Annotated in this window: 119 protein-coding genes, 10 tRNA genes, 1 rRNA gene, 1 riboswitch and 1 other annotated feature (1 of these 132 cut by a window edge); of the genes, 65 read left to right on the forward strand and 65 right to left on the reverse strand. The window is 47.5% G+C overall.

Features of this window, described 5'->3' with window-relative positions:
* The 20 genes from KNQ12_RS12505 to acpS form a co-directional block, all read right to left on the reverse strand.
* A 16S ribosomal RNA gene (locus KNQ12_RS12505) occupies window positions 1–61 on the reverse strand; the annotation flags it as partial.
* Between the two features lie 134 nt (window positions 62–195).
* Window positions 196–272: transfer RNA gene (locus KNQ12_RS12510), tRNA-Ile, on the reverse strand.
* Between the two features lie 18 nt (window positions 273–290).
* A tRNA-Arg gene (locus KNQ12_RS12515) sits at window positions 291–367 on the reverse strand.
* A 4-nt stretch (window positions 368–371) separates the two neighbouring features.
* Window positions 372–458: transfer RNA gene (locus tag KNQ12_RS12520), tRNA-Leu, on the reverse strand.
* A 17-nt stretch (window positions 459–475) separates the two neighbouring features.
* A tRNA-Lys gene (locus KNQ12_RS12525) sits at window positions 476–551 on the reverse strand.
* Between the two features lie 7 nt (window positions 552–558).
* Window positions 559–630, reverse strand: a tRNA-Gln gene (locus KNQ12_RS12530).
* Window positions 631–634: 4 nt separating this feature from the next.
* Window positions 635–710, reverse strand: a tRNA-Asp gene (locus KNQ12_RS12535).
* A gap of 36 nt (window positions 711–746) precedes the next feature.
* Window positions 747–822, reverse strand: a tRNA-Val gene (locus tag KNQ12_RS12540).
* 3 nt (window positions 823–825) lie between these two features.
* Window positions 826–900, reverse strand: a tRNA-Glu gene (locus KNQ12_RS12545).
* A gap of 49 nt (window positions 901–949) precedes the next feature.
* Window positions 950–1041, reverse strand: a tRNA-Ser gene (locus KNQ12_RS12550).
* Window positions 1042–1048: 7 nt separating this feature from the next.
* Window positions 1049–1123 (reverse strand) — tRNA-Asn (locus tag KNQ12_RS12555).
* A 149-nt stretch (window positions 1124–1272) separates the two neighbouring features.
* On the reverse strand, window positions 1273–1713 hold the full coding sequence (locus KNQ12_RS12560; RefSeq protein WP_023469618.1) for a SprT family protein: 441 nt from the start codon (window positions 1711–1713) through the stop codon (window positions 1273–1275).
* Window positions 1710–3830 (reverse strand): Tex family protein, encoded by a 2121-nt coding sequence (locus KNQ12_RS12565; RefSeq protein ID WP_214748626.1) that lies wholly within the window; start codon window positions 3828–3830, stop codon window positions 1710–1712. The genes KNQ12_RS12560 and KNQ12_RS12565 overlap by 4 nt, the downstream gene beginning before the upstream one ends.
* Before the next feature lie 63 nt (window positions 3831–3893).
* Window positions 3894–4691: an RNA polymerase sigma factor SigB gene (gene sigB / locus KNQ12_RS12570; RefSeq protein WP_023469620.1), complete on the reverse strand. Its 798-nt coding sequence runs from the start codon at window positions 4689–4691 to the stop codon at window positions 3894–3896.
* On the reverse strand, window positions 4657–5139 hold the full coding sequence (gene rsbW, locus KNQ12_RS12575; RefSeq protein ID WP_023469621.1) for an anti-sigma B factor RsbW: 483 nt from the start codon (window positions 5137–5139) through the stop codon (window positions 4657–4659). The genes sigB and rsbW overlap by 35 nt, the downstream gene beginning before the upstream one ends.
* On the reverse strand, window positions 5136–5462 hold the full coding sequence (locus tag KNQ12_RS12580) for an STAS domain-containing protein (protein WP_023469622.1): 327 nt from the start codon (window positions 5460–5462) through the stop codon (window positions 5136–5138). The genes rsbW and KNQ12_RS12580 overlap by 4 nt, the downstream gene beginning before the upstream one ends.
* A 194-nt stretch (window positions 5463–5656) precedes the next feature.
* Window positions 5657–6007, reverse strand: coding sequence for a type II toxin-antitoxin system PemK/MazF family toxin (locus KNQ12_RS12585; RefSeq protein WP_023469623.1), 351 nt, complete (start codon window positions 6005–6007; stop codon window positions 5657–5659).
* A gap of 3 nt (window positions 6008–6010) precedes the next feature.
* Complete coding sequence (locus KNQ12_RS12590) at window positions 6011–6235, reverse strand: hypothetical protein (protein WP_023469624.1); 225 nt, start codon at window positions 6233–6235, stop codon at window positions 6011–6013.
* A 139-nt stretch (window positions 6236–6374) separates the two neighbouring features.
* Window positions 6375–7448 (reverse strand): alanine racemase, encoded by a 1074-nt coding sequence (gene alr, locus KNQ12_RS12595; RefSeq protein ID WP_214748629.1) that lies wholly within the window; start codon window positions 7446–7448, stop codon window positions 6375–6377.
* Window positions 7426–7806: a holo-ACP synthase gene (gene acpS / locus KNQ12_RS12600; RefSeq protein ID WP_214748632.1), complete on the reverse strand. Its 381-nt coding sequence runs from the start codon at window positions 7804–7806 to the stop codon at window positions 7426–7428. Before acpS ends, alr begins: the two co-directional genes overlap by 23 nt.
* Before the next feature lie 68 nt (window positions 7807–7874).
* Between acpS and KNQ12_RS12605 the strand changes: the two genes are divergently transcribed.
* Entirely contained in the window at window positions 7875–8615 is a 741-nt protein-coding gene (locus KNQ12_RS12605; RefSeq protein ID WP_064300646.1) for a rhomboid family intramembrane serine protease, read from the forward strand.
* A 48-nt stretch (window positions 8616–8663) separates the two neighbouring features.
* Here the strand turns inward: KNQ12_RS12605 and KNQ12_RS12610 are convergent, their stop codons facing one another.
* From KNQ12_RS12610 to KNQ12_RS12620, 3 genes are read right to left on the reverse strand one after another with little or no spacing between them, the layout of a single operon-like run.
* The gene (locus KNQ12_RS12610) at window positions 8664–8927 is read right to left on the reverse strand and encodes a hypothetical protein (protein ID WP_023469628.1); all 264 of its coding nucleotides are present in this window, start codon (window positions 8925–8927) and stop codon (window positions 8664–8666) included.
* A gap of 19 nt (window positions 8928–8946) precedes the next feature.
* On the reverse strand, window positions 8947–9447 hold the full coding sequence (locus tag KNQ12_RS12615; protein WP_023469629.1) for a hypothetical protein: 501 nt from the start codon (window positions 9445–9447) through the stop codon (window positions 8947–8949).
* The gene (locus KNQ12_RS12620; protein WP_023469630.1) at window positions 9437–9712 is read right to left on the reverse strand and encodes a 4a-hydroxytetrahydrobiopterin dehydratase; all 276 of its coding nucleotides are present in this window, start codon (window positions 9710–9712) and stop codon (window positions 9437–9439) included. The genes KNQ12_RS12615 and KNQ12_RS12620 overlap by 11 nt, the downstream gene beginning before the upstream one ends.
* A gap of 163 nt (window positions 9713–9875) precedes the next feature.
* Between KNQ12_RS12620 and KNQ12_RS12625 the strand changes: the two genes are divergently transcribed.
* Both KNQ12_RS12625 and KNQ12_RS12630 read left to right on the forward strand, forming a co-directional pair.
* Window positions 9876–10409: a cysteine hydrolase family protein gene (locus KNQ12_RS12625; RefSeq protein ID WP_023469631.1), complete on the forward strand. Its 534-nt coding sequence runs from the start codon at window positions 9876–9878 to the stop codon at window positions 10407–10409.
* A 17-nt stretch (window positions 10410–10426) separates the two neighbouring features.
* Window positions 10427–11878, forward strand: coding sequence for a nicotinate phosphoribosyltransferase (locus tag KNQ12_RS12630; RefSeq protein ID WP_214748635.1), 1452 nt, complete (start codon window positions 10427–10429; stop codon window positions 11876–11878).
* Between the two features lie 50 nt (window positions 11879–11928).
* On the opposite strand, the gene KNQ12_RS12635 is transcribed toward KNQ12_RS12630, so the two are convergent.
* The gene (locus KNQ12_RS12635; RefSeq protein WP_023469633.1) at window positions 11929–12255 is read right to left on the reverse strand and encodes a hypothetical protein; all 327 of its coding nucleotides are present in this window, start codon (window positions 12253–12255) and stop codon (window positions 11929–11931) included.
* A gap of 142 nt (window positions 12256–12397) precedes the next feature.
* Between KNQ12_RS12635 and KNQ12_RS12640 the strand changes: the two genes are divergently transcribed.
* Entirely contained in the window at window positions 12398–12889 is a 492-nt protein-coding gene (locus KNQ12_RS12640; RefSeq protein ID WP_023469634.1) for a YwpF family protein, read from the forward strand.
* On the opposite strand, the gene KNQ12_RS12645 is transcribed toward KNQ12_RS12640, so the two are convergent.
* Both KNQ12_RS12645 and KNQ12_RS12650 read right to left on the reverse strand, forming a co-directional pair.
* A complete protein-coding gene (locus tag KNQ12_RS12645; RefSeq protein ID WP_214748638.1) occupies window positions 12886–13476 on the reverse strand; it encodes a histidine phosphatase family protein in 591 nt (196 codons plus the stop codon). The two genes, KNQ12_RS12640 and KNQ12_RS12645, sit on opposite strands and share 4 nt — an antisense overlap.
* A 17-nt stretch (window positions 13477–13493) precedes the next feature.
* Window positions 13494–14483 (reverse strand): alpha/beta hydrolase, encoded by a 990-nt coding sequence (locus KNQ12_RS12650; protein WP_214748641.1) that lies wholly within the window; start codon window positions 14481–14483, stop codon window positions 13494–13496.
* A 170-nt stretch (window positions 14484–14653) separates the two neighbouring features.
* Here KNQ12_RS12650 and KNQ12_RS12655 point away from each other — a divergent pair, with 170 nt between their 5' ends.
* Both KNQ12_RS12655 and KNQ12_RS12660 read left to right on the forward strand, forming a co-directional pair.
* Window positions 14654–15667, forward strand: coding sequence for a metal ABC transporter solute-binding protein, Zn/Mn family (locus KNQ12_RS12655; protein ID WP_214748644.1), 1014 nt, complete (start codon window positions 14654–14656; stop codon window positions 15665–15667).
* A gap of 69 nt (window positions 15668–15736) precedes the next feature.
* Window positions 15737–15841, forward strand: a riboswitch (SAM riboswitch).
* A gap of 80 nt (window positions 15842–15921) precedes the next feature.
* On the forward strand, window positions 15922–17232 hold the full coding sequence (locus KNQ12_RS12660; protein WP_214748648.1) for a Na+/H+ antiporter NhaC family protein: 1311 nt from the start codon (window positions 15922–15924) through the stop codon (window positions 17230–17232).
* A gap of 43 nt (window positions 17233–17275) precedes the next feature.
* Here the strand turns inward: KNQ12_RS12660 and KNQ12_RS12665 are convergent, their stop codons facing one another.
* Window positions 17276–17479: a hypothetical protein gene (locus KNQ12_RS12665; protein ID WP_023469639.1), complete on the reverse strand. Its 204-nt coding sequence runs from the start codon at window positions 17477–17479 to the stop codon at window positions 17276–17278.
* Between the two features lie 157 nt (window positions 17480–17636).
* On the opposite strand from KNQ12_RS12665, the gene KNQ12_RS12670 reads away from it, so the two are divergent.
* Window positions 17637–18449, forward strand: a complete 813-nt coding sequence (locus tag KNQ12_RS12670) for an aldo/keto reductase (protein WP_047390745.1) — start codon at window positions 17637–17639, stop codon at window positions 18447–18449.
* Window positions 18450–18572: 123 nt separating this feature from the next.
* On the opposite strand, the gene KNQ12_RS12675 is transcribed toward KNQ12_RS12670, so the two are convergent.
* The 3 genes from KNQ12_RS12675 to KNQ12_RS12685 all read right to left on the reverse strand — a co-directional run bounded on the left by KNQ12_RS12675 (window position 18573) and on the right by KNQ12_RS12685 (window position 23200).
* Entirely contained in the window at window positions 18573–19034 is a 462-nt protein-coding gene (locus tag KNQ12_RS12675) for a hypothetical protein (protein ID WP_023469641.1), read from the reverse strand.
* Between the two features lie 85 nt (window positions 19035–19119).
* On the reverse strand, window positions 19120–20565 hold the full coding sequence (locus KNQ12_RS12680) for an alanine/glycine:cation symporter family protein (protein WP_214748651.1): 1446 nt from the start codon (window positions 20563–20565) through the stop codon (window positions 19120–19122).
* A gap of 181 nt (window positions 20566–20746) precedes the next feature.
* On the reverse strand, window positions 20747–23200 hold the full coding sequence (locus tag KNQ12_RS12685) for a CoA-disulfide reductase (RefSeq protein ID WP_214748654.1): 2454 nt from the start codon (window positions 23198–23200) through the stop codon (window positions 20747–20749).
* Between the two features lie 200 nt (window positions 23201–23400).
* Here KNQ12_RS12685 and KNQ12_RS12690 point away from each other — a divergent pair, with 200 nt between their 5' ends.
* The 10 genes from KNQ12_RS12690 (at window position 23401) to KNQ12_RS12730 (ending at window position 32231) form a co-directional block, all read left to right on the forward strand.
* Entirely contained in the window at window positions 23401–23928 is a 528-nt protein-coding gene (locus KNQ12_RS12690; protein WP_023469644.1) for a type III secretion system chaperone family protein, read from the forward strand.
* 156 nt (window positions 23929–24084) lie between these two features.
* Window positions 24085–25269: a hypothetical protein gene (locus KNQ12_RS12695; protein ID WP_050678469.1), complete on the forward strand. Its 1185-nt coding sequence runs from the start codon at window positions 24085–24087 to the stop codon at window positions 25267–25269.
* A gap of 26 nt (window positions 25270–25295) precedes the next feature.
* Window positions 25296–26207 (forward strand): NAD-dependent epimerase/dehydratase family protein, encoded by a 912-nt coding sequence (locus tag KNQ12_RS12700; RefSeq protein ID WP_214748657.1) that lies wholly within the window; start codon window positions 25296–25298, stop codon window positions 26205–26207.
* On the forward strand, window positions 26189–26440 hold the full coding sequence (locus tag KNQ12_RS17065) for a hypothetical protein (protein WP_251055841.1): 252 nt from the start codon (window positions 26189–26191) through the stop codon (window positions 26438–26440). Before KNQ12_RS12700 ends, KNQ12_RS17065 begins: the two co-directional genes overlap by 19 nt.
* Before the next feature lie 35 nt (window positions 26441–26475).
* Window positions 26476–27039, forward strand: coding sequence for a lysylphosphatidylglycerol synthase domain-containing protein (locus KNQ12_RS12705; protein WP_251055842.1), 564 nt, complete (start codon window positions 26476–26478; stop codon window positions 27037–27039).
* Window positions 27036–28472: an alkaline phosphatase family protein gene (locus KNQ12_RS12710; RefSeq protein ID WP_214748660.1), complete on the forward strand. Its 1437-nt coding sequence runs from the start codon at window positions 27036–27038 to the stop codon at window positions 28470–28472. Before KNQ12_RS12705 ends, KNQ12_RS12710 begins: the two co-directional genes overlap by 4 nt.
* On the forward strand, window positions 28469–29197 hold the full coding sequence (locus KNQ12_RS12715) for a glycosyltransferase family 2 protein (protein WP_214748663.1): 729 nt from the start codon (window positions 28469–28471) through the stop codon (window positions 29195–29197). The genes KNQ12_RS12710 and KNQ12_RS12715 overlap by 4 nt, the downstream gene beginning before the upstream one ends.
* The gene (locus KNQ12_RS12720) at window positions 29194–29928 is read left to right on the forward strand and encodes a hypothetical protein (RefSeq protein WP_241492595.1); all 735 of its coding nucleotides are present in this window, start codon (window positions 29194–29196) and stop codon (window positions 29926–29928) included. Before KNQ12_RS12715 ends, KNQ12_RS12720 begins: the two co-directional genes overlap by 4 nt.
* Before the next feature lie 12 nt (window positions 29929–29940).
* Entirely contained in the window at window positions 29941–30858 is a 918-nt protein-coding gene (locus tag KNQ12_RS12725) for an FTR1 family iron permease (RefSeq protein WP_023469651.1), read from the forward strand.
* The gene (locus KNQ12_RS12730) at window positions 30795–32231 is read left to right on the forward strand and encodes a DUF2079 domain-containing protein (RefSeq protein ID WP_251137750.1); all 1437 of its coding nucleotides are present in this window, start codon (window positions 30795–30797) and stop codon (window positions 32229–32231) included. The genes KNQ12_RS12725 and KNQ12_RS12730 overlap by 64 nt, the downstream gene beginning before the upstream one ends.
* Before the next feature lie 72 nt (window positions 32232–32303).
* Here the strand turns inward: KNQ12_RS12730 and KNQ12_RS12735 are convergent, their stop codons facing one another.
* Both KNQ12_RS12735 and KNQ12_RS12740 read right to left on the reverse strand, forming a co-directional pair.
* Window positions 32304–32870 carry a GNAT family N-acetyltransferase gene (locus tag KNQ12_RS12735; RefSeq protein ID WP_214748670.1) on the reverse strand — a complete coding sequence of 189 codons (567 nt, stop codon included), beginning with the start codon at window positions 32868–32870 and terminating at the stop codon, window positions 32304–32306.
* Window positions 32871–32969: 99 nt separating this feature from the next.
* Window positions 32970–33587: a YitT family protein gene (locus KNQ12_RS12740; protein ID WP_214748673.1), complete on the reverse strand. Its 618-nt coding sequence runs from the start codon at window positions 33585–33587 to the stop codon at window positions 32970–32972.
* Window positions 33588–33997: 410 nt separating this feature from the next.
* Here KNQ12_RS12740 and KNQ12_RS12745 point away from each other — a divergent pair, with 410 nt between their 5' ends.
* Window positions 33998–35347, forward strand: a complete 1350-nt coding sequence (locus tag KNQ12_RS12745; RefSeq protein WP_214748676.1) for an FAD-dependent oxidoreductase — start codon at window positions 33998–34000, stop codon at window positions 35345–35347.
* Window positions 35348–35552: 205 nt separating this feature from the next.
* Here the strand turns inward: KNQ12_RS12745 and KNQ12_RS17230 are convergent, their stop codons facing one another.
* Together KNQ12_RS17230 and KNQ12_RS17235 are read right to left on the reverse strand one after the other, a co-directional pair.
* Window positions 35553–35825, reverse strand: coding sequence for a VOC family protein (locus KNQ12_RS17230; protein WP_353047625.1), 273 nt, complete (start codon window positions 35823–35825; stop codon window positions 35553–35555).
* Between the two features lie 69 nt (window positions 35826–35894).
* Window positions 35895–36035 carry a hypothetical protein gene (locus KNQ12_RS17235; RefSeq protein WP_353047626.1) on the reverse strand — a complete coding sequence of 47 codons (141 nt, stop codon included), beginning with the start codon at window positions 36033–36035 and terminating at the stop codon, window positions 35895–35897.
* Window positions 36036–36166: 131 nt separating this feature from the next.
* On the opposite strand from KNQ12_RS17235, the gene KNQ12_RS12755 reads away from it, so the two are divergent.
* From KNQ12_RS12755 to KNQ12_RS12790, 8 genes are all read left to right on the forward strand, one after another.
* On the forward strand, window positions 36167–37051 hold the full coding sequence (locus KNQ12_RS12755) for an SDR family oxidoreductase (RefSeq protein WP_029342871.1): 885 nt from the start codon (window positions 36167–36169) through the stop codon (window positions 37049–37051).
* Between the two features lie 122 nt (window positions 37052–37173).
* Complete coding sequence (locus KNQ12_RS12760; RefSeq protein WP_023469659.1) at window positions 37174–37725, forward strand: maltose acetyltransferase domain-containing protein; 552 nt, start codon at window positions 37174–37176, stop codon at window positions 37723–37725.
* 97 nt (window positions 37726–37822) lie between these two features.
* A complete protein-coding gene (locus KNQ12_RS12765; RefSeq protein ID WP_251055843.1) occupies window positions 37823–38707 on the forward strand; it encodes a hypothetical protein in 885 nt (294 codons plus the stop codon).
* 19 nt (window positions 38708–38726) lie between these two features.
* Window positions 38727–39410, forward strand: coding sequence for a response regulator transcription factor (locus KNQ12_RS12770; protein ID WP_023469660.1), 684 nt, complete (start codon window positions 38727–38729; stop codon window positions 39408–39410).
* A complete protein-coding gene (locus KNQ12_RS12775; protein ID WP_214748679.1) occupies window positions 39407–40678 on the forward strand; it encodes a sensor histidine kinase in 1272 nt (423 codons plus the stop codon). Before KNQ12_RS12770 ends, KNQ12_RS12775 begins: the two co-directional genes overlap by 4 nt.
* A 67-nt stretch (window positions 40679–40745) precedes the next feature.
* Entirely contained in the window at window positions 40746–41819 is a 1074-nt protein-coding gene (locus tag KNQ12_RS12780) for a site-2 protease family protein (protein ID WP_214748682.1), read from the forward strand.
* Window positions 41820–41970: 151 nt separating this feature from the next.
* Window positions 41971–43359 carry an MATE family efflux transporter gene (locus KNQ12_RS12785; RefSeq protein WP_035395624.1) on the forward strand — a complete coding sequence of 463 codons (1389 nt, stop codon included), beginning with the start codon at window positions 41971–41973 and terminating at the stop codon, window positions 43357–43359.
* A gap of 108 nt (window positions 43360–43467) precedes the next feature.
* A complete protein-coding gene (locus KNQ12_RS12790) occupies window positions 43468–44034 on the forward strand; it encodes a 3'-5' exonuclease (RefSeq protein WP_035395622.1) in 567 nt (188 codons plus the stop codon).
* Between the two features lie 419 nt (window positions 44035–44453).
* Here KNQ12_RS12790 and KNQ12_RS12795 read toward each other — a convergent pair whose 3' ends face one another.
* The 3 genes from KNQ12_RS12795 to KNQ12_RS12805 form a co-directional block, all read right to left on the reverse strand.
* Window positions 44454–45569, reverse strand: a complete 1116-nt coding sequence (locus KNQ12_RS12795; RefSeq protein WP_023469665.1) for an NADH-dependent flavin oxidoreductase — start codon at window positions 45567–45569, stop codon at window positions 44454–44456.
* Window positions 45570–45661: 92 nt separating this feature from the next.
* Window positions 45662–47752, reverse strand: coding sequence for an MMPL family transporter (locus tag KNQ12_RS12800; RefSeq protein WP_214748685.1), 2091 nt, complete (start codon window positions 47750–47752; stop codon window positions 45662–45664).
* 69 nt (window positions 47753–47821) lie between these two features.
* Window positions 47822–48616: a hypothetical protein gene (locus tag KNQ12_RS12805; RefSeq protein WP_023469667.1), complete on the reverse strand. Its 795-nt coding sequence runs from the start codon at window positions 48614–48616 to the stop codon at window positions 47822–47824.
* 115 nt (window positions 48617–48731) lie between these two features.
* On the opposite strand from KNQ12_RS12805, the gene KNQ12_RS12810 reads away from it, so the two are divergent.
* The gene (locus KNQ12_RS12810) at window positions 48732–48905 is read left to right on the forward strand and encodes a YycC family protein (protein WP_214748689.1); all 174 of its coding nucleotides are present in this window, start codon (window positions 48732–48734) and stop codon (window positions 48903–48905) included.
* Window positions 48906–48951: 46 nt separating this feature from the next.
* Here KNQ12_RS12810 and KNQ12_RS12815 read toward each other — a convergent pair whose 3' ends face one another.
* The gene (locus KNQ12_RS12815) at window positions 48952–49434 is read right to left on the reverse strand and encodes a site-2 protease family protein (protein WP_058265683.1); all 483 of its coding nucleotides are present in this window, start codon (window positions 49432–49434) and stop codon (window positions 48952–48954) included.
* Between the two features lie 180 nt (window positions 49435–49614).
* Entirely contained in the window at window positions 49615–51621 is a 2007-nt protein-coding gene (pulA, locus tag KNQ12_RS12820; RefSeq protein ID WP_251055844.1) for a type I pullulanase, read from the reverse strand.
* Window positions 51622–51732: 111 nt separating this feature from the next.
* Between pulA and KNQ12_RS12825 the strand changes: the two genes are divergently transcribed.
* Window positions 51733–52227, forward strand: coding sequence for a YajQ family cyclic di-GMP-binding protein (locus KNQ12_RS12825; RefSeq protein ID WP_023469671.1), 495 nt, complete (start codon window positions 51733–51735; stop codon window positions 52225–52227).
* A 109-nt stretch (window positions 52228–52336) separates the two neighbouring features.
* On the opposite strand, the gene KNQ12_RS12830 is transcribed toward KNQ12_RS12825, so the two are convergent.
* On the reverse strand, window positions 52337–53122 hold the full coding sequence (locus KNQ12_RS12830) for a 3-hydroxybutyrate dehydrogenase (RefSeq protein ID WP_214748693.1): 786 nt from the start codon (window positions 53120–53122) through the stop codon (window positions 52337–52339).
* A 121-nt stretch (window positions 53123–53243) separates the two neighbouring features.
* On the opposite strand from KNQ12_RS12830, the gene KNQ12_RS12835 reads away from it, so the two are divergent.
* From KNQ12_RS12835 to KNQ12_RS12845, 3 genes are all read left to right on the forward strand, one after another.
* Window positions 53244–54122, forward strand: a complete 879-nt coding sequence (locus KNQ12_RS12835) for a LysR family transcriptional regulator (protein WP_214748696.1) — start codon at window positions 53244–53246, stop codon at window positions 54120–54122.
* Between the two features lie 91 nt (window positions 54123–54213).
* Complete coding sequence (locus tag KNQ12_RS12840; RefSeq protein ID WP_023469674.1) at window positions 54214–54627, forward strand: carboxymuconolactone decarboxylase family protein; 414 nt, start codon at window positions 54214–54216, stop codon at window positions 54625–54627.
* A gap of 76 nt (window positions 54628–54703) precedes the next feature.
* Complete coding sequence (locus KNQ12_RS12845; protein ID WP_214748699.1) at window positions 54704–55297, forward strand: metallophosphoesterase family protein; 594 nt, start codon at window positions 54704–54706, stop codon at window positions 55295–55297.
* 62 nt (window positions 55298–55359) lie between these two features.
* Here KNQ12_RS12845 and KNQ12_RS12850 read toward each other — a convergent pair whose 3' ends face one another.
* Window positions 55360–55965 (reverse strand): hypothetical protein, encoded by a 606-nt coding sequence (locus tag KNQ12_RS12850; protein WP_050678446.1) that lies wholly within the window; start codon window positions 55963–55965, stop codon window positions 55360–55362.
* 30 nt (window positions 55966–55995) lie between these two features.
* Window positions 55996–57678 (reverse strand): arginine--tRNA ligase, encoded by a 1683-nt coding sequence (argS, locus tag KNQ12_RS12855; protein ID WP_214748701.1) that lies wholly within the window; start codon window positions 57676–57678, stop codon window positions 55996–55998.
* Window positions 57679–57738: 60 nt separating this feature from the next.
* Window positions 57739–57956 (reverse strand) — a binding site (T-box leader).
* 122 nt (window positions 57957–58078) lie between these two features.
* Here argS and KNQ12_RS12860 point away from each other — a divergent pair.
* Together KNQ12_RS12860 and KNQ12_RS12865 are read left to right on the forward strand one after the other, a co-directional pair.
* Window positions 58079–59764, forward strand: a complete 1686-nt coding sequence (locus tag KNQ12_RS12860) for a GGDEF domain-containing protein (protein WP_251055845.1) — start codon at window positions 58079–58081, stop codon at window positions 59762–59764.
* A 36-nt stretch (window positions 59765–59800) separates the two neighbouring features.
* Window positions 59801–60562, forward strand: coding sequence for an alpha/beta hydrolase (locus tag KNQ12_RS12865; RefSeq protein ID WP_251055846.1), 762 nt, complete (start codon window positions 59801–59803; stop codon window positions 60560–60562).
* A 58-nt stretch (window positions 60563–60620) separates the two neighbouring features.
* Here the strand turns inward: KNQ12_RS12865 and trhO are convergent, their stop codons facing one another.
* Window positions 60621–61535, reverse strand: coding sequence for an oxygen-dependent tRNA uridine(34) hydroxylase TrhO (trhO, locus tag KNQ12_RS12870; RefSeq protein WP_023469680.1), 915 nt, complete (start codon window positions 61533–61535; stop codon window positions 60621–60623).
* Window positions 61536–61773: 238 nt separating this feature from the next.
* On the opposite strand from trhO, the gene KNQ12_RS12875 reads away from it, so the two are divergent.
* The 4 genes from KNQ12_RS12875 to KNQ12_RS12890 all read left to right on the forward strand — a co-directional run bounded on the left by KNQ12_RS12875 (window position 61774) and on the right by KNQ12_RS12890 (window position 65536).
* Window positions 61774–62421 carry a TVP38/TMEM64 family protein gene (locus KNQ12_RS12875; protein ID WP_023469681.1) on the forward strand — a complete coding sequence of 216 codons (648 nt, stop codon included), beginning with the start codon at window positions 61774–61776 and terminating at the stop codon, window positions 62419–62421.
* Window positions 62422–62684: 263 nt separating this feature from the next.
* Window positions 62685–63011 (forward strand): DUF485 domain-containing protein, encoded by a 327-nt coding sequence (locus tag KNQ12_RS12880; protein ID WP_023469682.1) that lies wholly within the window; start codon window positions 62685–62687, stop codon window positions 63009–63011.
* The gene (locus KNQ12_RS12885) at window positions 63008–64564 is read left to right on the forward strand and encodes a solute symporter family protein (protein WP_050678440.1); all 1557 of its coding nucleotides are present in this window, start codon (window positions 63008–63010) and stop codon (window positions 64562–64564) included. Before KNQ12_RS12880 ends, KNQ12_RS12885 begins: the two co-directional genes overlap by 4 nt.
* Before the next feature lie 114 nt (window positions 64565–64678).
* A complete protein-coding gene (locus KNQ12_RS12890; RefSeq protein ID WP_050678439.1) occupies window positions 64679–65536 on the forward strand; it encodes a sulfite exporter TauE/SafE family protein in 858 nt (285 codons plus the stop codon).
* A gap of 268 nt (window positions 65537–65804) precedes the next feature.
* Here KNQ12_RS12890 and KNQ12_RS12895 read toward each other — a convergent pair whose 3' ends face one another.
* Window positions 65805–67181, reverse strand: coding sequence for an alanine/glycine:cation symporter family protein (locus KNQ12_RS12895; protein ID WP_214748707.1), 1377 nt, complete (start codon window positions 67179–67181; stop codon window positions 65805–65807).
* 145 nt (window positions 67182–67326) lie between these two features.
* Here KNQ12_RS12895 and KNQ12_RS12900 point away from each other — a divergent pair, with 145 nt between their 5' ends.
* The 3 genes from KNQ12_RS12900 to KNQ12_RS12910 all read left to right on the forward strand — a co-directional run bounded on the left by KNQ12_RS12900 (window position 67327) and on the right by KNQ12_RS12910 (window position 70824).
* Window positions 67327–68544, forward strand: coding sequence for a PucR family transcriptional regulator (locus KNQ12_RS12900; protein WP_035395605.1), 1218 nt, complete (start codon window positions 67327–67329; stop codon window positions 68542–68544).
* Between the two features lie 121 nt (window positions 68545–68665).
* Window positions 68666–69790 (forward strand): alanine dehydrogenase, encoded by a 1125-nt coding sequence (ald, locus tag KNQ12_RS12905; protein ID WP_023469687.1) that lies wholly within the window; start codon window positions 68666–68668, stop codon window positions 69788–69790.
* Between the two features lie 173 nt (window positions 69791–69963).
* Window positions 69964–70824, forward strand: a complete 861-nt coding sequence (locus KNQ12_RS12910) for a tetratricopeptide repeat protein (RefSeq protein ID WP_214748710.1) — start codon at window positions 69964–69966, stop codon at window positions 70822–70824.
* Between the two features lie 3 nt (window positions 70825–70827).
* On the opposite strand, the gene KNQ12_RS12915 is transcribed toward KNQ12_RS12910, so the two are convergent.
* Window positions 70828–71475: a diacylglycerol/polyprenol kinase family protein gene (locus KNQ12_RS12915; RefSeq protein ID WP_214748713.1), complete on the reverse strand. Its 648-nt coding sequence runs from the start codon at window positions 71473–71475 to the stop codon at window positions 70828–70830.
* Window positions 71476–71590: 115 nt separating this feature from the next.
* On the opposite strand from KNQ12_RS12915, the gene KNQ12_RS12920 reads away from it, so the two are divergent.
* The gene (locus KNQ12_RS12920; RefSeq protein WP_023469690.1) at window positions 71591–72214 is read left to right on the forward strand and encodes a DUF1836 domain-containing protein; all 624 of its coding nucleotides are present in this window, start codon (window positions 71591–71593) and stop codon (window positions 72212–72214) included.
* A gap of 45 nt (window positions 72215–72259) precedes the next feature.
* Here KNQ12_RS12920 and KNQ12_RS12925 read toward each other — a convergent pair whose 3' ends face one another.
* Window positions 72260–72736: an LURP-one-related family protein gene (locus KNQ12_RS12925; RefSeq protein ID WP_214748716.1), complete on the reverse strand. Its 477-nt coding sequence runs from the start codon at window positions 72734–72736 to the stop codon at window positions 72260–72262.
* 171 nt (window positions 72737–72907) lie between these two features.
* Window positions 72908–73252 carry a restriction endonuclease gene (locus tag KNQ12_RS12930; RefSeq protein WP_235147606.1) on the reverse strand — a complete coding sequence of 115 codons (345 nt, stop codon included), beginning with the start codon at window positions 73250–73252 and terminating at the stop codon, window positions 72908–72910.
* A gap of 345 nt (window positions 73253–73597) precedes the next feature.
* Between KNQ12_RS12930 and KNQ12_RS12935 the strand changes: the two genes are divergently transcribed.
* Both KNQ12_RS12935 and KNQ12_RS12940 read left to right on the forward strand, forming a co-directional pair.
* Window positions 73598–75733: a PAS domain-containing sensor histidine kinase gene (locus tag KNQ12_RS12935; protein WP_214748719.1), complete on the forward strand. Its 2136-nt coding sequence runs from the start codon at window positions 73598–73600 to the stop codon at window positions 75731–75733.
* Window positions 75733–76797 (forward strand): SDR family oxidoreductase, encoded by a 1065-nt coding sequence (locus tag KNQ12_RS12940; RefSeq protein WP_251055847.1) that lies wholly within the window; start codon window positions 75733–75735, stop codon window positions 76795–76797. Before KNQ12_RS12935 ends, KNQ12_RS12940 begins: the two co-directional genes overlap by 1 nt.
* A 51-nt stretch (window positions 76798–76848) precedes the next feature.
* Here KNQ12_RS12940 and KNQ12_RS12945 read toward each other — a convergent pair whose 3' ends face one another.
* On the reverse strand, window positions 76849–78240 hold the full coding sequence (locus KNQ12_RS12945; protein ID WP_214748724.1) for a TrkH family potassium uptake protein: 1392 nt from the start codon (window positions 78238–78240) through the stop codon (window positions 76849–76851).
* 160 nt (window positions 78241–78400) lie between these two features.
* Here KNQ12_RS12945 and KNQ12_RS12950 point away from each other — a divergent pair, with 160 nt between their 5' ends.
* From KNQ12_RS12950 to motB, 3 genes are all read left to right on the forward strand, one after another.
* A complete protein-coding gene (locus KNQ12_RS12950) occupies window positions 78401–78640 on the forward strand; it encodes a hypothetical protein (RefSeq protein ID WP_023469697.1) in 240 nt (79 codons plus the stop codon).
* A 98-nt stretch (window positions 78641–78738) separates the two neighbouring features.
* On the forward strand, window positions 78739–79524 hold the full coding sequence (gene motA, locus KNQ12_RS12955) for a flagellar motor stator protein MotA (RefSeq protein WP_023469698.1): 786 nt from the start codon (window positions 78739–78741) through the stop codon (window positions 79522–79524).
* Complete coding sequence (motB, locus tag KNQ12_RS12960; RefSeq protein ID WP_023469699.1) at window positions 79499–80266, forward strand: flagellar motor protein MotB; 768 nt, start codon at window positions 79499–79501, stop codon at window positions 80264–80266. The genes motA and motB overlap by 26 nt, the downstream gene beginning before the upstream one ends.
* Before the next feature lie 43 nt (window positions 80267–80309).
* On the opposite strand, the gene KNQ12_RS12965 is transcribed toward motB, so the two are convergent.
* The 6 genes from KNQ12_RS12965 to KNQ12_RS12990 all read right to left on the reverse strand — a co-directional run bounded on the left by KNQ12_RS12965 (window position 80310) and on the right by KNQ12_RS12990 (window position 86081).
* Window positions 80310–80843, reverse strand: coding sequence for a DUF420 domain-containing protein (locus KNQ12_RS12965; protein ID WP_023469700.1), 534 nt, complete (start codon window positions 80841–80843; stop codon window positions 80310–80312).
* Window positions 80844–80846: 3 nt separating this feature from the next.
* Window positions 80847–82274, reverse strand: coding sequence for a dihydrolipoyl dehydrogenase family protein (locus tag KNQ12_RS12970; RefSeq protein ID WP_023469701.1), 1428 nt, complete (start codon window positions 82272–82274; stop codon window positions 80847–80849).
* Entirely contained in the window at window positions 82271–82648 is a 378-nt protein-coding gene (locus KNQ12_RS12975; RefSeq protein ID WP_195866000.1) for a DUF1499 domain-containing protein, read from the reverse strand. The genes KNQ12_RS12970 and KNQ12_RS12975 overlap by 4 nt, the downstream gene beginning before the upstream one ends.
* Before the next feature lie 93 nt (window positions 82649–82741).
* Window positions 82742–84100 (reverse strand): sensor histidine kinase, encoded by a 1359-nt coding sequence (locus tag KNQ12_RS12980; RefSeq protein WP_251137751.1) that lies wholly within the window; start codon window positions 84098–84100, stop codon window positions 82742–82744.
* A 23-nt stretch (window positions 84101–84123) separates the two neighbouring features.
* Window positions 84124–84816, reverse strand: a complete 693-nt coding sequence (locus tag KNQ12_RS12985) for a response regulator transcription factor (protein WP_023469704.1) — start codon at window positions 84814–84816, stop codon at window positions 84124–84126.
* A 20-nt stretch (window positions 84817–84836) separates the two neighbouring features.
* A complete protein-coding gene (locus KNQ12_RS12990; protein ID WP_251055848.1) occupies window positions 84837–86081 on the reverse strand; it encodes a hypothetical protein in 1245 nt (414 codons plus the stop codon).
* Between the two features lie 139 nt (window positions 86082–86220).
* Here KNQ12_RS12990 and KNQ12_RS12995 point away from each other — a divergent pair, with 139 nt between their 5' ends.
* Window positions 86221–87051 carry a Cof-type HAD-IIB family hydrolase gene (locus KNQ12_RS12995; RefSeq protein WP_058265670.1) on the forward strand — a complete coding sequence of 277 codons (831 nt, stop codon included), beginning with the start codon at window positions 86221–86223 and terminating at the stop codon, window positions 87049–87051.
* Between the two features lie 50 nt (window positions 87052–87101).
* On the opposite strand, the gene KNQ12_RS13000 is transcribed toward KNQ12_RS12995, so the two are convergent.
* Window positions 87102–87761 carry a uracil-DNA glycosylase gene (locus KNQ12_RS13000; protein WP_174316705.1) on the reverse strand — a complete coding sequence of 220 codons (660 nt, stop codon included), beginning with the start codon at window positions 87759–87761 and terminating at the stop codon, window positions 87102–87104.
* Window positions 87762–87841: 80 nt separating this feature from the next.
* On the opposite strand from KNQ12_RS13000, the gene KNQ12_RS13005 reads away from it, so the two are divergent.
* Window positions 87842–88567 (forward strand): WecB/TagA/CpsF family glycosyltransferase, encoded by a 726-nt coding sequence (locus KNQ12_RS13005; protein WP_214748733.1) that lies wholly within the window; start codon window positions 87842–87844, stop codon window positions 88565–88567.
* A gap of 56 nt (window positions 88568–88623) precedes the next feature.
* On the opposite strand, the gene KNQ12_RS13010 is transcribed toward KNQ12_RS13005, so the two are convergent.
* Both KNQ12_RS13010 and KNQ12_RS13015 read right to left on the reverse strand, forming a co-directional pair.
* Window positions 88624–89256 (reverse strand): NAD(P)H-dependent oxidoreductase, encoded by a 633-nt coding sequence (locus KNQ12_RS13010; protein WP_023469709.1) that lies wholly within the window; start codon window positions 89254–89256, stop codon window positions 88624–88626.
* 145 nt (window positions 89257–89401) lie between these two features.
* Window positions 89402–89860, reverse strand: coding sequence for a MarR family winged helix-turn-helix transcriptional regulator (locus tag KNQ12_RS13015; RefSeq protein WP_035412039.1), 459 nt, complete (start codon window positions 89858–89860; stop codon window positions 89402–89404).
* A gap of 171 nt (window positions 89861–90031) precedes the next feature.
* Here KNQ12_RS13015 and KNQ12_RS13020 point away from each other — a divergent pair, with 171 nt between their 5' ends.
* Entirely contained in the window at window positions 90032–90292 is a 261-nt protein-coding gene (locus KNQ12_RS13020; RefSeq protein WP_035412036.1) for a hypothetical protein, read from the forward strand.
* Between the two features lie 14 nt (window positions 90293–90306).
* Window positions 90307–91260 (forward strand): LacI family DNA-binding transcriptional regulator, encoded by a 954-nt coding sequence (locus tag KNQ12_RS13025; protein ID WP_214748735.1) that lies wholly within the window; start codon window positions 90307–90309, stop codon window positions 91258–91260.
* Between the two features lie 54 nt (window positions 91261–91314).
* Here the strand turns inward: KNQ12_RS13025 and KNQ12_RS13030 are convergent, their stop codons facing one another.
* The 5 genes from KNQ12_RS13030 to cbpA form a co-directional block, all read right to left on the reverse strand.
* Window positions 91315–91968 (reverse strand): C40 family peptidase, encoded by a 654-nt coding sequence (locus KNQ12_RS13030; protein WP_214748740.1) that lies wholly within the window; start codon window positions 91966–91968, stop codon window positions 91315–91317.
* A 219-nt stretch (window positions 91969–92187) separates the two neighbouring features.
* The gene (locus KNQ12_RS13035) at window positions 92188–95421 is read right to left on the reverse strand and encodes an efflux RND transporter permease subunit (protein WP_214775464.1); all 3234 of its coding nucleotides are present in this window, start codon (window positions 95419–95421) and stop codon (window positions 92188–92190) included.
* Between the two features lie 14 nt (window positions 95422–95435).
* Entirely contained in the window at window positions 95436–95993 is a 558-nt protein-coding gene (locus tag KNQ12_RS13040) for a TetR/AcrR family transcriptional regulator (RefSeq protein ID WP_023469715.1), read from the reverse strand.
* A gap of 212 nt (window positions 95994–96205) precedes the next feature.
* The gene (locus tag KNQ12_RS13045; protein ID WP_023469716.1) at window positions 96206–96976 is read right to left on the reverse strand and encodes a pyrroline-5-carboxylate reductase family protein; all 771 of its coding nucleotides are present in this window, start codon (window positions 96974–96976) and stop codon (window positions 96206–96208) included.
* Between the two features lie 60 nt (window positions 96977–97036).
* Window positions 97037–97675: a cyclic di-AMP binding protein CbpA gene (gene cbpA / locus KNQ12_RS13050; protein ID WP_023469717.1), complete on the reverse strand. Its 639-nt coding sequence runs from the start codon at window positions 97673–97675 to the stop codon at window positions 97037–97039.
* 341 nt (window positions 97676–98016) lie between these two features.
* Here cbpA and KNQ12_RS13055 point away from each other — a divergent pair, with 341 nt between their 5' ends.
* The 9 genes from KNQ12_RS13055 to queF all read left to right on the forward strand — a co-directional run bounded on the left by KNQ12_RS13055 (window position 98017) and on the right by queF (window position 104174).
* A complete protein-coding gene (locus tag KNQ12_RS13055) occupies window positions 98017–98634 on the forward strand; it encodes a DUF47 domain-containing protein (RefSeq protein WP_023469718.1) in 618 nt (205 codons plus the stop codon).
* A 16-nt stretch (window positions 98635–98650) separates the two neighbouring features.
* Complete coding sequence (locus tag KNQ12_RS13060) at window positions 98651–99655, forward strand: inorganic phosphate transporter (protein ID WP_023469719.1); 1005 nt, start codon at window positions 98651–98653, stop codon at window positions 99653–99655.
* Between the two features lie 131 nt (window positions 99656–99786).
* A complete protein-coding gene (gene pdxK, locus KNQ12_RS13065; protein WP_023469720.1) occupies window positions 99787–100602 on the forward strand; it encodes a pyridoxine/pyridoxal/pyridoxamine kinase in 816 nt (271 codons plus the stop codon).
* 61 nt (window positions 100603–100663) lie between these two features.
* Window positions 100664–101032, forward strand: coding sequence for a YojF family protein (locus tag KNQ12_RS13070; RefSeq protein WP_023469721.1), 369 nt, complete (start codon window positions 100664–100666; stop codon window positions 101030–101032).
* Window positions 101029–101679, forward strand: a complete 651-nt coding sequence (bshB2, locus tag KNQ12_RS13075; RefSeq protein ID WP_214748746.1) for a bacillithiol biosynthesis deacetylase BshB2 — start codon at window positions 101029–101031, stop codon at window positions 101677–101679. Before KNQ12_RS13070 ends, bshB2 begins: the two co-directional genes overlap by 4 nt.
* A gap of 171 nt (window positions 101680–101850) precedes the next feature.
* Window positions 101851–102507: a 7-cyano-7-deazaguanine synthase QueC gene (gene queC / locus KNQ12_RS13080; protein ID WP_023469723.1), complete on the forward strand. Its 657-nt coding sequence runs from the start codon at window positions 101851–101853 to the stop codon at window positions 102505–102507.
* Window positions 102504–102959, forward strand: coding sequence for a 6-carboxytetrahydropterin synthase QueD (gene queD / locus KNQ12_RS13085; protein ID WP_023469724.1), 456 nt, complete (start codon window positions 102504–102506; stop codon window positions 102957–102959). The genes queC and queD overlap by 4 nt, the downstream gene beginning before the upstream one ends.
* Window positions 102956–103672: a 7-carboxy-7-deazaguanine synthase QueE gene (queE, locus tag KNQ12_RS13090; protein WP_214729113.1), complete on the forward strand. Its 717-nt coding sequence runs from the start codon at window positions 102956–102958 to the stop codon at window positions 103670–103672. Before queD ends, queE begins: the two co-directional genes overlap by 4 nt.
* Window positions 103673–103685: 13 nt before the next feature.
* Window positions 103686–104174 carry a preQ(1) synthase gene (gene queF / locus KNQ12_RS13095; protein WP_023469726.1) on the forward strand — a complete coding sequence of 163 codons (489 nt, stop codon included), beginning with the start codon at window positions 103686–103688 and terminating at the stop codon, window positions 104172–104174.
* 55 nt (window positions 104175–104229) lie between these two features.
* On the opposite strand, the gene KNQ12_RS13100 is transcribed toward queF, so the two are convergent.
* The gene (locus tag KNQ12_RS13100; protein ID WP_075642904.1) at window positions 104230–104511 is read right to left on the reverse strand and encodes a helix-turn-helix domain-containing protein; all 282 of its coding nucleotides are present in this window, start codon (window positions 104509–104511) and stop codon (window positions 104230–104232) included.
* Between the two features lie 256 nt (window positions 104512–104767).
* Between KNQ12_RS13100 and KNQ12_RS13105 the strand changes: the two genes are divergently transcribed.
* The 5 genes from KNQ12_RS13105 to KNQ12_RS13125 all read left to right on the forward strand — a co-directional run bounded on the left by KNQ12_RS13105 (window position 104768) and on the right by KNQ12_RS13125 (window position 110800).
* Window positions 104768–106435 (forward strand): PTS transporter subunit IIBC, encoded by a 1668-nt coding sequence (locus KNQ12_RS13105; RefSeq protein ID WP_214748751.1) that lies wholly within the window; start codon window positions 104768–104770, stop codon window positions 106433–106435.
* A gap of 86 nt (window positions 106436–106521) precedes the next feature.
* A complete protein-coding gene (locus KNQ12_RS13110) occupies window positions 106522–107325 on the forward strand; it encodes an endonuclease/exonuclease/phosphatase family protein (protein ID WP_035395584.1) in 804 nt (267 codons plus the stop codon).
* Window positions 107326–107495: 170 nt separating this feature from the next.
* Entirely contained in the window at window positions 107496–108908 is a 1413-nt protein-coding gene (locus KNQ12_RS13115) for a sucrose-specific PTS transporter subunit IIBC (RefSeq protein ID WP_023469730.1), read from the forward strand.
* A 127-nt stretch (window positions 108909–109035) separates the two neighbouring features.
* On the forward strand, window positions 109036–109878 hold the full coding sequence (locus KNQ12_RS13120; protein ID WP_231681717.1) for a PRD domain-containing protein: 843 nt from the start codon (window positions 109036–109038) through the stop codon (window positions 109876–109878).
* A complete protein-coding gene (locus tag KNQ12_RS13125) occupies window positions 109865–110800 on the forward strand; it encodes a carbohydrate kinase family protein (protein WP_214725133.1) in 936 nt (311 codons plus the stop codon). The genes KNQ12_RS13120 and KNQ12_RS13125 overlap by 14 nt, the downstream gene beginning before the upstream one ends.
* Window positions 110801–110907: 107 nt before the next feature.
* Here the strand turns inward: KNQ12_RS13125 and KNQ12_RS13130 are convergent, their stop codons facing one another.
* Window positions 110908–111603 (reverse strand): alpha/beta hydrolase, encoded by a 696-nt coding sequence (locus KNQ12_RS13130; protein ID WP_214748757.1) that lies wholly within the window; start codon window positions 111601–111603, stop codon window positions 110908–110910.
* Between the two features lie 173 nt (window positions 111604–111776).
* On the opposite strand from KNQ12_RS13130, the gene KNQ12_RS13135 reads away from it, so the two are divergent.
* Window positions 111777–113033: a purine/pyrimidine permease gene (locus KNQ12_RS13135; RefSeq protein WP_231681714.1), complete on the forward strand. Its 1257-nt coding sequence runs from the start codon at window positions 111777–111779 to the stop codon at window positions 113031–113033.
* Window positions 113034–113077: 44 nt separating this feature from the next.
* Here KNQ12_RS13135 and KNQ12_RS13140 read toward each other — a convergent pair whose 3' ends face one another.
* On the reverse strand, window positions 113078–114052 hold the 3' portion of the coding sequence (locus KNQ12_RS13140; protein WP_047390672.1) for a peptide MFS transporter. The gene runs 519 nt beyond the window's last position; the window shows 975 of its 1494 coding nt (coding positions 520–1494); the start codon falls outside the window, past its right edge; it ends in the stop codon at window positions 113078–113080.

A 114052-nucleotide genomic window follows, 5' to 3' on the forward strand; every position in this document is an offset into this window, starting at 1 on the left:
CTTGCATGTATTAGGCACGCCGCCAGCGTTCGTCCTGAGCCAGGATCAAACTCTCCATGAAGTGTTTGACTTGCTCGTTGTGTGACCGAGGTCACGATTGACGAAGCTTGCGCTTCATTCGTTTTTGTATTCCGTAGAATACGATTTTTGCCTCATCGTTCAGTTTTCAAAGTTCGTCATTGTTTGTTTTGAAAATGGTGGGCCTAAGTGGACTCGAACCACCGACCTCACGCTTATCAGGCGTGCGCTCTAACCAGCTGAGCTATAGGCCCGTCAAAGCAAACAAAATATGGTGCACCCTGAGAGATTCGAACTCCCGACCCCTTGATTCGTAGTCAAGTACTCTATCCAGCTGAGCTAAGGGTGCGATATGGTGCGGTCGAGAGGACTTGAACCTCCACGATGTTGCCACCACTAGGCCCTCAACCTAGCGCGTCTACCGATTCCGCCACGACCGCAAATATGAAATTAAAAATGGTGTGTCATGCAGGATTCGAACCTGCGACCCTCTGATTAAAAGTCAGATGCTCTACCAACTGAGCTAATGACACATAAAAACTGGGCTGGAAGGGATCGAACCTTCGCGTGCTGGAATCAAAATCCAGTGCCTTACCACTTGGCTACAGCCCAAAAATGGCGGTCCTGACGGGATTCGAACCCGCGATCTCCTGCGTGACAGGCAGGCATGTTAACCGCTACACCACAGGACCGCAATTTGAAGTTGTAAACAACTCTTTAAAAAGAAATGGTGGAGGATGACGGGATCGAACCGCCGACCCCCTGCTTGTAAGGCAGGTGCTCTCCCAGCTGAGCTAATCCTCCATATGGTGACCCGTACGGGATTCGAACCCGTGTTACCGCCGTGAAAGGGCGGTGTCTTAACCGCTTGACCAACGGGCCATATCGTAATTAATAATTATTCTCAAGAAACATTTTCACATAAGAGGTCTGGCGGAGATGGAGGGATTCGAACCCTCGCACCAGTTTCCCGGCCTACACCCTTAGCAGGGGCGCCCCTTATAGCCACTTGGGTACATCTCCAAAAGAATGGCTCCGCAAGTAGGATTTGAACCTACGACCTACCGGTTAACAGCCGGTTGCTCTACCGCTGAGCTATTGCGGAACGTTACGTTCTGTTCGGAACACTTTTATATAGTAGCAACTTTTTTTCTTTCCGTCAATGCTTTTTTAAAAAAGTTTTTAGCGACGATAAGTTGTTTAGTTGCTGTCGTTTTGACGACTTCTATAATTTATCATGCTCCGAAATGAACGTCAACTACTTTTGTAAAAAATCTTTCCACGACATCGACCACATCGATATCTTTCCGTATTCATGCGTCTTTTCCTTCTATATAACGTGCTGCATTTCTCACATTCATAAAGATAGGATTTTTTTTCGTCTTCTTGTCTTCTCGGACTGTATCGAAGCCCATCGTAGCGCTCTAACCATTCCTTGAAGTCTTGATCTTGATGACGGTGTCCCATTCCTGCTAGATGTAAATGGTAGTGACACAGTTCATGAATCACGATTCCGCGGAAGACTTTCATATCATCGATATATCGTTTATTGAAGTCTAAATGATGATCGCCTAAGAAATAGCGACCACCTGTCGTCTTCAGCCGTGGATTAAAATAAGCTTTATGTCGAAACGGTAAGGAAAATACGTCGAGCGACAGTTGCTCGACGTATCGTTGTAATTGTTCATTCGTCATTTCGGCGGAACCAGTGTCAAACCAATCCGTCCCCGCTCTGGTTCAACATTCGTCACCCATACTGTCACGATATCCCCGACAGCGACGACATCAAGTGGATGCTTGACACGTTTACGACTGAGCTTCGAGATATGAATTAAACCATTCTCTTTCACTCCGATATCAACGAACGCACCAAAATCAAGAACATTCCGGACCGTCCCTTGGAACTCCATCCCGACTTGGATCATATCCATCGATAGAACATCTTGGCGGAGCAACGGTTTATCGAGCGCTTCCCGAGGGTCACGACCCGGACGTTGTAACGCTTCGATGATGTCACGTAATGTCGGCTCTCCGATCTCGAGCGTCTGTGCCATCTCCGGTAATGACAATGTAGACAATTGTTCCCGCACCGCATCCGTTCCAACTTGATCCAGCGTTAAGCCTAGTGTCTTAAATAACTTCTCGACTGTTTTGTACTGTTCCGGATGAATCGGCGTCCGGTCGAGCGGATGCGTACCTTCTAGAATTCGTAGGAATCCTGCTGCCTGTTCGTAGGCTTTTGCACCAAGACGAGGAACTTTCAATAATTCCTGGCGTGTCTTAAACGTCCCAAGTTCCGAGCGGCGTTCAACGATTTTTTTCGCCGTCGCCTTCGTGATTCCTGCGACATAACTCAAAAGCGGTTCTGACGCTGTATTAACATCAACTCCGACTTGGTTGACGACCGTCTCGACGACAAAATCAAGCGTCTCCTTCAGTTTTGTTTGCGAGACATCATGTTGATATTGACCGACTCCGACAGACTGCGGGTCGACTTTGACGAGTTCAGCCAGCGGATCCTGCAGGCGACGCGCAATCGAAATCGCGGATCGTTGTTCAACCTGAAGCTCTGGGAACTCTGTCCGGGCAATCTCTGAAGCGGAATAAATACTTGCCCCTGCCTCGTCGACGATCGTAAAGGCGATATCTTTTTGCCCCTTCATCCAGTCCGCAACGAATGCTTCTGTTTCCCGCGAAGCAGTTCCGTTCCCAATCGCAATCAATTCGATCCCGTATGTATCGACGAGCTGCGAAAGAGTTTGACGTGCTTCTTTCGCTTTTTGTTCTGACATCGTCACGTAGATGACGCCGACTTCCTTCATTTCACCTGTCGGATCGATGACTGCCCACTTACATCCTGTCCGGTAAGCCGGATCCAGTCCCAACATGACTTTCCCTTTCATCGGTGGCTGCATGTAGAGTTGGCGGAGATTCTTACCAAAGACGTCAATCGCTTGGATCTCTGCCTTTTCCGTCAGTTCGTTCCGAATTTCTCGTTCGATGGCAGGGAAGACGGATTTTTTATAGCCCGTCGTGATCGCTGCTTCGACGATATCACGTTTCTTCGGCGCCAGTTGTGCGTATGAACGAAGCAATGTTGGTAAAACCTGCTGTTCCTCTAACACGACTTTCACAGAGACGATTTTCAATGCTTCCGCACGGTTAATCGCAAGAATCCGGTGCGGAACGATCTGTTGGATACGCTCACTGTAGGCATAATACTGTGCAAAGACACCTTTTTCATCGACTGCATCCTTTTTCTGTTTCGTGACGATTTCTGCTGAACGGCGCATTTGCTTACGAATGAACTCACGCACCGTCGCTTGTTCGCCCCACTCCTCGGAAATGATCGATTGTGCCCCAGTAAGCGCTTCTTCCGGATCCAGCCCATTGCTCAAGCGATGGAATGTCGCTTCATCATAAGCAGACTTGTCGCGGAACCAGTCGGCAAGTGGTGCAAGCCCTGCTTCCCGTGCAATTTCCGCCTTTGTCCGACGTTTTGGTCGAAACGGTAAATAGATATCTTCGACTTGTTGTAACGTCGTCGCTTCCTCGAGCGTTCGACGGAGTTCCCGCGTCAATGCACCTTGCTCCTCGATTTTTTCAAGGACGTCACTCCGTCTACTTTCAAGTTGCGTTAATTGTTTATGTCGATCGAGAATCGCTTTGATCGCGACCTCATCGAGTTCACCTGTCTGTTCTTTCCGGTAGCGGGCGATGAACGGAATCGTACCGCCTTCTTCCGTCAATTGTAAGACTGCCTTCACTTGCGCAGGACGTACATTCAATTCACTTGCGATTCTCTTTTCCATCTGCTTCACCTCTCATTCATTATACCGAAGAACGCATGGAAAAGAAAAAAGACTGACACGAGGTCAGTCTTTTGAGAATACTTCATTTGGTTCGACTTTGATCGCTTCACGTAACTTCTGTAAAGCGCGTCGTTGGAGACGGGAAACGTGCATTTGCGAAATGCCGAGTAGTTCGCCCGTTTCTTTTTGACTCATATTACGGTAGTAGGCACATTCGAGAATCGAACGTTCGCGGTCCGTTAAGACAGCAAATGCCTTTTCAAGAATCAGACGCTGATCGACGGAGTCATAGCCGTTTTCTTGATTCCCGACGAGGTCGAGTAACGTAACAGTACTACCTTCCTGATCTGCCTCAATCGAACTATCAACGGATAACGCTTGATAGCTTTTACCCATCTCAAGTGTTTCGAGGACCTCCTCTTCCGATACTTCAAGACGCGCAGCAATCTCATCGATGCGCGGAGAGCGTTGCAACTCCGTCGTCAACTCCTCGACTGCCTTCTTGATTTTCGGTCCGAGTTCCTTGATGCGACGTGGAACGTGAACGCTCCATGTCTTATCGCGGATGAAACGTTTGATTTCACCGATGATCGTCGGAACAGCAAACGACTCAAAACTGCGACCGAATTCCTTATCGAAGCGACGAAGCGCTGCAAGCAACCCAATCATGCCGACCTGAACAAGATCGTCATGAATCGGTCGACCACGCGAGAACTTTCGGGCCAAAGCTTCTACCAAGTCTGAATAACGCTCGAGTAATGCCGCATGCACTTCCTCATCTTGGTCGTCCTGCTGATACAAATCAATCAGTCGAAGTACTTCATCATCACTGTGATGGCGTTGTTGAGACTTTGCTGGCACTTTGACCCACCTCATCTCTATTCATATATTTTGTCATATGGACAGTGACGCCGTTCGCTTTCTCGATCGTTACTTGATCCATCAATGCTTCGATCATCAAGATACCGAGTCCTCCTTCATGCAAGGAATCGAGATCGTGTGCATCCGTAATCGGTTCACTTTGGCGTTTGACCTCATCTTTATCGAACGTAATGCCGTTATCCTTGACGACAATCTCGAGACGATCATCCGGATAGACGTTACATGTCAAGGCGATGCTACCATCTTCTTTTCCTTCGTACGCATGTTGAACAGCGTTCGCACATGCTTCTGAGACAGCGATCTTGATATCTTCGATGTCATCATACGTGTATCCCATCCGGTTGGCGACACCTGAAACCGTCAGACGGGCAATGGCTACATATTCCGGTTTTGCCGGTAATGTCATGTTTAGTTGTTCGTTCTTCATTGCGTTCCACCTCTTACACCACTATCGATTGTAATGATGCTTGAAAGACCTGTAATTTCGAATAGACGACGGATGCGTTCAGAAACGCCGACGAGCGTGAACGATGTACCGTTCTTTTTCGCTGCTTTGAGTGCTCCGACGAACACGCCGAGACCTGTCGAATCCATGTAGTGTACTTCATCCAAATGGACGACGACATCGTTTGTTTCAACTGCCGGGACTAGTTCTTGGCGAAGCTTTGGTGCTGTATACGTATCAATCTCACCTGCGATATAAAGATGCGTCTGACCGTCAAGCTGCTCTGTTTTAATTGTTAAATCCATCTTCAAGTTCCTCCTCAAGGAAAATCTGTCTATGTGGTCTTGCTATTCATCCTACCTCATCCCTTTATAAAAAGGTCACTTGGGTATGTTTCCCCGTAAAGAAAACTTTAAAACCCATTTCATAAAAAAAGAGGTCAAAAAAAGTCGCATACGCTAGTATCGACTCTTCTTGTGTTGCGCTTCTATGTAAGTGCCTAAAAATCAACCAAGCCTAAGCTGATTGCGACGGCACTATTTACTTTCATCATCGTGTCTGGATCTAGATGTGTGACTTTATCCGTTAGACGGCGTTTATCAATTGTACGGATTTGCTCAAGTAAGATGACCGAATCACGTTCTAATCCGTGTCGCTCTCGATATACTTCCACATGGGTCGGTAGTTTGGCTTTGTCGATCTGTGCCGTGATCGCAGCCACGATGACTGTCGGGCTGAATCGGTTACCAATATCATTTTGTAGAACAAGCACGGGACGAACTCCCCCTTGTTCCGATCCGACCACAGGTGACAAATTTGCATAAAACACGTCGCCACGTTTGACTATCAAAGCTTACACCCCGCTTACTTGACGTAGGAGTGAGAACTCCGCCTCCGTTTCAATCTGGAACATTTCGCCAACGATCGATAAATTGATTGCTGCCATTTCTTCGTAACCACGTTTCAATTCCTCACGTAGCTGACGCTTGCGTTCTTCGGTCGTATGGTTCGACTTCATCCCAATCGTCTCCTTCGCTACATTTCGCTCAACAAACTGCATTTCCCGTTGTTGGACCAAGATAATGGCACCTCCAGATTCACTGAAACCTTAACGAACGACTCACTTTCTACTTCAATATATCAGTCGAATTCAGAAAATACAATCAAAATTCAAACAAATAACATATTTTTGCCATCTTATTGATGTCTTGTACGAATCATTGACGCGGCACGCGCTTCGAGAATTGGCAGAGAACTTCATAGTTGATTGTCCCAAGCCAATGGGCTGCTTCCTCGATTGGTGCCCCTTCTCCAATCAGAATGACTTCCGTCCCAATCGGATATTCCCGCGGTAAACGAATCATGAGCCGATCCATGCAGACACGACCGACGATTTCGCACGGCAGACCGTCTACGATCAACGAATAGCCTTGGAACTTGCGTGACCAGCCATCCGCGTAACCAATCGGAACGGTACCGATCCATTCATCCGTCGGTGCCGTATAGGTCGCCCCGTAACTGATCGTTTGACCGGGCTCGACTTGTTTGACCTGCATCAGACGACTTTTCAGTGAAAACGCCGGTTTTAAGAACTCGTAATGTCCTGCCATCTCATCCGACGGCATCGCCCCATATAGAGCGATACCGACTCGAACGACGTTAAACGGCGCTTGACCTGCTAGACGAATCGCTGCCGCCGAATTGGCACAGTGGATGTAACGGATATCCGGTACTAGTGCGACATACGATAAAAACGTCTTGAGCTGGCGCTCGAACAACTGACTGTTCAACTCGTCAGCAGTCGCGAAATGCGTATAGATGCCTTCGAGTTCGACGAGATCATCATCACATTCAGCAAGAATTCGCTTCAACTCATCGACATGTTGCAGTCCGAGTCGTCCCATTCCGGTATCGACCTTGATATGCAGACGAAGATGATCGATTTCTGTCAAATGACGTTTCGCTTCCTGAAGCCAATCGGCTGAAAAGACAGGAACGGCGACATCATAATTCGAAGCGACCGTCGCATGTTCCGGTAGTAAAGCCTCAAGCATCAAGATCGGTGCTTGGATACCCGCTTCTCGCAACTCGATCGCTTCTTCGAGGAGCGCGACAGCGAGTAAGTCGGCTCCGTTCTCAAGAGCGATTTCAGCGACCGTCACTGCCCCGTGACCATAGCCGTCCGCCTTGACGACCGCCATCACCTGTTGTTCGCCCATCCGTGTTTTGATTTCGCGTATATTATGTGCGATCGCTTCCCGATCGATTTCAATCCAAGTTGGTCGGTACATCCCATTCCCTCTTCTCTAATAAGACTTGCGCAGATGCATAATGCTCTGAATGTGTGATCGAGACGTGGATGACGCCATCGAATGGTCCACTCATGATTGGTCGCCCTGTCTCATCGTTTAAAACTTCAACGTCTTGCCAGGAAACTTCTTTTCCGACGCCGGTTCCGAATGCTTTGACGAACGCTTCCTTTGCAGCGAAACGTCCAGCGAGGTACTCGATGCGACGGTGTCCCGAAAGCGATTGAAATCGTTCCTGCTCTGCCTGTGTTAAGATTCTTCCAGCAAAACGTGGCTGCCGCTCAAGCGTTTGCTCGATTCGATCCAGTTCGACCAAATCGATTCCAATTCCATAAATCATCTGAGACGCCTCCACAGTTCTATTCTTCGCCATCTTCATATAGAATGAAGATGAAGCGAGGTGTTGTCATGTTTAGTCGAACGGAAAACCTACAAACGTTCACACGTTCTTATCCGGTCGTTTCGTTGTTCATTTTAATCCAAGTTGCCCTGTTTGTCATCGAACAGTTGGGCCCACTCCTTAATCTGACATTCTCTCCTCTAAATGCAGGGGCATCCATCAATCTCTTAATCGAACAAGGTGAATGGTGGCGTGTCGTCACAGCAACGTTCTTGCATTACGATTTTTGGCACATTGCGTTCAATACGTTTGCTCTCGTCATCTTCGCTCCACCGCTTGAGCGGATGATTGGTCATGGTCGATTTGCTGCCTTTTACTTGCTCGTTGGTACGCTCGCGAACATCTTGACGTACTTCACGAAAATCAATGAACCGTTTTATGGTCAAGCTGGAGCATCGGGTGCCATTCTTGGTTTGCTTGGTTTTTATGTCTACTTGAGTCGATTCAAGCGGACGGTCATCCTAGCAGATGATACGCGTCTTGTGTATATCTTCACTGCAGTCACGGCAGTCTTTACGTTGCTCGGATCGAACGTTGCTGTCTTTGGTCATTTGTACGGTTTCGTCCTCGGATTCCTCTTCGGATTCGTCTTTGGTAATCGTGCCGTTCCATTCACACGTCCGTTCCAAACCGGTCGTCGATCGAGCGGTGGACCTGTCTTCGTAAGCGGTTCTGGTCAACTCGGTCGGATCTTCTTCTATATCATCATCGCGTTTGCCGTACTCGGATTATTCTTCCGCTACTTGTAAAATGGCATAAAAAAAGGACTCCGCTACACGCGCGAGTCCTTTTTTTGCTTATTTGCGAAGTACTTCTGCTAAGTCCTTCACGTCGTCAATCAGATTATGGATCGTCTCCTGATTGTCCGTATAGAGTGCTTTTAGTTCTTCAAAGCGCCCTTTTGGATCTTGTTTGACAGCAGACAATTGTGTTCCTGCGCCGCTGAATGTCCGTTTCACTGCTGCAAACTGCGCTTGGCGCGTATCTTTATGCAGTAGTGATAAAGTAGCGCCGACGAGTGCGCCACCGAGTGTTGCTACGACAAAATAGTTCTTTTTCATCTGTTAGTCCCCCTGCATCTCACTCATTTGTTGGTGGTACGATTTGATACCGTTTCATGACGGGAGAAGGCGCGAACGACTTCCCTGCCTCTTCAGCATACTGGTCTACCGTAAGACGTTCAACTGATTTTGCATAACGAGCTCCGTCCCCTGTCTCTTGGAACTGAATCAATAAGGCAAGATCCGTCCCCTTCTCGACACGTCCAATCCGAAATGCCTGGAAGCCACCATATTCTGCTCCGATGACTTTCGGATTCGACATCACTTGATGTACGAATAGATCTCCGCTATTTTGATCTGCCGGAATCGACCAGTAGAAGAGACTGCCTTCGTCCGAAAAATTGCCACGTGATTCGAGCAACGTATAGGTATTGCCACTTTGAAAAGGTGATTTCGAGTCCGTCTCCATCCAGAGGATGGCATCGCCGCTTCCGCTAGCGACACGAATATGAGCATCACGGGAACGAATTTGTTCAACGAACGAACCGCTACCGAATGTAATCGAAAGTTTAGATGGCATCACAGGCCTCCGCAAGTTGAAAGTCTTTTTCCGTCAATCCGTTTTCATCATGAGTCGTCGCTGCAAGTGTGACGTTTTTATAGTCGATCACGATTCGTGGATGATGATTCAAGTTTTCAGCGATACTTCCGACTTCCTGTACGAAATCCAGTGCCGCAGGAAACGATGCAAGTGTATAGGTCCGGACGATTTCATCATCCACGACACTCCAATCTTGCAACCGCTCAAGACGCTCTTCCACTTCATACTCATTCAACCTAGCCATCCCTTTCTCCTCCTCTACTATCATTTTCGTCCTATACCTTATACCCCATTCTTTTACTTCTCTATACCTGTTTGTATCCGATTTCTTCCTTTTGCCTTCTGTGTGAGATAGAGTACAATGTGAAAGAGAACACTAATTCAAAATCGGAAAGGGGCTTACGCATATGCGCGCTCTGATTGTCATTGATTACACGATCGATTTCGTTGCTGACGAAGGAAAGCTGACTTGTGGAAAACCAGGACAAGCGATTGAAGATCGAATTGCTACGTTGATGGAGGAGTTTTCAACGGAAGACTACGTCGTCATCGCTAACGATATTCACGAAGAAGGCGATACATTCCACCCGGAAACCGTTCTCTTCCCGCCACATAATATCCGCGGAACACATGGACGTGATCTGTTCGGGAAAGTCGCAGCCATGGCACGGGTCGCTGATCACGTCATCGACAAGACGCGTTATAGTGCGTTCGCCGGGACGGACCTCGATTTACGCTTGCGTGAACGCGGTATCCACGAAGTCCACCTCGTCGGTGTCTGTACGGACATTTGTGTCCTTCATACAGCTGTCGATGCCTACAATCTCGGATATCGTATCGTCGTTCATGCCGATGCGGTCGCAAGCTTTAACGCGACTGGTCACGAGTGGGCGCTTACACACTTTAAACAATCGATCGGCGCAGAAGTCGTCGGCGAATAAGAAGGGATCTGTCCGTCATGTTACAACGTAATCTTGCACTCCATACCGATCTGTACTTACCACGGTGGATGTATATCTATTGGAAAGAAGGACGTCATAATGAACGTGCCGTCTTTGATGTTTACTACCGTTCGAATCCGTTCGCAGGAGGCTATGTCGTCTTTGCGGGTCTCGAAAATATCATCGAGTATATTCAAACACTCCGTTTCACGGAAGAAGATATCACGTACTTGCAAGAGATGATTGGCTTCCCGGATGAGTTCAAGGATGAACTGCGTCAGTTCAAGTTCAATGGCTCGATTTCAAGTGTCAAAGAAGGCGAGATCGTCTTCCCGAACGAACCACTGATTCGGATCGAGGCACGCATCTTTGAAGCAAAACTCTTACAGACCGCGATTCTGAACATCGCGAACCACGAATCGCTCATCGCGACGAAATACGCACGTATTCGTCAATCGGCTCCCCGTGCGAAGTTCCTCGAAGCTGGTGCCCGTCGCGCGCAAGGCATCGATGCCGCTTACTTCGGTACGCGTGCTTCATACCTGGCTGGTTTTGACGTCACAAGTCTTGCTTCAGCAGGACGCGACTTCGGCATTCCGTGTGGTGGAACGATGGAACATGCCGACATTCAATTCCACGATGACGAATTGACGGCATTCCGGACATTCGCTTCTCATTATCCGGATCAGGCGACATTACTTGTCGATACGTACGATACGCTCAAGAGTGGTCTTCCGAATGCGATCACGGTTGCGAAGGAACTCCAAGCCAAAGGGCATAAACTGCGCGGCATCCGGATCGATTCTGGCGACTTATCCTACCTGTCAAAACGTGCCCGTAACATGCTTGACGAAGCTGGCTTCCCGGAAGTCGACATCGTCTTATCAGGGGACCTCGACGAATACGTCATCCAGGACTTGCGCATCCAAGGTGCCCAAGCCAATACGTTCCTCGTCGGAACACGCGGCATCACGGCTTACGAGCAACCGGCTCTTGGGATGGTTTATAAACTGGTCGCACGTGAAGTAGATGGCGAGCTCGTACCCGTCATTAAAGTATCCTCGTCAAAAGCCAAGACGACGACGCCCCATATCAAGGAAGTCTATCGCATCATCGATCCGGTGACGGATAAGTTCAAAGGCGATTACGTGACGTTGATGGACGAAAATCCGTCGACACTTGAAGCTGTCGATCTCATCGACGTTCGGGACCCATCGTTCCGAAATCGCATTGAACAGTTCAAGGTCGAGCGGTTACTTGAACCAATCTTCAAAGATGGAGAACTGGTCTATACGGTCCCAACGATCGAAGAAAGTCGCCACTTCCACGAAACACAGATCGGTCGTCTGTGGGAAGAGTACAAACGGCTACGTTTGCCAGAGATCTATGCTGTCACATTCAGCGATCGTCTCTGGAAGCTCAAACTCGACATGATTCGGGATACCCGACTGGCAAGTGGGTTAAAATAAGACGCCAAAAAGCGCCGTTCTTCCTCCCTCAGGATGAACGGCGCTTTTTCTCATGTTAATCCTGCTTCGTTTCCGACAGGTGTCATTTCTGTTGGCGCTTGTTCCATCTTCTTACGAAAGTACCATGCGAAGCCAAGTGCACCTCCGATGAAGACGATATACGTGATGCGTTGACCGAATTCAGCTAAGGAATCCGCGTAGAAAATACTGATTAAATGATCACTTCCACTAATGAGTAGCAAACAGGCAATCAGGAGCGCAATGCGATATGCAAGCGTCGGGCGGTCTGTCGGTTCAGCATGCCAATACATGATGATATGGTGGGCAAGTAGAATGATACCCAGGATTCCTAATATTCCAATGAGTACTTGCGGCATAATGAACGATCCTCCTGTTTAGTAGTATCTAGTCTTATTTAAACATAGTTCATACGAATTTCGTCAGGAAAAGTTTCCCGTCTTACATTCCTCACGGTATACTGTAGGAAAATCGTAAGCGATCAAGGGAGGGCATTTTTTCATGAAAACCTTTAAGTTATGCACATTACGCATTTTAATGGATGAGTCAGGACGTGATACGACGATTCCCGTCGCCATTCAGGACGGATTGACGGTCAGTACCGAACAGACGGCACAGTGGGTTGCAGAAATCGTCGTTCCTCCAACGGATCAGCCGATCGTCGATGAATTGTTCACAAAACATTTACGTGCTTTGATTGAAATCACGATCTCACGACCTGATAATGACCCTGCCGCGATGATCGTCACGCCTCTTGAACGGACTGTCTTAAGCGAAAACGTCTCATATGTCTTCACGGGTAAGATGGTCATGATGAAAAATGATTTATCTGAATCGATCTTACGCGAAGTCGTCGAAGATGGATTCGCTGGCGAAGAACTCGTTCAAGAGTATAAGGATCGTCGTTCAAAACGTGGTGCCCATATCACAAGTATCGCTAAAGAAACGTTCAAACAATATTTGACAGAGCATCCGAACACACCCGTCTCTTAAGGTTTTTCGACCTCGTCCGTGATGTGGTCTGCTACGTTGATGCGATCAATCGTATAGTGATCCGTATGATAGATATAATTCGCACACGCGTTTTTCAAAGGTGTCCGGTAACTGAATGTCGCATCAATCGACGATAATGCTGCCTTGATCGTATGCGAGTGACAAACGATTAGAATTCGTTTCCCTTCATACGTGCGTGTCACTTCCTGTAGCGCCTCGAACACGCGATCCTGGATGGCTTGTTCCGTTTCAAGACCCGGCACAAGTGTCGTATCGTTCGCTTGAACAGCCTCGTAAATCGCTGCGACTGGTTCACCGGAAGCGGCTCCGAATTCGCGTTCGACAAGTCGCTCGTCTGTCGCTGTAATCGTTAAGCCAACAGCACGACCGATGATTTCCGCCGTCTCAACGGCACGCGACAAGGGACTTGCTAATAAGACATCCCACTTTTCATTCGATAGATAAGCGGCGCTGAGTTCCGCTTGTCTTCTTCCTGTTGCATTCAACGGGATATCTTCTCTTCCTTGAATCCGTTCGTTTAAGTTCCAATCCGTCTGACCATGCCGCACTAAACAAATTTCAGTCATGTCTCTGTCTCCCTCACTTAAGAAATATGACTGATTGTATCATGTTTTCCATTCGGAAGTTGTCGAGGTGGCAACAGTAGTACCTGACAGGTGAAATGTTCAATTCGTTCAAGCAATCGTTCGATCTTTAACGGATTTTCCGTCTGAGCGAAACTAGCAAGTGAGTGCGTACCATTCGGAAAGGAAAACAAACGAACATCGGCTCCGACATCCGCTCCCTTCTCAACGAAATGCAAGGCTTGAGAAAACGGAACAATCGGATCTTTTTTACCGTGCAAGAGCATGATTGGCGGAGCATCCGACGATAAATGTGTGACGGGTGAGACGTGCGTCATCAGCTTGCGCCATTCTTCTCGTCCCCCCTTGTAGAACTTAATATGGGCAATCCAAGTCTGAATGAAATTAAACAGCAAAAAGTTCGTCGGTGGATATAAAGCGATCACACCACTGATCAATGGCATGTGCCGCTCATCGCGCTCACCAACGAAAGCAGATGGGGCAAGTGCCGTCGTCAGCATGAGTGAGGCTCCGGCTGAATCTCCCCATACCATCATCCGTCCTCTTAGAATGCGAAGACCCTCTGCTTCCTTATTCAAAAAACATAACGCATCCCGTACATCTTCGAGGTTATCCGGAAAATAACTGCCCTCTTCGAACAAACGATACTCAATACTACAGACGGCAACTCTGAGTTCAAGTAGTCGATCAACGATTGGACTAAAGCAGAACATGTCATCGCGCTCTCCACGAACGAATGCACCACCGTGTGCATAGATGGCAACTGGAAACGGTCCTTCTCCTGGTGGATAATAGAGATCGAGTTGTAAGATGCGGTCTCCCACCTGTTTGTAGGTGAGCGTCCGCGGTGCAAGTTGTTTTTCTGTGAGTGGCAAGGCGGGTTCGGTCCATCGAAGTAGTGCACCATAATTGTTCCAGATACTCGCTCCCGCTGCTGCCGTCGTCAATAATGCAGCTCCCCCCATTAGCCATGCAGTTTCACGTTTCACTTGATCACCTCCAAAAAGACGTGCTAGTTTCTTCACTTTATTATCCTTCTACCCCGTTTTAAAAGATGTCGAACGTCTCGGTATTCCTACTTGACGCTTCACCAGCGTTCCGCTATAGTGAGAAAGTCCAAATCGGAATTGTTACGTTTTAATAATGGAGGTATCATATAATGAAAAAAATTATTCCTGCTTTAACAATCGCCTTCGCGAGTGCAAGTGTCCTCGCCGCTTGCGGTTCGAATACCGATTCATCGACTTCAGATAAAACCCAGACAGAAGTCTATGCATCAACGTTCGCAACAGCTGCTATTGCCCGCGAAATCGGTGGTGATCAAGTCGACGTCAAGATGATCGTCCCACCTGGAGCAGATCCTCACTCTTACGAGCCGACGTCAAAACAACTCACTGAAATTGCTAAGGGTGACTTGTTCCTCTTAACGGGCACGACGCTCGAGCCATATTCGAAAAAAATTCAGGAGAGTCTAAACGGCACGGACGTCCGCTTCGTCGAGACGAGTAAGGACGTCAACTTACTGGAATCTGATGCTACACTCCATGCACATGAAGAAGAGGGGCATAGTGAAGACGAACATGCCCACGAAGAAGAAGGGCACGATGATCACGCAACGGATGAACCTGCGCATGAAGAAGAAGGCCATGACCACGGAAAATACGATCCACACGTCTGGCTCGATCCTACCAATGCAAAAGCAATGGCACGTTCCATCACAGTCGCTCTATCAAAAGAAGTACCAAAAGACAAAGCGACATTCGAGAAAAACTTAAAAGCGTTCGATCAGCAAGCTGACGCACTAGATAAAGAATTCAAACAAGCCGTCGCTGATGGATCGAAAAAAGAACTTCTCGTTACGCATGCCGCTTACGGTTACCTCGCAGAACGATATGGTTTCACGCAACTGCCGATCGCGGGAATTTCTCCTTCCGATGAACCGTCACAAAAGCAACTGGCTGCTTTAGTGAAAGAAGCACGGATGCATGATTTGAAATACGTCGCGTTCGAAGAGACGGTCTCACCGAAGGTCGCACGTGTCATCCAAAAAGAAATCGGAGCTGAATCCGTGACGATTCATAATCTAGAGTCCGTCACGAAAGCACAGCAAAACAGCTCTTATTTTAAATTGATGGAAGAAAACGTCCAGACGTTAAAACAAGCACTTCAGTAAAGTACAGTTGACACGCGTTACTCAATGCGGTACGGTAAGAAACGTGTTTTACAACAATTGAATGACTTCTTTTTATCGCGAGAAACGGAGGGACTGGCCCAATGATGTTTCGGCAGCGGACGATTTGATTCGTACTGTGCCAAATCCAGCAAGCGAAAGCTTGAGAGATAAGAAGAGCGTCTTTATTTCATAAAGACCTCCTTCTTTCTTGCGAAGGGGTCTTTTTTGTATCTTTGAGAAACGAGGTGTCAACAATGAATGAAACGATCACGCCTAACAAATGGGCACTGCTTCCCCTCGTCGTATTCCTGGTCCTCTTCATCGGAGCCGGAATCTTCTATGACGACTTTTACGAATTTCCGATCCTTATCGCCGCATTGATCGCTTTGATCTTTGCTGCAATCACAACGAAAGGATCCATCAATCAAACGGTCGAACGAATCGCAACGGGTGCCGGAAATCCCGATATCATGATCATGGTCTTCATCTTCTTATTAGCCGGTACGTTTTCTGGAACGGCAGAAGCAATCGGTGCCATCGATGCAACCGTCAATGCTGCTTTGACGTTCCTACCTCCGTCATTACTGATGAGTGGTCTGTTTATCATCGCTGCCTTCATCTCGATGGCAATGGGAACATCGACTGGAACGATTGCTGCACTCGCGCCGATCGCCTTCGGTATTCATGAAGCGACAGGCATCAACGTTGCGATCGCAGCAGCGTCAGTCGTTGGTGGTTCGATGTTCGGCGATAACCTGTCGTTCATCTCGGATACAACGATCGCTGCCGTCCGTACCCAAAAAACGAACATGCGCGATAAGTTCCGGACGAACTTCATGATCGTTCTCCCAGCTGCTATCTTGACGATCATCTTACTTGCGTTCGTTTCTGGCTCTGGCGATGCGGTAACGGCCAAAGCATTCGAGTTCTACAAGCTGATTCCATATCTCGCTGTCATCGTCCTTGCGCTATTTGGTGTCAACGTCATCCTTGTCCTCGTCGGTGGTACATTGCTCACTGGTATCATCGGTATGATTGACGGTAGCTTCGGCTTAAGCGGTTTCGTCCTCTCGATGTCAAAAGGAATGATGGGCATGGCGGAGATTTCCATCTTGACACTCCTCATGGGTGGTCTCGTCAGCTTGATCACGTTCAACGGTGGAATCGTCTACTTGAAAGAGACGTTGACGCGCAAGATTTCTCAGCGTCGCGGTGCCGAATTCAGTATGGCAGCACTCGTCAGTGCGACGAATCTCGCAACGGCGAACAATACGATCTCGATTCTCGTCGCTGGACCACTGGCGGCTGAAATCGCTGATACGTACGAGATTGATCGTAAGAAATCAGCGAGTATTCTCGATATCTTCTCTTGTGGTATCCAAGGCATCATTCCGTATGGCGCGCAACTCTTGATTGCAGCAGAATTGACGAAAACGGCTTCACCGGAACTGATTCCGTATCTGTTCTATCCGTTCCTGCTCTTCGTCTGTGGATCGATTGCCATCTTCTTTGGATTGCCACGTATGAAGAAGACAGCGACGAAGCAAGAAAGAATTTCTTCGTAACCATAAAACAGGTCCAATCGCGTCGACGATTGAACCTGTTTTATTATTTTTTCTGCTTCGCTTGTCGTTCTAAGATTAAGTAAGCGATTGCCGGAAGCGGGAATTGAACGAGTCCAGCACCTCCCCAAACCCATGGATTACGTCCTGACTTTCGCGCACTAAGAAACAGACCCACTGCCTGCGTTACTAACAAGGCGCCAATGCTAAGCCAAGTACATTTGGATAGCTTTTTATTCTTTTGAGCCATCTTTTCTCCCCCTCTTTTAACACACGATTAAATCTCATGATTCTTTTCTATTTTACCTTATTTCATTCCTCCATGAGCATGGAAACGGACGTCTTCGTTCGTTCATGCTAAACTAAACGAGCAAATCTAAACTACGTTTTATGAGGAGGAGTAACACATGCAATACGCAAAACTTTCAAACGGTATTACGATTCCCCAAATCGGATTCGGTGTCTGGCAAGTAGATGAAGAGACAGAAGCACCTGCTGCTGTCGCTGAAGCATTACGTGTCGGTTATCGTCATATCGATACGGCTGCTGTCTACAAAAACGAGCGCGGTGTCGCAAAAGGAATCAAGGAAAGCGGCGTGAAACGTGAGGATCTCTTCTTAACGTCAAAAGTCTGGAACGATGATATTCGTGCCGGTCGGACGAAGGAAGCATTCGCAGAATCGCTCGAACGTCTCGAAACAGATTATCTTGACCTTTATCTCATCCACTGGCCGGTCGAAGGCTATATCGAAGCGTGGAAAGCAATGGTTGAACTGTATGAAGCAGGCAAGATCAAAGCGATCGGTGTCTCGAACTTCAAAGAACATCACCTCGATACATTGGCAGAAGAGGGCTTGATGGCACCAATGATCAACCAAGTCGAGTTGCATCCACAATTACCACAACATGAACTGCATGAATACTTGCAAGATCACAACATCCAAGTCGAAGCATGGAGCCCACTCATGCAAGGGAAATTCCTCGAAATTAACGATTTCAAGGAAATCGCAGAGAAGCACGGCAAGACACCTTCACAAGTCGTCTTACGTTGGCATCTCGACAACGGCATCGTCGCTCTTCCAAAATCCGTTACACCAGAACGCATTGCGGAAAACTTCGACGTCTTTGATTTCCAACTCGATGCCGATGATCTTGAGAAAATTGACCGTATCGCAACGGATGTCCGCCTCGGACCGGATCCGGACGAAATCGATTTTTAATCTGACGATTCACGTAAAAGAGAACGTCTTCCATATGAAGTTGTCTTGATTCATCTGAACGACGAGAGACCCGTTTCCAGTCTACGACTTGGAAGCGGGTCTCTTTTTTATGATTTTAGCTGATCAGACATAATAAATTAAAATCGTATCTTCCGCTTCTTCTGCCTTTTGAAAATAGGCGCGTAAATCGGCGAACTGTTCCCAGACATCCTCGAATTCGCCCGGTGTTCCGGCTTCATCATGAATCGAAGCGAGTGCCCGTTGATCGAAATTCCGCATCACCTCAGCCGAGATGATGAGGAGTGGCAAGGGAAGAATGCCTACAATCGCCGCTTTCTCCTCATTAACGATCAACTCTTCGCCAACGATCGCTCGTCCCAGGTTGTAATGCGTGTCTTGATCAATATAGATATCGATTTGATTCATCAAATGATAGATGGCATTCGTCTGTTCGAGAGCGAATAATTGTTCATGATCGGGTTGCGTCTCATGAATGAATAATATCCAGTCCATGATGATGTGGGGATCGTTTCCGAACGACTCCCAGACCGCATCCGTGACGCGGACGAAATGTACGTTTTCCATTCTCCCCCTCCCTTCTGTACTCTGTATTCCCTTTTTAAATTCGTTCTATACAAAAAAAGAGCCAGATTTCTCTGACTCCCTTTCCTTAGATCGCTTTTTCGTCTTTTTCTGATTCTTGCCATGCTTCAAGCGTATCTTTCCCTGGCAAGTTCGGAATCGAGTCCGCATAAAACCGTGGCTCTTTCCCTGCTTTTCGTTGTGTCATGTAATCATCGAGAGCCAGCTTCGCTATCTTTGCAAGACGGAAAATCGCATACAGATTGACAATCGCCATTAATCCCATGAAGATGTCCGCTAACGCCCACACGAGACTAGCCGACTCGACAAGTGAACCGAAGACGATCATGACGAGGACGAGTACGCGGTATGCCATCATGACTTGTTTATTTTCACGGATGAAGTTGATGTTCGATTCACCGTAGTAGTAGTTTCCGACGACGGAACTAAACGCAAATAGGAAGATGGCGAGTGCCATGAATCCTGTCGCAAATGATCCAACTTGTGATGCAAGTGCGCCCTGTGCTAAATCAATACCAGCTAAGGCATCTCCATTCGCATCTTTTGTCGGAACTCCACTGACGAGAACGATCATCGCTGTCGCCGAGCAGACCATCAATGTATCTACGAAGACCGCGAATGATTGAATCAAGCCTTGTTTGACCGGGTGAGAGACTTCCGCTGTTGCTGCTGCGTTAGGTGCCGAACCCATACCGGCTTCGTTCGAGAACAAACCGCGACGAATACCATTCAGAACGGCCGCCCCGATTGCTCCCCCTGCTAATGTCTTAAACTCGAATAATCCTTCTTGGAAAATCAATTTAAAGACACTTGGTAATACTTCAAGATTCGTCACCATGATATAGAGGGCGATTAAGATATAACCACCTGCCATGATCGGAACCATGAATGAAGCGACTGTCGCAATACTGCGGACACCACCAAAAATGATCAGTGCCGTCAAGACGACTAATCCGACCGTAATCCATATCTTATCCACGCCATATTGACTTTGTAGAGAAAGCGAGATCGTATTCGATTGGACAGAGTTAAAGACAAAACCAAATGAGATCGTGATCAGAACACTAAAGACAATTCCTAACCAACGTTGTCCAAGCGCTTTTTCCATGTAATAGGCTGGACCACCACGCCATTCTTTTCCGTCACGTACCTTGTAAATCTGAGCAAGCGTACTTTCGACGAATGCTGACGCCGATCCAATCAAGGCAATTAACCACATCCAGAAGACTGCACCCGGACCGCCGAGTGCGATTGCAGCCGCCACACCCGCGATGTTTCCGGTACCGACACGTGCTGCCGTACTGATCGCAAATGCTTGGAATGGCGATACGCCATCTTTCCCTTTATCCGTTCCTTGGAACAATAAGCGAATCATCTCCGGGATCATCCGAAATTGAACGAACCGCATCCGGAATGTAAAATAAATGCCTAATCCAACGAGTAAAATAATCAATACATTCGTCCATAAGTAATCATTTGCTCGATTTACTAGTTTCATCACTTCTTTTTCCATCAAATCTCCTCACTTCCATCCATCTTTTCTCTCTATTTGTATGTAAGTTTTTTTCACATGTGATTTATCATACGCAATTTTTTTTGAAAAATCAAACTCATTTATACCTTAGGACGCAAAAAAAGTGTCAAACCTCACATCAGATGTCAGGTTTGACACGTTCACATAAACAGTTTTTAGATTAGATGAACAGATTCAGATTGGCACCGTCCGTTGCACCAAGATAACTCGCGACACCACCATAATCGATATCATCCAGTAATTCCTCTTTCTTGATGCCCATGATATCCATCGACATCGTGCAGGCGATCATACGGACACCCGCTGCTTGCGCTTTTGCCATCATCGTCTCGAGTGCATCGACTTGTTTATCCTTCATGACTTTTTTCATCATTTTTTGACCGGCGCCTGCCATGTTCATGTTCGAGAGCGGCAACTCCCCGGCATGTTTCGGCATCATCATGCCCATCATCCGTTCAATACCGGCTTTCTCAACTGCCGGTGCGTCTGGTTTTCGAATGATGTTCAAGCCCCAGAACGTAAAGAACATCGTCACTTGTTTCCCCATCGCTTGTGCACCTTGCGCAATGACGAAAGAGGCAAGTGCTTTATCAAGATCACCACTGAAGACGACCATCGTCGCATCATCTGCCGGATTGACTTGAACCGGTGCTGCAGCAGGTGTCTCCCCTTGCCCTTTTTCAAGCAAGACCTCGACGACTCCCTGATTCATTTCAGCTGAATGGACCGTGTGACCTAGTTTTTTCGCCCATGCTTGAACGTCTGGCAAGAATCCTGGGTCTGACGCCTTGACGAAAATTTGCTCGCCGTCCGTCATCTGATCGATTTTTGTTTTCAGCTCTAAGATTGGACCTGGGCACTGTAAGCCGCACGTATCGAGCAGCGTCACTTGTTCCGGTGTAGTCTTCGTTTTCGGCTCACGCTTCGTTACCGTCACAGCTGTCTCCTCCTTCGCTTGGCTTCGCGCTTCTTGATCACGATGCAGGACCGACCATGTTTTGTAGCCGCCGCTTAAGTTTTTCACATCATAACCGTGTTGTTGCAATAGTTGGCTCGCAACATATCCACGTAATCCGACTTGGCATGTCACATAGATCGTTTGATCCTTCGGCAGATCAGTCAACTTCTCACGTAACGTCGGTAACGAGATATTGACCGATCCCGGAATCGCGCCTAACTCGTTTTCCGATGGTTCACGGACATCGAGTAACAAGCCGCCATTGGCGACGATCGCGTCAATTTCGTGCCAATGAACGTTCGCACTGTCACCAAGCACGATGTTCGACGCGATATACCCTGCCATGTTGACCGGATCTTTCGCTGAACTATACGGCGGTGCATATGATAGTTCAAGATCTGGTAGATCAAGCACTGTCAATCCACCTTTGATCGCTGTCGCGAGAACATCGATCCGTTTCTCGACACCTGTCATGCCGATTGCCTGCGCTCCGTAGATCGTTCCTTCGATTGGATCAAATAGTAACTTCATCGAAATCGGACTCGCCCCTGGGTAGTACCCCGCATGCGATCCCGGGTGGAGATGCACGGCTTCGTAACGTAGACCGAGCTGACGCAACCGTTTTTCATTGTTACCGGTCGAAGCGACCGTCAAATCAAAGACTTTTGCTACCGCTGTTCCGAGCGTGCCGCTGTATCGAACGTCGCGTCCGGCGATGATGTCCGCAACGAGGCGTCCTTGACGGTTTGCCGGCCATGCGAGCGGAACATGTATCGCTTCCTTCGTGATATAATCTTTGACTTCAATCGCGTCACCGATCGCAAAGATTGATGGATCGGATGTCCGCAGTTGGTCGTCGACTTGAATCGTCTGTTTGATTCCAAGTGTTAAACCTGCATCTGCAGCGAGCGTGTTCTCCGGTGCAACACCAATCGATAGAATATTCATCTCTGTTTCGATCACGCGTCCGCTTGTCAGGACGACACGGCGACCTGCCTCTTCAAAACGAGCAACGCCATCTTCTAGAATCAACTCGACACCTTTCGCACGAAGATGTTCATGAACGATCGCTGCCATTTCCGGGTCAATCGGAGCCATGACTTGATCCGCCATCTCAACGAGGGTTACGTGCGCCCCACGTTCTGCGAGATTTTCTGCCATTTCAAGACCGATGAATCCACCGCCGATGACAAGTGCTTTATCAGGACGATTTGTATCAACGTATTCCCGCATCCGGTCCGTATCTGGGATGTTCCGTAACGTAAAGACGTTCGTTGCGTCATCGAGTCCTGGAATGTTCGGACGGATCGGTTTTGCACCTGGAGAAAGAATCAGATGATCGTACGATTCATCGTATTCTTCACCCGTTTCGACGTTGCGGATCGTGACTGTCTTCGCTTCACGGTTGATCCGAATCGCTTCCGACAAATTGCGGACATCTAAATTAAACCGTGCATGCATGCCTTCTGGCGTTTGGACGAGTAATTTATTGCGATCTTTGATGACATCTCCGATATAGTAAGGCAGTCCACAGTTCGCGAACGAAATCTCTTTTCCTCGTTCAAGCAAAATGATTTCTGCCGTTTCGTCAATCCGACGCAGTCGTGCTGCAGCCGTAGCGCCACCAGCGACGCCGCCTACGATGATCGTTTTCATCTGATGATTCCTCCTCGATTTTCTATCTGCCACTTAATATACCCTGTCAGGTATGTATTTTCAAGTCAGTTGCTCTCAGATTCACAAACATGACATATCTCTACTCTTTTGTATTTTCTTCCTATCTTAACGGACATTAGTTGCAATTCCTTCTGAAATGCTTGAAACTGAATTTATAGTATATAAAGGGGGATTTTGCAATGGACCAGGAACGTAACTCGAACGAATCAAACGAGAACAATAAAGTGACACCGATTCACCAAGATCGTCAACCCGAAACAAACGAGCAAGGAATCGCGCCGCAACAGCAACAACACTTGGAAGCTTTTCAAGCTTTCCTCGTTGAAAAAGGGATTCCAATGGAAGCACGTGAGAATGAGACACACGTCTTCTTCATGACACAAGAAAAAACACCTGCTGGAGCAGAACCGATGATGATGATCGTCTTCAGTAAGACGACGACAGATGTCGAATTGTTCGCTCGTACGGTGACGCACGTACCAGACGGTGTCGAGGATCTCCCGATTCTTAACGCCATCAATGACTTCAACCAAGAGTTCAAATACTTCCGCGTCGTTCTCGACAGCGACCGTGATGTCACGATCGCATCAACGATTGATCTTGATCACGGCTTTAACCCAGCTGCCATCTTCGGACATTCTGTCATGATGTTCCAAGCATCAGACGAAGTCTACACGTATTTGACAAAACTGTACGAACAGTTCTAATTTCTCATTTTAAAACGGCTTTGGAGCCCTGCTCCAAAGCCGTTTTTTTCTTTAAAGTTCAATTGACAATGAGAATTATTCTCGCTATAGTTAGATTTGTGAAAACGAGTACATGACGGAAAACGTCTTATTAATTCTTCTGGGGGAATCACGATTATGAAAAAACGTTTAAAAGTAGCTTCTATCTTCATGGTAGCCGGTATCTTGGCTGCCTGCGGTTCGAATGAAACGGATACGACTGCACCGAAAAAAGAGAAAACGGAACAGTCGACAGAAACAAAATCAGCAGATGCGGGAATCGCTGCAACGACACTGACAGATGAATTGACGATCTTCAGCTCAATCAAAACAGAACTCGACAAAGCAAAAGAAGGACAAGCGATTGATTGGAAGATGGTCAAGACAAGTTATGAATCGAAACTAAAAGGTGGTGTCGAGACGACAGCACCAGAAATCGAACAAGTCATCCAGTCTGCTTTAGCAGGTGTTGAAGCGAAGGATCTCGATGAGAACATCGCTCGTCAACTCGTTGATAAAGGTCTACAATCGTATTTCTATAAATTACAAAAAGCAACGCAAGCAAAAGCTGAAGAAGCACTCGTAGCTGGTAAACCGGAAGCTGCAACGGAAGCACTCAAGGATGTTGAAGCGATGGCGAAGACCGTCTTCATTCCGACAGCTGAAAAACGGGACGCGAGCTACGGCTTCAAAAACGAAGACGCCATCGCTCAAGCGATTACATCAGGTCTTGCAGCTCAGCAAGAAGCCATCGACGCGAAAGAAATCGGTGACTTCAATGTTGCGAAACAAGTGACGGATAAATCGATTTATCGTTCCTTCTATTTAGCTGCACTCGGTTATGCACAAAAAATCGAGGATGGCGTCAAAGCCGGCACGGACGAAAAAGAATTACAAATGGAACAAGCAGAAGGATATGGCTTCCTCCTCGCGATCGAAGAATCATTAGCGGGTGGAGACGAAGAGGCTGTCAAAACACTGAAAGAGCGCTATGATTTCTCAAAAACAAAGCCAGCTGACGTTTCTTACAAAGAAATCGAAGGATTGTTCGCAAAAGCGTTGACTGAAAAAGTCGACGGTTATCATGAAGAGGCACAAGAAGCGATCGAGAAGAAAGACGTCGATACAGCACGTGCAGAAGCAATGGAAGCGAACATGTTTGTCGTTGCGATGAAACCGACGCTTGAGAATCGTCTCGGCAAGGACAAAGCAGCGCAAGTCGCAAAAGACGCAAACGAATGGTTCGCACTCGTCGAAAAAGGCGACGTCAAGGCCGAAACGACAGGCGAACGGATCACAGACGCACTCGAACCACTTAACTAAGAAGGAAATGGAAACGGAGGGATAAGATGAATATCGGAATCACAGGAGGTGCCGGCTTCATTGGCGCCGCCCTCGCCCTCCGGCTCCAGCAGCACCATACCGTCCATGTACTTGATGCTTTCACGGACTACTATGATGTTCAGTTAAAAGAAGAACGAGCAGCTGCATTAAGACGTGCCGGTGTTACCGTTACGACGGGTGACGTTCATCACGATCTCGACGCCTGGATGGAGACATCGTTCGACGCCGTCTTTCATCTCGCAGCTCTTCCAGGTGTTCCGCGTTCGCTCGAGGAACCGCATCACTATATTCGTGAGGACATCGATATGACGGTGACCTTGTTAGAAGCCGCAAAAAGACATGGCATGCCGCATGTCTTTTTCGCGTCTTCTTCTTCCGTTTACGGGGAACAGACTGGTCCGCTGAAAGAAGGTCAGGCAACGGGACACGTCGCCAGTCCTTATGCGGCAGCCAAGTATAGTGCCGAAAGCTTTTGTCATGCTTATGCTCATTTATATGATGTAAACGTGACGCTGTTTCGCTTCTTTACGGTCTATGGTCCATCAGGTCGTCCTGATATGGCGCTGTTTCGTTTCATCGAACAGGCATTACGCGGAGAGGCACTCACCGTCTTCGGTGATCCAATCCGTGACTTCACGTATATCGATGACATCACCCGCGGAATGGAACAGGCGTTGCTGGCTCGTGCAGTAGGGACGTATAACCTCGGCGCGAATCAGCCGGTCTCCGTCCGCACGCTAGCTGAACGGATCGGTCAACGGTTTGATGTGCCCGTGCAGACTCAAACTGCACGACGTGGGGACGTGACGATGACATGGAGTGATACGACGGCTGCAAAAGAAGCATTCGGTTACCAACCGTCAATCGAGATCGATGTTGGACTGGAGCAGGTGATCGCGTGGCATCAAAACCGCTAATTCGAACGTTTCTGTATCTGACGCTTACCGGGCTTGTCATCTTTTTACTGCTCCGTTTTTTCTTGGAGTTACCGGTCTCGTATCGGTACATTGAAGCTTTATTCAAGAGTCCCTGGACGATCCTTGCGACCTTGACGCGATCGCCTTTTATTTACGCGCGGTCGCCTGGCGCCGCGCCGATGCCAAACGTGCACCGACTGCTGTATACCTGTCGAGCCTGTATCTCGGACTGACGATCAATCATCTCTCACCGGTCAAACTGGGAGAGATGATCCGACTCGTGACGGCGAGAGCCGTCGGAAGTCCATGGAAACAGACGAGCGCGATCTTCGTCTTACAACGAAGTATTGACTTGATCGTTCTGTGTACCTTCATTCTGATCGGTTGGTTGTTTCACCCAATCGTCTTGCTCGTCGCGCTCCTTGCGACCGCGTTATTGCTCGTGTTACGCCGACATGTCCCGCATCTCCCATCGCTCGTTCTGTTCGGAACGCTCGCTTGGGCAGTCGAGGCACTCGCCGTCTTCCTCCTCTTGCGCGGAGCCGGTATCGATGTGTCCTTCCCGACGACATTGATCGCGATGAGTGCCGGTGTCCTGTCTGGTGTGATTCAGTTCACGCCGGGTGGACTCGGTACGTACGAACTCGCGATGGGTACAGTGTTACGGCAAGCCGGTGTTGCCCATGCGTACGACGTTGCCTTGATGACGCACTTCTTTAAATATGCCTTTGCTTTTTTCATTCCGCTGTACGTTCTCATTCGGCATCCGGCTACGCTTCGGTTGTTGGTTCGTCAGCTCAAATACACTGATTGGAAAGGAGGAAGACGATGAAAAGTGCTTCCCGCTTTGAAAAAGTCGCAGCACGCGCCTGGAACTTACTCAATGAAGGAAAACCCTTCACACCCATTTTTATGATCGGCGTCTTCTTGACGTACGCCTTATGGACGCAGATGCCACTCGCAGAAGCTGGTCTTGGTTTCATCGTGACGCTTCCTTTATTCATCTTGCTTTGGCGTTATGATTTTCCGTTATTTTTACGAAATTACCTTTGGATTCCGGTCATCGTTTGGCTGTTCCTTCGGGGTACGAATGCAGATTATTTACCTTTGTTCGCCTATGGCGCAGGTCTCTATTTCTTCTTTACGATTTTTTTCTGGGGAACGATCTATTATCATCTCCGGATCGGAACGCGCTGGACGAACTTCACGCGTTTTTGGAAACTCGTTCTGAAGAATAGTGATTCGACAAGTGGTAACGCGCAGGAGCAACTGCCTAAGGTTACCCTGTTACTCATGTACTGGTGGACGGCAAGTGACGCGTCGACATTCGACATGACGTTCATCTGGTTCCCAATTGGTCTATTTGTCTTTGCATGGATTCTGCATCACTACCTGTTCGACTGGAAACCGAAGTTGCCCGAGGCAATGACGGTAGATGCCGATCTTCCGACTTCAGAAAAAGTCTATGTCCTGATTGTCGACGGGATGCGTAAAGATCGCTACATGGCAGCAAACACGCCGTTCCTCGAACGATTGCGTCAGGAAGGAACGGAATATACGAATATGGAGACCGTCTACCCTGCCCGGACCGTCGTCTGCTTCAGTTCGATGTTCACCGGTGCTCGTCCGGAAGATCACGGCATTCATTCGAACATGGTTTGGAACACGACTGGCGTTAAAACGGATACCGTCTTCGATCGTCTCCGTGCCGTCGATAAATCCGGTAAGATTCTTGGTATCGCCCATCTCGTCGATGCGTTCGGTTCAACCGACGTACGGACCGTCACGGCAGTCATGCATAACGATGTCGCGGATCGAAATATCGTAGAACGTGCCAAACAAATCGTCCATGAAGAGGATCCGGATTTGCTCGCGATTCAGTTGATCGGAACGGATCAAACGGGACACAGTCGAGGCACTCTCTATTCCGAGTACGTCGAAAAAATCGAGGAAGCGGATGCGCTACTCGCTGAATTTTGTGAGGAGCTCGATCGTCTCGGTAAACTCGAGGATGCGACACTCATCGTCATGGCGGATCACGGTCAAGCGGACGGAATCGGTGGACACGGTCACTTGGATGAAGGCGAACGGTTCGTTCCGTTCTGGATGTATGGTAAGAACGTTCATGCCGGTCTGAAAGTGGATACGCACCGTCATATCTTGTCACTCGGACCGACGATCACAAAAGTCCTAGGGGCAGACATCCCGCACGATAGCCGTGGTGTGCTGTTGACAGAAGCGTTCAAGGAGGCGAAGTCTAAATGAAGATCATCGTCTTTTTACCGGCCCACAATGAGGAAGTGTCGCTCCCGCTCGTCTTAAAACGAATTCCGGACATGATTGATGGCATTCCGGTCGAGACTCTCGTCATCGACGACGGCTCAGTGGATGCGACGAGTACGATTGCGCGTCAACACGGCGCACATGTCTATCGGTTCGAGCAGAACCAAGGACTAGGCGCTGCAGTCCGGGAAGGACTCCGCCAATCCTACGAACTTGACGCGGATGTTGCTGTCATGATCGATGCGGATAACGAATATCCGGCCGATCAAATCCCGGATATCGTGCGACCGATCTTACACAATCAGGCCGACTACGTATTCGGTTCCCGCTTCCTCGGTACCGTCGACGGGATGCGACTCTATCGCTATATCGGGAATCATGTCTTCACGTGGTTGCAATGCCTTTTATTGAAACGTAAAATCCATGATGGTCAAAGTGGAATGCGTGCTTTTTCACGCGCAGCGTGTCACCATGCTGAGATTATTCACGATTATAACTATGCCCAAGTCTTAACTCTCAATCTCGTCCGAAAAGGCTTCCGCCTGCACGAAGTCCCGATTCGTTATCGGGTCCGGGAAGCAGGAAAGTCTTTTATCCGTCTGAATTACGTCCAACGTGTCCTCCCCGCAATTTACCGGGAATGGCGACGACCGATCACACAGCTTAGCGTTGAAGAACGCATGGAACGAAAGGAGCATCTCGGATGAAACGCCTTCTTTTGCTACCGCTCCTCCTGCTCTCACTGTTCGTGAGCACTTCCACGGTTTCCGCTTATAGTTACGGAGACCCAGGAAAGGAAGCTTTTGCGGAAGCGTATAAACAATTTGAAGAACAACTCGATGCCAAGGATTACGCGCTTGCGAAAGAGACGCTTGCCGCCTATGATAAAGAATTCAAACTGTATTTCCCTGAAGCGAAAGCGAAGATCGACACGGCTCTCGAACAAGAAGATGCCGAGGTTGCCAAACAAGCGTATCGCGTCGCTCTCCGCCAAAATATCGAACGTCGCCTGCACTTTGCTGAAGAGCAGTTCGAGGACTTCGGTCAAGCGAAACTCTTACTCGCGAAAGCCCGCGGGACATACGATGTGCTCGCACCTTACGTCAAGGAAAGCAAGGATGCACAAACATCCGATGACGTGTATACTGCATTTGATGAATCCTTAAAAGCACTCGGAAATCCTGGTCTGTTTGGGGTCGGGAAAAAAGCGAGTGATGAAGAATCCTTCAAGAAGAACATTACGATGATCGAAGATACGTTGACGCCTCTTTTCGTCCTGCCGGGTGAAGAAAAAACAGGCGTCTTCACAGAAGAAGACTCCTTCCTCGGTCAAACGTTCGGAACGGACGCGATTTGGAAATTGATTGCGCTCGGACTCGTCATCGTCCTCATCGTCATCGTCGTCATTGGTCAATGGAAGAAGAAACGCCGCTCATAAGGAGGAAGACAGATGGATTTTCAAGCGTTTTTGATTACGCTTCGGGAGTGTCTCGAGGCTGTTCTCATCGTTGGGTTGATCTTAGGTTATCTCGATCGATTGAACGCTCCACAATATAAAAAGTGGGTCTACGCAGGTGTAGGGTTGGCACTTCTCGCTAGCCTTGGTGTCGCGTTCCTGTTCCAAGTCGTCTTTACGAGTTTTGCGAGCTTCGGAAGCGATACGTATCTCCGTCTCGGCATCATGATGGTCTCCGTCCTGCTCTTGACACACATGGTCCTCTGGATGGGAAAGGAAGCGAAAGAGAATCAAAAAGCCTCCCAAGCGAAGGTCGCCGCTGCCGTCTCGACGGGTAGTGCCATCACGATGATCATCCACTCCTTCCTCGTCATCGTTCGAGAAGGAATTGAGACCGTCTTCTTCTTCGCTGCCATCTCAGGTGGGGAAATCGAAAAAGTACTAACGAGTTATGGCGCGGTTTCCGGTTTGTTACTCGCCTTGATCTTCGGATACTTATTCGTTTCCGGCTCTATGAAGATTCCCGTCAAACGCTTCTTCCAAGTGACGGGCGTACTCATTCTATTCATCGCAGCCGGCATGCTCGTCCAAACGATTGGACGCTTCCAAGATCTTGGTTTGCTCGGTAGTCTTTTGATGAATGCTGACGGCACACCAGCTGCTGTATATAACATCGTTGGCTTCATGCCGGAGCACTACATCGATCAGGTACAATACTTGCGTGATACAGGAAACTCGACATTGATCAGTGGACAGATCGGAACGTTCATGGCCGCGATGTTCGGATACAGCCATAACCCATCGCTCGAACAAGTCGTCGCTTGGTGGGGCTACTTCGCCTTTGCCGGTTGGATGTTGCTCCGTCAAAACAAACCATCGAAGTCATCAAAGTCCTTACAGGAGGTTTCTTGACCGTCCGAAGCGATCGTTCACGTCCGCGTGGACGATCGCTTTTTTGGATCACGCTGCTATTCATCGGTGGCTGGATTGGTTTACGGATTATTTACGTCAGTCCCTTCATCGCGAGCTACGATATTGCGAACTTCACGTTAGCTGTGACCGATTATGATTTGGCTGATTTACGTCCGCACTTTCCGGGTTATCCCTTTTTCATTTTATTTGCCAACCTGTTTCTGCCACTAATGATACCTGTCAAAGCGCTCGGACTCGTCTCCACATTAGGACTGGCAAGTGCGCTCTTGCCACTTTACTCGCTCTTTCGCCGTCATGCGTATGATACGACTCGGCTGATCGCTGCCTTTACCGTTCTTTCCACTGCCTCACTCGTGACGTTCGCTGCGACCGGGATGTCGGATGGGCTTGCCCTCGGACTACTCGTCTGGTACGGCTGGAGCATCGAACGCGCACGGCATCAGATTCGTCGCTGGCTTCCGTATCTTCTGTTTGGTTTACTGATGGCGACTCGACTGTCCTATGCGCCATTTGGTTTCATGTTGCTTGTCCTGCTGTGGCAAGTACGGAAGGATTACTGGCTACTCTTATCCGAGTGCGCCCTTCTTGTTCTGGCGCAGCTGGCTTGGTTGCTACCGGTCGCTTTTTCTGTCGGTGGACCCTACTCGTTTCTTCAATTATCAATCCGCTTCGTCAGCGGTCATTTTTCCGATTGGGGTGGTTCTGCTCAGACCGATGATGCTTCCATCGTTCAACGATTTGCCCAGACGTTTCAGCAACTCTTCTGGCATGGAATCGGCTATGGCACATGGATCGGACTAGTGTCTGGACTGCTCCTACTCTTACGCAGACGTTGGACGATCGATGTCGCTTGGGGAGCGACGGCTGGACTCTATTTCGTCTGGGTCTGGCTCGGACAAAATATCGATAAACCCCGTCACGTCTTACCGCTTGTCCTGTTGCTACTCATCTGGTCGATCCGTCAGCTTCCGTTGCGGATGTATCTGCCGTTTTTAGTCGTTCAGTTGACGATCGGTAGCCTCGCGTTGAACGAGCAAGCCACGCGTCCTCCGGCGACGATCGAACTAGCGCGTTACGTAGCGACTCTTCCAATCGGCGCGACAGTCTTTACCGATGAGGAAGCTCGCCAATTCCAGTCCGAACGACCGGATGCCGCAATCGTTCCGATCGGTTCGGTCAGTAAATGGAACGCAGAACCAAAATCCGATCAGAGTTACGTGACTGGTCGATTGCTCGAGCGCCTTCACGCCCAAGGCGTGCGACCAAACGTCAAACAAATCGCCCGCTTCACGAGTGATAGCCGCTACGAACCAGAAGACGCGCAAGCGATGCTGTATCAACTAACGCCTTGATGGCAGAACTGCATGCATACGAAAAACCATGTCGATTCCCGAATGACACCGTGGAAATCGACATGGTTTTTTTCATTGCTGCGTATCGTAACGACGTTCCATATAATCAAAGGTACCACCGCTGATTTCAATCGTCCGAATCGGTTCGAAGCCGAGACGACGATACAGGCGCTGTGCCCCGGCGTTTGTTTGATCAGCGTTTAAGGTGAACGCTTGTAGTCCTCGTTTCTCGCCCTCTTCCGCTGCTGCCTGAAGCAGTTCCGTACCAATTCCTTTTCCGCCATGACGCGCGTCAACCGATAAAGTATCCAAGTAATAGACCGGACCTTCCGTCTCGACGTCAATCTGGACGTCTTGACCCGTCCAGCGCTTCAGTTGTGCTTTGATCGGTTCGTCGAGTTGTTCGGCATCCGTCCCGGCATACGCAATGACGATTCCCGCTACTTCACCCTCGATGATTTTCACGAGGATGTTCTCATGGCTCAGTCGGTTTCCTGTTTCAGCGACAAAGTACGCGAGTCTCTCTAAAACGTCCTCCCGCTTTGTCGTTCCCGTCAATGTCTCAGCGATCTCATGAATTGCTTGCTCAATCAAGGGGGCAATCTGTTGTGCTTCAGAAGCATGTGCTTGTCGAATCATTTAGTCGTTCTCCTTTGAATTTTTCTCATCCATAAACCTGAAAAATCGGACTCGACGGTGTCGAATCCGATACATGATTTTGTTAGACATTCATCCGTCTCACTGCGTGACTTTTTGTACGACAGATGCCGGTACGATGACAGGCTCCCGTGTCATGACAGCAACGACACGTCCAGCGATCGCTACAGCCAGTAACGTATATAACGTTAAGCTGAGCGGCAGATAGACGAGTGAGATCACTAACACGATGGCATCGAGTCCGAACAAGATCGTTCCGATCGATAGACCTGTCAGTTTGCTGAGTCCCATCGATAGCAAATCGTCTCCACCTGTTGCCGCTCCACTTTTCAAAACAAGTCCGAGACCATATCCGGTCACGATTCCGCTAGCGATCGCTGCGATGAGCGTCGCTGGCCAAGCCTGTTCTGGAAAGTGGAACAAATCGAGTCGGTGCCACATCTCATAAAAGACTGATAATGCACCTGCTGAAAGTAACGCTTCGCTGACGAAACGTTTTCCTTTGAAGTACAAGGCACCAATGAAAAATGGAATATCGAGCACGATCATTGAGATCGAAGGATTGATATCAAAAAAGTATCGACCGAGCAACGATAATCCGATGAAGCCGCCTTCTGCTAATCCGAACTGTTCATTCAATGTGTAGTAACCGAACGCCATGATCAGCGTACCGGTTAAGATGGTTGCGATTCGTTTCATGTTTTATTGTCCTCTCCCGTTTACATCGTGGGAGAGGTTTTATACGTCCCGTTTGGGTATTCATCTATTTTCGCTCTCCCTGATTTTTATAAGCCATTACCGTCTGTTCGTTATGACCGGTACTGCTAAAAATCAGGTAAGCTGAATAGATGATTGGTCCTCTCGGTATCCATCGGTTTCCACCCCTTCATTAAAAATCTATTTTCATTATAACCCGAATTTCAGTAACTAAAACAGTTTTACGCATTCTTCACATAATCCAAACACTTTTGCTCACTCATTCACAATTTAGACAAGATTATGCTCAACATTGAACAAATCACTTGAAAATGACCTTGTGAAGGATTACACTAAGTATATCAAATGAATGTGATATTTATCACAAACAAAACACAAAGGAGACTTTACCCATGAAAGTAGCAGTCATCGGATGTACACACGCAGGAACAGCAGCAGTCAAAGAACTCGCTTCACAACAAGACGTCGAGATTACCGTTTATGAGCGGAATGACAATGTATCGTTTCTCTCTTGTGGAATCGCGCTTCACGTCGGTGGTGTCGTCAAACATGCGGAATCACTTTTCTACTCATCACCAAGTGAACTCGCTGAACTCGGCGCTGAGATGCGTCTGAAACATGATGTGCTTGAAATCGATAGTGAACGCCAAACGATCGTTGCGAAAAACCTCATGACTGGTGAAGTCGTTTACGATACGTACGATAAACTCATCATGACGACAGGATCATGGCCAATCATTCCGATGCTTCCTGGCATCGAGTTGAATCAAATCGAGCTCTGTAAAAACTATCACCATGCTCAAACAATCATTGAAAAAGCGACAGAAGCACAACGGATCACAGTCGTTGGTGCAGGGTATATCGGTGCTGAACTCGTCGAAGCGTTTGAAGCATACGGAAAAAACGTCACGTTCATTGATAGTGCGGATCGCATTCTCAACAAATACCTCGACCGCTCATTCACTGACGTCATCGAACGTGAATTGACAGACCGTGGTATTCGTCTCGAACTCGGGCAAACCGTCCAAAGCTTCAAAGGGGAAAACGGCGCTGTGACACACGTCGTCACAGACAAAGGAACGTTCGAAACGGATCTCGTCATTCTCTGTGTCGGTTTCCGCCCAAGTACGGAACTCTTAAAAGGACAGGTCGACATGCTACCGAACGGTGCCATCATCGTTGACGATTATATGCGCACAAGCAACCCGAACATCTTTGCTGCTGGTGACAGCTGTGCCGTCTATTACAATCCAGCTCGGACACATGCCTATATTCCACTCGCAACGAATGCTGTCCGGATGGGAACATTGATTGGTAAAAACTTGCGCGCACCAAAGATTCGTTACCAAGGAACACAAGGCACATCTGGTCTTCGCCTATATGATTTGAACATCGCGTCGACTGGTTTGACAGAAGAAGCGGCACCCTTGTTCGGACTCGAAGTGAGTAGCACGACAGTCACAGATGCGTATCGCCCAGAGTTCATGCCAACAGCAGAAGACGTCCAATTGAAGCTCGTCTTCGAGACAGCAACCCACCGTGTCGTCGGTGCACAAATCATCTCAAAAGTTGATTTGACACAAGCGATGAACACACTGTCTGTCGCGATTCAAAACGATATGACACTTGAAGAGCTCGCTTTCGTCGACTTCTTCTTCCAACCGCACTACAACAAACCGTGGAACTTGCTGAACCAAGCAGCTCTGCAAGCGATGAATGAGCGTCAATCCGCTCGTGTCTAAGCGCATTACACGATCAATCAAACAAGCAACGGATCACCGTTGCTTGTTTTAGACTGAAGACAACGTGCAATTTTTCTCTAACGAGAAGGATTGCACTTTTTTGTTCGTCTCGCATCGTTTTCCTGGGACAAGCATCGCGTCGCTTCGCTTCAGGGTCGCTCCTACTTGTTTTTCCTTAGGAAGCGATTTCGAATGAAAACACCAGTTATATCGTCTTTTTCTCCGATTCAGTCTCAAATAGATGTTGCCAGTCTTGATACGGCATCGTGCCGTTCACCGTCTCCATGTCAAAGCGTAACGGTGCAATCAACTCGAGTGAATTTCCATCTGGATCCTCGAAGTAGATCGCCGCGTGCGCATGTGGATGGTTATCGAGAACGAGCGGTTGATCGGCTGCCGCTACACCAAAGGCGGATCGGACGATAATGCCCATCTCCTTTAACCAGTCCTGTGCTTTATCGATATTTTCTTGCTCCATTCGAAACGCCACATGTCGAATCGATGGATGATACGGTAACTCGGCTTGACCGGCTTTCCATAAACCTAATCAACTCTTGCCGTGCTCGATCCAAAAGAAAGCGACGCGTTCATTTTGGAACGCACATGCAAGTCCCAATTTTTCATAAAAGGCAATTGATCGTTCAAGTTCTTTGACCGGTAAATGAGCTTCATACAATCCAGTAATCATCTTCTTCACACTCCTCTTTTTCTAGTGTAAACCATCAATTTCCAAATTTACTACGATCAGAAACGTTTAATCCGACCTGTTGAGGGAACATACACCCTATACCAAAACCAACTTTCAGGAGGAATGTTTACATGGCTGCATCGAAAAATCCGTTAACCCAATACTTCAATGACGATTTCCCAAAACAATATCAGGACGCACCAGCGGTTCAAGCAAAAATGGAACCTGTTCCCGATTGTGGCGAAGAGAGTTATAAAGGCTCTGGCAAATTGATCGGCAAAAAAGCACTGATTACGGGTGGCGACTCCGGCATCGGCCGAGCAGCAGCCATTGCCTATGCTCGTGAAGGGGCTGACATCGTGCTCAACTACTTACCGGAAGAACAACAGGATGCGGAAGAAGTCAAAGCACTCGTTGAAGCAGCGGGACAAAAAGCATATCTCTTACCTGGTGATTTAAGTGATGAAGCGTTCTGTGGACAACTCGTCAAAGAAGCACACGAATCGCTCGGCGGGCTCGACATATTGGCACTTGTCGCTGGTAAACAACAAGCCGTCGAAGACATTCTCGACCTGTCGACGGAGCAACTACGCAAAACTTACGAAATCAATGTCTTTTCCCTCTTCTGGGTCGTCAAAGCAGCCTTGCCACTCTTGAAAGAAGGGGCTTCGATCATTACGACGACATCCGTTCAAGGATATAACCCAAGCGCGAACCTCTTGGATTATGCATCGACAAAGTTTGCTATCAACGGTTTCACGCGTGGACTTGCTAAACAAGTCGCGCCAAAAGGAATCCGTGTCAACTCCGTCGCACCTGGTCCGATTTGGACACCGCTTCAAATCTCGGGTGGTCAGCCAAGCGAGAACATTCCAGAGTTCGGGCAGGAAACACCACTGAAACGCAGTGGTCAACCGGTCGAACTATCAGATGTCTATGTCTTCCTCGCTTCAGACGCTGCGAGCTATGTCACGGCGCAAATCTATGGTGTCACAGGCGGAATTGAATTGGCATAAGGATTGAATTTCGACAGGATAGCTTCGGCTATCCTGTTTTCGCTTGTCTTAACGGGATATCAGTTGCATCACCGGGTACCATTTAGTCTAATGAAAGTAATAACGATGAAGGAGTGAATCAGATGACTGAAAAAGAAAAGATGATTCAAGGGGAACTCTACTTAGCACAAGATCCGGAACTCGTAGCTGACCGTATCCGGGCACAATCGCTCTGTTATGAGTTCAATCAATTGAGTGTCCATGATGGGACTAAACGGAAGGCACTTCTTCAACAATTATTCCAGACGGAGCAAGCCGACTTTTACATTGAACCGACCTTTAAATGTGACTATGGCTACAACATTACGTTAGGGGCTCGCTTTTATGCCAACTACGACTGTGTCTTGCTCGATATTTGTCCGATCACGATTGGCGACAACTGCATGCTTGCTCCAGGAGTACATATCTATACTGCGACCCATCCACTCGATCCTGTCGAGCGCAACAGCGGTTATGAATTCGGAAAACCGGTCGCTATCGGAAATAATGTCTGGATCGGTGGACGCGCGGTCATCAATCCCGGTGTGACGATCGGAGATAATGCTGTCATCGCCTCAGGAAGTGTCGTCGTTAAGGATGTACCGGCAAACAGCGTCGTCGGTGGAAATCCGGCTCGAATCATCAAGACGATCTAATTCTCATCAAATTCTAATCTGTTCCTCAGCTTCCTTTCACGTGGTCTGGTTATTCTATGTATAAGAACAACAGCCACTACTAAAGGAGGACATCATCATGACTGAAAAACGAACAAATAAAGGGAATAAACGTTTCAAAAAAGGAATCGCTACACTTGCCGTAACGGGTACAGTCTTAACAGGAGCCGGCGCGTTCCTCCTCTTCACAGGTCCAGGACACTCTCTCGTCAACTCGACGGTCACCACTTCACAGCAGGCAGAGCAAAAAGTCGAAGCTGCTTCGCGCCAAGTCGAACAAAAGCTTCCAGCTTCGATGCGTGACGATCAGGAACTCGAAGGCACATTACAAAAACTATCGAATCGTTCAATGACGATCGACGTCAATGGTGACGCTCAGACGTATGACTTTGCTTCGTCAGTCGAACGCGAAGCCGTGCAAGAAGGCGATTGGGTCAAAATCGATCTGAATGCGAATCAGCAAATCACGGAACTGGAGCGAGAAGATCAAGACGATCGGAATGACCGAGAAGACGATGGCAATCGCTCAGATGATTCATCAGACGATGCGAATGAACGATACGGCATCCTTCGTGCCCTATCACAAAGTGAATTGACACTCGAACAAGATGGGCAAGAGACGGTTTACGCGATTGCGGATCGTGCGGAACGTGATGCTGCGAAATCTGGGGATATCGTAAAAATCGAATTGAATGCAGACGGTCAAGTCCGTGAAATCGACAGCGAAGATGACGACGAGGATCGTAATGCTACACGCGACGAAGACCCTGACGATGCACGGGAACAAGAAGTCCGCGGCACGCTCGCTAAAATAACGAATCAAGAGATCATCATCGAACAAAACGGTGCACAAAAGTCATACTCTCGTGCATCAAACATGGAACAAGATGATGACGTCCGAGTCGGTGGTTCCGTCAAACTTGAGTTGAACGCGTCAGACGAAGTAACAGAAATCGATGAATGATCATTAAAGGAGGATGTTTATGCCAACCACCATCTTAATCGTTGAGGACGATGCGAAAATCGCACGCCTCCTTGAACTCGAACTCCAATATGCCGGGTACGCGACACGTGTCGCCTCTAACGGAAAAGATGGTCTCGCTGCCGCTGAGCATTCGGTTGATCTCGTCTTACTCGACGTGATGATGCCGGAGCTGAGCGGCTTCGAGGTGTTGCGCAGGCTCCGCGGAAAAGGCATTCATGTCCCCGTCATTATGCTAACGGCACGTGGAGAAGTTTACGATAAAGTCGCAGGACTCGATCTTGGTGCGAATGATTATGTGACGAAACCGTTCGAGATGGAGGAACTACTTGCCCGGATCCGGGCGTTACTCCGCACTCCGGCTTCAACGAATAACGCATCGCGCACGTTACAGTTCGCTGATCTTGTACTCGACCTTGATCGACACGAAGCATTTCGCGATGAATTGCGACTCGATTTGACACCACGTGAGTTCGAACTCCTGACGTATTTACTCGAAAACAAGGAACATGTCCTGACACGCGAACAAATCCTAAATCGCGTCTGGGGGTACGATTACTTCGGCGAGACGAATATCGTCGACGTCTACATTCGTTATCTTCGGAAAAAAGTCGATGCCCACCCTCCTGCTTTGATTCAGACCGTTCGTGGGGTTGGTTATGTGCTGAGGGAGGCGAACCCATGAAGCTTCGAACGAAACTTGCTTTATCCGTCACCGCCTTTACGACACTTTTATTGTTGCTTTCGTTCATCGTCGTGACCTTCGTCGTCCGCAATCATTTGATTGAATCGCGTTATACCCAACTGGAACAGGCGGAGGAATTGATGGAGGATGATTCATCGGTCCGGGCATTACTGACGCTTCATGAAGATTCCGTCGTCTTATCGAACGAAGATGGACGATGGGTCATTTCAAACGATGAAGAGGATGACGACTCTTCTACCGTTAACGGAGACGTACGAGCAAGTGACCTCCCCGGTATCCCGCGCTCGAACGAACCTTTCAAGTCTGGCGATTGGTTCGGTATCGTCCATCAGGATCAAGCTTATTTGTTCGAAGATGAAAGCGTCGATGATACGATCTCGACACTCGTCTTGACCTTCGCCATCGTGTTGGTCGTTGGCATCGTCATCGCGTTCATCAGTAGCTTCTGGATTGCGTATCAGACGCTCCGCCCGCTCAGACAACTGAATGATACGATGCAACGGATCTCGTCTTCTGGAACGCTTGAGACCGTACAGACCGAACGCGATGATGAGATCGGTCGCCTCGGTCGCGTCTTCAATCAGATGATTGGGCGTGTCGATCAGACGATGGAACAACAACGGCAGTTCGTCGCTGATGTCTCGCATGAGATGAAGACACCATTGACGGTCATCGAAGGCTATACGCAATTGTTGAAACGATGGGGCAAAACGAAGCCGGACGTCCTCGATGAATCGATTGAACACATCTTGCAGGAGACACACGCGATGCGGACGACCTTGATCGAACCCATGCTCGAACTGTCTCGTCTCGGCTATGAGGAAACGTCTGTTGAAGAGATCGACTTAGCCGAGCTTGGCAGCGAACTCGCCGATCGGATGTATCACGCGACAGGGACGATCATCCCTGTTGATGCCTCTGGAACGATCCGGGCGAATCGCGAAGCGGTGTTACGCATCTTGACGATTTATATCGATAACGCCCTGAAGTATGCCACTTCTCCTGAATTACATCTGCGCCAGGAGCGACTTGCTGTTCTTGACCGTGGAACATCTCTAACGAACGAAGAACGTGCTCGGTTATTCGATCGGTTTTACCGACTTGATGCAGCACGTGATCGTTCAGGAAGTGGACTCGGATTGTCGATTGCCGCAGCACTTGCGACGACACACCATTTTCAGGTCGGTAGTGAAGCGCGTCAGCCAGATGGCAGTTGTTTCTATCTGATTCCCGAGCAGTCTAAATGAAACTTTTTCTACATTTGTGTCGTACACTTAAGGAAGAACGTCACATGATGAAAGAAGGAATTTCACGATGGCTAAAAAACGTTGGGGTGGACTTGCTGTTGCCGGCGCCTTTCTCTTAACGAAAGGAAAGGTCATCCTTGCCTTATTGAAATTTTCGAAGTTTGGAGGCACTCTGATTTCGTTCGGAGTCTCGCTTCTCTTTTACGCTCAAGTATTCGGTGTCTGGTTCGGAGTCGGATTGCTCTATCTCTTATTCATTCATGAGATGGGACATCTACTCGCTGCGAAACGACTCGGTTTTAAAACGGGTCCCGCGATTTTCGTACCCTTCATGGGAGCTGTCATCGGGATCAAAGATACGTTCCGGACTCCAAAACAAGAAGCGATTCTTGCGTACGGTGGACCACTCGCGGGTCTCGTGTCCCTGATTCCGCTTGCAATTGGATACGCTGTGACGGGAAATGACTTCTGGCTCGTCATCTTCCATCTCGGAGCCTTGTTGAATCTCTTCAATCTACTTCCCGTCAGTCCGCTTGACGGCGGACGGATTCTTGCGGGACTTCCGATCATCGTTTGGGTTGCGGGTCTTGCTGCCTTGATTGCTTACGGCATCACGAACTTCAGCCTGATTCTGCTCTTGATCGCTTTCTTCGGCGGCAGTGCTGTCTGGAAACGGTATAAGTTCGCAAAACAATATGAACAGAACCAATCGACCTTGATGTTATACCGTGCTGCACGCGAACGCGTCTTACGCGCAAAGGCGGAACAAGAACGTGCAAACGCGGAAGTCGCTCTTGCACCGGAAGTGGAGGAAGAACAAACGGTCGAAAGTACGTACGACCCGATCGCTTGGTCGCTTCGTCTCGATTTACAAGATTTGCGACAAGCGAGTCCGGAAGAGGCACGTCAGGAAGCGGACGATCTGTTACGGTATCAATATGATGCCGCGAACGACTACGATGCGTTGTTGCGACGAATCGATCAGCGAATCGAACCGCTCCGACTCGCTGAAGAGTCGGTCCAGTATCACCAGATGCCGAAAAAACAACAAACGATCACCTTACTCGCTTACTTGGCGCTCGGTGCCATTTTATTCATTGCTTTCGAGTACTCGAAAGGGTACTTGCCTACACCCTCTTAAAACGAGTTCCATCGGATGCGCTTCATGGCGCATCCTTTTTTTTATAAGACGAACACATTGACTAGAGCGATTTCTTGCATCTCTTCATAGAAGCGACTACTCTGAGTAAAACCCTACTTACCACTTGTCTAAAAAAGGAGGCTCTCCTTCCATGAATAAAAACACTGCCCGTTTGGGTGAAGCACCTATCAACCAGCTCTTACTTAGTCTCTCCTTGCCGGCAATGGTCGGGATGCTCGTCACGGCACTCTATAATATCGTCGATACGATTTTCGTCGCTCAAGGCATCGGTACGGCTGCCGTTGCCGCTGTCGGAATCGCTTTCCCCGTCCAGCTCGTGTTGATGGCAATCGCCAACTCGATTGGGATCGGGGGGGCTGCGATTGCGTCACAACGGCTTGGTCAAAAACAGACGGATGGTGCCAGTCGTGCTTATGCGAACGTCTTGATAGCAGTTTTCTTCATCAGTATGCTCGCCATCATCAGTGCTTTCATCTTCGTCGAACCGTTACTTCGTCTCTTTGGAGCGACAGATGAAATCATGCCGTATAGCATCGATTTCTTACGCGTCCTCTTGATTGGATCTCCTTTCTTCATGTTGACGATGGCGTCGAGTGCAATGCTACGCGCAGAAGGACGCGCGAACTATCAGATGCGCGTCATGCTGACGACGGTTGCCATCAACATCGTCCTGACACCTCTGTTCATCTTTGGTCTTGATTGGGGCATCCAAGGTGCTGCACTCGGAACAGTCGTTGCGCAAATCGTCGGTGCTGCACTTGTTTTCCGATTCTTCTTTACGAAACGTCGGCAAACGGGGTTAACACTCAATCGGAATGCTTTCAAACCCGATTTCCGTTTAACGTTTCGGATGATGCAAATCGGATCATCGTCGTTCATCATGCAAGTCTCCCAATCGATTTTGTTCATCACCGTCAACCACATGCTCGTCCGGTACGGTGGTACGACGGAACTAGCGACGTTTGCGGTCATCAATAAGTTCATGGCGCTCGTCGGTATGCCAATCATGGGGATCGTGCAAGGGATGCAACCGATCGTCGGGTATAATTTCGGTTCTCGGCAATTTAGCCGGATGTCGCTTGCCATCAAGTTGGCAATCCGTTACGGCTTATCGTTATCGATCAGCTTGTGGTTACTGATTCAATTGTTCCCTCGCTTCTGGGTCGGCTTGTTCACGGAAGAAGCAGCACTGCTGCAGGAAGGCTCGAGTGCGATGCGCATCTTATTCGCTTTATCGTTCGTCTATGGGATTCAAATGATTGTCAACGGGATGTATCAATCGCTCGCCAAAGCGAAAGTCGCTTTATTCTTGTCCTTGTCACGCCAAACGTTATACACGATTCCACTCGTTTTGATCTTACCCCTGTTCTTCGGTGTCAATGGTGTCTGGTTCGCTTTCCCGATCGCTGATGCGATGGCTGTCTTGACGGCCCTTGTCTTCGCCTATAAAGATCGCGTTCTATTATTTAAACCGGAGGAGTACGTCGCAGAGGAACAAAAAGTCGCCACCGCGAAGTGACTGGAATGGATATCAGATCATCTGCCTTGCAGATGGTCTTTTTTAATGGACTTCTATAATACGAACATGTATTCTGTTACTAGTGAATGACAGAAAGGAGTCTGCTGCATGTATACATTAGCGATTGACTTTGAAACGGCAAATCGGAATAGCCGAAGCATTTGTGCGTTTGGTTGGTCCGTTCTCTCCAACGGTCGCGTCACGGAGAGTAAACAGGTCTTAATCAATCCAGAAGAGAACTTCGATGCTGGAAACATCCGGGTCCATGGAATTCGTCCGAGTGATGTCTTCGATGCACCGACGTTACCTGAAGCGATGGAAGCACAGGGCTTATACGATTTAATCGCAGGTGCTCAACTGGTCGTTGCCCACAATGCATCATTTGATATGGGGGCGCTCCAGAAAGCGATTCAAAAATACGATATGTACCAGATGCCCGCTTTCACCTACGGCTGCACGGTCAAATTATCCCGCAAACTGTATCCGTGGTTGCCGAACCATCGATTGAATACGATGGCTGAATTCCTCAACGTCTCTTTCCAGCACCATGACGCGAAAGAGGATGCCTACGTCTGTGCCTTGCTCCTAAACGATATGTTGGAACGAACGAATCTACAGGATCCGGTCTCCTTGCATACGTTTTGTGGCGTTCGGATGGGACAGGTTGCCTATTAATAAACAAAAAAATTGTAGACAACAGGGCTGACTCCAAAAAATGACGCATCTTTTCACGCCCTTTCCTCAGGCGAGACACAAGCCAGTTTTCCCGCTCTATTCGAGCAGGAAACGGGTCTCGTTTGTCTCTGCCAGCGCATAAATGCGCTTTTTCCTGTAGGAGTGGCGTGTAACGCGTTATTCTTTTTTATCTAGAAGAAGGATCCGAGACGCGTTTTGTTCACTCGACATCGCTTCCTAGGGAAAAACAAGCAAGAGCGACCCTGCAGCGAAGCGAAGCGGCGCGATGCTTGTCCCAGGAAAACGATGCGAGACGAACAAAAAAGTGCAATCCTTCTCGTTAGAGAAAAATTGCACTTTACCTTCAGTCTCAAAGCACTCTAGACACGAGATCTAGAGTGTTTTTTGATGCTATTCTATTATTTGCTTGTTTGTTTGATCGGGAACCAGCCTGGACGACTTGTGATGCCTGCCCATAATGCATCTGGAACGACGAGTTCTGCTTGTGCTTCTGGATCAAGTTCTGTCCGGATTGACGCAAGGTCACCCGCTTCGACTTTCTCAACCCACTTCGGTTCCATGATCAGTTCACGACCGAGAGCGATCATTGGAACGACAGCCAAACCTTGTTCGACTTCGTCCGCTGTGTGCAGCGATCCGACACCGATGACAGGTACTTGTTCGCCAACACGTTCTTGGACGAGCGTGATTGGTGATGTCGTTGCATTTTCGTCACGAATCGAACCTGCGAAGAAGTCCATCACGGAAACGTGCAAGTAATCGAGGTCTTTTTTCGCCAGCTCATCGACGAGGCGCATCGTATCATCGAGTGTGATTCCTGGATTTTCGATCTCTTCTGGAGAGAAACGGTATCCGACGATGAACGAAGGATCCTGTTTCGCGACAGCTTCGACTGCATCCACGACCGCTAATGGGAAGGCGAGACGTTTTTCTAAGCTACCGCCCCATTTGTCTTCGCGACGGTTTGAGTGTGGTGAGAAGAATTGTTGAATCAAGTACGTGTTCGCACCATGAATCTCAACACCGTCAAATCCAGCTTCCATCGCACGACGTGTCGCCTGACCGAATGCTTCAATGATTGCTTCAACTTCTTCCGCCTCTAGCGCACGAGGTGTCATTGCTCCTTCACGTACAGGTGCGACAGCACTTGCACTGACTGTTTGCCCACCGACGAGTTCTGGTGGTGCCATACGACCAGCGTGGAAAATTTGTAAGATCGCTTTTGCGCCTTTATCTTGAATCGTTTTTGCGAGTCGCTTCAGACTTGGAACGAGATCGTCACGATGCGCACCGAACTCATTCGGGAATCCTTGACCGTCTGCTGTGACATTCGCACATGCTGTAATGACCGCACTGACGCCGCCTGAACGTTCTGCATAGTACGCGAGTTCCGCATCCGATACTTCGCCGTTCTCTTGTGCTGCATAGTTCGTCATCGGTGCCATCAAGACGCGGTTTTTCAGCGTCACACCGTTTGGTAATGTAAATGGTTCAAACATTGCTTGAGTTGCCATGAGTGAAGTGCCTCCTCTAATTTCTTGAATTGAATATCGACAGTATACGCTCGTCTTCCTCCGAATAGCTACTGATGTGCTTACGCGATGTGTCACTTGCGAATCGCTTTACGACGACCACCCGGCCACCACCAGTTCCAGTGACCAAATAGTTTCATCAGTGCGGGGACGAGTAGCATCCGGACGATTGTGGCATCAATAAAAATCGCAAGCGCGATACCGACGCCAAGTTGTTTAATTGGACTGACGCCCGTGAAGGCAAACGCCCCTGTGACGACGATCATAATCAAGGCAGCAGACGTAATGATCTTACTCGTCTTCGCAAGCCCCATCTCGGTCGCATAATCGTTATCGCCTGTCTCGTCATAATATTCTTCCATTCGCGAGACGAGGAACACTTCATAATCCATCGATAAACCAAAGACGAGTGAGAAGATGAAGACCGGTGTCAAAATGCCGATCGTCTCCTGCGGAAGAACTGCGCCGGACTCAAACAAGATGACGAGTAATCCGAATGTCGCTCCTAGACTAAGCAAATTCATTAGAATCGCCTTGATTGGAATCAAGATGGACCGAAACGCAATCAGCAGAATGATGAATGTCGCCAAAACGACGACACCGACTGCTAGTGGGAGTTTCGATTCAATGGCATCATAAATTTCCTGATTGAAGGCTGCCGGTCCCCCGACAAGATAACCGTCCGCCTGCATCTTTCGCACCCAGTATTGCGAAGCTGCATCCCCCGGGTCCCCTTTTAAATTGACGTCAATTCGTGCTTGGTCGTTCTCTGACAGAAATGCCGTCAAAGCTTCGCGGCCGGCCGGAACAGCGAGTAACTGTTCGAGCGGCACTTGTTGCTGTTCGGCAATCGTTGCGGCGGATACGACGGACCGTACATCGGGATCCGACTCGAGTCGAATCGTCACGTCTTCGATTTTTTCTCGTCCCACCTCTGAGGAAGCATCAGCAGATAAGATGAGGACGGCGTCCGTTCCATCGTTTCCGAATGTTTTTTCCCACGACTCAAAAGCGAGACGTGACGGATAGGATTCCGGTAAAGCGGTCGCTTGCGGAATGTTTAACGTCAAGTCACGTAACGGCAATAAACAAGGTAAAAGAAGCAATAAAGATAGAATCGTCACTGCGACCGGGCGCTTCATGACGAAACGAGCGAGGCGGCGCCAACGATCTTCACTACGACCTGCTCGTTGCCGGAAGAGTCGCCCTTTTTCTAGCACCTTCCCGAAAACGATCAATAGTGCCGGTAACAATGTCAATGCACTGATGACGGCCCCAAGGACCGAAACGAGCGTTCCGATCGCGACAGCGCGGAAGACATCAACATCAATCAATAACAATCCGGCAAGTCCGACGAATACACAGATTCCAGAAAATAAAATCGAGCGTCCTGCCGTCTCGACCGAACGAATCGCCGCCTTCCGAATATCTTGCCCGTCCTGCCGTTCTTCGCGGAATCGATTGACGTATAGCAATGAAAAATCAATTCCGAGTGCTAGGGAAATCATCGCAACCGCATTTAAGACGAAAATCGATAACTCTTGTTGTCCGGCAACGAAATAAAGAACACCGGCACCAAAGACAAAAGTGACGAGTCCCATGATCAACGGTAAGATGGCGGCAACGGGTGTACCGAAAACAAGTAGTAAGACGATCAAGGCTGCCGGAATTCCAATCAACTCAGCTCGGATGAGGTCATTTTTTGACGCTGTATTCAAATCATCGACGACGACTGGTTCACCCGTTAGTCGAATCGTCCCGGTATCATCCAGTTGACGCGTGACCGCAGCTGCCCATTTCGCATCAAGTGTTGGTACACCGACCGTCACGTATCCCTTATCGTCACGAATCGCTCGCGGATTTTCGACGGGACCAATGACGTTCCCGACGCCATTAATATCACGGAAGCGCTCGACATGTTGCATCATCGTTTGTCGTAGATTCTCTTGATTTTCAAATAGAACGATGATCGTATGCGGATCCTGACCGAAGTCTTGATCGAGTACTGTCTCGACGCGTTGAAAATCACCGTCACGCGTAAATCCGTTTCCTTCTAGCCGATCGGGTAGTTGATAAGCGAAATATCCAAGCACGACGAGCAGGATTGCCCAAACAATCAACACTCCTCGAAAATACGTACTCATCAGATGACCAAGCCGTTGCATGATGCGTCCCCTTTCTGTATAAACGTACAAAAAACATCCTTCTTGCTGAAAAGCGAAAAGGATGTTTCATTACGTCTTTTGAAAAATTTGAACCCATGTGTTGCCGAATGTCGCCGATGTCGACACGATCGCAAGACGTCGCGCCTCTTCATCGAGTAACACACTTTTGAGTAAAACGGAGGAATGGCATCCCTCGAACTTATATTTCAGCTGACTCTTCTCATACAAGTAAAAGCGAGATGAATCGGTGATCGAAAACAATTGGTGCCGGTGGTCAACGAGCGAGTACTCCGCGTAATCCGAAAAAGGAATAATCGATTCCTGATTCGTCGCGGCATCCCAAATCACATACCGTTTTTGTAGATCATCATAGGAGATGATCGTCGTAGGTGCGATGAACCGTTCGAACGTCAAACGTGTATCATATCCTCGCTCAATCAAGCGTCCGAACAACGGTGCCTCTTCATAGTTTGAGTACCGCCAGTCCCCTGTTTGAACGTTCACGCAGACAACATCCGTTTCTGCCGAATATAGGAAGATCTCATCGTCTTGCCACAAGAATAAATTACTGAACCACGCTTCGGAAAAAGCAGCGGGTCGCTTGATATAATCTAAATGCCCTTGCTCTAAATCCAATAAACCAAAATAAGCTGACTCTTCAAATACGATGAACAATCGCCCACCGCCTGGCTCAATGTACCAGGAGAATGGAACATACGCACATGCTGTTTCCCATAGTGGTCTTAAATCCGCATCACATTTCATAAATCCGTGGCGATCTCGAAAAAGAAGCAAATCCTCCCCGATTCGATCGAACAGTGAGACGGATTCATGGAGTAACAGCTCTGCAGCAGGTTTATACATATGCATCACTTCCTACTTCATACGGTATCAACCTTCTCAGTTTCTCGCTACTATTGATGCGCTCGACTTGCACCTCCTGTTATACTAGCCTCATGGAAAAAGGAGGACGAACACGATGAAACCTTTACAATTATCAGCAGAGACGGCTGTCGAACTCGCAAAACGTCTGAACGTACCACTTGAACAACTGATGCATATGCCGCGCCATATCTTGATTCAAAAGCTCGTCGAACTCGAGCAGGAACAAGTGAAAACAGAATCTGATTCGTCTAGCGAATCGGAATCTTGAGTAAAAAGCCTCTATTCCAATGACGGAAAGAGGCTTTAATCTTCGTTTAAGATTGTGGATGATAGTCGGATTTACCGTAACGGAAGACATTGATGATTGCTTTTCCGTCACTCGGATAACCATTCGGATGATCGATCGGGAAGAGGGAGAAAAAGACGAAATAAAACGAGAAATACGCAAATTGGTACGTAAAAATCGATGCCTCGAACACGCCGGCATAAATAAGACCATTTACGACTAAGATACTCACCAAGTTCGCGATCGATCCACCAGCATACACCATGATATTAGCAAACTTCGTTTCATGACGTAGCGCCTCATATTGACACCATCCATCCCAAAAATAAACACGATTCAGTCGAATTGGACCAACACGAAGCAATGATTTGCCTGAACCAATATTGATTTCCATGTTTCCACCGAATAATCGGGCAAAAAAGTAATGTCCCATCTCATGAATCAATGTCACGATAGGCAACAGCAAAAAGAACGACAAAAAGAACTTCCATAAATCACCGAAACCGAACATACACCGTACACCCTCTCACTTCAAAACAATATCTTAAATACTACATATGATTTTTCCCGAAAGATGTATCTTCAAACAATGTTTCGATGATTTTCGCAAGTCAATTGCATGACAGACTGACATCGGACTGTCATCCACGCAAAAAAGGACGAAGCCTTATAGCGCTTCGTCCTTTTTGATTTAATCGGTTTTCTTACGACGTTTGTTCGCTGCGTACAACAATCCGATAATCGTCAGTGCTGCACCGCCTGCTACCGCATATTTCTTGTAATCCGCTTTTCGTTCGGCGATGACCGTCGTCGTCAATGCTTGGACGACCAACTGTTTCTCTTCATGCAGTCGTGGTGCGTGCAACTTAACGGCACCCGACTCCACCAACACCTCGAATTCACCGTTTGGCAATTCAATCGTGATATCCTCTTCCGTCGCATTATGGTAGACACGCTGCCGTTCGATGTATCCTTCATAGGTTCGTTTCAGTTCAAAGGCAATGACACCTTCCCCTTCTTCGAGGAAACGAAGATGCTTCTTGATCATCGCTGCGTTTGCGAGACGAAACATCGGATACTGACGACGGAGGGCAATCAATCCTTTGACGTACTCGACGGCCGGACGCTCTGTTTCTGCCCGTTCATAATCGAGACGATTGACGATCTCTCCGGCATTGAAGCTGTCACGAATACCGTCCTTCGTCCGGAAAAACTCTTGTCCGGCATGAAGGAACGGAATCCCTTGTCCCGTCAAGATGATCGCATTCGCGAGCATTTGCCGTTTCCGGCGAATCTCTTCCGTATCCTCTGGGCGAGACACCGTTAATTTATCCCAAATCGTCAAATCATCGTGCGCTTCGACATACGAGACGACCTGATTCGGCTCATCGGCAAATCCTTGTGAAGAGACGTTACCAGCGATTCCCCGTTTGACTTCACTCGTCCGGTCGAATGCCCCGCTGATGAAACCACGGTCTTCCGGCGTTTGAACATCTCCTTTGACCCCGTCTCGTAAACCGTTATTGAAGTGAGCGATTCCTGGCATTTTCGGTGCATTGAAGTAGTTCGCTTTTTCTTCTGGATCAAGTGGCGTATCGAGATCCCAGCCTTCACCGATGATCAGAATCGATGGATCGATCCGGTCAAGTGCATGGCGCACCTGATTCATTGTCTCGACATCATGAAGTCCCATCAAATCGAATCGGAAACCATCAAGGTGATATTCTTTCGCCCAGTACGTCACACAATCAAGAATGAACTTTCGCATCATCAGACGTTCAGATGCGGTATCATTTCCACAGAAACTACCATTTGAGAGACTACCATCCGCCTCTTGACGATAGAAGTATCCAGGAACGAACTGACCGAGCGGAACCGTTGCTGCATCATACGTATGATTGAAGACGACGTCCATGATGACACGGATCCCGCGATCATGTAACGCTTGTACTAATTGCTTTAACTCAAGGATTCGCGTTCGTGGATCATCCGGATTCGATGAGTACGAACCTTCCGGCGCAAAGTAATTCACCGGATCATACCCCCAGTTATAGTTATCCGGGTCGTTCGGCGCTGTCTCATTGACTGAGCCAAAATCATAGATCGGCAGTAACTGGACATGCGTCACACCAAGATCCGCTAAATAATCAAGTCCTGTCAATCCGCCATTTGGTGTCCGTGTCCCTGCTTCCGTCAGCCCAGCGAACGTACCACGTGCGACGACACCACTAGCCGGATGACTCGTTGCATCGCGTACATGTAATTCATACACAACTGCGTCTTGCGAAGAATGGAACAGTGGGCGTTCTTCGATCCATCGTTCTGGTGTCACACTTGTCGGGTCAATCAACGCACCGCGTTTTCCGTTCGTTCCGACGGCTTTCGCATACGGATCGACCGCCTCGACTTTTTGTCCGTTGATGCTCGCTTGAAACGTATAGAAATAACCTTCATATGCTGCTCGATCGAGTTCAACGACGTACGTTCCCCGTTCGCCTGCCATCATCTCGACCTCTTCGACTTTTCGTGCGCGTAGTGTCTTGTAGAGACGAATCACGACACGTTCTGCCGTCGGCGCCCATAAGCGCACGCGAATCGCCGTCTCTGAGAAGGTCGCTCCTAAATCATTTCCACTATAGGCAAATCGCTCATCCAGTTCTTGCGGTGTGAGCGTCAACATGTCTGCTGTTTGTTTCAAAGCTAAGCACCCCTTTCATTTCATGGTTTTTATTATAACAAAATTTCAAAGCAGTGGACGCTTCCGGTATTCCTCTCTAAAATAGAGAGTGGAATGAAAGGGGAGATTAACATGGCAGCAAAAGATAATTCATTTGATATCGTGTCACAAATCAACATCGAGGAAGTCAAGAACGCCGTCCAGATCGCATTGAAGGAAATCACGAACCGCTTCGACTTCAAAGGTTCAAAGAGCGACATGAAGCTCGAAAAAGAGGATTTGATTCTAATCTCAGATGACGATTTCAAACTCGATCAAGTCAAAGATGTCTTAACAGCAAAATTGATCAAGCGCGAAGTTCCGACCAAAAACCTGCAGTACGAAAAAGTCGAACAGGCTGCTGGGAATACGGTTCGCCAACGTGTCATCCTTAAGAGCGGAATTGATCGTGACGATGCGAAAAAGATCAACAATGCCGTCAAGGAATCGAAATTAAAAGTGAAGACACAAATCCAAGATGATCAAATCCGTGTCACAGGTAAATCACGTGACGACCTACAACAAGTCATGCAAATCGTTCGTGAACTTCCGTTATCGGTCGATGTTCAGTTCATTAACTTCCGTTAATCCACTCACGTCAAATTAGCTGAACGTTTTTGTTCAGTCCATCAAACAAAAAAGGGAGGTGCTTTCTGGATTGTATCCAAAAAGTACCTCCCTTCATTTATATCGTTGCTTACTGCGCTGTATAACCACCATCGAGAACGACAGCTTGACCCGTGACACCCGCCGCTTTGTCACTTGCAAGGAAAATAGCGTAATCCGCGATTTCTTTGACTTGGAGTAACCGTTGTTGCGGAACAAGTGGGTAGATGACTTCTTCTAATACACGTTCGAGTGGTACATTCCGTGTTTCAGCGAGCGAAGACAATTGGTTTTGGACGAGTGGTGTATCGACATATCCTGGGCAAATCGCGTTGACCGTAATACCAAAAGTTGCTCCTTCTAATGCTGCGACTTTCGTTAAACCGATGACGCCGTGTTTCGCACTGTTATAAGCAGCTTTCCCTGCAAAACCAATCAATCCGTTGATTGATGACATGTTCAAGATTCGTCCAGAGCCTTGTTTTTTCATGATCGGGAAGACATATTTTGTATAAAGGAATGGTGCACGAAGCATGATGCTTTGAAGCAAGTCGAATTTCTCAGTCGAGAACTCTTCGATTGGTGAGACGTGTTGCATACCCGCATTGTTGATGACGATATCAATCGTTCCGTAGTGTGCGACAGTCTGTTCGATACTTGATTTGATTGCCTCTTCATTCGTCACGTCACCTGCGACGGCAAACGCATCGAAGCCTTTTTCACGAAGTGTTTCAGCAGAGCGTTTTGCAGCTTCTTCCTGAAGATCGACGATGACGACCTTCGCACCTTCTTGGGCGAATTCTTCAGCGATCTCAAGACCGATTCCGCTTGCTGCTCCTGTAATTAATGCAACTTTTCCTTCGAGTTGTTTCATCATGATGAATTCCTTCTTTCTTTATCTTTACGTGTTCGGTCTCTTTACTGTACGCTGATTGAAAGAATAATAAAAATGAATACTTGTTATGACATCTATAACTCAAAAGAATAGGAGAATACTGATGGATTTCCGCCAACTGGAATACTTTACGGAAGTGGCACGCTTCAAAAGCTTCACTCGTGCCGCTGAACATCTCCACGTCACGCAACCGACACTCAGTAAAATGGTCCGTCACTTAGAAGAAGAACTTGAAGTGGATTTGTTCGATCGGAGTAAACGACAAATCGTCCTGACGGATGCCGGTGAGACCTTATTGATTGAAGGTGAAAAGATTCTGCGGCAGTTATCTGACCTGCCTTCCCACCTCTATGATGTCATGCATCTGACGAAGGGAACGATTCGGCTCGGTGTTCCCCCACTGATCGGTTCACTGTTTTTCCCGGGTCTCCTGCGTCGCTTCGAAGAGATGTATCCGATGATTCAAATCGAATTAATCGAAGCCGGTGGGCATGCGCTAGAAAAAGCGGTCGTCGCCGGTGAAGTCGATTTGATCGCAACGGTGCTGCCTTCGAATGAGCATTTAACGACACACCCCTTCATTGAAGAAGAATTGCATTTGTTTTTACCAAATGATCACCCACTCGCCGATCGATCGATGATTGCGTTAGAGGAAGTCGCCGACATGCCGTTCGTCTTGTTCAATGAAACATTCTCACTACACGATGTCGTCTTGAACGCCTGCCAAGATGCCGGATTTACGCCTAACGTGTCTCGGGTGAGCTCACAGTGGGACTTCTTATGTTTACTAGTCGCAGAAGGAAATGCCGTGACTGTCCTGCCGCGTTCGATCGCGGATCGCTTTTCGATTCGTGGCGTCAAAACGATTCCGCTTGAAACACGTGTCCCGTGGCACTTAGGAATCGCCGTTCCGACCGGTCGCTATCAATCGTATGTGACGCGGAAGTGGATTCAATTCGTTAGCGATATGTATTCCAAATAAGCATACCTTTCATAAAAACCATGTATTTGTAGCATGGTATTTCTTCCTTTACGATAAGAACATCGTTAAAAAAGAAAGGAAGTCCTTTACCATGGCAACTCATTTTGAATCACGTCACGAAACAGGCGTTAAAAAACTCAGCGAATTCACAGACGCAAACGCTGCACAATCTACGCATGACAAAATCTCTGAATCCCTGAAAGATATCGCTCCAGCAGTCGGTGAGTGGATCACGGATTTCGCATACGGTGAAGTTTACAGCCGCGATGGTCTCGTCAACCGTGACCGCGCAATCGTTACGATTGCTTCTCTCGTCACACAAGGTACAGAACCACAGCTTGCTCTCCACATCAATACTGGATTGACAGCTGGTTTAACAGGAAACGAAATCGTCGAAGCTATCATGCATCTTGTTCCTTACACTGGATTCCCACGTGTCTTGAACGCACTTGAAGTCGCAAAAGTCGTCTTTGCAGAACGTGGCGTCACAGTCGAAACAGAATAAGATCCGTACGACTTAATTGAAAAAAGATGGGCATGACGCATTTTCGGGTATCTCCTTAACAAAGGAGTGGTCGATCATGCGTTATGCCCTTTTTGCGGATCTTCATAGCTCATTAGCCGACACAGCGGCTGTCCTAGCTGACATACGGCGGCTCGCTCCCGATGCGCATTTGTTTTGTCTCGGTGATGTTCATGAATGCCATGTCGGTAAAAAGCGAGCGAAGCGCTATTCTTTCGAATCGCTCTCCCTCGTCGTGACGCTCGATGATGATTTTTTAGAGTTGATTGATTTTAAGACGTTGCTTGGCAATCAAGAAGAACGCATCCTGTCGCTCGTCCCACCGCATCTGTCTCCTGTCATCGATGCGTTACGCGATTACCCTCGAAAACAACGGATCGAGGGGGCATTATTGATTCATGGAGATCAACTCAGTTGGTCGCGTGATTTTCTACCCAATCTGTCACAACAACGAGAACCATTACTCTTTTTTGGCCATAGTCATATCAGAGGTTTGTTTCAAAATGGCATCGCCAAACCGAGCCCACTAGGTCAAACTTTATCCATCAAAGGAGAACGGCATGCCGTCAATCTGGGTCCTGTCGTGTTCGAACGAGAATGGTGTCTTTACGATTCAGAGCAACAATCGATTGTGTTCCATCAAGCGAAGTAAGAAGATACGACAAAAGCCGTCGGGCACAGGGCTCGACGGCTTTTGTTCGTGCATCCTATTGATCAGAGATAACGGACAAGCGATGCCTTGACGACATCCACTTGTGTGAAGTTCGTCTCTTCCGCGAATGTTTCGATGACTTGACGAACATCCCCTTGACGACGTACGAAGCTCGTCGGGACTGGTGTCGTACCGACAAGTTGCTCATGCAGACTCGTCAATCGATGATCATCGATGATCGTCGTCATCAAATCAAGGAATAGCAGAACATGCAGACGGTTCAAATAATCCCATGGTTTGTCTTCCGAACGGAATTCATTACGAGCGAGCCATTTTTTCAATCCGATCGCATCGATTTGACTCAACGTCTCTGTCGTACGTGCCGACTTCCAAAGCGTCAACAGTTCACCCAGTTTTTTCCGTGTCTGTTTCTTACGCATGAAGAATTCAAAATTGTCTTTCGTCCGTAACGCGTCTCCTTCAATCGGAGCAATCAAATCGGCTTCCGGCGCCGTCACGAAATCGTGAACGAAATCGACAGACTCTCCCGGTAACCAAGCAGCGACTTTCCCGTGAAAATCAGCCATAAAGGCGACCGTTTCTGCCAAAGGCTCCTGCTTCATCTGTGAAGCAGCTTGCTGTAATCGTTCTTTCGTCTCAGTCTTCATAATCTACCTCTTCTTATTCGTGGATTGGTCTTACATTTCTTCTGGAGCGCCGACACCAAGCAAACGAAGACCCTCTGTCAAGACGATCGTGACAGACTTGACGAGTGCAAGACGCGATTGTTTTGCTGCGTCATCTTCGAGAACACGGACGTGTCCGTAGTATTTATTGAAGCTTTGTGCAAGATCTAAGACGTAGCGGCTGATGATTGACGGCTCACGACGTGTGAACGCGCGATCGATGACCGTCGAGAATTGGTTTAGCATCGACACGACACCCCATGCATGATCATCGGCACTACCAGCGAATGGTGTGCCATCATAGCCACCTTTACGGAGCAATGAGTGCGCACGGGCATTCGTGTACTGGACATACGGTCCTGTTTCGCCTTCGAATTTCAACATCTGCTCAAGATCGAACTCGATGTTGTTCATCCGTTCGTTCTTCAAGTCATGGAAGATGACCGCGCCGACACCAACTTGGCGAGCCGTGGCTTCGGCATTCGCTAAGTTCGGATTTTTTTCCGCGATGTTTTGCTTCGCAACGTCGATCGCTTCTTGTAGTACTTCTTCAAGCAAGACGATCCGACCTTTACGCGTCGACATTTTCTTTCCGTCCTTCATGATCAGACCGAACGGCACATGGTGCATTCCGTCGACGTTCTCAAATCCAAGTTTCTTCAAGACTGCGAACAATTGCTTGAAGTGAAGCGCTTGTTCCCCACCGACGACGTAGAACGCTTGCTCAAAGCGGTACGTTTCGAGACGATAGACAGCAGCTGCTAAGTCACGTGTCGCATAAAGCGTTGCGCCATCTTTCTTTTTAATCAAGGCAGGTGGCATACCCTCTGCTTCGAGGTCGACGACCATTGCCCCTTCTGATTCGACGAGGAGATCTTTTTCTTCGAGCAAATCGATGACGTGTTGCATCTTATCGTTGTAGAAGGCTTCTCCGTTCAAACTATCGAATTTAACACCGAGCATCTCATAGACACGGTTAAACTCGACGAGTGAGACTTCACGGAACCACGTCCAAAGCGTCGTTGCCTGCTCATCACCTTGTTCGAGTTTTTTGAACCAGAGACGTCCTTCGTCCTCAAGTGCCGGATTTGTTTCCGCTTCTTCGTGGAACCGGACGTATAATTTCAACAATTCCTTGATTGGTTCTGCACGGACCGCTTCTTCCTCACCCCACATCGTGTAAGCCACCATCAATTTCCCGAACTGTGTTCCCCAGTCCCCTAAGTGGTTGACACCGACGACGTCGTACCCTTTTTTACGTGAGATTTGGTTGAGCGCGTTCCCGATGACCGTCGAACGCAAGTGCCCCATCGAGAATGGTTTCGCGATGTTTGGTGATGAAAAATCAGTGACGATCGTTTTTCCATTCGCTTCACTTGATCCGAACGCCTCTTGCTCCGTCAGGACTTGGTTGACGATTTCTTGCGAGACGACTTCCCGGTTCAAGAAGACGTTGATGTAAGGACCAACAGCTTGAACGTTCGAGAACAACGGCGCGTCAATTTTTTCTGCGAGCTCCGAAGCAATCATGTTCGGTGCTTTACGGAATGCTTTAGCGAGCATGAAACATGGGAATGCCAGATCTCCATGATCTTCATGTTTCGGTTGCTCGATCAGTTGTTCGATTTGTTCAACCGATAAGGTACCTTCCATGACTTGATGTAATACTTCTGCATACTGCGCTTTATAACTCATCTTTATTTCCTCCTGCTTTACTGATTTTTTGGCAATAAAAAACGCCCCTTGCGCCACGCGCAAAGAGACGGAATGACCGCGGTACCACTCTTCTTGGTGTCACTCGACACCCACCTTGTTCGGGGATAACGGGGTTCCCCCGGCTACGCCTTTTCCATCAGGAATCGGGCAGCGTCTCAGAAGTGCGTTTCACGACCGGTTCGTCCTCAGGCTTCCACCATTCCCTGATTCGCTAGTTGACGAAAATCAACCGTTACTCTCTTCATCATCGACTGTATTCGATATCTTTCACATTATACGCAATTCTTTCTTTTCTCTCAACCTTATTTTTTTGGTAAATGGCTCATCAAAATTTCCACAATTCGGGTATAGGAATAAAAGATACTTCTCAGGGGGAGGGATGTTTCATGCGCTACTACCAACATGTAGCCCGGACGAGCTGGATCGTCTTCGGTCTCGTCGCCTTGACATTATTAGTGATCGGCATCGTTCTCATCCACCAACCTTCCATCCTTCTGTCTCCATCATCAACACTCTTTATTTATTCGGACTCGTTCTCCTGTTTCAGTTCGATAATGTCCGTCGTGGTGGCATTTACTATACATTCCAAGAAGGAATCATCTTATTTTTATTCCTCAATTACGGTTTAACGTACGCCTTGATTTTAAGCCAAGTCGGTATTCTCGTCTTTCAATTCATGTCTCACCGAAAAGCGATTCGTTGGAAACGTTTCGTTTATCTCTACCCGATCAACGCCTTGTTCGATTTAGTCTACATCTCGCTTCCGGTCTTTGCGTATTATGCGCTCGGCGGACCGATCGGCTCAAACTTTACGTATACGAAAGCCTTGCTCCCTTTCATCGGCTTTTTGATCACCGTCTTCCTTGTCTCTTACTTCCAATGTCTATTCGTCAATCGATTCCTCTACTTGAAATACGATTGGCAACGTCTCGTAAAGCTTCAGTCCCTCGTCTACGGGATTAGCATGTTAAGTGCTCTACTTGGAATCTGGTTCTACGATGAAAGTCCGCTCGTCGCGGCTACAGTTTCCGCCTTGATTCTCTTTTTGTTCAAACGTCTGTTGCAAGAGCGTGGCGACTCCCTTGAAGCAAACGATAATGCTAAGCGATTTGATGATGCGAAGGAACATTTGTTGATTTCCCGCTTCGAGCGCGAGACGATCGATTCGTTGCTCCTCGATTTACCGCATCTATTGCCGTTTTCTGAAGGTTGGATCTCGATTCAACAACAGCGGAAACAAGTCATCTATAACATCCGGACGAAACAACCAATCGACGTGTTACCACTGTTTCATTCCTTGTCAGCCGACGATTTGCATACCCCGATCATCTATGGGCTGCGTTGCGACTGGGGAAACGATATTCAAATCGGATTGCCTGTCGATCGTCACTCGATGCTAGCGATTCCTTCGATTACGAGCGGAGAGGTCGATGTTTCGATCATCCTGTTCCATCAAGTCGCAGACGCCTATGATGTGACAAATGCCGACGAATTATCTCGTTTGCTCCGTATCTTTTGTCGCGTCTTAGAACGCTCACGTGAAACGGTCCAACTCTATACGGAAAGTCGGACCGATGCCTTGACCGAATTACCGAATAGTCGGGCTTTTTATGAACACGGTCGGCAGGAATTTGCCGCTGACTGCTATCCGCTCTCCGTTATCCTGTTCGATATCGATCACTTCAAACGTGTCAATGATACGTACGGTCATAAAGTAGGCGATCTCGTCCTTCGTGAACTCGGTCGACGTATCCAGGCGATCCAATTACAATATGATGATGTCTTTGCTGCTCGTTATGGTGGGGAGGAATTCGTACTTCTGTTGCGAAATGGTAGTCAAGAGGCTGCTATCCAGATTGCCGAGATGGTCCGCCATGCGGTCATGGATCGTCCCTTCCTCGTCGATGGTCACCGACTGTCCTTAACGGTCAGCCTCGGAATTGACACAGTGGAGGAAAGATATCAACGAACGTTCGAAGAATCACTCCGTCAAGCCGACCATGCACTCTATGTCGGCGGAAAACACAACGGACGCAATTGTACCGCGCATTACGCAAATCTTTGAAAGGTCGTGACTCTATTGTCGATTACGGAAATTGAAATGACGCTACCGACATCACAAGCTCACCGGACGATTCGGATTCATCGTCCGCCCCATTTAGATCCTTCTGAAGCGTTACCGGTGATTTATATGCACGATGGACAAAACGTCTTCAGTGGAGAAACCGCCTCGTTCGGAAAAGGCTGGGAGATTCATCTTGCGCTACAACAAACACAGATTCCGGCAATGGTCGTCGCGATCGACAGTCCAGAAGACGGCATGGACCGTTACGACGACTACGCTCCTTGGAGTGATGAAGCTTTATTGATGCGGACTGCTTATCCTTCGCACCGGAAGTCGATCGGGGGAAACGGTAAGGTCTACATGGACTGGATCATTCGCGAGCTAAAACCGTACATTGATGCCAACTACGCGACACGCTCTGACGATACGACGATGATCGGCAGCTCGATGGGTGGCGTCATCTCGCTTTATGGATTATTCGCATATCCGGAAGTCATCACGCGCGTCGCTGCCCTGTCGACGGCCGGATGGGCAAACTTCTCCTCACTCCTTGAATTCATCGAGCGCAGTCCGTCGCTGTCTGCTGCCCATCGCTGTTATATGGATGTCGGGACAAAAGAAGTGAGTGGCCCGATGACGGAGACAGATTATTTACACACAAATGATGTCTTAGCGCGAGCGGTCGAACAGAAACTTACTCAAAGTCGCTATACGATTATCCCGGAAGCAATCCATCATGAAACGGCCTGGGCCGAGCGTTTACCGGATATTTTACGTTACTTGTTTCCTTCCTCGTGAATACACAAAAAGCCGGGCGATTTCTACTAAAGAAATCTTCCGGCTTTTTACGCGTGCCTTATACTAATTCTTCTTGTTGCTCTTTTTCATAACGGTTGCGCGGATGCTCCCGGCATTCATCGGAACACGAACGCATGACTTTTGGTTCGCATTCTTCACAGCAGAAGTGCTGTCGATTACATTCCGGGTTTGCACAATTAACGTAGCGCGTCTCCGGTTTTCCACAGTAGTAACATTCTGAGACGACAGAAGGATTGACGGCATTGACAGGAACTTGTACACGCTCATCAAAGACGTATAGTTCGCCTTCCCAGTCTTCTCCTTGCGTCTGTTCATCTTTTCCGTACATGACGACTCCGCCTTTAAGATGGAAGATATCATCACTCTGTTGCCGTTTACGGAAGTACGCCGTGAATTTTTCACAACGAACGCCACCCGTACAGTATGTGAGAACCTTTTTCCCTTCAAACAAATGCTCGTTCTCGTCAAGCCACTCCGGGAATTCCCGTGAAGCATCGACATCGACTTTTACAGCATTCTTGAAGTGTCCGAGGTCGTATTCATAGTTGTTGCGTACATCGAGAATGACGACATCATCTTGTTTCATCATTTCTTTCCACTCTGCTGGTTCAAGATACGCAGCGTGTTCTTCTGGTACGTTGAATTCATCCTCAAAACGCCATGTGACGAGTTCTTTTTTGTAACGGACGAACGTCTTTTTGAAGGCGTGCTCTTCGACTTCATCGATTTTGAATTCGATGTCAGCAAATCGTGGATCCGCCGTCAAGTCCTTCATGTATTGTTCCGTTTGTTCGACCGTTCCAGAGAGTGTGCCGTTGATTCCTTCTGGTGCGATCAAAATCCGACCTTTAATACCGAGCTCTTTACAGTAAGCAAGATGCTCTTTCGTTAGCTGTTCCGCATTTTCGATCGGAACATACTTATAAAATAATAGTACGCGATAAGGTTTCATATTCCTCATTAGCCCCCATGTCAGTTTTTTGCAGTAAAACGAACGTTGGCAAACGAAGCGTCTAGCTATTGACTAGCTGGGAACGCCTGCAAAACGCACCCATTTAAGTATAATACCAACTCCCTTTCGAATGTACAATCTACAATTCCTGAATCCCTTTCAAGGAATTTCATTCCCTTTCTGAATCAGAAAGAGGTAAAATAAAACACAGTAGTACATCTCGCAAGGAGGATTCCGAATGCTCCATACACTTCGTGACTGGATCGAGCAGATGATTTTCTTTCTCCAAGACTTACCTGGAGGAGCTGCCACCGGTTTGATTGCCCCGTTTCTTGAGTCTCTATTTCCTTTCCTGCCACTCGTCCTGATCATTTCCGCGAATGCGGCAACCTATGGTTTTGGTATGGGTGTTCTCGTATCATGGGTCGGGAGCATGCTTGGATCACTCGTCGTCTTCGCTTGTATTCGATATCTATTTCGTCGTCCGGTCACGCGTTGGCTTGAAAAACACCATGCCGCGCAACAGTGGATCGAACGTGTTCGTCACATGAGTCCCATCTCACTGGGATTCTTTTTCTCGCTTCCGTTCATGCCTGCGTTCATCATCACGTCCATTTCCGCCATGATTCAACTATCGCTGCGGACGTATTTGATTGCTGCTGGTGCCGGTCGTCTGATCGTCGTCATCATCTTCTCGCTGATCGGAAAGGAATGGTCCACGTTCCTTGAACGTCCGATGCGTCTTGTCCTTCTATTTTTGATTTTACTCGCCATCTGGGGAGTCAGTCGCGGGACGGAAGAATGGTTGAAGCGTCGTGCGCTCTCAAAACGTGCGGATCATTTACGGGAAATCGAAGATAAGATCGAACGTCCATCTGAAAAATGACTCAAGCCTGTCTATGCTTCCATAGGCAGGCTTTTTAAGTTGTTCTCATTTTTCGGGTACTAGGTCTTTTGAATCATTTTCCGACATAATTAATATATAAAAATAACGTTCAAACAATGTTCAATATCGCAAACGCTTACATTAAATTGGTATGACCAATATTAATATAATAATGAGCTTTTCTTCATAAAAATTAGGATAGCTTTTCCAGAAACGACATCCTTATAATGAATTTACATTCATTCCTTAAAGGAGGCGGCCTCATGCATCAAGTGTCCGAAGTTCAAAAAAATGAAGCGACTCAATCCGCTCCAGCAATCGTCGAGAGTGCTACCTTTCAACAATTGATGCGTCAAAAGAATGGCTTCATTCTTCCAGCCATCAGTTTCTGTCTTATTTTTTATTTTACGCTTCCGATTTTGACAAGCTACTTTACGATTTTAAATCAACCGGTATTCGGTGATATTACGGGTGCTTGGATCTTCGCTTTTGCTCAGTTCATCATGACGTGGACGTTCTGCATGATGTATAGCAAAAAAGCACGTGCCTTTGATCGACTCGTCGAACAAATCAAGGAGGAGTCGAAATGAATTATACTGCCGTTGCTTTATTTGCGGCGATCGTCGGTTTGACGCTCGTCATTACATACTTTGCTGCTCGTAAAACAAAAACAGCTAACGATTTTTATACAGCGGATGGCGGACTCACTGGTGCGCAAAACGGGATGGCGATTGCCGGCGACTATATGTCCGCTGCCTCGTTCCTCGGAATTGCCGGGATGATCGCCTTAGCTGGATTCGACGGATTCTTCTACTCGATCGGCTTCCTCGTTGCCTATCTCGTTGTCTTGTATCTCGTTGCCGAACCACTTCGGAACCTCGGGAAATACACGATGGCGGATATGATCGCTGCTCGTTTTAACGCATCAAAAGTTCGCGGAGTCGCTGCCATGAACTCGATCGCGATCTCGATTTTCTATATGATTGCCCAACTCGTCGGTGCGGGTGCCTTGATTGAATTGTTATTAGGAATTCCTTACACGACAAGTGTCATCATCGTTGGTATTTTGATGACCGTCTACGTCGTCTTCGGTGGTATGACAGCGACCTCATGGGTCCAAATCATCAAAGCGATCCTCTTGATGGCAGGAACAGCTGTCATTTCTTTCATGGTATTCGCCAAGTTCGATTTTTCGATCTTCAAGATGTTTGCAGAAGTCAAACAAGCGACACCGCTCGGTGATTCATTCTTGAATCCCGGAAACAAGTTCAAGTTACCGCTCGATACGATTTCATTGAATCTCGCACTCGTTCTCGGAACGGCTGGATTACCACATATCTTGATTCGTTTCTTTACTGTTAAGGATGCTCCGACTGCTCGTAAATCCGTCGTATATGCGACGTGGATCATCGGTGCCTTTTATATCTTGACGATCTTCCTCGGCTTTGGTGCCGCTGCTTTCGTCGGTTCTGAAGATATCATCGCTGCCAATGCTGCTGGTAACATGGCGGCACCACTTCTCGCCCAAGCACTCGGTGGCGATTTACTCTTCGCGTTCGTCGCTGCAGTCGCCTTTGCGACGATTCTCGCCGTTGTTGCAGGACTCGTCTTATCCGCAGCATCCGCCTTTGCCCATGACTTCTATAGTCATATTCTACGTAAAGGACAAGCAACGGAAAAAGAACAGATGACGGCCGCACGACTCGCTTCCATCGCCGTCGCCTTGATTTCGATGGTACTGGCATTGTTCGCACAAACGATGAACGTCGCGTTTCTCGTTTCGCTTGCCTTTGCTGTCGCGGCAAGTGCTAACTTGCCAGTCATTCTCTTGACGATCTTCTGGCGCCGTTTCAATACTGGCGGAGCTGTCACAGGTATGGTCGTCGGGTTATTCTCTTCACTGATTCTCGTCGCACTCAGTCCAAACCTTTGGGCAGTCGACGGTTCAGCCTTGTTCGTCGGGGAAGCCCTCTTCCCGCTGACGAATCCAGGAATCGTCTCCATCCCACTTGGCTTCCTCGGAGCCATCGTCGGGACACTGTTGACGAAATCGAACGAAGTTGCCGGTAACTTCGAACGTATCATAGTCAAGGCCAATACCGGTATCGATGCTGCTGCAGAAGTCGCCGCGTCAAAAGAATAAGTTCCCCTTAACGGCTCCTTCAACCCCCTTGAAGGAGCCGTCCCCTTTTACATTCTTCTCGTTCATTGCCATACTAAGTGAAGAATAGAGAAGAAAAAGAAAGGAAGACTGTACATGGATCTCGCTTTTTATTATTTCTTAATCCTCGGATTTTTCATTGGAATCATCTCCGGCTTTTTCGGAATCGGTGGCGGTATCATCTTGACGCCTCTACTACTCATTTTAGGATATGCTCCAAGCGTTGCGATCGCGACCAGTCTCATGTTGACTCTCGGGTCAACGGTTTCAGGTACGATTTCTCACTTACGCCTTAAAAATGTCGTCTGGCGCGATAGTCTTGTCGTCGGGGGCGTTGGAATCATCGGTTCGACGATCGCGACACCACTCGTCCTTCGTTTAGAGGAAGTCAACGGTGCCCATCTCGTCATCTCAATCGTTTATATCGGACTCTTACTCTACTTCGCGAATAAGTTCTTACGTCCGAAAGCAACGACCGGTGAACAGACTGGTTGGAAAAATCGATATCTTGCCCTTGCCTTCACTGGTCTGTTCGCTGGATTCATCTCTTCGCTCCTCGGTGTCAGCGGTGGATTCATCATCACACCGTTACTCGTCGGGATCGTTGGCTATGAGTTGAAACGTGCGGTCGGAACGAGTATTGCTTCCGCGTTACTGATCGTTCTATCGGGACTCGTCAACTATACGGTCGCGAGTACGAATATCGATATCCTCGTCGGTATCATGCTAATCGTCGGCGCCTTGCTCGGAGCACCGATTGGCGCGAAGCAGTTGACGCATTTCGAAAGTCCGTTCGTCAAAAAGTACCTCGGTATCTTCTATTTGACGGTTGCGGTCAGTGTGTTACTCGAGGTCATCGGCTGGAACGTCGCTTCACTCTCCGTTCTCGTTGCGCTTAGTTTGATTTTCTTACTGACACTCCTCATCTACAGCCGTCGTCGAACGAATGGATGAATCGTCTCATCAGAAAAGGGGCTGACTCAAAAGTCAGTCTCTACAAAGATAAAGGTGGCAGACTGATGATCTGCCACCCTTATCTCGTAACAAAAAGAATGACGCGTCACACGTCACTCCTACAGGAAAAGCGCATTTATGCGCTGTCAGAGACGAACAAGACCCGCTTTCCTGCTTAAATGAAGCAGGAAAACTGGCTTGTGTCTCGCCTGAGGAAAGGGCGTGAAAAGACGCGTCATTCTTTTTTTGAGTCAGCCGCTTTTTTCCGTTAAGCCACTCGTTTGTGACCGGCTCGTTCATAGTCTCTCGTTTGTTCAATGACTAAGTGCGACAAGAACAACATTCCAATCAAGTTCGGAATCATCATTAATCCATTTGCAATATCTGCGACCAGCCACAACGGTTCTAATTGCGCGACCGCACCATAACAGGCTGCGAGCGCAAAGAACACGCGGTATCCTTCGTTGAAGCGTGTCGTACCGCTCAAGTACTCCAAGCACTTCTCTCCATAGACATACCAACCAATGATCGTTGAATAACCGAAGAAGAAGACGGAGAAAGCGACCGTCCATTCTCCAAATGATCCTAGAACACTCGCAAAGGCGGTTGCTGTCAGTGCTGCCCCGGAAAGATTCGCATCATGCATCATACCTGAATGTAGCCCACCTGACGGATCCCAAAAACCTGTCGTCAGAAGGACGAGTGCCGTCATCGTACAAACGATCAAGGTCACTATGAAGGTACTCGTCATCGAAATCAACCCTTGTTCGACCGGACGCTCACTTTTCGCAGATCCAGCAATCAAGGCTGCCGTCCCAAGTCCTGCTTCGTTCGTGAAAATCCCCCGTGCTACACCGACTTGCATCGCCATCATGATTGATACACCGGTGAAGGCTCCCGCTGGCGCAAGCGGCTGGAAGGCGTACTCAAAGATTAAACCAAAGGCTGGTAGAATCTGATCTGCCTTCAATACTAAAAGGACACAAGCGGCACCGATATAAAGTAAGCTCATGATCGGAACGAAGATTGTCGAGATCGCACTGACGCGTTCAAGTCCACCACGAATCGATACATAGACCGCAATCGCGAGCAGAATGCCGAACAATAGCAGCGGCACACGGAACGATTGCTCAAGCACCGTTGCCATCGCATTCGCTTGCACCGTGTTCCCGACACCAAACGATGCGATCAAACCAAATACCGCAAACAGGATGGCGAGTAGTTTAAATTTAGCTCCTAGTCCCTTCTCGATATAATACATCGGTCCACTGACGGCTTCGCCGCGTTCGTTTCGACTTCTAAAGAGAATGGCAAGGAGGCTTTCTGCATATTTCGTCGCCATTCCAATTAAACCGATGACCCACATCCAAAAAACTGCGCCCGGTCCGCCCATCGTCAAGGCGACTGCGATCCCTGCGATGTTTCCGTTTCCGATCGTCGCCGCGAGGGACGTCATCAACATCTGAAAGCTACTGATTTCACCTTCACCTTGCCCTGATTTTTGAACAGATAATTGAAACGCTTGTTTTAAACGTCGAAACTGAAGACCGCGTAAGCGGATCGTAAAGTATACTCCTGTTCCTACCAACAACATCATACTCGGAATCCCCCAGACCCAAGCCGATATCAGACGTAATACTTCCATGCCATTTCATCCTCTCTCTCTTTTTCCGAGGCTTACCGTAGCATGTAGTTGTGTTTTCTTACAATACAAAAGAATACTTTTTGTGATTTTACACAATAGAAGATATACTAAAACTATCGAGCGAAAGAGAAAGAAGGGAAATCCCATGTTAGAAGCTTCATATCATTCCTTAGACGACTTAGCGGAAGCGATCGGTATTGCCTTGAATGCCCCGATTACGATTGAAGATCGCAATCACCGCCTTCTTGCGTATAGTACGCATACTGCTGATACAGACCCTGCCCGTGTCGCAACGATCATTGGTCGCCGGGTACCGGAATCGGTCATCGACCAACTCTGGAAAGACGAAGTCATCCAGAGCCTTGCTACACAAGATGATCCACTCATTATTTCCGCACGCACGGATGTCGGATTGAACGATCGTGTCGCCATTGCGATCAAGCAAGATTCAGAAATTCTCGGCTATATTTGGTCGATTGCTCGAAGCACTCCTTTTACTCCATCGGAACTAGCGGATTTAAAGAAAGGAGCATTGCTTGCCCAACGTCAGTTACTGGCGATCGACATGCAGAAAAAACGGAAGGAAGAGCAGACGGAACAGTTTTTCTTCGAGTTATTACATGAAGAATTATCCGAGTCAGAGATTCTGAAGATGTTTTCTAAGCTCCATGTCGCACCACCTGGCATCAGTCGTTTGACGGTCATTCGTTTTTCGGAAGCGATCACACCACGACTTGCGGATCGCCTGCGCTATTTATTGACGATTCAGCAGACAGTTCGTCCGTTACTTTACGCGTATGATGAAACAGATTTCATCTTGTGGATCAGCACAAACGACCGCGACGCAGAACAAGAGCGTCTGCAGTTCGACGCCTTCATCCAGTCGTTTCGACAATTGCTCGCGGAGCGGTTCGATTATACGGACTTCGTCGCAGCAAGTAGTGAAGTCTTCACGGGCGTCCAAGCGATTCCGGAGCGCTATGAAGAAGCTGGCATCGTCTTACGTTTAAAGGACGCCTTTCCATTTGAGCTGAAGAATGTGACCCGTTACGAACGCCTCGGTTTATTCCAGCTCTTACCGATTTTCTCGGAGCGTCTGCGACGGCGGACGGTTCGCTTGGAAGAAATCGAACGTCTGCGTGCTTACGATGTGAAACATGCCTCCTCCTTATGTGAGACGCTAGAGTGGTTCCTGCACTACGATGGGAACGTCAAACAAGTCGCTTCCCATCTCCATGTTCATCCGAATACGATCCTTTATCGGATGCGACGGATCGAGGAGGAAGCGGGCATTCGAATGGAATCTTTACCTGAACGCTCCTTACTTTATTTGTACCTAAAAGCAGACCGATATCCTTTGTGATTTTACACAAAGGATATCGGTTATTTTTGAAAACGCCGATAAAGTAGAACGCTTTCATTTCTCGTATACTGAAGAAGAAGAGAAATTGATTTGTTTATTTGCGAAAGGGGATCGCGTTCACATGATCATTGGAGTATTAAAGGAAATCAAAAACAACGAAAACCGTGTTGCATTAACACCTGCCGGGGTAGCAGCGTTACATGCACAAGGACATCGTGTCATCATTGAATCGATGGCAGGTATGGGGAGTGGCTTCACGAACGAAGAGTACGTCAAAGCCGGTGCTGAAATCATCGCGACTGCTGCTGAAGTCTGGGCAACAGCCGAACTTGCTTTGAAAGTCAAAGAGCCGATCGCTTCAGAGTACCAATACTTCCGTCCAGATTTAACATTGTTCACGTATCTTCACCTAGCGGCTGAGCCAGAATTGACACGTGCGCTTGTTGATTCGAACATCACAGCAATCGCTTATGAAACCGTTGAAAAGAACCGCACACTTCCATTGTTAACACCAATGAGTGAAGTCGCAGGACGCATGGCATCACAAATCGGTGCACAGTTCTTAGAAAAACCACACGGTGGTATGGGCATCCTGCTTGCAGGTGTTCCTGGGGTTCGTCGTGGAAAAGTCACAGTCATCGGCGGCGGTGTCGTCGGAACGAATGCTGCGAAACTCGCGGTTGGTCTCGGTGCGGATGTCACGATCATCGATGTCAGCCCAGAACGCCTTCGCCAGTTGGATGATATCTTCGGTAACTCGATCAACACATTGATCTCAAACCCGTACACGATTGCTGAAGCTGTCGCTGAAAGTGATCTCGTCATCGGTGCTGTCTTGATTCCAGGTGCAAAAGCACCGAAACTCGTCACTGCCGACATGGTCAAACGCATGAAGCCGGGCGCTGTCATCGTTGACGTTGCCATCGACCAAGGTGGTATCTTCGAAACGGTCGATCGTATCTCGACGCATGATGACCCAACATATGAAAAATTCGGTGTCGTTCATTACGCAGTCGCGAACATGCCGGGTGCCGTTCCACGCACGTCTACACTTGCATTGACGAACGCAACGCTCCCGTATGTCCTTGAACTCGCGAACAAAGGCACACACCGTGCGCTTGCTGAAAACGAGGCTCTCGAAAAAGGATTGAATGTCGCACAAGGATTCGTCACGTACGAAGCGGTCGCACGCGATCTCGGATACACGTACAAATCCGTTGAAGATGTGCTTCACTTACACGCATGATCTTGAACGTAGAAATAGTCGATGATTCCTTTTCGAGGAACCATCGACTATTTTTTATGAAAAGAAGGAATCCCAGGCGAATCTCTTCATTACTTCTTGAGGCACCACCCGGCTTGTCATATGATGAGAAACGAAGACTTATGATTTCGAACTAGTAGAGGGGATCTCATTACATGACACAAACCATAACCGCCCATTCTCATGAACTTCAGAGCCACGTCGCTGAAGTGGCGTTACTCGAAGCACTGACATCCGATACAGAAGAGAACGTACGCATTGCCGCAACCGAGCGCTTACGAGTTCTTGTCCCATCTCATCCATTGCTCAACATCGCTACAGCTCATTCCCTTTACTTCAAGAACGAACACACTCAAGCGCGCCGGCTGATCGAAGAGACGCATCAGCAACTCGGCGAACATGTGCACGGATACATACTCCTCGGTATCATCAGTGAGGATGAAGGATATATGCACGAAGCAGAACAGCTTTTCCTTTCAGCCATCACACGCTTCCCTGAAGAGCCAGCAGGACATCGTTTCCTTGCCGTCCATTACAATCATCGTCAATTTTATGGGGAATCAGCCGTCCATGCGTTTACATATTTAAAGAAGGTTGGCGCATCTGGAATCGATACGCTGATGGCCATTGATTCCATCCAACAATTAGACGGTCATTCGATCGACATGTTGGAAGCACTCTATGCATTAATCCTTGGCGTATCTCATCTCGACAAAACCACCGTCTTTCATGCGACAGCTTCTTTCAATCAAAGCATTCAATATGAGAAGCTGCATGCTACATTGCGCGAAGACAGCGAGGAGACCCTCTACGCTAAGCTCGACGAATGCCTTTCCAACATGCTCGAGCATGGCTTGTTCGCAGCTGTTTACGACGATTCCGAAGAAAAGATCTATCGCCATGTCTTTCAGGATATGTGTCGGGATATGACCATCCGTCATGGAGGTTGGCGTGCGTACCCGGACTATATTCGATTACGCTTTCTCTATTTCAAACAATTGTTGTTACGCGACTGAACGTCAAAAAGCAAACGCGACGAGTGCCGCGATCGTCCATGGCAAGATCAAGTTGTCGAGATCGCGATATGAGATGGCTTCGATCAAGGCTGCGATGTTCGCAAGCAAGAAGCCATAACTGACAGCGAGCCAAACCGGTTGTCCATAAAACAAGAACGTCACGGTCAAAACAAGAAATGACGCCAAAAATAGGGCGATACTTCCTTCAAAGGATCGTTTCGTCTCACCACGGACGTAAAACGTCTTTCCGTAGCGTTTTCCGACGAGAGCCGCGAGACCGTCGCCCCAAGCAAGCACCATGCTTCCCGCAACGAGCGCCATCGGCTGTCGCTCGAAGAAGAACAGGACGAGTCCCACTAGAGCGAGTGGATAATAGACCGTTCCGTAAGAAGGACGATCGACATCGTGCATCTGACCGATTCCTTTTCGTAGTGTCACTAGATTCACGACAGCAAAGAATAACAACGGTACGATCGCAACGTACCAGTGATCCAGCCAGAGCAGCGCAAGAAATACCCAGTGACCGACAGCAATATGAATCCATTTTCGAACCGTCTCGGGAGAAAAGTCGAAACGGCGTCCAATGACTTCCAGGATGACGAGAACTAGCCCGACGATTCCAATCGTGCCAAGAGCAGCTATCCATTCCATCGTCATTCCCCCTTTCTTTCCTATTATTGTACGTTGTTTCAGTTGCCATTTGCCCTATTGAACCTTCATTTGATAACATAAGGTCAAATGACGTCCTAGAGAGGAAGTTTTGGAAATGTATGATGCTCAAGCAGTCCAAACATTATCAAGTTGTCTGCAACGCTTGAACGAAGGAAAAGGAATCGAACCCCTCGTCGCAACGGAAGGCACAGAATTGCCGAAGGTCATCAATCGCTTGAAGCAATTCGATCCATTAAAAAATGGTCTATCCATCAATGAAATCGTTCATTTAGCAAATGCTCTAATCGGCGAACATATGTCAGCGACAACGATTCAGAACTGGACGAAACGTGAAGTCCGGGACATCATCGGCGTACCGCATCGCGGAAAGAAGTACTCGATCAATCAGGCTTCGATCATCTATCTACTGGATGATTTAAAACACCTCTTCTCGTTAGAAGAAACACGGGAACTGCTGACGATCGTCTTCAAGAATCCGAATATTGATGAGGATGATTTAATCAGTCCGCTTAATTTTTATCTCGTCTATACGCAACACGCGGAGACAAGTGGTCCGATCGAATTGACGGAGAAGCGTCTCAGACGCTCGCTCGAGCGCATTAACGCTTACCGCCCTGAAACTGTTCACGTTCTCCAACTGTGTCTCTATGCCCGTCGTGTATCGCATTTAACACACGAAGCGAAACAACGCCTCCATCATGTTCTGCAAACGACATGATGAAAAAAAGATGCCATCCATGTCATGGAAGGCATCTTTTTTTATTTAGACGGCTGTCAGTGATTTATAGTGGACGTTGTTCGTCAGACTTTTCAAGACAGAGAGTAGTTCGTACATCGAGAGTTTGTCCGCATCCTTGACGAGACGGTACTCATCACCGTCTTGCAACAATTCAGCAACGACTTCTCCAGCTGCACTCCGTACGGAGAATTTTCCTTTTGTCAGGTCGAAGGAAATCATGAATGTACCACGCTCATACACGTTGTACTCACATTTCTTCGAGAAGAGCGAAAACTTCTCACGCATTTGACCTACCTCTTGTCCATCATGGTTCATCACGACCCACTTCTTACACGTCGGAATGAACTTACCAAACGCTACCCCTCTACCTTCACCATTCATTACTTGAACACGACCATTCTCGTCGTGTTGAACCGCACCAATCATTTGGTGCGCTTCATCATAAATCGCGGCATGACCTTGCGAAAAAACGCAACCCTGCACATAGACAACTTTGCGCAACAGAAATTCTCCTCTCACTGCTAAAACGTGCTGGTTTTTCGTCCCCAGTTTATTTAGACATCCTGTATAGTTTAACTTTCTTTATCTGTATGATATTTCGTTAACGAAAATGATTATTGCACCGTTTCTCCAAATTGACAACCCCCTTTTGTCGACAATCATTCGACATGTTCAATGCAGGTTCATCTCCTTTGCAAATGCGAGCAATTCTTCCCGATCAATGAGGCGAACCTGATTTGGTTCCGCTAGCTGATACGCAGCTTCCGTAAAGGTCGAATTCGTAACGACCCACCCCTCGTCCATCCCGTAGAATGGAACCGAGGCAGCGACCTGTTGAACCGCTTCGAGCCCTACAGCCGCACTATATCGCTTTGCCTGGATGGCAATCTTATACCCTCGTTCATCCTCTATCAACAAATCTGCTCCGAAGTCGCGTGAAGCAGGTGTCAACTCGACTCGATATCCTGCTGTTTCAAATAAATCGGCAAGCCATTCTTCAAATTCTCGTCCTTCCATTCGATCGAGTCGTTTTTCAAGCGACGGCGTTAAAATGGACAAAAGAAGAAAAAGGATACACCCTACTATACTGATGATTAAGATTAAAGGTTCCCAAGAACTCGAAAAAAAATAAGTTCCGAAAATTCCTATCATTGCAAACAAAGCTGCTAGTAACAATCGTTTTCGTTTCAATCGTTTCATCGTGCTTTTCTCCTCTACTTCGTCGTGACCTTTTTTTCACTATACTAAAATTCTTCGTCGGTTACTTCCTTCAACAGGAAACACACCTCATCTTGCAGAAGTAAACTAACGAGGAAAGACTGTCTTAAAATCCATGGTCGAAGACCAGTCAGGAGGTAGCTCATGGCAGAACATTCATCCCCTTCATCGCTACGAATCATTCACGCGACGATACGTGCTATGAAAGACCCCGTTCTTCTAGTCGATGCAAATGGAAAGATTCAATTTCATAATGATGCTTTTCAACACCAGTTCATGAACGCTCCGAATATCGAAACCGTTCAGGAGCTGTTTCCCATCACGGATGATTTCTTTCCATTACAGAAGGAAGCCGTCATTTCAACGACACATCAATTAACAGTCACAGCGATTGAAGCGACGGACTATTTTCTTGTCCATGTCGCTCCCCTGAAAATCGAGGACTTATTCAATTCAACGCTAGATACTGCTCTATTCATCACCGACTCGGAGTTTCGGATTCAAACCTGTAACGAGGTGGCAAGCACCTTATTCCGTTTCGAGCATGTCGAAGACATCATGGGTCTCCAAGCGACGATTCTACATGATGCAAAGGAAATCGCTACCCGCCGTCAACATCTCGAACAATTGAACTTAAAAGACTTATCGGACGCACAACTTTTTTTACTGCATGGACGAGAAGCCGAAAATGAATGGACCTATCATCGTTTGGATGGCTCAACGTTCCATGGGCGTCTTTATATGACGCGGTTGCCAAACGATACGTACTTCCTACTCATTCAGGACATCACACCGCAAAAACAAATTGAATGGCATCTAACGAAAAGCGAACGCCGCTTCCGACTCTTCTCGGAATCCGTCGTTGAAGCCGTCATCTTTCATGATCACGGAATCATCATCGATGCCAATCGCGCAGCAGAAGTCATTTTTCGGACGAAACTCGAGAAAATGAAAGGCAAGACGACGCTTGAATTGATTCATCCGGATCATCACGCGCGTGTCTTGCAACGCATCGAGGAGCATCGAGAAGAACCGTACGAAGTCCTCGGTCAACGTGCCGACGGAACCTCTGTCGAAATCGAAGTTTTTCCGCGTGAAATCATCTACAATAACATCCGGATGCGTGTCGCCGTCGTTCGTGATATTACAGAACGAAAAAAGATTGAGAAAATGCTTGAACGCGAAAAAAATGCCATCATGCGCCAGCGTGATATCACACAATCGATTCTTCAGGCATCCAATGAAGGTTTCCTACTGACAGAAGAAGATGGGAGTTTCATCTTCATGAACGTCAAAGCACGTAAATTACTCGATGTCCCAGGCATTGCACCAAGTAAGATTCAAGAACGAATCAGTCTGATTCCGAATCTCGATTTGAATACTCGATTCGAGATGCTCCGACAAGTAGAGGAATTACTCGCTGGAAAACATTCTGAACTATCGTTTCGTTTCACGTTACAGCGACCAAATGAGTCCAGTCCACTTTATTTCGAATTTTATGCGACTGCGATCAAAAAGGAGAAGAGTCGCATTTCTCGTCATGGTTTCCTATTTGTTTTTCGTGACCGGACAGAGGAAGCAAAGATGGATCAAGTAAAGGACGAACTCGTCAGTACAGTATCGCATGAGTTGCGCACGCCGCTGTCCTCCATTCTTGGTTATATGGAATTACTACGATATAAAAAACAATCGGCTGATCGAATCGAACGTTATGTTGAGATCGTCCACGAAGAGACGAAACGATTGACGACGCTATTAAATGAGTTTTTAGACATTCAGCGTCTAGAAGGTGGAAAACAGGAGTATACCTTCACGTCGTTCTCGTTACGAAATCTTCTCGCGTCAACCGTCGATGCCTATGGCGAGACCGTCGAGACGCATCGAATTGATCTAGAACTACCAGAAGATCCTGTTCTGATTTTTGCGGACGAGCACAAAATCAAGCAGGTGATCTTGAACTTGCTTTCAAACGCCATTAAGTACTCTCCACAGGCGGATCATATTCGAGTGCTTCTTTCAGCAAGTCCGGAACAAGCAACGTTCTCTGTGACTGATCATGGACTCGGCATTCCACAAAATGCTTTTGAAAAGCTCTTTACGAAATTTTACCGGGTCGATAACTCAGACATCCGGAAAATCGGCGGAACCGGACTCGGACTTGCCATCTGTAAGGAAATCATCGAATCACACGGAGGTGCGATTTCCGTTGAATCAGAAATCAATGATGGTTCGACGTTCACCGTTGTACTCGAACGTGATCCAAGAAAGGAATGGAATTGATGCGGACCTACTTCATGACGGGTTTCCCTGGTTTTTTAGCGACCAAACTGATCGAACAACTGGCACGTGTACCGGATCAAATCGCTTGTTTTCATTTACTTCACTTATCATCAGAGCGGAATACGGCCGCTGAGCGACGCCAGGACCTTCTAGAACGTACATCCTTACGACCAGATCAACTCGTGTTACATGAGGGGGATATCACGGTCGAACAGCTTGCTTTATCATCAGAGACGCGGATGATTTTGCAACAAGATGTCACACACATCTTTCATCTCGCAGCGCTATATGATTTAGCAACAGCATATGAACCCGCCTTTCGGATCAATGTGATCGGTACCGCGAACGTGACACAGTTTGCTCATACGTGTCGGACCTTAGAGCGTTACATCTACTTCAGTACAGCGTATGTCTCGGGTCTTCGTTCCGGAATAGTTCTAGAAGATGAGTTACAAGCTAGTGCCTTTAAAAATGCTTATGAAGAAACGAAATACCTCGCTGAAGTACGTTTCCGTAAAGAAATTGGAACGATCCCCTATACGATCATCCGTCCTGGGATCGTCGTCGGCCATTCCGAAACGGGCGAAACACCGAAATGGGATGGGGTGTATTTCGTTTTGAACGCGATGCGTCTCCTGCAATCCTTTGCTCCTCTTCCGTATCCCGGTCGAGCAAACGCACTCGTCAATCTCGTTCCATATGATTATGTCATTGAAGCGACCGCTTATCTCAGTCATGTACCGGTCGGAAGAAATAAGACCTATCATCTGACGGATCCATTCCCACATGGCGCACGTGCGATTTTTGAGATGTTACACGTCGCCTATTACGGACGTTATCCGCGCGGAATCGTTCCGTTTCGACTCGTCAGCACAGCATTGACTCCAGCTGTCGCGAAACGACTTCAGATGCAACGTCAGACACTCGATTATTTCATTCATCCCGTTCAATACGACACGACACATGCCTTACGTGACTTACGGGACACTGGTATTATTTGTCCAGACCTTGCAGAAACAATGCCTCGGCTCGTCCAGTATTACCAAATACATGCGACACACTAAAAAAGTCCAATCGTTCTTCCTCAAGGGAAGTCGATTGGACTTTTTCATCGGTTACCCGATCAACATATTCTCTTTTGGATAACGAATCGTTCGATCTCGTTGCGTCGCGAACGTGAACAGAATCGTTAAGGAGCCGACACGTCCGAGTAACATCATGAACATGATTAAAAACTTACCAAAGCTATTGAGCTCAGCTGTTACGTTCAAAGAAAGACCAACTGTTCCAAATGCCGAGACCGTCTCAAAGAATAAACCAATAAAGGAAATGTTCGGCTGGGTCAACGCCAGGAACGTCGTGATCAAAGCAATGAACAGTAAACTGAAGACAGCAATCGCATATGCCTTTTGAATCGCCTGCGTCTGAACGGTCCGACGCATCAGAACCGTTTCACGCTGTCCGCGTATATACGTCCAGACATTCTTCAAGATGACCGCTGCCGTCGTGACCTTGATCCCGGAACCTGTCGATGCGGAACCTGCCCCAATGTACATCAAGACCATCATCAAACCGATCGAGAGCGGCACCATCGTCGTTAAGTCGATCGTCTGGAAACCAGCTGTTCGTGTCGTGACGACTTGGAAGAACACGATATGGAGTGCACTAAAGAACGATTCGTCTTTTAATGAACCCAAGTTCGATACCCATTCATAGAGCATCATTGCTAAAACACCTAGTCCATTGATGACGAATAGTGATAGCACCATCAATTTAGAATGGAGCGAAATTTTCTTGAAGTTTCGTTTACCAGCGATATCCGCGATGACCGTAAAACCAAGACCACCAATCATCAAGAGCGCTGCAATCGTCAGAATGAACGTCGTATCCTGTTGGAAACCGATTAAATTATCGCCCCAAAGTGCGAAGCCCGCATTGTTAAAGGCGGATACGGCATGAAACAGACCGTAATAGAGTGCTTTCCCAAAGGTATACTTATATTGAATGAATAAATCGAGCGCAATCAAAAACATGCCGACGATCTCGACGAGAACCGTCGTGACGATGATGTTACGGACGAGACGAATCGTTCCGCCCGGACTATCGAGATTGAACATTTCTTGAATGATGATCCGCTGACGAATCCCGATTTTTCGTCCCGTGACGCTCAGTAAGACGAGCGCAATCGTCATGAACCCAAGCCCACCGACTTGGATTAAAAGCATCATGATGATTTGACCAATTAAATTATAGGATTCGGCAATATTGATCGGTGACAGTCCTGTGACGGTTCCTGCCGATGTCGCGACGAATAGGCAATCGATGAAAGATACGTCTTGTCCCTCTTGTTGTGAAATCGGAAGCCACAATAAAAAACCACCCAGTAAAATCGTCAATGTAAAGCCCGTTGCGATGAAACGTGCCGGTTTATCGAATAGCTGATGATACATCAATTCACCTAAACGCCCGAAGCGTGCGAGTCGTGAACGTCTTTTATGCGAGAACATCTTACTCCCCCTAGATTGTTTTCAGACAGAATTGTCTTTATCATACTCCCTCGAATTAAGAAGTTCTATCGAAATATGCAATCGACTAAACGTTTTCGTATTTTTTTGGTAAACTAGATAAAAGTGGACGTGTAATCATTAAAGGAGGTTGAGGGAAACAGTGGACCCTAAGACGGCTGATCATTCGATTGAGGATGTCTGGCGAAGGCTGGAACGACAATCACAATGGATGCCTGCGCAATTGTATTATCAATTCGAGGAACTCTTATCATTACATTTGGAGCAACCGATTCTAAATGAATTGTATCAAGTGTTAAAAAAATACGACGTACTGACCGATATAGAGCGTGACGAACGAAACGAAAGCATTCAAATGCTAATCGACGAAAACGGCGCTTGATTCTCGGTTTTTGGATTTCCGAGCAGAAGAAGTGTCTTCTGCTCTTTTATTTTTCGTTCCTATACGAATTACATACAGAAAGGTGGCACACATCAATCATGGATATCGTGTCGATCATCGGGATCATTCTTGGTCTCATCACATTAGTCGGAGGTATGATCTTAAAAGGTGCGCCTCCCGTCGCTTTGCTTAACCCCGCAGCCCTTGTCATCATCTTCGTCGGGACAGCAGCTGCCATCATGATTTCCTTCCCGAAGGAACGATTGAAAGTCTTACCTGCCTTATTTAAAGTCATCTTATTCGAACAAAAGCTGATGACAAAACAAGTGTTGCTCGGACAATTTCTGACACTCTCGACGCAAGCACGTAAAGAGGGTCTGTTATCTCTCGAGTCAGCACTTGAAGAAGTCGATAATGCCTTCATGAAGCGTGGCGTCATGATGGTCATCGATGGACAACCATCCGAATATGTCGAGGACGTCATGACACGTGATCTCGAAAATATGACGGAACGCCATCATGCGAACGCGAACATTTTCACGCAAGCCGGTACCTACGCACCAACGCTTGGGGTTCTCGGTGCCGTTGTCGGTCTCGTTGCCGCCCTATCCGATTTATCGGATATCGAAAAATTAGGTCACGCCATTTCAGGTGCCTTCATCGCGACGTTATTCGGAATTTTCACCGGATATGTCCTGTGGTTCCCGTTCGCAACGAAGCTGAAGCAAAAATCAGCAAGCGAGATTCAGTTGTATGAAATGATGATTGAAGGGATTCTCTCGATTCAAAATGGTGAATCCCCGAAGAACTTAGAAGATAAGCTACTCGTGTACCTGACACCGAAGGAGCGTGCGAACTATGAAGCGGAAAAAGAAGCCGCATGACGAACATATCTCCGAAGGCTGGTTAATTCCCTACGCCGACTTATTGACCTTACTTCTGGCACTCTTTATCGTTCTGTTTGCTTCGAGTAGTGTCGATGCCGTGAAACTAAAAGCGATGTCTCAGTCGTTTAGCTCCGTCTTCAACGGTGGATCAGGGATGATTACGAACAGCTCGCTCTCTACTCAAGAAGAAGAGGAATCAAAAAAGCTAGACGCGCGGACAAAAGCACAAAGCTATGAAATTGCGGAACTCGAAAAAATCAAAGAAGAAGCCAATGAATACATTAAGAATGAAAAACTTGAAAAAGATATCAAGGTCGAAATTACGAATGAGGGTCTCGTCTTTACGATTCGCGACCGCGCACTATTCTCACCAGCTCAGGCAGAAGTAAGAGGACGCTCGCTTCAAATCGCAGAGGGGATGAGTGCACTGCTCGTCAAAGCAGGGCAACGTCAGATTCAAGTGTCTGGACATACAGACAATATTCCAATCAACACAGCACGGTATCCGTCGAACTGGGAACTGAGTGCGGACCGGGCGATCAGTTTCATGCGTGCTTTGCAACGTAATCCGAAGCTCGAACCAAAACGGTTCACCGTCAGCGGTTACGGAGAATTCCAACCGATTGCGTCCAATCAAACAGAAACCGGTCGTAGCAAAAATCGCCGTGTCGAAGTTTTAATTCGACCATTGATCGACTTAAAAGCGAATGTACTCGATGAAACAAAAGTTAAGTCCTGATCATCAAAAAGACTCCTTCGTGGTAGACACGAAGGAGTCTTTTTTAATAATACGGACGAATCATGATATAGACGATGACGCCCGTTAAGCTGACGTATAACCAAAGCGGCATCGTAAAACGTGTCCACTTTTTATGCTTCTCGAAGTTTTGATTCACAGCGTGCGCGAGTGACATCAAGACGAGTGGAACGATGACTGCAGCTAGGATGATGTGCGTAATCAGGATAAAGAAATAGACAGGACGAACGAACCCTTCGCCTCCGAATTTCGTCGATTCACTGACAGCATGATACGTGACGTACGAAATTAAGAATAAAGTCGTCGTCGTCATCGCACCACCAATGAAGCGACGATGATTCACCCGATTGCCACGACGAATGGAAATCCAAGCACCGAGCAACAGCATGAAGGTAAAACTATTGAAGATGGCATTCAAAAAAGGAAGCAACGTCCAATCGAATCCTGAATCGACTTGGACAGGTGGCGCAAAGAATAAAAGCGCCACGAGCAAGTTGATGACAAGCGTCAACAGGATGACGAGCGGAACGAAATTCCGTTTAGTAGCAGGTTGTTGCATGAATCATTCTCCTTGTTTCCAGTCGAAATAACGTTTCAACCATTTTGGGATCGGACCAGCGAATAGACGTTCACGCCAGTAGACATCAGCAGCACGCTGAACAGCAGCACCACGAATTGGGTACGGGTGGACGACACGCGACAATTGACCGACCTTATCTTTACGTGCCATCGCATAGACGACTTCTTGCATCCATTCACCGGCTTGTTCTCCGATTGCATGTGCTCCAATCAGTTTTCCACGCTTATCAGCGATGAGCTTGACGCGTCCTTCCGTCTGACCATTGATGACGAAACGATCGACTTCATCGAGACCGGTCTGATAGACCTTGATCTCACCATGTTTCTTGCGTGCCTCGTCTTCTGTCAATCCGAGATGGAACAATTCAGGTGTCGTGAATGTGACCCACGGAACCGCCCGATAATCCGGCTTCGTCCGTAGACCGAATAAAGCATTCGTGACGACCGTTTTTCCTTCCAGTCCTGCGACATGCGTAAATGGGAGCGAGTTGATCGTATCTCCGACCGCAAAGATGTGTCGCTGACTTGTTCGAAGTGAACTATCGACTTGGACGAATCCTTTCTCGACGTGTACGCCAGCTCGGTCGAGACGTAGTGCTTCGATGCGTGGCTTACGACCGACTGCGACAAGCACGGCATCCGTTTCGATGACACGTGATTCGCCGTTTGCTTCAACCGTCACTTCGATGCCCCCCGCCGACTTGCGGACGTGCGTGACCTTCGTATCGAGATGTAACGTCAATTCTTGTTCGAGCTGACGTTGAATGACTTCGACCATGTCGCGGTCTTCTTTTCCGAGTAACGTCTTCATACCCTCGATGACCGTGACTTCTGTTCCAAGATGCGCATATGCTTGCGATAACTCAAGACCAATCGCTCCACCACCGATGACGAGCAGTCGCTCCGGACGCTCCGTTAATTCGAAGATCGTCTCGTTCGTTAAATAATCAATCGTATCGAGTCCATCAATCGGTGGAATGATGGGTTGAGATCCCGTCGAGATCGCAAACTTCTCACCTACGACAAGCTGTCCCGCCACTTCCACTTCATGAGCACTGAGGAATGTCGCTTCTCCGATATAGACATCGACGCCAAGGTCTTCGAACCGTTTCGTTCCATCATGTGATTGAATGATGTTACGTGCTCGATCGACGCTTGCTTTCGTTTTCGAATAGACCGCGTCCCCGTTCAGCGTCACGTTGTATTTTTCAGCCGTCCGCTTCATGACATGAACATCGTGCGCGGCTTCGATCAACGCCTTTGAAGGAACGCAACCGTAGTGGAGACAATCTCCGCCTAGGTGCGTATGGCGTTCGATCAGGGCGACGTGCGCGCCGAGACTTGCTGCACCAGCAGCAATCGTCATTCCGGCTGCCCCACCACCAATGACGACTAATTGATAGGTCTTCATCGTGATCCCTCCTCGTAACGACGTGTGATATCTTCCATCCGTTTACGGTTGACGCCCCAGTCGGAGTATCCGACACGTGATGCCGAACGGAAATGAATCACCTGTGCGGCTTCATCGAAGTAAAATTCGACGTCATCCTTGAAGCGAAAGACTTTACTCGTGAAGATGGCATGGATGTATGCCCCTTCCTCCTTAACGACTTTGACGCGGTCGAGGCTTTGTAGGATACGTAAGAGTTGGAACTTCGAATCTGCAAGCGTTCCTTTGAACGGGAGCGGACGCATTTTCATATCCTGTAGATCGGTTTGAGTAGATACCGCGTTCGGTTTTCCAGAGAGCGGTTGAAGCGTACCATTTGAAACACCAAGTGCCATGACTGATTCCTCCGTTTCCTATCATCTGATCCATTTCGTACTATAATCCACTTAACTTTACCAGTTTCTGTTTCACTCTGCCCGTCTCAGTGTTTACGCTTTCGTGACAGGTAGCAGAATCGTCGCAATGACGCCGCCTTCCGGCTGATTATCAATGAATAGCTTGCCTTCATGTGCTTCGACGAGTTCTCGACAAATCGATAGGCCGAGCCCTGTTCCACCCTTTCCTTTTTGCACTTGATAGAATTTTTCTGTGACGTGACGTAAGTGCTCTTTCGGAATCCCGGGACCTTCATCACTGAAGGAGAGGAACAATACACGCTCTGAACGAACGAGTCGAATGGTGATCGTGCCACCGACTGGAGAAAAGCGGATCGCATTATCAAGCAGGTTCAAGAAGACTTGTTTCAATCGGTTTTCGTCGTATAGACCGACGACTTGTACCGGTAACTTCTGTACGATCTGGACATTTTTTTCTTCCAGCTTTTGACGCAGTTGCGCCGTCACGGTCTCGATGATTTCCGTCAAGTTGACTTCCTGACGGTATAAGACGAGCCGACTCGTCTCGAGTTTCGAGAAATCTAGTAACTGCTCAACGAGCGAAATCAAACGCTCCGTCTCCGAATGAATGATGCCCATCCCAAGCGACGCCTCTTCCGGCAACTGATCCTGTTCGACGAGTAACGTTTCACTCCAGCCTTTGATCGATGTCAGCGGTGTCCGTAATTCATGGGAGATACCAGAAATGAATTCATCTTTTAATGTTTCCTGCTGTTTAATCTGTTGTCCCATATAATTGATCGTCCGCGCTAGTTCTCCAAGCTCGAACGAGTATTCCTCGTTCACCTTGACGTCGTAATGCTGTTTCGCGATTTGATCCGATGCTCCGATGACTTCTTGAATCGGTCGGACGATCGACGAGACGAGACGTGAGGAATAGATGAAGGCAAGTCCCCAAATTACTGTACCCAGGAGGACGATCGCTAAACAAATTTCGATCACACGTCGATCGATTCGCTCAAGCGACGTCGTATAACGAAGCGCTCCCGTCGTCTGACCAAACGACACGACAGGTTCTATTACTTCCAGTAAATGTTCTCCCGTCGCCTCATCGTCATATCGTTTCGTGACGGTCTGTCCCGCTCTTACTTGATTGATCGCCTCTCGCGTCAACTTACGTTCCGAGATGAATCCGGTCGAAGAGTAACGTGGAATCCCTGTTGCATCCAACACTTCGATCTCAGCGTCTGGATAAGCATAAGAATCAAGTACATCATGGATTGTCGCTTCTGAATCAGCGTAATCATAAGCAAGGCCACTATTCGCAAATAAGACAGCACTCGCATTCGCATGGCGTTTCAAGACATCCGTCGCCGTCACGTAGTAATAGTTATAGGTCACGAACGAGAGGATCCCGATGACGAGTAAGACTGTCACCGTGATAATCGTCATGAACCGCATCAATATCTGGCGCTTCATTCTTCGTTACGCCACTTGTATCCATGTCCCCACAATGTCTCAATGAACTTCGGTTCCGCTGGATTCTCTTCGATTTTTTGACGAAGACGGCGAATGTTGACATCGACCGTCTTCCGATCACCAAAGTAATTCTCACCCCATACCGCATCGAGTAATTCATCTCGCGACATGACTTGATCTTCGTTTTTGATGAAGTGGCAAAGTAAATCGTATTCAGTTGGTGTCACTTCGACATCGACACCTTCTTTTTGGACGCGCTTCGCCCCTAAATCAATCCGAAACGGTCCAGAGACGAGTTCACGTGGCTGTTTTCTGCGGCGTAATGTCTCTACCCGTCGCAGGAGCGACTGGATGCGCGCGAGTAGCTCTGCTGGACTGAATGGCTTCGCGATGTAATCGTCTGCTCCTACGCTCAGTCCCATGACTTTATCCTCTTCTCGTGTCCGTGCCGTCAGCATGATGATCCCGACGACTTCATCCTTTGCCCGCGCCTGTTCACAGACGGCAAAACCGTCGACTTCCGGCATCATGATATCGAGTAACAGAATATCGAAGGTTTGTTGATCAAACTGCGCAAGCGCTTCTTTCCCATTTTCCGCCTCGATGACATCATAGCCTGCCCGTTTCAAATTAATGACGATGAAACTGCGAATCGCATGTTCATCTTCAGCTACTAGTATTTTGGTCATTCTTCTCTCCCCCTGATTCTTTATTCCACGAGTGTGACACGATTGACGAACACTTCATAATCCTTCGTCGCACCAATCACATAGACATAATCGATACCTTCTTTGATTTTTCGCTTTTGATCACTCGCAATGTATTGATTCTTCGGAATGACCTCTAATTCGAAATCAATCTGCTTCGTTTCTCGATTGATGAACCGAACACGATTTTCGCGTTTCTCGATCGTTTCACGCGTCGCCCAGTTGGCAGGGAACCGCATGACGAAATTGTATTCTTGATCGATGTACTGCTCTTCTCGCAGTTCGAACCCACTCTCGAGAAATGGTGGATTATCTGATCCATTCCATGTGTAGTATGCCGTGATGCGTGGTTTCGGTTCACCTTCACGCCCTTTACTGCCTTCTGGCGTGTATTGATGACCAAACTCGACGATTCCGTCTTGATCGACATCTTTCGGGAAGGTATACATCGGTTCGACGATCTCATCGACCTGACCGAAACGGACCTGTTCCAACGTATCGTTCGCTAAGCGGAATAATGCAATGTGCATTTTTGCATCTCGTGTATACGATACGATCAAGCCTTTATTCCGAGCGGCATTGATCGTATCGACTTCAAATAAATCATGTTCTGCGAATAAATCGCCATCCTGCGTCGAAAGCGTCGTCTCTTGGTGCTCTTTCGACAGGATGTCTTTATAATAGATCAAACGAGACGGACTGCCCTTTTGCAGAAGCACCATATCCCGCTCTCGATCTTGATTCAAATCAGCTACCGACAGACGATCGTATCGATCGACTTTCGTGACGTCTCGTTGCTTCGATAGTAACTGTTCAATGATGTATAACGTATTTTCACCATAACTGGTAATACCGATGACCAGGTGGTTTTGTTTATGTCGTGCGTCAGTTATGACTTCGAGTCGATCGATGGCTCGACCGTCAGCTACCGTCTGTCGCGTCACGAGTCGCCATTTTTCGCCTTGTCGCTCATGGACGAGCAGATGAATCGTGAAGCGCCCGTCCTGCTCGCTACGGTAAAAGGTGATCGCTTCATCTTTACCGTTTCGATCTAAGTCGACGAGTTCGTATAGGCGTGATACCGCTTGATTTCGTGGCGCCACGATCTCTGCCTGTTTCGGCAAATCGCGGTCAATCCGTTCTTTCAACGACTGCTCCCATGCCGGAAGGGACGGATGTTCGAGTAAAGAGGCGGGATGCGGAAACATCGTACTGCATCCTGCTAATAATAGACTTGATACGATCATGAAGAGATATTTCATAAAGTTGGAATCCTTTCCGTACGGGCTCTGTTTCCACTTTATCATACTCTCTTCGAGGAGAGTATATTGTCGAACGGGGGACAAGTTGTTACGATATACAGATAATTGAAAGGGGTTTGAATGTATGACGTATAAAATGATTGTTCTCGATTTAGATGATACCTTGTTGACAAGTGACCATACGATTTCACCACGTACGAAAGAAGCTTTACTCGCTGCGCAGCGACGCGGGAAGAAAGTCGTCCTCGCTAGCGGTCGTCCGACATTTGCCATGCTCGACCTCGCAAAAGAGCTGGAACTCGCACGCTACGGAAGTTACATCCTAAGCTTCAATGGCGCTTCAATCATTGATTGTAAAACGAACGAATCGCTCTTCCTCAGCACGCTTTCCCCGGAGACGGTCCACCGCCTCGACGATTTGAGTAAACGGGAGGGTGTCTACATCCACACGTATATCGGAGATGAAATCCTGACAGAACAACCAAACGAGTATACGACGCTTGAAGGACAACTGACAGGCATGGAAGTCATCCCTGTCGCTGATTTTAAAGCCGCGATTCAAACACCTGTCGTCAAGTGTTTGATGATGGCAGAAGAGACGCACCTCGCGCGCGTCGAACAGACGCTTCAACAGGAACTTGCGGGTGAACTTGCAGTAGCTCGCTCGAAGCCATTTTTCCTTGAATTCACGGAAGACGGTGTGACAAAAGGAACAAGCCTTGCCTTACTGTCTGAAAAACTAGGAATCTCTCAAGAAGAAGTCATTGCTTGTGGAGACGGTAACAACGATCTATCGATGATTGAATGGGCAGGTCTTGGTGTCGCGATGGCGAATGCAGCCGATACCGTCAAAGAAAAAGCACAGTATATGACCGCTTCGAACGATGAAGATGGTGTTGCTCTCGTCGTCGAAAAATTCATGATGGATGAGGAACCGGCGATCTCAAGCCGCTAAGTAACTCAAAAAGCGTGTGTTCCGCATTCAACGGGACACACGCTTTTAATTTACGACAAACACCAGTCGATCGGCTCTCTTCCCTGCTCTTTCAGCCAAGCATTCGTTTGCGAATACGGTTTACTACCGAAAAATCCACGACTTGCGGACAAGGGACTCGGATGGACAGCTTCAAGAACAAGATGACGATCTGTATCGATCAGCGTTTTTTTACTCTTCGCATGATTTCCCCAGAGGATGAATACGATTGGTTGTGTCTGTGTTCCTAATACTTCGATGACCCGATCCGTAAACGGTGCCCAACCTTTTTTAGCATGGGATCCCGCTTTCCCTTCCTCAACCGTAAGCGACGTATTGAGTAAGAAGACTCCTTGTCGTGACCATGCTTCGAGATTACCGGATGTCGGAGTCGGACAACCGATATCCGAGACGAGTTCCTTATACATGTTTCGAAGGGATGGAGGGATCGGCACTCCGTCATGCACGGAAAAGCTGAGTCCATTCGCCTGACGTGGACCATGGTAGGGATCTTGCCCTAAGATGACGCACCGGACATCTTCTGGAGCGACCGCATCGAACGCATGAAAGATCCGCTCTTTCGGAGGATAGACGGTCGTCGTTTGATAGGCTTCCTTCAAAAAAGCCCACAGTTCCTGAAAATAGGGTTTTTCCTTTTCTTCTTTTAACACGGTTTGCCAAGATGGATGCACGTGAATCCGCTCCTTTTTCAGTCTCAAGTCGCTGTTCGTCCGTCTTGATTCTGCTATGATGGATGATGAGGTGGAAAACTATGATTCAGACAAAACAAGTATTCGGACTACCATTCGTCGATGCGAAACCTTCGCAATGGTATACCCATATTAAAACAATCTTACACGAACGTGGAAAAGCCTTTCTTGTCACGGCGAACCCAGAGCTCGTGTTGCGTGCATTGCGCGAACCTTCTTACGATGCCATCTTACGACGGGCGACGTTCATTACACCAGACGGAATCGGTGTGACGGCTGCCAGTAAACGGATGGGCGCACCACTCACTGCGACATTGCCAGGAATCGAGACCGCACGTGAACTATTGCGGACGGCAGACGCATTCGAGAAGCGTGTCTTTTTACTCGGTGGACGTCCGGAAGTCATGAAATCGTTGATTCGTCAGTTATCGATTCGGTTTCCGAACATCCACTTCGTAGGAACGTTTCATGGTTTTGGAAAGACAGAAGAAGCAACGCAAGCTATTACAGAAGCAGACGCTGATCTTGTTCTCGTCGCACTCGGTGCACCGAAACAAGAAGAATGGATCGCTTCCGTCTATGATCACGTCGATCATGGCATCTTCATCGGTGTCGGTGGTGCGTTCGACGTTTGGTCAGGACACAGTAAACGTGCGCCTAAATTATTCCGTCGACTGAAGCTAGAGTGGCTCTATCGTATCTCGACGCATCCCCGCGGCTTTGAGAAATTAAAAGATTTGTTGCTCTTCCTGACGCTTGTGCTTCGCAAAAAATCAACGCTCTCTTAACTCAATACAAATACAAAAAGGCTCCCGACACGGCGGGAGCCTTTTTTACGCTTATCTTATGCGTTGACAGTCGAGAATGAACGACCGAGTTCTTTCGCTTTTGCGATTGCTGCTTCTTTGATTTCTTCTGCTTTTTCTGGGTTCATCGCCATACCTTCGATGAAGAGGGCATCGTAGTCTGTTACACCAGTGAAAGCAAGTGCTTGACGGAGGTAGTCATCACCGAAGTTAAGACCAGATCCTGTGTACACGCCACCTGTCGCTTGGATGTGGAGTGCTTTTTTGCCTTCCATCAAACCTTTAGGACCTTCTGCAGTGTAAGCGAATGTTTTACCTGCAAGAAGTACGCTGTCGATGTACATTTTGAGACGTGCTGGGAAAGAGAAGTTCCACATTGGTGTGACGAAGACATACTCATCTGCTTCCATGTATTGTTCGAGATGTTTTGTCATCGTACCAACTTTTGCGATCTCCACTTCTGTTAATTCTTCGCCTGTTGCGAATTTGCCCCATGCGCTTAACACGTCTGTGTCGATTTCTTGGACTGTTTCGTTATATAGGTCAAGAACTTCTACTTCAGCTGAAGGATTCGCTGCTTTGTAGCTTTCGAGGAATGCTTCACCGACTTGAAGGCTGAAAGAGTGTTCTGTAGCTTTTGGGTTAACAGTTACATAAAGTAATTTAGTCATTATTATTTCTCCCTTTTATTTAAAGTAAATTCTGTAACTAAACATACCAACCACCTTTTCGTTTGTCAATTAGTTTGACTTCTGATTGTAGAAAAAAAGCTCAAGTCCGTGACTTGAGCCTTTTCCATCATATGAGTGCTAATCCTTATGCATTTTCGAGCGGCGTATAATGTTCGGCTCGTAAACCGATTCGTTTCAATTGATCAATCAACTGTTCCTTTTCCGACACTGACAAATCCTTGAACAAGTCTGCTAAAAAGGCTTCATGCTTCGGGAATGTCTCTTCCATCAGTTCGCGTCCAGCTTCCGTTAGGGTTCCAAACGTGACACGACGATCCGTCGCACATGATTTTCGCGCAATCAATCCACGCTTTTCGAGTTTATCGACGACATACGTCACACTGCCGCTCGTTAACAGAATTTTATCGCCAATCTGTTGTAAAGGCGTATCCCCTTTGTGGTAAAGCAATTCCAGGACTCCGAATTCCGATAAATTCAACTGATGTGTTTTGATGTCTGCCTTTACTTGCTCCGTCACCGCATGCATCGTCCGAGATAGAACAACGAGCATTTTTAATGCCAGCTTCGAGTCTGTCGATTCCATTTTACGTTCGCCCCTCTTTGTGTTGTATCGTCACAATCATAGACTTCTTTGTCTACTCGGTCAATTCTTGCTGAATTTTCTCAATCAATCCATTGCTCAAAAATAGTTCTTGCCGTGAAACGCGTTTCATACCCTATCGTCTTGATATACACTAAAAAGGAGGTAATCATCATGTCGATCCATACTCGGTTAACCCAGCTATTCAAGCGGAATGTTGCTTTTGAATGGGCGATTGAACAATTGCACACACCAGCAGGATATTATCTGTGTCAACACACGTTGGTTGATCAATATCCTGATTTGTCTCCTCAAGAAAAAACACGACTGCTCTCAAAAATCAATGAATTGGCTGAACAGACATCTCCATTCTCGGCCCCCGTCTCCCGACAGGATTGGCGCCGACTTGAACAACGATTATCTCGCCAGACCTAAAGGAGGGATGCGCGATGACGAACATCCGAGACTTGGCACGTGAAGCAAACGTGTCCGTCACGACAGTCTCACGTGTACTAAATGATCACCCATACGTGGCGAACGAGAAGCGACAAGCTGTCCGAGAAGCGATAGTAAAACTTGGCTATATCCGTAATCAAACCGCTGTCCATCTTTCGACGGGTATGACAAAAACGGTCGGAGTCATGCTCCCATTCGTTGATCATCCATATCACGCCGCCATTCTCCAAGGCATCGCACAAGCGGCTTTTGACGCCAGTTATCGTTTCTTGACGTGGCAAACGAATTATGTGGAAACGCATGAGCAACTCGCTCTTGATGCGCTAGCGCAACAGGAGATCGACGCACTCATCGTCGTGTCGCACAGCCTTCCGTTATCAGCGATTTTACCGTACGAACGCTATGGACCGATTGTCTTTTGTGAACACCACGAAGACGTCGCTGCTGTCTATATCGATCACTATACGGCCTTTCAACAGGGACTTGCACATCTACGACAACAAGGACATACAAGCATTGGTATTTGTCTCTGGCGCCCCGACAGTACGAATAGTTTGGCGCGTAAACATGCGTATCAAGAAGTTGTCAGTGACGCGTTCGTCTATGAACAGACATTGACGATCGAAGATGGTGCGAACGTCGCAAGGCGCTGGATGCAACAGAAACAACGACCGAGCGCCATCTTGACTGCCAGTGATCACGTTGCCGCGGGACTGATCTTGGAACTACGAAAACAAGGCTATCAGGTCCCGGGAGATCTCTCTGTCATTGGCTTTGATGGAAGTGAACTCGCTGAAGTCTTATCGATGACGACGATCGCGATTCCATATGCTACGATCGGACGACATGCTTTTCAGCTAACAGTTCGAAACGATATGAATATTCGTCCGCAAATCGAAGTACCGTCAACGTTCATTGCTGGAAAGACCGTTCTTCCTTATACCTGAATCCATATAAAAAAGCGACGAGTTCATCGATTTGAATTCGTCGCTTCATTTCGTTCAAAGTGCCCCTGCTGCTACATACCGTGATCCCCAGTAGCCGCCACGGAACGATTCTTTGACAACTCTTCCATAGTACGAGTTCGCATTGATCATCGTACTCCCATCGACAGCAATCCCAACGTGCTGAATGCCACTACCGTGTGTAAAGAAGACGAGATCTCCGGCGCCAGGAGCTGTACGTTTCGTCGATGAATACTGAGCAGCTGCTGTGCGCGGAAGTGATTTTCCTAGTGCTTGATAGACGTAACGTGTAAATCCAGAGCAATCAAAGCTAACTGGACCGGTCGCGCCAAAAACATAAGGGCGTCCTTTAAGACCTTCCGCTACCGATACGATTGTTGACCCTGTTTTGCTCAATCCTTTTGTTGCTTTTGCATTGTATGCTTTCGTATACATCGAAGCGATATACGCTGTTTTTCCTTGATGACGAATTTGGTACCAATCTTTCACTTTTCCGCTCACTGCCACGGACTGTCCAAGTTTCAATTGACCGACTCGCTTACTCGATGCTGTCGCTTTCGCTCGGATATTTAACACATCCACGGAGATCGTGACTTTCTTACTCGTTGCGGCTTGTGTTGATGACGGAACGAGTGTCCAGCTACTGATTAGTAACGTTAAGGTTAACAAAACACGAGTGACAGCTTTCATCGATTCATTCTCCTCTTATGTATGAATGTATTGTACGTCTGAATTGTCAGATAATTTCTGTTTTTATCCTATCACGTTCCAGATTTTCATCATATTACAGTTCTTTAACGCGCATTCTTTTTCGTAATACTTTTGTAACAAAATAAAAAAACAGGATGTAAAACGGCTTAGAATAGCCATTTCTACATACCTGTCAGTTTGAGTCATTTAATCGTTTTTTTAAGAATCAATTGACTTCTTTTTACGGAAACGTGCTAAGAATTCATAGACGATCGGCACGATGAGGAGTGTCAACAACGTCGAACTTGTGAGTCCACCGATGACCGTCACACCTAACCCTTTTGAAATCAATGCGCCACCTTCGAGTCCAAGCGCAAGTGGTGCAAGTGCACCAATCGTCGCAAGTGCTGTCATCAAGATTGGACGTAAACGTGTACCTGCTGCATCGAGTAGTGCTTCACGCGTCGATAAACCTTCCGCTTCTTTATGAATGACACGGTCGATCAAGACGATCGCATTCGTCACGACGATTCCGATCAACATCAAAGCACCAATCAAGGATGATACAGAAATCGTCTCTCCTGTAATCAACAGAGCAACCAGTCCACCGATGATTGCGAATGGAAGTGAGAACAAGATGACGAGTGGTGTCAATGCTCCTCCAAACGTAATGACGAGGACAAGATAGACGATCGCTACAGCTGCTGCCATTGCTAGACCAAGTTGTGTGAACGACTCTTGGATCTGCTCTGTGACTCCGCCTTGCTCATACGAGACGCCTGTCGGACGATCAATGTTTTTAACGGACTTTTCAATCGCTTGAGAAGCCTCTGTTGCTTTATCCGTTTTTAGTTCTGCTGTAACGGTAGCGACGAGTTTTCCATCACGTTCGTTGAGCGAATCAGGAGTCGTTCCTTTCTTCACTTCAACGAAATCGGACAATTTGCGAACGCCAAGCGGTGTCACGACATCCGTCTCTTCCAAATCTTGAACGGAATCGTATGTCGTTTGTTCGTTTGGAACGATGACATCGAGTTCCTTCCCATCTACCTTAATAGTAGAAAGTGGTTTTTCTTCTCCTTGGACATTAGCAATGCCTTGCGCAAGTTGTGCTGTTGAAAGGCCGAATTCAGCCGCTTTTTGCTGATCGACTTCGAACGTATATTGCGTATACGCTTCTTTTAAATCTGTCGTTACTTTTCGAACATACTTCGATTCACCTTCGATCGCATCAACGAATTTCGGTGTTACTGCTTCTAAATCTTCAATATTATTCGCAAAGATTGAATACGAGACGCCTGACGAAGCTGCGCCACCACTAAAGTCTTGCTCTTTCCATTCTCCTGTCGGAATGTCAGCATTCAGCTGTTTGATGGCTGTCTGTTTAACATCTGCGAAATCTTCCGTGTCTGGATCGTATTGGACGATGAAGACCCCTTGTTTCGTATTCCCTGGATTCAATGGATTTTCTCCACCGACGGTAAACTGAAGATTATCGATATTTTTTTGTTTGTTGAAATAATCTTCTGCTTGATCAGCTGCTTTTAACGAATCATCCAACGTTTGACCTGGTTTTGGATTGTACGTGACGTAGAGTGTCTTTTCTCCTTCTTGATTCAAGAAGTTGACACCAATCGTTGGTACGAGAGCAAAACTACCGATCAAAAGCAAGACTGAAAGACCAAAGACGATGAGTTTATGGTTAAGAGACCAATTCAGCATACGGCGATACTCATTCGCCAACTTTCCGCCCTCTTCTTTTTCCGGTTTTGGTGCTTTACCACGCTTAAAGAGCGAATCCGCGAACATCGGAACGACCGTAACCGCAACGATCAAGGACGCGAACAGTGCAAAGACGACTGTCAAAGCGAATGGTAAGAACAGCTCACCAACGAATCCCGTAACGAATCCGAGTGGCAAGAAGACCGCGATCGTAACGACTGTCGACGAAGCGATTGGAATGAAGACCTCTCGTGTTGCACTGATGATCAGTTCTTTTCCTTTTAACTTTTCCGTCGGATCCGTCAAACGACGATAAATATTTTCGATGACGACGATGGAATCATCAACGACTCGACCAATCGCGACCGTCATCGCTCCGAGTGTCATGATGTTCAAGGAAATATCCATCTGCTTCAAGACAAGAATTGCCATCAGAAGGGATAACGGAATCGAAATAACAGCAATGATCGTTGATTTAATGTTTCGTAAGAACAGCAAGATGATGACAATCGCAAATAACGCACCAATCAATGCTTTACTGATCATCGTCGAAACGGATTCCTCAATTGGTTTACCTTGATCAAGTGTCACAGATGCATTGACCGAACCGTTTTCTTTTTCGAAGTCTTTGATCGTCTGCTTGACTGCATTGACGACATCGACTGTATTCGCATCTTGCGACTTCGTTACTTGAACCCCAATCGATCGTTCACCATTCGAACGCGAGATCGATTCCTCGATCCCTTTATCTTCAATCGTCGCGACTTGTGACAACGTGACAGTTGGTACTTGCGTTGGTGCCGTCTGTGTTGCCTGATCTGACGCCGCACTTGTCGATGGTGTCGTTTGGGAAGCCGCAGGGGCTGACGATGGAGCTTGTCCTGCTTGTCCTGCTTGTCCTGCTTGTCCTGCTTGTCCTGCTTGTCCTGCTTGTCCTGCTTGTCCTGCTTGTCCTGCTTGTCCTGCTTCAGGAGTATTCGATGCTGGTGGTGTATAGGGAAGACGAAGATCTTTTAATTCCTTGACCGTCGTTGCTTTTCCATCTAATACGACTGCTTGTTCCTTATCCCCCAACTCGTATAAGCCAAGCGCTAAACGGGAATCATTAGCTTGAATCAATTGTTTCGCATTCTCTTCGGTTAAACCGTAACGTTCGAGTTTTTTCTCATCGAAGCGAATTTCGATCCGGCGAATCTCTTGACCCGCGACTTGAACCGTCTGCGCCCCTTCGATTCCTTCAAGCTTCGGTTGAAGTTCGTTTTCAACGAGTTTCGTCAACTCAGACAGGGAACGCTCCTTATCCGAAACGGCAAAACCGATGACCGGGAATGCATCAAAGGAAATCCGTGATACTTGTGGTTCCTGAACACCTTCCGGTAATTCGACGTTTGAAAGAGCTTCTTTTACTTTTTGCTCGGCTTCTTCCATATCCGTACTGAAGTTATAGTCGATTTGTAGGTTCGATGCATTTTGGAAGGACGTCGAGCGTACAGTATCGACTCCTGATAAATTTTCGACCTTACTTTCAAGTTCTCGACTGACTTCATCTAGAACTTGTTCTGGTGTAGCACCTGGATAAATCGTCGTCACCGACACGGTCGGTGTCGTGATGTCTGGCAATGTCTCGAGCTTCATCGATGTTCCCGCATAAATACCAGCAACCGTGATGATGATCGTCATGAGCCAGAGGGCAAACTTATTGTTCACCGAAAATTGGATGATCTTTTTCATCGTATGGTTCTCCCTCACTCTTCAATTTGTTTATCTAGTCGTCGTGCACGTTCTATTAATTGCTGAATTAATCGTTGTCGCACATTTGGAGACGGTGCACCGAACTGAAAATGTTCCGACAATTTCAAACCGTCTAATGTAAAGCGAATCGACAATACTTCAACCGGATCCATCTGTTCTGTCAGTTGGCGAAAGAACTGCTCCGCTTGTCGCTTTCGTTCCTCGACGAACGTCGCATGATCCTTTAATAAGGACAACAAGTAAAGAAGCGCATCCATGTCGAGATGGAACTCCTCTTGTTGCTGGATTTGCAACGTCACGAACGCTTCCATCGGTCCCATCGTCAACTGATGCTGTTCATATAGTTCAAATTGTCGTGCTTCTTGCGCCTCGATGACCCCCATTAATAAAGCTTCCTTCGAAGCGAAATGATACAATAGTCCACCTTTTGAGACATTTGCTTGTTTCGCTACTTCTTCAAGCGTCAATTGGGTGAATCCTTGTTGCAAAATGATCGTCGTCGTGGCTTCAAGAATCCGACGACGAGTCTCTTGCGCTTTTGCACTGGCCAATAGTCTCCCCCTTCCCTCATATTTACTGTACCGTCTGGACGGTTTCTTTTTACAGTGTACGAATTCTTATTTGAAGATGCAATCGCTTTGTTTATGTTTCACGTGAAACTTTCGTGAACGAAAAAAAAAGACTGACTCAAATGTCAGTCTCTACAAAGATAAGGACGTGAAAAGACGCGTCATTCTTTTTGAGTCAGCCTCTTTTGAATCCATTATTCGTCTGCTTCGCGTGAACTCTCTCGTAGTGCCGCTTGCATCGTATCGAATAAGTGACGCTCTCGTAGCACTTGGACGCCACGATCCGTCGGTCCACCAGGTGCCGCAACATCGGCAATCAGACGATCCGTACTTGCGTCGGAGCGCATGAGAATTTCAGCTGAACCTTTCATCGCTTGAGCAACGATTCGACGTGCATTTCCTTCTTCAAAACCAGCATCCGTCAAAACCGGCACCATACCAGCTACGACTTCATAGAAGAAAGCAGGACTACATCCAGCTGCCGCCATGAATGCAGGCATCGTCGATTCATTTGCTTCCGCAATTTCTCCGACACGTCCAAATAATGCCTCGACTACACTTCGGATCTCTTCATTCACGCGTGAGCCGAACCATAGTCCAGTCATTCCTAAACGGTGTGCGACTGGGGTATTTGGCATGGCAGCAACTGTCGGACGTTTTGCCAACTGTTCGATTTCATATGGTGTAATATGTGCAGCAATCGAAACGATCGTCTGATTCGTCCATTGTTGATTCGCTACATAGTCGAGTACACCATCGGGTTGCATGCCCAGCATGACGAGATCGTATAAGGAGACGTCCTCCTGCTCGACCGTTTGAACGCCGTGTCGCGCTGCGACTTCTGTCAAGCGTATCCCGCCACTCCGATTCGTCATCGTGATATCTTCTCGTGCAAATCCAGAAGCGACCCATCCTTGAACGAGTGCCTCACTCATCGCACCGGCTCCTACTATTAATAGTTTCATCATCTATCCTTCCTTTCCCTCAAAAAAAGACCAGTCATGAACTGGTCTTGTGCGGGTCCATTATACACGAACGGCTAAATCTTCGACAGCAACGACTCGAAGTCCCTTATCGTCAAGTTTCTTAACGATTTTTTTCTTTGTCTTCTCGTCACAATCCGTCGGTAATGTAATCAATACACGACGCATGACGCTACTCTTCGCATCGAGTGTCATCAGACTCGCGACCGTTGAATATTTGTTGACGATCTTCGAGATCTTCTCAAGTGCCCCTTTTTGTTCACTTAGGGCTACTGTCAGGACGTAACTTCCAGAATCACGGTTCCATGCTTCTTCAAGCATTCCAAGCATTTTTCCGTGTGGCAGGATACCGAAGAAATGACCGTCATCATTTAAGACCGCGATATACGGTAATTCCTTGATTGAGAAGAAGACTTCAAAGAAATTACTTCCTGTATAGATGTATTTGGATGTATTCTTAATCAGCGACATGACGTTGTCGTCTAAGCTGCCACCATTCATCCCATGCCGATAGATGTGCATCTTATAGATGTTCCCTTTAAAGTCCTGTCCTGATTGGTCAAGGACCGGGACACAGCGGTATCCGGTTTTTTCAAGTGTGTCGAGTGCTTCACGAATCGTCGCTGTCTCGGAAATCGTGACACATTGATGCTTCGGAATACATAAACTTTGTACGAGCATAATAAAATCCTCCTCTTTTACCTAATTACGCAGACTTAATCATATCATTCGATTTTCATGCGCCATATCCTCTTTTCCCACTTCTGATGCGCTTTTATTCTTACAATCACAAGACAATCTCTTGCAATCACAACGTAATCCAACTCATTTCAATCAAGTACACTTCACTTTTACCATTGTCAGACAATTTATTAAATCTACAATCACTTCCGTATTAAGATTTATTAAGATTTCGTAAAGACGCTTCATAAATGTATTCTTTTACAATACCGTCTGCTACAATCGAACTCGTGAAGTTACTTCACTATTCTATTCTTGTTCTTAATATGGAGGCAGAAGAAATGTTTAGTAAAAAACAAGATCCATTCGCAGTGAAATTATCCGAAATCGCAGGACACTTAAAAACGACTTCGCAATTCTTCGTTGACTTTAAAATCAACGGCATCGCGGATGTAAAAGAATTTGCACATAAAGTAAAAGACTTCGAAACAGCTGGGGACGATTTGATGCACCAGTTGATCATCGACTTGAACAATGCGTTCATCACGCCGATCGACCGTGAAGACTTACTCGCACTTGCTAACGCACTTGATGACGTCTTAGACGGTTTTGAAGAATGTTCAGCGATCTTCGAAATCTACAATATCGTTCAAGCAGACGAGCACATGATCAAGTTCGTCGATGAAATCAACATCGCTGTCACAGAACTCGCGATGTCAATGGATCTTCTTGTTGCACGTAAATTGCAACCGATGCGTGAACATGTCATCAAAATCAAAGAACAAGAGACGATTTGTGATAACCTACGCCGTAAATCGATCAAAGCATTGTTCGCAACAGAAACAGATCCAATTAAAATCATCCAATATAAAGAAATCTATGAATCGCTCGAATCAATCGCGGACTACTGCCAAGATGCAGCTAACGTCATTGAAACGATCATCATGAAAAACGCTTAAGTGAGGAGCTAACGAGATGGATAGCCTGTTTATCATCACCGCCATAATCGTGATTCTCGCACTTAGCTTCGACTTCATCAACGGTTTCCACGATACAGCGAACTCGATCGCGACTTCGGTGTCGACTCGTGCGTTGAAACCACGTCATGCCATCATCTTGGCTGCATCGATGAACTTCCTAGGTGCAATCACGTTCACTGGAGTCGCAAAAACGATCTCTGGTGACATCGTTGACCCGTCAACACTTGAACATGGTAGCTACGTCGTTATCGCTGCCTTGATTTCAGCCATTGCCTGGAACCTTTTGACTTGGTACTTCGGTATTCCGTCAAGTTCTTCGCATACACTGATCGGTTCGATTGCTGGTGCTGCTGTTGCCTCTGTCGGATTCGGAGGAATCGAAGCAAAAGGCTTCTTGAAAATCGTTCAAGCCTTGCTCATTTCACCAGTGCTCGCATTCACACTCGGTTTCATCGTTTATGCAATCTTTAAAGTCATCTTCAAAAAAGGAAACTTGGCGAAGACGAATCGTCGCTTCCGTCATGTTCAAATTGCAACCGCTGCTTTGCAGTCGTATACACACGGTACGAACGACGCACAAAAAGCGATGGGGATCATCACGCTTGCTTTGATCTCATCTGGTTATCAAACAGATCACGAAGTTGCGACTTGGGTTAAACTCTCATGTGCGATCGCGATGGGTCTCGGAACATCTGTAGGTGGATGGCGGATCATCAAGACCGTCGGTGGTCAAATCATGAAAATCCGTCCGGTCAACGGGGTTGCAGCTGACTTAACATCAGCAGCGATCATCTTTGGAGCGACAGCGATTCATCTTCCGGTTTCGACGACACACGTCATCTCTTCTGCCATCTTGGGTGTAGGTACATCACACCGTAAGAAAGGTGTAAAGTGGGGAACAGCACAGCGCATGCTCATTACATGGGTCATCACATTGCCGATTTCGATGGCTTTCGCTGCCTTGATCTACTATATTCTCGACTTCTTATTCATTAAATAAGTACTTGCCCCGCCTACTCAAAACAGGTGGGGTTTTGTGTACGTCAGAAGCGTCGATAGTTGTTGTTTTTCCCATAATTCGCTATGATGAAGAACAAGAAGGATTGTCTATTTCTTTAGGAGGAATGCCCCATGACAAAACGTAAAGCCTTAACGATTGCTGGTTCCGACACGAGCGGTGGAGCTGGTATTCAAGCTGATTTGAAAACATTCCAAGAACTTGGTGTCTATGGAATGAATGCTTTGACGGTCATCGTCGCCCAAGACCCTGATCACTCTTGGCACCATGCGGTTTACCCAATCGACACAGAACTCGTCCGGACACAAATCCACACGGTCCTTGGAGGTATTGGTGTTGATGCGATGAAGACGGGTATGCTCCCGACTGTCGAAATCATTGAAGCCGTTGCTGAGAAAATCAAATCATCCGGCGTTCAAAACGTCGTGATCGATCCTGTCATGGTCTGTAAAGGCGAAGACGAAGTGCTGAACCCTGATACAGCAAACGCACTTCGTGATGTCTTGACACCACTTGCGACGGTCGTCACACCGAACGTCTTCGAAGCCGGACAACTGTCGGGTCTTGGTAAAACACCAGCAACGATCGACGAGATGAAACTTGCAGCAGCGCGGATTCATGAAAAAGGTGCGCAATACGTTCTTGTCAAAGGTGGCAGCAAGATTGACCATCCGCAAGCAGTTGACGTGCTTTATGACGGAAAAGAGTTTATCCTGATTGAGGACGAACGAATCGAGACACCGTACACGCACGGTGCTGGCTGCACGTACTCTGCAGCAATCACGGCCGAACTCGCAAAAGGTGCATCAGTAGAAGCTGCTGTCCGTACAGCAAAATCTTTCATTACTTCCGCGATTCGTCATTCATTCCGTTTGAATGAATACGTCGGACCAACTGATCACGCTGCACATCGTACAGTCCAGTCTTGATCCGCTTAAGAAGTCCGCGATATCCGCGGACTTCTTTCTGTATAGGAGAGGAGAAAAGTTTATGCAAGCCATTGATGTACAAGAAATACAGCGTTATATCGACGAACATGCGAATACACCGTTATATGTACACGTCGAGACCACGAACGGTGCTTACGCGACGCACCAAGATCCAACTTTCCATAGCGCAGGGATGTTTTTCCGTAATGCGGAAATCACTTACGAACGTGGTCTGATCACAGGAAACGGACCTTACCGGATCGGTTTGAAACTTGCCCACGGTTGGTTATACGGTGAAGGATTGACTGACTTCGAATTTGCTGGGGAACAATTGTTGATTGCCGGTCACGATATCGAAGGACGTCTTGCAATTGCTTTTGAACTTAGCCCGACACCATTCGCTCAAGGTGCAGAGGAGGTAGACGCATGACACACGAAGATCATTTACTCGTCGTCTTCCCTCACCCGGATGACGAAGCTTTCAGTTCTGCCGGTACGATCATCGAACACGCTGAAAACCGTGGTCCTGTCACGTACGCTTGTCTGACACTTGGTGAGATGGGACGTAACATGGGACGTCCTGTCTTTACGAACCGTGAACAGCTCGCAACGATTCGTAAACGCGAGTTGATTGATGCTGCTGCAAAAATGAAGATTTCGGATCTCCGAATGTGGGGACTTCGTGATAAGACCGTTGAATTCGAGGATGAAGCAGCACTTGCTGACCGTATTCTTGCCTTGATTCAACAGACACGACCAACTCGTTTGATTTCGTTCTATCCGGGTTACGCGGTCCATCCCGATCATGAAGCGACAGCTCGCGCCGTCGTTCGTGCCCTTCGGATGATGGATCCTGCTGATCGCCCAGAGTTTCTTGCGGTCGCTTTCGCGAACAATACGAAAGAAGAGCTCGGGGAAGGAACATTCATTCATGATGTCAGTGCCTATACGGATCAAAAGATCAAAGCACTCGAAGCGCATGCTTCACAAACAGGTGGTCTGATGAAAGTCATCTCGGAAGATTCGAACATTCGAGATCTACTCGTCAAAGAACGCTACTATCACTATCCACTTTAATCTTCTTGCAAGAGATGCGTACCGTCCGATCGACGATACGCATCTCTTTTTTTGTCTTCATCAGAAAACGTCGACTTTTTCAATGGCTTCTGCTAGTGTGAATAGTTGAGACTACGTCTCCGGAGTTCGTAACCTCCTCCGTTACAAAAACTAGGAATGGAAGTGTACATTATGAAAAACGAACGTGCTCTTGTCGTCTTTAGTGGCGGCCAAGACTCAACGACTTGTTTGTTTCAGGCACTGAAACAATACGAAGAAGTCGAAGTCGTGACGTTTAATTACGGACAACGTCATGCACAAGAACTCGAAGTCGCACGCGACATCGCCTCTGAGCTTGGTGTCAAACACCATGAGCTTGATCTCTCTCTTCTCAGTCAACTGACGAGTAACGCTTTGACTGACCACAGCCAAACCATCACGACGAATGAAGATGGTCTTCCTTCTACTTTTGTAGATGGACGAAATCACCTGTTTCTTTCGTTCGCAGCCGTCCTTGCGAAAGGACGCGGAATCCGTCATATCGTCACTGGCGTATGTGAAACGGACTTTTCCGGTTACCCTGACTGCCGTGATGCCTTCATCAAGTCACTCAACGTGACATTGAACCTTGCGATGGACTATCCATTCGTACTTCACACGCCACTCATGTGGCTCGACAAAAAAGAGACGTGGGCGCTTGCCGATTCGCTCGGTGCGTTTGATTTCGTTCGAAATCGCACGTTGACGTGTTACAACGGCGTCATTGGAGATGGTTGTGGCGAATGCCCAGCCTGTGAATTACGGAAAAATGGATTAGATGCATACATCAAGGAGGTTCAACACACATGACATTCAATTACGAAGCACCTGAAACGGTCGAGCGCCCGACTGGCGACTCGCTTATCTATACGAAATCCCGCGTCATGATCGTTAAAAAACTGACGTTCGACGCAGCACACCACCTATATGATTATGATGGAAAATGCCGTGCCCTTCACGGTCATACGTACCATGTCGATATGGGAATCAGTGGTTTTTTGGATCACCGCGGTATGACACTCGATTTTGGTGACCTCAAAAAAATCTTCAAAACACATCTCGAACCACTGTTGGATCACCGCTACCTGAATGAATCGTTACCATACATGAATACGACAGCTGAAAACATGGCAGCCTGGATTTTCGAGACGCTCGGACAACACCTTCCGGATGAGCGTGGACTTCGTGTCGAATTCGTCAAGCTCTATGAGACACCGACTGCTTTTGCTGAAGTCCGTCGTGAGTGGATGAACGAAGCATGAGTGCCTTAACGAAAACACCAAAAATTCCGGTTCTCGAGATTTTCGGACCAACATTTCAAGGAGAAGGACGATCGATTGGTCAAAAGACGATGTTCGTCCGGACCGGCGGTTGCGACTACTCCTGTTCGTGGTGTGACTCCGCCTTCACATGGGATGGTTCTGAAAAACCTGAACTCTTGACGGCAGAGACGATCATAGAACGCCTCGATACACTCGGCTCTTACGGACATGTCACGATTTCTGGTGGGAACCCGTTACTTCATGCATCAATCGGCACACTGGTTGCGGCACTAAAAGAACGAAACATCACGATGTCCGTCGAGACACAAGGCTCCTACTGGCAAAATTGGTTGCTTGATATCGATGACGTCACACTTAGCCCTAAACCACCTTCAAGTGGGATGAAGATTGATTTCGATCGCTTGGATGTCTTTTTTAAACGTTTACCGGAACAACAGCGCGCCGTCAAAATCGTTATCTTTAATGAGGAAGACCTCGATTTTGCGGCGATGATTTCTGAGCGATACGCTTTAAAAACGCTCTATCTCTCACTTGGAAATCCCGATCCGCACGAAGAAGGAACGATCGCTCCACGCATGCTACACGATTTAAAAACACTTTGGGAACGCGTCGCCCGTGATGAACGCTTCAATCATGCGCGCGTCCTACCACAACTACATGCCCTCGTTTTCGCGAACGATCGTGGCGTCTAAGGAGAAATGATTCATGCGACCTGAAGATTTAAACGACTTATCGTTACTCGGCCAAAAAGCCGTACCATATATTTTTGAATACCAACCTGAAGTTCTCGAAGCATTCCCGAATCGTCACCCAGAAAATGATTACTTCGTGAAATTCAACGCACCAGAGTTCACGAGTCTTTGTCCGATCACGAATCAACCGGACTTCGCAACGATTTACATCTCGTACATCCCAGACGAAAAACTCGTCGAATCAAAATCACTGAAGTTGTACTTATTCAGCTTCCGTAACCATGGTGATTTTCATGAGAACTGCATCAACGTCATCGGAAAAGATCTCGTGAAATTGATGGAACCTCGCTACCTTGAAGTATGGGGGAAATTCACGCCACGCGGTGGAATCTCGATTGATCCATACTACAATTACGGCAAGCCTGGTACAAAATACGAACAAATGGCAGAGCACCGTCTATTCAATCACGATCTCTATCCTGAAACGATCGATAATCGTTAAGACGACTAAAAGAGGAACAAGGGGAAATCCCTTTGTTCCTCTTTTTTAATGCTCATCAACTAGATGGAAGGTCGATCAAGGACGTGCTATCCTGCTGACGGATGACCTCAGGTGGCCAGATATGCCGAATTAAGTGATCCGAAGGGACATGTAAGACACGGGCCAGTCGCTCAATCATTGAAAATGAGGGATGGGCAATGCTACTTTCAATACGCTGGATCATCTCAGGTGTCGTCTCAGTTAACTCTGCTAATGTATTTTGATCTAACTGATGACGTTCTCGTAACGTACGAATCCGCTGTCCGTACTGTCCGATCGGTTGAATCCCTTCTTTCATCCGCTTCAAACATCCTTTCTTCTTTTAAAACTAGACAACGTTCACTGTAGTCTTATTCCCACTTTTTTTAAATCTGAATACCTTTCCGAACTATCAATTTTTAATCAAAATAAAATTTCAAATATTTTTCTTATAAAACACTAGCTTTTTAAAAAGTTATCGCTTACAATTCTATATGCAAACGGTTGCATTAATCGCTTACATTATTGCACTGTTCTTACACACATATTAGAGAAAAAGAGATAAAAAGGAGTGAATGATCTTGAAAAATGCTATTTCGTTCGATTTTTGGCAAAAACTCGGTAAAGCCTTGATGGTCGTCATCGCGGTTATGCCTGCTGCAGGAATCATGATCTCGGTCGGGAAACTGATCGGCATGTATGGAGGCGATATCGCGTTAATGCAAACGATTGCTCGAATCGTTGAAGATTTAGGTTGGGCCATCATTACGAACCTTCATGTCTTATTCGCCGTCGCGATTGGTGGGTCATGGGCAAAAGAACGTGCTGGTGGTGCGTTCGCAGCGTTACTCGCCTTCATTTTGATCAACCGCGTCACAGGAGCTATCTTCGGCGTCAACACTGACATGATCACGGATCCAAAAGCAACGGTCGATTCATTGCTTGGTTCTGAGCTCATCGTAAAAGATTATTTCACTTCAGTTTTAGGGGCACCGGCTCTCAACATGGGAGTATTCGTCGGAATCATCTCTGGTTTCCTTGGTGCCGTTCTCTTTAATAAATTTTATAACTTCAGTAAATTGCCAGATGCACTTGCATTCTTTAACGGAAAACGTTTTGTACCATTCGTCGTCATCGGTGGATCAGTCGTTGCAGCATTCGCCTTATCACTCGTTTGGCCGTTCGTTCAAGGCTTATTGAATGACTTCGGTCGCTGGATTGCCTCTTCACGTGATTCTGCACCGATCATTGCACCGTTCGTATACGGTACACTCGAGCGTCTATTACTTCCGTTCGGTCTCCATCACATGTTGACTGTCCCGATGAACTACACGGAACTCGGTGGAACGTACAAAATCCTGACAGGTGCTGCTCAAGGATCGACAGTTGCTGGTCAAGACCCGCTTTGGTTAGCTTGGATCACTGACCTTGTCAACTTGAAACAAGCCGGCAACACACAAGGATACAATGATTTGATCAACAGTGTCGTTCCTGCTCGTTTTAAAGAAGGACAAGTCGTCACATCACTTGCTTCATTGATTGGTATCGCTGTCGCAATGTATATGTCAGTTGATGAAGATAAGAAGAAAGCATACAAACCAGTCTTCTTATCTGCTGGACTTGCGGTCTTCTTGACAGGTGTCACGGAGCCAATCGAATTCATGTTCATGTTCATCGCTCCTGTTCTTTACGTCATCTATGCTGTACTAACAGGTGTTGCTTTCGCACTAGCAGATGTCATGCATCTTCGGATTCACGCATTCGGTGCGATCGAACTCTTGACGCGGATTCCATTGATTGCAAAAGCTGGATTAATTGGTGATTTAATTCGCTTCATCGGTGTCTGTGTGTTCTTCTTCTTCTTGAACTTCTTCACGTTCCGTTTCGTCATCAAGAAGTTCAACTATGCGACACCAGGTCGTAACGGGAACTATCTGGACGATATCAACGTATCTACAACTGAAGCTTCAGGTGAGGCTGCTGCGACATCAGCTCCTGCCGACGGTTCGCAAGCTTCACAAATCATCGATTTGCTTGGTGGACAGCAAAACATCGAGGACGTCGATGCCTGCATGACGCGTCTTCGTGTCACTGTCAAAGATCCAGCGCTTGTTGCAAAAGAAGCAGACTGGAAAGCAAACGGTGCACTTGGTCTGATCCTTAAGAACAATGGCGTGCAAGCCATCTACGGTCCAAAAGCCGATATCTTAAAATCAGATATCCAAGACCGGATCGGCGCATAAACCTGCGAGATTAGGGAACTACCTAAAGGTGAAGCTCTTTTATAAGAGTTTCACCTTTCTTATTTAAAAAATCAGGAGGACCACTCATGCGTCTACTCACATTAAATTGTCATTCGTGGCAGGAAGAACAGCCACTCGAAAAATTAAACCAGATCGTTCAACAAATTCTCGCTCAAGATTATGATGTCATCGCACTACAAGAAGTGAGTCAATTGATGGACACACCGATCGTCTATGACGATGTGCGCAACGATAACTTTGCCTATTTGATCCAGCAAGCGTTAAAAGAACAAGGTCAAACCTACTCCCTCGTCTGGGATTTTGCTCATATCGGCTATGATAAGTATGAAGAAGGACTCGCTCTTTTGACGAAACATCCAATCCTAAAATCGGACAGTTATTATGTCAGCCGCAGTCAAGATACATTCGATTGGAAATCGCGAAAAATCGTCCGTGCGACAATCCAAGTCGACGGTACACCGATTACGTTCAATACATGCCATCTTGGCTGGTGGGCAGATGAAGTCGAACCGTTCCAGGAACAATTCAATCATTTGATGGCCCGGATGGATCCACTCGAATGGACATTCTTCCTCGGTGATTTCAACAACGATGCTTTAGAACGAAATACAGGTTATGACTATATGATGCAACGAGGATTACACGACGTCTTCCTACTAGCTAAGGAAACGGTCGGAATTGAGACGATCAATGGCAACATCGATGGATGGGAAGACAATCAACAAGGATTGCGGATCGATCTCGTCTTATCGAATCGGAAAATTGACGTCGAACGCGTCGGGGTCGTATTCGATGGGATTCACGGTCCCGTCGTTTCCGATCACTACGGTGTTGAGGTCGATATTCAGATTCAAAAAAATGAACATTAAGTATTGACAACGCTTTCTTTTCTCCTTTAAGATGAAATCAAATCAATAGTGCGGATTGTGACAGTACGGCTGGCAAGACCGAAATGACACCTCGTTAGGAGAGGTGTTGTTCGGTCTTGCCTTTTTTTTGTCTCATTCAGCACGTTTCATGAAAAAGGAGGACTTTTCCGATGGATTATCAACAAACTGCTAAACGTGTGCTCGAACTCGTCGGTGGACGCGAGAACATCATCACTGCTGCTCACTGCGCGACGCGTTTACGTCTTGTCTTGCATGATGAATCAAAGGTCGATCAAGCAGCACTTGAAGACTTAGATGGTGTCAGCGGCGCCTTCTCAAGTTCTGGTCAATACCAAATCATCTTTGGAACCGGTACCGTCAACAAAGTATTTGCTGCGTTTGCACCACTTGCCGGTGTAAAGGTCGATGGCGAGGAACCACTCGACGTTAAAAAGGCTGCATCGCAAAAATTAAATCCGTTCGCCCGTCTTGCCCGCTCGCTCTCGAACGTCTTCGTTCCACTCATTCCGGCAATCGTCGCAGCCGGTCTCTTGATGGGATTACTCGGTATGATCAAGGCCTTCGGTTGGGTTGACGGTGATTCACCGATCGTCCAACTACTGGATATGTTCTCGTCTTCTGCCTTCATCATCCTACCGATTCTAATCGGTTTCTCGGCAGCCCGTGAATTCGGTGCGAACCCGTACCTCGGTGCCGTCATCGGGGGAATCATGACACACCCGTCCCTCTTAAACCCTTGGACGCTCGGTAATAGTGATCCGGAAGTCATGAAGTTCCTCGGAATGAACATCGAGTTGATCGGTTATCAAGGAACGGTCTTCCCGGTTCTCTTAACCGTTTGGGTCATGGCAAAGATTGAACAACAAGTTCGGAAACGGACACCCGAGACGCTTGACTTACTCGTGACACCGTTCGTTACGGTTCTCGTCACTGGATTCCTGGCATTGATCGTCATTGGTCCGATCGGAACGTTACTCGGAAAAGGCATTTCATTCGTACTCGTCTTCTTCTATGAACAGTTCTCAGTCGTCGCCGGTCTTCTCTTCGGTGGACTTTATTCGACAATCGTCATCACAGGGATGCACCATAGTTTCCATGCGATTGAAGCAGGATTACTTGCAGATAAGAGTATCGGAAAGAACTTCCTCTTACCGATTTGGTCGATGGCGAATGTCGCTCAAGGTGGTGCCGGACTTGCCGTTTACTTCTTGACGAAGAACGTTAAACTCAAAGCACTCGCCCTACCGTCTGCGTTCTCAGCATTTCTCGGAATCACAGAACCCGTCATCTACGGTGTCAACTTACGTCTTGGAAAACCATTCATCGGTGGTGCCATTGGTGGTGCGATCGGTGGCGGTTATGTCGTCTTGACACAAGTCGCTGCGAACGCTTATGGATTAACTGGAATTCCGATGATTGCGATCGTCGCGCCACTCGGTGCGTCAAACTTGATCAACTATCTCGTCGGGTTCGCCATTGCAGTCGTCACTGCTTTCATCTCGACTGTCGTCTTGATGCGTCTCGATGCACGGAAACAAAAAGAAACGGACGTTGCTGCTTAATCCTTCATGCGACCAAACCGAGTCCTCAGGCTCGGTGGTCGCATTTGTCAGTTCGCAAAGCGCTGAAGTTCGCTTTATAATAAAAGAAAAGATCGGAAAGGAGGACGTCAGGCTGATTATTCATAAGATCCTCAATAACAATGCTGTTGTCGTCAAAGAAAATGGACAGGAACGCATCGTCATGGGACCAGGTATTGCTTTTGGAAAAAAGAAAAAAGATCCGATTCAAGCGACGAAGATCGAAAAAATGTTCATCCCTTCATTTGAAAATGCAGAACAGTTCAAAGAGATTCTGACAACGACACCACTTGAGATCATTGATTTATCGGAACGCATCATCTCACATGCAGAAGGTGAGCTCCAAACGCCGTTTCATGACTATATTCACGTCAGTCTGACGGACCACCTTGCTCATGCCGTACGATTAGCACGTGAACAACTCGTCGTGCATAATCGATTGGCAGAAGAGATTCGCCTTTTGTATGGACCGGAGTATGCGATTGGAGAATGGGCAGTTCTTGAGATTGAGCGTGCCTTACAAGTTACGCTACCGAAAGAAGAAGCTGCGAACATCGCGCTTCACTTATACAATGCACGCCAAACGCATCCGAATATGGCGACTGCTTTGCAGACGGTTACGTTACTCAATGAACTACGTGAACAGATCGAAGTCTTTTTTGGACAAACGATCGAGACCTCATCAATGACGTATTATCGTTTCTTTACGCACATGAAATTGGTCCTCGCCCGGATTGAACAAGGAGAAACCTTACACGACATGGATGATGTGATTTTATCTGCCGTCAAAACACGTTATGCTGAGGCTTATGCCTGTGCGAGTCAAATGGGCAATTGGTTGACTGTCGAACTCGATACACGTGTACCTGAATCAGAAATCGGCTATATGGCTTTACACATCGAACGGATTCGTCCGGATCTTGAAAGGAGTTCTACGTATGAAAATCTTTAGTTTAGGGGAAGCATTGATTGATTTGATTCCTCTTGATACTGAAAACATGACGTTTCAAAAAAATCCTGGAGGTGCTCCTGCCAATGTCTCTGTCGGACTCGCTCGATTAGGCGCTGATAGTTATTTTCTTGGAGCTGTCGGTGATGATTCGATGGGACACTTCTTGAAAGATACGTTACATCATTATGGTGTTCGTACCGATCATCTCGTCCACGATTCGACGCAAAAAACAGGACTTGTGCTCGTTACAAACGGTCAGGATGGAGAGCGGTCGTTCGAGTTCATCAACGCGGAGCGTGCTGATATGCAATTCCACGAAACACATGTACCGGAGGATTTCACGTCCGTCGATTTATTACACATCGGTTCGATCTCTTTGATTACTGGAGAATCCGTCAACGCGACACGAAAAGCCATCGCACGTGCAAAAGCGCACCAAGTACCAGTCTCTTACGATCCGAACTTACGAGAGTCGCTATGGCCGAATCTTGACGAAGCGCGGACGACGATCCGGTCTGTCCTACCGGATGCACAAATCGTCAAACTTGCTGAGGAAGAATTGACGTTTCTAACTGGACAAACGAATCTTGATGACGGGGCTGCTGAATTGTTAGCTGAATATCCGATTCGTCTTCTTGCCATCACGCGAGGAAGTGAAGGATCGATTCTCTATACGGATCGTGCGATGGCTGTCATCGATGCGATTACGGTCGACGCAATCGATACGACAGGAGCTGGAGATGCCTTCATGTCCGGTTTACTCTACCAGTGTGCGTTACGCGATTTTTCGTTTGATTGGTCTGAAGATGAACTTCGCGACATCGGTCGATTCGCAGCGATTTCAGGCGGACTTGCTGCTTCCGTCAAAGGAGCGATGGCTGCTTTGCCAACGCTCGACGAAGTCGCTCATCGCTTGAGTTGAATCGATAACTCAGTAGAAATAAGGATGGAGAGATTCCGGACCCAGTGCCAGAATCTCTCCATCCTTTTCATTTGATTGATGAGTCGTTTATTCACTAAGAGAATTGATTAAGGTGTATCGATAAATCGTTTGATTTCATCTAACGACTCGTCCTGTTGTTCTTTTGGCGTTAATGGACTGCTGTTATCCCCTTTTTGTCGACCGTACATACCAAAGTTCGCATGGTTCCCTTGCTTGATTTCATGGAATACCGCATCTTTTCGAACGTCCTGTTTACTTTTTTCGATATCAGCGACTGGTAAGACACCATCTCGTCCACCATAAATCGTCAACGAGGGCACATCAATCGAATCAATCGGATAGGACGCGAGGAAAACGATCCCCTTAATTTTCGGATGTTGTTCGACGATCGTCGAAGCTGCGCTTCCACCGAGCGAATGCCCGATCAGATACCATTTTTTGACTTGGGGATAATCCTCGATGATATCGAGTCCTTCGCTTGAGTCAAGCAACGCAATCCGAAACGGTAGCTTTGGGATGACGACGAAGTGCCCGTCTTTCGCTAGTTGCTTGCCGTAATAACTGTAGGCCGTTGCATCAACTTTTGCCCCTTGATAAAAGATGAATCCAACGTCACTCGTCTTTTTTCCAAATGTCACTTCACGTGGTGTAGCTGTCTCCACGTAAGATATCGCTTGGGGAGATGCATCATAATCGAACTGCGCCCAGATCATGAAGGCAAATACGAGCAGTGCCAACAGCGCAGCAATCGTTCCAATGATTCTGATACTCCATTTTTTCATTTCATTCCCTCCCGTTACCGTTATACCCAATATTATGTGTTAAATCACATATGAAAACAAATATTAGAATTTTCAGTCATTGTAAGCATCCCTATCGCTTTTTCATGAATTGGTTTAAGATGAAACCAATATTGTTTTTTCGAAAGGAGATTCACGTTTTGCCGCGTACCCTTGTGTCTACGATTCAATGGTTTTTATTCATCATCTGTACTAACATTGCCCCGCCTCTTGCCATCGCAGCATCGTTTGAACTCTCGGGTGCCGAGACGCTTTCCTTCTTATCTCGTTGTCTATTCGTATTTGCCATCTTAAGTCTCTTTCAAGTCCTGCTCGGACACCGTCTACCGATCATGGAAGGTCCTGCTGGAATTTGGTGGGGTGTATTTGCCCTCTATTCGTCGATTGGTGTCACATTGTACGGCAGTTATTCAAACACTTTACAGTCGCTTGGATTCTTACTCCTACTCAGCGGCATCATCTGTATCGTCTTGACAATGACGGGTGTCTTACGGCGCTTAGTCCCTCTTTTTACACCGCAAGTCATCGGTGTCTACATGCTACTGCTGTCGGCACAACTGTCCGGATCCGTCATGAAAGGATTGCTCAATATCGAGGATGGACGAATTCAAGTATTACCTGCCGTCATCTCGATTCTGACGGTCTTGATCTCGCTTTATTTAGAACGAAGTGATCGCTTACGCCAGTACGCTTTATTAATCACGCTACTCGTCGGTTGGAGCATGTTTGCATTGATCGGTCGTGCTGAGATGCCAAGTTTCGATGGTCCACTGTTCACTTTACCGAGTTTATTGCCGTTCGGCGGTATTCATGTCGACTGGAGCTTATTACCGACAGCTCTCATCATCTCGTTGTTGTTAATGACGAACGTCTTAGCGAACATCAAGGTCATCGAACGGATCATCAGTGCCAAGCGTGGTGAAACCGTCAAAGGACAAGTCGGAACAGCTGGTATCACGGCTGGTATCGGGCAACTCTTCGCTGGTCTGTTCGGTACGGTCGGTCCTGTCGCCATTTCCGGAACAGCTGGTTTCATTGCCTCAACAGATAACACGGACCGCAAAGCGTTCGTCTATGCGAACATCACGTGCCTTTTCCTAAGTATCGTGACACCATTCGTCGGGTTGATCGCTAAAATCCCCGTCGCTGTCGGTTATGCGATGGTCGCACCGATTGTTGCCGGGATGGCGATCATCGGCGTCACGGAAGCAGCCCGCGACTTGAATCGTCAAACGGCGATGATCACGGTCGGTCTCCCGGTCCTCGTCGGCATCGGTGCGTTGTTACTACCAAAAGGGGCAACGGCCGATTTACCGCCACTCGTGACGACCTTGATGTCAAACGGTCTCGTCCTCGGAACATTGGTCGCCTTGCTCGCAGAAGGGTTACGCCATATTCGGACGAATGATTAATAAAAAGACGCTTTCTCGATTGAGAAAGCGTCTTTTTTCATGCATCAGCGAATACCGCGCATGTATTTTTGAAGTTTTGGTGCGAAAGCGAACAAGAGTAATCCGAAGATGACGGCAACGATACCTGTGATACCGAAGTACAAAATCTCCGTATCATTCGTGTAGTATTTAACGATTTGTGCGTTGACCGCTTGACCTGTTGCGTTCGTCAAGAACCACAGACTCATCGTTTGCGCCGAGAAGGCTGCCGGCGCCAATTTTGTTGTTGCCGATAGACCGACTGGTGACAAGAAGAGCTCACCGATGACGACGAGGAAGAAGCTTAGTGCAAGCCAGAGTGGACTAACTGACGTCTCCACACCGAACAGGATACCTGGTAGTGTCATGACGATGAACGAAAGTCCGGCGAACAGAAGACCAAACGAGAACTTTTGCATCGTCGTTGGTTGACGGTCACCGAGTTTGACCCAGAAGCTCGCAAAAACAGGTGCTAATACGATGATGAAGAGCGGATTCAACGATTGGAAGAATGCCGGTTGAATCTCAAATCCTAAGAATGAAAGGTTCGTCCGTTCACTTGCGAAGATGGAGAGGACGTATGAACCTTGTTCTTGGATTGCCCAGAAAATCGCTGCTGCGATGAACAACGGAATATACGCAATCAAACGTGAGCGCTCATCATCCGTGATCTTTGGACTACGAAGCATGACTGTGAAGTAAGCGATCGGAATCAAGATCCCGAGAATCGTGACCATTAAAGTAAAACGAGAAATCGTCAACAGTCCTGTCATCGATGCAACGACACCGAGTACAGCAATCACGACGACAACGATTGATGCGATCGTGATGAAACGTTTTTTCTCGTCCCCTTTTAATGGGTTCAAGACGTACGTACCCGCTTGACCAAGGTTTTTCTTTTTCGTCAAGACGAAGACGACAAGTCCTGCGAACATCCCGATGGCAGCGAGTGCGAAACCAGCGTGATATCCACCGCGGTCAGCCACTTCACCGACGACGAG

This window comes from Exiguobacterium sp. s11 (genome assembly GCF_018619015.1).
GTDB lineage: Bacteria > Bacillota > Bacilli > Exiguobacteriales > Exiguobacteriaceae > Exiguobacterium_A > Exiguobacterium_A indicum.

Bases quoted from the DNA above. Each gene is read 5' to 3' on its own strand.
- KNQ12_RS12560 (WP_023469618.1), bottom strand. From the start codon at position 1,713: ATGACGAATGAACAATTACAACGATACGTCGAGCAACTGTCGCTCGAC.
- KNQ12_RS12565 (WP_214748626.1), bottom strand. From the start codon at position 3,830: ATGGAAAAGAGAATCGCAAGTGAATTGAATGTACGTCCTGCGCAAGTG.
- rsbW (WP_023469621.1), bottom strand. From the start codon at position 5,139: ATGAAGAACGAACAACTAAACATGACATTACCGGCAAAACCGGAATAT.
- KNQ12_RS12580 (WP_023469622.1), bottom strand. From the start codon at position 5,462: ATGGATTTAACAATTAAAACAGAGCAGCTTGACGGTCAGACGCATCTT.
- alr (WP_214748629.1), bottom strand. From the start codon at position 7,448: ATGTACCGACCAACTTGGATTGAAATCGATCGGGAAGCGATCGCACAT.
- acpS (WP_214748632.1), bottom strand. From the start codon at position 7,806: ATGATTTATGGAATTGGAATCGATTTGGTCGAACTGGATCGAATCGAG.
- KNQ12_RS12605 (WP_064300646.1), top strand. From the start codon at position 7,875: ATGTTTAGTCGAACGGAAAACCTACAAACGTTCACACGTTCTTATCCG.
- KNQ12_RS12610 (WP_023469628.1), bottom strand. From the start codon at position 8,927: ATGAAAAAGAACTATTTTGTCGTAGCAACACTCGGTGGCGCACTCGTC.
- KNQ12_RS12615 (WP_023469629.1), bottom strand. From the start codon at position 9,447: ATGCCATCTAAACTTTCGATTACATTCGGTAGCGGTTCGTTCGTTGAA.
- KNQ12_RS12620 (WP_023469630.1), bottom strand. From the start codon at position 9,712: ATGGCTAGGTTGAATGAGTATGAAGTGGAAGAGCGTCTTGAGCGGTTG.
- KNQ12_RS12625 (WP_023469631.1), top strand. From the start codon at position 9,876: ATGCGCGCTCTGATTGTCATTGATTACACGATCGATTTCGTTGCTGAC.
- KNQ12_RS12630 (WP_214748635.1), top strand. From the start codon at position 10,427: ATGTTACAACGTAATCTTGCACTCCATACCGATCTGTACTTACCACGG.
- KNQ12_RS12635 (WP_023469633.1), bottom strand. From the start codon at position 12,255: ATGCCGCAAGTACTCATTGGAATATTAGGAATCCTGGGTATCATTCTA.
- KNQ12_RS12640 (WP_023469634.1), top strand. From the start codon at position 12,398: ATGAAAACCTTTAAGTTATGCACATTACGCATTTTAATGGATGAGTCA.
- KNQ12_RS12645 (WP_214748638.1), bottom strand. From the start codon at position 13,476: ATGACTGAAATTTGTTTAGTGCGGCATGGTCAGACGGATTGGAACTTA.
- KNQ12_RS12655 (WP_214748644.1), top strand. From the start codon at position 14,654: ATGAAAAAAATTATTCCTGCTTTAACAATCGCCTTCGCGAGTGCAAGT.
- KNQ12_RS12660 (WP_214748648.1), top strand. From the start codon at position 15,922: ATGAATGAAACGATCACGCCTAACAAATGGGCACTGCTTCCCCTCGTC.
- KNQ12_RS12665 (WP_023469639.1), bottom strand. From the start codon at position 17,479: ATGGCTCAAAAGAATAAAAAGCTATCCAAATGTACTTGGCTTAGCATT.
- KNQ12_RS12670 (WP_047390745.1), top strand. From the start codon at position 17,637: ATGCAATACGCAAAACTTTCAAACGGTATTACGATTCCCCAAATCGGA.
- KNQ12_RS12675 (WP_023469641.1), bottom strand. From the start codon at position 19,034: ATGGAAAACGTACATTTCGTCCGCGTCACGGATGCGGTCTGGGAGTCG.
- KNQ12_RS12680 (WP_214748651.1), bottom strand. From the start codon at position 20,565: ATGGAAAAAGAAGTGATGAAACTAGTAAATCGAGCAAATGATTACTTA.
- KNQ12_RS12685 (WP_214748654.1), bottom strand. From the start codon at position 23,200: ATGAAAACGATCATCGTAGGCGGCGTCGCTGGTGGCGCTACGGCTGCA.
- KNQ12_RS12690 (WP_023469644.1), top strand. From the start codon at position 23,401: ATGGACCAGGAACGTAACTCGAACGAATCAAACGAGAACAATAAAGTG.
- KNQ12_RS12695 (WP_050678469.1), top strand. From the start codon at position 24,085: ATGAAAAAACGTTTAAAAGTAGCTTCTATCTTCATGGTAGCCGGTATC.
- KNQ12_RS12700 (WP_214748657.1), top strand. From the start codon at position 25,296: ATGAATATCGGAATCACAGGAGGTGCCGGCTTCATTGGCGCCGCCCTC.
- KNQ12_RS12705 (WP_251055842.1), top strand. From the start codon at position 26,476: ATGATCCGACTCGTGACGGCGAGAGCCGTCGGAAGTCCATGGAAACAG.
- KNQ12_RS12710 (WP_214748660.1), top strand. From the start codon at position 27,036: ATGAAAAGTGCTTCCCGCTTTGAAAAAGTCGCAGCACGCGCCTGGAAC.
- KNQ12_RS12715 (WP_214748663.1), top strand. From the start codon at position 28,469: ATGAAGATCATCGTCTTTTTACCGGCCCACAATGAGGAAGTGTCGCTC.
- KNQ12_RS12720 (WP_241492595.1), top strand. From the start codon at position 29,194: ATGAAACGCCTTCTTTTGCTACCGCTCCTCCTGCTCTCACTGTTCGTG.
- KNQ12_RS12725 (WP_023469651.1), top strand. From the start codon at position 29,941: ATGGATTTTCAAGCGTTTTTGATTACGCTTCGGGAGTGTCTCGAGGCT.
- KNQ12_RS12735 (WP_214748670.1), bottom strand. From the start codon at position 32,870: ATGATTCGACAAGCACATGCTTCTGAAGCACAACAGATTGCCCCCTTG.
- KNQ12_RS12740 (WP_214748673.1), bottom strand. From the start codon at position 33,587: ATGAAACGAATCGCAACCATCTTAACCGGTACGCTGATCATGGCGTTC.
- KNQ12_RS12745 (WP_214748676.1), top strand. From the start codon at position 33,998: ATGAAAGTAGCAGTCATCGGATGTACACACGCAGGAACAGCAGCAGTC.
- KNQ12_RS17230 (WP_353047625.1), bottom strand. From the start codon at position 35,825: ATGGAGCAAGAAAATATCGATAAAGCACAGGACTGGTTAAAGGAGATG.
- KNQ12_RS17235 (WP_353047626.1), bottom strand. From the start codon at position 36,035: ATGATTACTGGATTGTATGAAGCTCATTTACCGGTCAAAGAACTTGAA.
- KNQ12_RS12755 (WP_029342871.1), top strand. From the start codon at position 36,167: ATGGCTGCATCGAAAAATCCGTTAACCCAATACTTCAATGACGATTTC.
- KNQ12_RS12760 (WP_023469659.1), top strand. From the start codon at position 37,174: ATGACTGAAAAAGAAAAGATGATTCAAGGGGAACTCTACTTAGCACAA.
- KNQ12_RS12765 (WP_251055843.1), top strand. From the start codon at position 37,823: ATGACTGAAAAACGAACAAATAAAGGGAATAAACGTTTCAAAAAAGGA.
- KNQ12_RS12770 (WP_023469660.1), top strand. From the start codon at position 38,727: ATGCCAACCACCATCTTAATCGTTGAGGACGATGCGAAAATCGCACGC.
- KNQ12_RS12775 (WP_214748679.1), top strand. From the start codon at position 39,407: ATGAAGCTTCGAACGAAACTTGCTTTATCCGTCACCGCCTTTACGACA.
- KNQ12_RS12780 (WP_214748682.1), top strand. From the start codon at position 40,746: ATGGCTAAAAAACGTTGGGGTGGACTTGCTGTTGCCGGCGCCTTTCTC.
- KNQ12_RS12785 (WP_035395624.1), top strand. From the start codon at position 41,971: ATGAATAAAAACACTGCCCGTTTGGGTGAAGCACCTATCAACCAGCTC.
- KNQ12_RS12790 (WP_035395622.1), top strand. From the start codon at position 43,468: ATGTATACATTAGCGATTGACTTTGAAACGGCAAATCGGAATAGCCGA.
- KNQ12_RS12795 (WP_023469665.1), bottom strand. From the start codon at position 45,569: ATGGCAACTCAAGCAATGTTTGAACCATTTACATTACCAAACGGTGTG.
- KNQ12_RS12800 (WP_214748685.1), bottom strand. From the start codon at position 47,752: ATGCAACGGCTTGGTCATCTGATGAGTACGTATTTTCGAGGAGTGTTG.
- KNQ12_RS12805 (WP_023469667.1), bottom strand. From the start codon at position 48,616: ATGTATAAACCTGCTGCAGAGCTGTTACTCCATGAATCCGTCTCACTG.
- KNQ12_RS12810 (WP_214748689.1), top strand. From the start codon at position 48,732: ATGAAACCTTTACAATTATCAGCAGAGACGGCTGTCGAACTCGCAAAA.
- KNQ12_RS12815 (WP_058265683.1), bottom strand. From the start codon at position 49,434: ATGTTCGGTTTCGGTGATTTATGGAAGTTCTTTTTGTCGTTCTTTTTG.
- KNQ12_RS12825 (WP_023469671.1), top strand. From the start codon at position 51,733: ATGGCAGCAAAAGATAATTCATTTGATATCGTGTCACAAATCAACATC.
- KNQ12_RS12830 (WP_214748693.1), bottom strand. From the start codon at position 53,122: ATGATGAAACAACTCGAAGGAAAAGTTGCATTAATTACAGGAGCAGCA.
- KNQ12_RS12835 (WP_214748696.1), top strand. From the start codon at position 53,244: ATGGATTTCCGCCAACTGGAATACTTTACGGAAGTGGCACGCTTCAAA.
- KNQ12_RS12840 (WP_023469674.1), top strand. From the start codon at position 54,214: ATGGCAACTCATTTTGAATCACGTCACGAAACAGGCGTTAAAAAACTC.
- KNQ12_RS12845 (WP_214748699.1), top strand. From the start codon at position 54,704: ATGCGTTATGCCCTTTTTGCGGATCTTCATAGCTCATTAGCCGACACA.
- KNQ12_RS12850 (WP_050678446.1), bottom strand. From the start codon at position 55,965: ATGAAGACTGAGACGAAAGAACGATTACAGCAAGCTGCTTCACAGATG.
- argS (WP_214748701.1), bottom strand. From the start codon at position 57,678: ATGAGTTATAAAGCGCAGTATGCAGAAGTATTACATCAAGTCATGGAA.
- KNQ12_RS12860 (WP_251055845.1), top strand. From the start codon at position 58,079: ATGTTTCATGCGCTACTACCAACATGTAGCCCGGACGAGCTGGATCGT.
- KNQ12_RS12865 (WP_251055846.1), top strand. From the start codon at position 59,801: ATGACGCTACCGACATCACAAGCTCACCGGACGATTCGGATTCATCGT.
- trhO (WP_023469680.1), bottom strand. From the start codon at position 61,535: ATGAAACCTTATCGCGTACTATTATTTTATAAGTATGTTCCGATCGAA.
- KNQ12_RS12875 (WP_023469681.1), top strand. From the start codon at position 61,774: ATGCTCCATACACTTCGTGACTGGATCGAGCAGATGATTTTCTTTCTC.
- KNQ12_RS12880 (WP_023469682.1), top strand. From the start codon at position 62,685: ATGCATCAAGTGTCCGAAGTTCAAAAAAATGAAGCGACTCAATCCGCT.
- KNQ12_RS12885 (WP_050678440.1), top strand. From the start codon at position 63,008: ATGAATTATACTGCCGTTGCTTTATTTGCGGCGATCGTCGGTTTGACG.
- KNQ12_RS12890 (WP_050678439.1), top strand. From the start codon at position 64,679: ATGGATCTCGCTTTTTATTATTTCTTAATCCTCGGATTTTTCATTGGA.
- KNQ12_RS12895 (WP_214748707.1), bottom strand. From the start codon at position 67,181: ATGGAAGTATTACGTCTGATATCGGCTTGGGTCTGGGGGATTCCGAGT.
- KNQ12_RS12900 (WP_035395605.1), top strand. From the start codon at position 67,327: ATGTTAGAAGCTTCATATCATTCCTTAGACGACTTAGCGGAAGCGATC.
- ald (WP_023469687.1), top strand. From the start codon at position 68,666: ATGATCATTGGAGTATTAAAGGAAATCAAAAACAACGAAAACCGTGTT.
- KNQ12_RS12910 (WP_214748710.1), top strand. From the start codon at position 69,964: ATGACACAAACCATAACCGCCCATTCTCATGAACTTCAGAGCCACGTC.
- KNQ12_RS12915 (WP_214748713.1), bottom strand. From the start codon at position 71,475: ATGGAATGGATAGCTGCTCTTGGCACGATTGGAATCGTCGGGCTAGTT.
- KNQ12_RS12920 (WP_023469690.1), top strand. From the start codon at position 71,591: ATGTATGATGCTCAAGCAGTCCAAACATTATCAAGTTGTCTGCAACGC.
- KNQ12_RS12930 (WP_235147606.1), bottom strand. From the start codon at position 73,252: ATGGAAGGACGAGAATTTGAAGAATGGCTTGCCGATTTATTTGAAACA.
- KNQ12_RS12935 (WP_214748719.1), top strand. From the start codon at position 73,598: ATGGCAGAACATTCATCCCCTTCATCGCTACGAATCATTCACGCGACG.
- KNQ12_RS12940 (WP_251055847.1), top strand. From the start codon at position 75,733: ATGCGGACCTACTTCATGACGGGTTTCCCTGGTTTTTTAGCGACCAAA.
- KNQ12_RS12945 (WP_214748724.1), bottom strand. From the start codon at position 78,240: ATGTTCTCGCATAAAAGACGTTCACGACTCGCACGCTTCGGGCGTTTA.
- motA (WP_023469698.1), top strand. From the start codon at position 78,739: ATGGATATCGTGTCGATCATCGGGATCATTCTTGGTCTCATCACATTA.
- motB (WP_023469699.1), top strand. From the start codon at position 79,499: ATGAAGCGGAAAAAGAAGCCGCATGACGAACATATCTCCGAAGGCTGG.
- KNQ12_RS12965 (WP_023469700.1), bottom strand. From the start codon at position 80,843: ATGCAACAACCTGCTACTAAACGGAATTTCGTTCCGCTCGTCATCCTG.
- KNQ12_RS12970 (WP_023469701.1), bottom strand. From the start codon at position 82,274: ATGAAGACCTATCAATTAGTCGTCATTGGTGGTGGGGCAGCCGGAATG.
- KNQ12_RS12975 (WP_195866000.1), bottom strand. From the start codon at position 82,648: ATGGCACTTGGTGTTTCAAATGGTACGCTTCAACCGCTCTCTGGAAAA.
- KNQ12_RS12980 (WP_251137751.1), bottom strand. From the start codon at position 84,100: ATGACGATTATCACGGTGACAGTCTTACTCGTCATCGGGATCCTCTCG.
- KNQ12_RS12985 (WP_023469704.1), bottom strand. From the start codon at position 84,816: ATGACCAAAATACTAGTAGCTGAAGATGAACATGCGATTCGCAGTTTC.
- KNQ12_RS12990 (WP_251055848.1), bottom strand. From the start codon at position 86,081: ATGATCGTATCAAGTCTATTATTAGCAGGATGCAGTACGATGTTTCCG.
- KNQ12_RS12995 (WP_058265670.1), top strand. From the start codon at position 86,221: ATGACGTATAAAATGATTGTTCTCGATTTAGATGATACCTTGTTGACA.
- KNQ12_RS13005 (WP_214748733.1), top strand. From the start codon at position 87,842: ATGATTCAGACAAAACAAGTATTCGGACTACCATTCGTCGATGCGAAA.
- KNQ12_RS13010 (WP_023469709.1), bottom strand. From the start codon at position 89,256: ATGACTAAATTACTTTATGTAACTGTTAACCCAAAAGCTACAGAACAC.
- KNQ12_RS13015 (WP_035412039.1), bottom strand. From the start codon at position 89,860: ATGGAATCGACAGACTCGAAGCTGGCATTAAAAATGCTCGTTGTTCTA.
- KNQ12_RS13020 (WP_035412036.1), top strand. From the start codon at position 90,032: ATGTCGATCCATACTCGGTTAACCCAGCTATTCAAGCGGAATGTTGCT.
- KNQ12_RS13025 (WP_214748735.1), top strand. From the start codon at position 90,307: ATGACGAACATCCGAGACTTGGCACGTGAAGCAAACGTGTCCGTCACG.
- KNQ12_RS13030 (WP_214748740.1), bottom strand. From the start codon at position 91,968: ATGAAAGCTGTCACTCGTGTTTTGTTAACCTTAACGTTACTAATCAGT.
- KNQ12_RS13035 (WP_214775464.1), bottom strand. From the start codon at position 95,421: ATGAAAAAGATCATCCAATTTTCGGTGAACAATAAGTTTGCCCTCTGG.
- KNQ12_RS13045 (WP_023469716.1), bottom strand. From the start codon at position 96,976: ATGAAACTATTAATAGTAGGAGCCGGTGCGATGAGTGAGGCACTCGTT.
- cbpA (WP_023469717.1), bottom strand. From the start codon at position 97,675: ATGCTCGTACAAAGTTTATGTATTCCGAAGCATCAATGTGTCACGATT.
- KNQ12_RS13055 (WP_023469718.1), top strand. From the start codon at position 98,017: ATGTTTAGTAAAAAACAAGATCCATTCGCAGTGAAATTATCCGAAATC.
- KNQ12_RS13060 (WP_023469719.1), top strand. From the start codon at position 98,651: ATGGATAGCCTGTTTATCATCACCGCCATAATCGTGATTCTCGCACTT.
- pdxK (WP_023469720.1), top strand. From the start codon at position 99,787: ATGACAAAACGTAAAGCCTTAACGATTGCTGGTTCCGACACGAGCGGT.
- KNQ12_RS13070 (WP_023469721.1), top strand. From the start codon at position 100,664: ATGCAAGCCATTGATGTACAAGAAATACAGCGTTATATCGACGAACAT.
- bshB2 (WP_214748746.1), top strand. From the start codon at position 101,029: ATGACACACGAAGATCATTTACTCGTCGTCTTCCCTCACCCGGATGAC.
- queC (WP_023469723.1), top strand. From the start codon at position 101,851: ATGAAAAACGAACGTGCTCTTGTCGTCTTTAGTGGCGGCCAAGACTCA.
- queD (WP_023469724.1), top strand. From the start codon at position 102,504: ATGACATTCAATTACGAAGCACCTGAAACGGTCGAGCGCCCGACTGGC.
- queE (WP_214729113.1), top strand. From the start codon at position 102,956: ATGAGTGCCTTAACGAAAACACCAAAAATTCCGGTTCTCGAGATTTTC.
- queF (WP_023469726.1), top strand. From the start codon at position 103,686: ATGCGACCTGAAGATTTAAACGACTTATCGTTACTCGGCCAAAAAGCC.
- KNQ12_RS13100 (WP_075642904.1), bottom strand. From the start codon at position 104,511: ATGAAAGAAGGGATTCAACCGATCGGACAGTACGGACAGCGGATTCGT.
- KNQ12_RS13105 (WP_214748751.1), top strand. From the start codon at position 104,768: ATGATCTTGAAAAATGCTATTTCGTTCGATTTTTGGCAAAAACTCGGT.
- KNQ12_RS13110 (WP_035395584.1), top strand. From the start codon at position 106,522: ATGCGTCTACTCACATTAAATTGTCATTCGTGGCAGGAAGAACAGCCA.
- KNQ12_RS13115 (WP_023469730.1), top strand. From the start codon at position 107,496: ATGGATTATCAACAAACTGCTAAACGTGTGCTCGAACTCGTCGGTGGA.
- KNQ12_RS13125 (WP_214725133.1), top strand. From the start codon at position 109,865: ATGAAAATCTTTAGTTTAGGGGAAGCATTGATTGATTTGATTCCTCTT.
- KNQ12_RS13130 (WP_214748757.1), bottom strand. From the start codon at position 111,603: ATGAAAAAATGGAGTATCAGAATCATTGGAACGATTGCTGCGCTGTTG.